Raw genomic sequence first — 100,626 nt, forward strand, 5'->3', positions numbered from 1 at the left:
AAAGTGTTGGCATCGACAAAGTACGCTTCACCTTTAACAATGTCAATTTTGTTACCTTTAAGTAAGCCTTGAACACCGCCTACTAACTTTTTAACTACGCCAGCTTTAAATTCTTGGACTTTAGAGAAATCAACTTTTACGTTTTCAGCTGTAATACCAATTGATTCTGATTCTTTAGCCGTTTCATAACGGTGACCAGCAGAGATCAATGCTTTAGATGGAATACATCCAACGTTTAAGCATACGCCCCCTACTTCACCTCTTTCTACGATTGTTACTTTTTGTCCTGTTTGTGCGGCACGAATGGCTGCCACATATCCTCCTGGACCTGAACCAATTACTATAGTATCTGTTTCAATTGGGAAATCTCCTACTACCATTTCTTACGCCTCCATTAGCAATAATTCTGGGTCATTTAGTAAACGCTTGATGTGATTTAGTGCATTTTGAGCAGTAGCGCCATCGATGATGCGGTGATCAAAGCTCAATGATAATGCTAGAACTGGTGCTGCGATAATTTCTCCATCTTTGACGATTGCTTTTTCAGCAATTCGACCGATACCTAAAATAGCTACTTCTGGTTGGTTAATAAGTGGTGTAAACCATTGACCACCAGCAGAGCCGATATTTGTTATCGTACAAGAAGCACCTTTCATTTCGCTTCCTGAAAGTTTTCCATCTCTTGCTTTTGTAGCTAATTCATTTATCTCATTTGACGTAGTGAATATTGATTTACGGTCAGCATCTTTAACCACTGGTACAAGTAACCCTCTATCAGTATCAGCAGCGATACCAATATTGTAATAATGCTTGTGAACGATTTCTCCCGCTTCTTCATCTAGTGAAGTGTTAAGGACTGGATATTCACGTAATGCACTTGTTAATGCTTTTACTACATAAGGTAAGAAGGTTAATTTAATTCCTTTTTCTGCGGCAACTTCTTTGAACTTCTTACGATGAGCAACTAATTTTGTTACATCGATTTCGTCCATTAATGTCACATGCGGAGCCGTTTGCTTCGTCTTAACCATTGCTTTAGCAATCGCTTTTCGAATACCACTCATTTTTTCACGTGTTTCAGGATAGCTTCCTTCAGGAATAGACTGAGTTTGGGATTTCTCCTCTTCCTTACTTTCAACCGAAGCGTCTTGTTGTTGAGGCTCAGTGTCAGCTTGTTGCTCATTTCCACCTTCTAAGAATAGATTAATATCCTCTTTTACCACACGTCCATTTTTTCCGCTACCGCTTACTTGTTGAATATCTACACCTTTTTCTCTTGCATACTTACGTACTGAAGGCATAGCAATAACACGCTGATTAGAGTCAGTGTTTGTTTCAGAGATAACTTTTCCTTCTTTTTTGTCTTCATCTTTAGGAGCTGTTTTCTCTTTTTCTACACTTTCTCCTTCTTCAGCAGTTCCTTGAACTTGAGATTCTGTTTCTTTCTTTTCCTCAGACTCTTCTTCTTCATGGTCACCTTTAAACTTTAAGTCTTCATAACCAGGTGCATCGAAGCTAATAAGTACTTGTCCAACAGTGGCTACGCTACCTTCTTCTACGTGAATCTCTTCTACTTTCCCTTTTACAGGAGAAGGTATTTCAACTACCGCTTTATCATTTTGAACTTCACAAAGAACATCATCTTCTTGAACTTCATCACCAGCTTTTACAAACCATTTGACGATTTCGCCTTCATGGATACCTTCACCGATATCAGGCAATCTAAATTGAAATGCCAATTAAATTCACCATCCTATTGTATCATAGTTATTAAAGAAATTAGGGGTCACGTTCCCTATTTTATTTAAAATTCAATTACTTTTTTTGCAGTTTGAATAATGTCTTTATAGTTCGGCAACCATACTGTTTCCGCTTGTGGAAAAGCAAACACAGTATCAGGTGCTGCTACACGTAATACAGGTGCCTCTAAGCTAAGAATCGCACGGTCGTTAATTTCAGCCACAACATTTGCTGCAACACCAGCTTGTTTTTGTGCTTCTTGCACAACAATTGCTCTGTTTGTTTTCTCAACTGAAGAAATAATTGTTTCAATATCAATTGGGCTAACTGTTCGAAGGTCAATCACTTCTGCTGAATGTCCTTCTTTTTCTAATTCGTCAGCCGCCTTTAATGCTTCATGCACCATTGCACCATAAGTAACAATTGATATGTCATTACCTTCACGTTTCACTTCAGCTTTACCTAGAGGAATTGTATATTCTTCTTCAGGCACTTCTTGGCGGAATGAACGATATAATTTCATATGCTCCAAGAAAATAACAGGATCATTATCTCGAATCGCAGAAATTAAAAGACCTTTTGCATCATATGGAGAAGAAGGAATAACGACCTTTAGACCAGGTTGTTGAGCCACCAATCCTTCTAAACTATCAGCATGCATTTCTGGTGTGTGTACACCGCCACCAAATGGTGAACGAATAGTAACAGGGGCATTATATCTTCCTCCAGAACGATAGCGCATACGAGCAAGCTGTCCGGAAATACTATCCATTACTTCATAAACAAATCCAAAGAATTGAATTTCAGGAACTGGGCGATAGCCTTGTAAACCAAGTCCGACTGCAAGACCGCCAATTCCAGATTCCGCTAGTGGTGTATCAAACACACGCTCTTCGCCGAATTCTTTTTGAAGACCTTCAGTAGCACGGAACACTCCACCGTTTACGCCTACGTCTTCTCCAAATACTAATACATTCGGGTCATTCTTAAGTTCTGTACGAAGTGCATCAGTGATTGCTTGGATCATTGTCATTTGCGCCATGGCTTACTTCGACTCCTTCTCTTTATAAATTTCATATTGTTCTTTAAGGTGATAAGGCATTTCTTCATACATAATATTGATTAAGTCAGTTACTTTTTGTTTTGGTGTGTTATCAGCTTCTTTAATAGCCACTTTTATATCTTCTTTTGCTTTTTCAATGACCTCGTTTTCCATATCTTCATTCCATAATTTCTTGCCTTCTAGGAATTTACGGAAGCGAACAAGTGGATCTTTCTTTTCCCATTCATTATCGAGATCACTTGTTCTGTAACGCGTCGGGTCATCGCCAGCCATTGTGTGAGGACCGTAACGATAAGTTAATGTCTCAATTAATGTTGGTCCTTCTCCATTAATAGCGCGCTCACGTGCTTCACTAACAGCAGCATAAACAGCTAGAGCATCCATACCATCAACTTGAATACCAGGAATTCCTGCAGCAACAGCTTTTTGTGCAATTGTTTTAGCAGCAGATTGCTTCTCTACAGGTGTTGAAATGGCAAAGCGATTGTTTTGAACAATGAAAATAGCAGGTGCTTTGAAGGCACCAGCAAAGTTAATTCCTTCATAGAAATCACCTTGTGAAGCTCCACCATCACCAGTATAAGTAATCGCTACTTTCTTTTCGCCACGTTTCTTAATACCTAATGCTACTCCTGCAGTTTGAATGTATTGTGCACCAATAATAATTTGTGGTGCAATCACGTGGACGTCCTCTGGGATGTTTCCACCTTCAAAATGACCTCTAGACCATAAGAATGCTTGAGCAAGCGGAAGGCCATGCCAAATGATTTGAGGGACATCTCTATATCCAGGTAAAATAAAATCTTCTTTCTCTAAAGCAAATTGTGAAGCCAGTTGAGATGCTTCTTGTCCAGCAGTTGGCGCATAAAAGCCCAGTCTACCTTGTCTATTTAAAGAAATGGAACGTTGGTCAAGAATACGTGTGTACACCATCCGTTTCATTAGTTCTTGTAATTGCTCATCTTTTAGATCTGGCATTGCTGATTCATTAACAACTTTACCTTCTTCATCTAAAATTTGCAGTGTTTCAAATTGATCTTCTACTTTTTCAAGTTGCTTCTTTACATCTAAACTAGCCTTTTTCGTTTTTGAAGCCATAAAAAGTCACCCTTTCTTATTTTAAAAACGCTTAATTGATTATCAAATGGAGAATATCACGTTTATATTTGTCTGATGACAACACATAGTATAGTTTTCCACAAATACCAACAAAAAAAACGTCTTTATTATTATAACTTCTTTTCTTCAAACTGTACTAGTTGTATCACAAAAATGAATGACACACTTTTCTTCGTTTGCATTTATTTTAATATAAGGTTTTTCATTCGTCAATTGTGAAAACCTTTATTTTTTTGGTTTTAAATCATTTTAAATAATAATGAATGAAAATTTAAAACTTTAACTGTCTTAATCTGTACTATATAAAAGAGTAGTATTATCCATCTGTTATAATAAAGGTAATATTCATAAAAAGAGATATAATTAGACTATTTTCATTATTTTATAACCCGCTTTTTCGAAACTTTCCAGTATACTAGTCTGAATAAACTCTGCCAAAATCTTTGAGCACATAGTTATCTCCGTCACAAAAAAAGATCTTAACTTATAATTTTTTATTAATCAAAAGTTCAATCACTTTTTTAAAGGAAAATCATTATATAAACAAACAACGAGCAAATCCAGATAATTGAATTTGCTCGTTTACATATACTCTTTTAATCGTATACTATTCTTTTTTCTCTTCCATTTCTATGCCAGCATCCTTATAAAACGCAAGCTTCTTATCATTATATTCTTTCGTTTTTTCATTAAATGTTTCATTATTTTCTACAATCTTCTCATATGATTGATTAATTTTCTCAATTTGGGATTCAAGCTGTTCTAATGTAACATCTTCTTTTTTAAATAGCTCATACAATTCAATGTCCATTTCAGTTGAATTCATATAATGATTGTATAATTCACTGTGTACATCATAACGCTGCATCATAACATCGTATAATTCCTCAGCTGACTTTTTTAAATTTTCATCTTCAATTTTACTCATTTGCTTCTCCGTTTTTTCGAACTCTTTTTGCGAAGCATTAATGCTACCTTCTTCTTTTTTCATTAATTCTTGTCGTTCATTAACAAGTTCAATCGCTTCATTTGAAAGTTCTTTAATTTGATCGAATTCTTTCATACTTAAAGCAATAATTTGATCATAAATTTCTTTTTCTTTTTTCTCAATTTCTACAAGAGGCTCCTGTTGATTTTTGAATTCTTGTTCAGCTTGAGCAACTTCCTCTAACGTATTGAGCATCTCTTCTTTTGGACTTTGACTGCAACCACCTAGGAATACGATACTTGCGACCATTGTTAGTCCAATGAGTTTTACTTTCTTATACATCCTATCCCTCCACTTAATTCGTCTAGACCATTATGTATCTCTCTTTGCATAAACTTGTCTAATTTATAAAAATTTTGTCGTTTATCACTTCTACTATATCGATACTTTAAACATTTTACAATTATTAACTAGTACTATATATATTCTTGTTATTTTCAACTATGCTTTAGGCGCTGGCCCATACAATTTGCTTTTCTTGGTCATAGCCTATACTAATCGTCCGCTAAGGATGAAAATGAAAAATGCTGGAGGTATAAACTATGTCTGGATACGGATACGGTAATGCTGGTTGTGGAAACGGTTGTGGTGGAAGTGGATTTGCTTTAATTATCGTTCTCTTTATTTTATTGATTATCGTAGGGGCAGCTCTTTGGAACTAGTATTTGGAGGGTGTAGATAATATCTACACCTTTACATAGAGAATATGTCAATGATTAGATTAACTTTTTCAATTTTGTTTGGTAAACTTATTTCATTACCTTGTCGATTGAAAAGAGAGGGAACATAAGACACCCTTATTTCACTAAAACTTTTCAATAGATCCTAAAAAATACAAAAACATGATATTTACCTTTTCAAGGAGTGTTGAGATTTTGTTAACGATGAATGATATTGTCCGAGATGGTCATCCTGTGTTAAGGAAAGTAGCCGAAGAGGTTATTTTACCAGCTTCTTCAGAGGACAAGAAACTATTAAACGATTTGATGATGTATGTACAAAATAGTCAAAACCCTGCCATTGCGGAGCAATATGGATTAAGGCCAGGAATAGGGTTAGCAGCTCCACAAATAAATGTATCAAAAAGAATGATTGCCGTTCATTGTTCGGATGAAAAAAACAACTTAATCAGTTACGCACTCTTCAACCCCAAAATTATTAGCCATTCAGTTGAGAAGGCATATTTAACAGCTGGAGAAGGCTGTCTTTCAGTGGATGAGGCGATTGAAGGGTTTGTTCCAAGGTATGCACGAGTTACAGTTAAAGGGTATAACATTGACAATGAAGAAGTTAAAATAAGATTAAAAGGGTTACCTGCTATTTGTTTTCAACATGAAATTGATCATTTAAACGGTGTGATGTTCTATGACCATATAAATCAACAAGACCCTTTCAAACCAATTGAAAATGCTATTGCGATAGAAAGAATGTAAAGTTCTTAAGTAATGGAGGAGAGTATAATTACTCCCTCCATTTTAATCTTTACCCAGGCTTTCGTTATATTAATTCCAGCCTTCTTAACCCCTTCCATATCCCATCTTCGTCTACATGTTCAGTCACCATATTTGCGACTTTTTTAACTTCTGGAAAAGCGTTTCCCATAGCAACACCGACACCACTAGCCTCAAGCATTTCAATATCATTTAAACCATCACCAAAAGCGTATACATCTTCCATGCTGATGTTTAGTCTCTTAATCATTTCTTTTATTCCTTCTGCTTTCGTTCCTCCAGATGGGACAACATCAGTAGATACACGATGCCATCTTACAAAGCCAAAATCGTCATAAACATCTAAATATAGGCTTTCATCCTCATGTTTACAGAAAACAAGTGCCTGATAAATCTCTTTCTTTTCATAGAAAATAGCATCTTCTTCAGGGTGTGGAAAATCAAGGCTATCCATACTTTCTTGAATATATGGATGATGAGAAACAGATGATTTCATTGTCTCTTCATTTAAATAGACCATCGGATGACCATTTTTATGTGTATGTTTCTCTAATTGTCTTAACTGGACCTTATTTAAGGGGTTTTTATAGATGACGTTCCCTTCAAACACAACATATTGACCGTTAAAACTAACAAAAGACTCAATATCTAATTGCTCTCTAATATGCTTAAACATAAATGGAGCTCTTCCTGTAGCAATCGCTACATAAATGCCATTTTCCTGTAACTGCTTGACCGCTTTTTTTGTTGAATCAGGTATAACATTATCTTTATTGAGCAAAGTTCCGTCTATATCAAAAAATACAATTTTCATTTTATAACTCCTTTTTTCTACCTACATGATAAATGATTTCTGTTCATTACGATTCCCACCACTAAAACCATATAACCTTCTTGTTTAAGATGTCAAACAACTACAGATCAATAACATTTTTTACTAAAACTCTAACCGAAGGCTTTACTTTACACGCATATCGTATACAATAGGATTAAGGGAATTGAATCGAAAAGTGTTTAAAGTATGACAAATAGTAGTGAAAACGGATTTTGAGCCCTTCAAACTTGCGAAGGGCTCCTTCATTATTGTAAATTTATAATCAATACACTTAATTACATACATGACATACAGAAATGAAATGGCAATTCGTGAAATAAAAAGTCACTGTTTTAGACATAAATAAGAATGGGCATGATGATGAAAGCCACTAGACTGATTTAATTTTATTATACAATTAACGCTTTAACTAAGTAAATACATTAGATTGTGTTAAGAAATCCAACAATGTTAAGTATATAAGACCAATATTTGGCTTAGTCTATAAATTATTTAAACATACGATTTAAAGTCGAGTAAGTAATGCTAAACATTGATTCTTAAAAAAGGTCTTTGTTACCCCTGGTAGGTAACCATACTAAAAATAAATAATGAGTCAATGTATGAGCAGCCTTTTTTCCTTAATATACTTACATGTAACGATCTCTTATCCTATATCTCATGTTACTTTTTAAAAAATATAGATAAAGACTACGGAATAAGGAGAGATACCCTATGTTATTTAAAGTTTACTATCAAGAGTCCGCGAAAGAAGTGCCTGTACGTGAGCACACAAAAACCGTGTATGTAGAAGGTAAAAATGAAAGGGACGTGCGAACTAAACTAAAAACGCGTCCAATCAATATTGAGTTTGTTACAGCAGTTGAAGGTGACTACTTAGCTTATGAGCAAGATCATCAAGATTTTAAAGTATTGGAGATTGAATAATTTATGAAATTTGTTAAAAATGACCAGACTGCTGTATTCGCTCTTGGTGGTCTTGGAGAGATCGGAAAAAATACGTATGCAGTACAATTCCAAGATGAGATTATCCTAATTGATGCGGGAATTAAATTTCCGGAAGATGAATTATTAGGGATTGACTATGTTATTCCTGATTACACTTATTTACAAAAGAATGAAGATAAGATTAAAGGTTTGTTTATTACGCACGGACACGAGGACCATATCGGCGGGATTCCGTATTTATTAAAAACGATAAATATCCCCATTTATGGTGGAAAACTAGCACTAGGCTTATTAAAAAATAAGCTTGAAGAACATGGTTTACTAAGACAGACGAAGTTATATGAGATTCAGGAAGATGATATCATTAAATTTAGAAAAACTTCTGTGACATTCTTTAGAACAACGCATAGTATCCCTGATTCTTATGGGATTGTTGTAAAAACTCCTCCAGGTCAAGTCGTTCATACTGGAGACTTTAAATTTGATTTTACGCCAGTTGGTGAACCTGCTAATTTAACTAAAATCGCTGAAATTGGTAAAGAAGGTGTCCTTTGCTTACTTTCAGATAGTACAAATAGTGAAATTCCTGAATTTACGATGTCTGAAAGAAAAGTCGGAGATAGCATTCATGATATTTTCCGTAAAGTAGAGGGTAGAATTATCTTTGCTACCTTTGCTTCGAACATTCATCGTCTTCAGCAAGTAACAGAAGCAGCTGTAAGGAACGGAAGAAAGGTCGCAGTGTTTGGAAGAAGTATGGAAGCTGCAATTAATATTGGTCAAGAACTTGGTTATATTACTGCACCAAAAGATACATTTATTGATGCACAGCAAATTAATCGTCTCCCTGCTAACCAAGTCACTATCCTTTGTACGGGAAGTCAAGGCGAACCGATGGCAGCACTTTCAAGAATCGCAAATGGTACACATCGCCAAATACAGATTCACCCGGGTGATACTGTTGTCTTTTCTTCTTCACCAATACCTGGTAATACGATTAGTGTAAGTAGAACGATTGATCGTCTCTCACGTGCTGGTGCTGAAGTGATTTATGGTAAATTAAATAATATTCACACATCAGGACATGGTGGACAAGAAGAGCAAAAGCTTATGTTAAGATTAATCAAACCAAAGTTCTTCATGCCGATACACGGTGAATATCGCATGCAAAAAATGCACGCTGGCCTAGCTATAGATTGTGGTGTGAATGAAGAAGATATCTTTATCATGGACAATGGTGATGTGCTAGCCCTCAGTGATCAGACTGCTCAAGTTGCAGGGAAAATCCCATCAGGTAATGTGTATATCGATGGTAATGGTATTGGCGATATAGGAAATATTGTTTTACGTGACCGCCGCATTCTATCAGAAGAAGGACTAGTTGTGGTTGTTGTTAGTATTAACATGAAAGAGTTTAAGATTTCTGCTGGCCCAGACTTAATTTCTAGAGGATTTGTATACATGAGAGAATCTGGAGACCTTATCAATGATGCACAATCCTTAATCGCTAAACATTTGAATAAAGTGATGGAAAGAAAAACAACACAATGGTCTGAGATTAAAAACGAAATTACAGATACACTTGCTCCGTTCTTATATGAAAAAACAAAACGCCGTCCAATGATACTACCTATCATTATGGAAGTATGATAAAAAGCATTCGAGTTTACCTCGAATGCTTTTTTTTAACTTAACATCTTTTTCTCTAAACGATTAATATCATTATCTGCCCCAATAACAATAAGTACATCTTTATATTGTATAATTTCCGTAGCTTGTGGCGAGACAATAATACTTGACCTGCGTTTGATTGCTACTATATTCACACCATACTTTGCTCTTATATCCAAATCAATAATCGAATGACCGCCAATTCTTTCATTTGCTTCAATTTCAACGATGCTATGCTCATCAGATAACTCTAAATAATCAAGTATACTATTGGAGGCTAACTTATGAGCAATCCTAATCCCCATATCTCTCTCAGGGTGCACAATGACGTCTGCCCCTATTTTACTTAATACTTTGCCATGATAATCATTTTGAGCTTTAACAGTTACTTTTTTAACGCCATTTTCTTTTAACATCAATGTTGTCAATATACTTGCTTGAATATCGTCTCCGATGGCTACAATTACGTGATCGAAGTTACGCAAACCCAGACTTTTAATGACAGCATCATCCGTTGTATCACCTACTACTGCGTGAGAGGCAATAACTGAAAACTCATTCACTCTTGCCTCATTCGAATCAATCGCCATTACTTCCATCCCTTGTTCCGTTAGCTCTTTACAAATACTACCACCAAATCTACCTAAACCAATGACAACAAAGTTTTTTCTCATAAGTAAACCTCCGAATTATCACCTATTAACGAACATTATTCTACCACATTTATGAATGGAAAAGCCATAAATGTAGTGATTCATTTTATCTTTTCAATTCCAATAGAAAAAAAGCTGAGATTAATGAATCTCAGCTTTTAAGCTACCCTTTATTCAGATTTCTCCATTTCATCCAACACACGATTAACGCGCTTTGTTAACATTTTCATTCCACTACCACCTGCTTGGAAGTGACGAAGGACACCCTCTTTATCAAATACATAATAAGCAGGGACATATTGATTTTCAAAGGCATCATTCAATTTATGTTCACTATCAACATAAATTGGTTGTGTGATATCGTGTTCTGCTGCCACTTTCTTGATTTCTTCTAAATCTAAATCATCTTCAGACCTTGGCATATGAACAGCAATCACATTTAACTTTTCACTATATTCATCTCTAAATTGATTCACTTGAGGCATGGCTTCTTTACATAGATGACAACTGATAGACCAAAAATGAATAAGTGTTGGCTTTTCACCAATAAGCTCCTCTTTTGTCACTTGTCCATTTAACCATTCTGTTGCTCCTGTTAATTCAGGCATTGGCGCACGTAATTTCATATAGTCAATCTCCCTTCATGATAGATAACTCTGAAGAAAAGAGACCTAACAAACGAATGTTAGGCCTCTTTTCTTATGTAACCCAACAATAGGGTTATAAGACTCTAATGAATTATAGAGTTTTTTGACCTGGTTTCCAGTTAGCTGGGCAAAGGCCACCCGTTTGAAGTGCTTGAAGCACACGTAGGGTTTCATCAACGTCACGGCCAATGTTGTTATGGTTTACTACTGAATACATTAGCTCTCCTTCAGGGTTAATGATATATAGCCCACGAAGTGCTACACCTTCTTCTTCAATTAAGACACCATAGTCACGTGATACAACATGGTTTGTATCCGCAGCTAATGGATAGTTAAGATCACCAAGTCCATTTTCTTTACGATCAGTATTAATCCATGCTAAATGAGTGTGAATAGTATCTGTTGATACACCAATTACTTCTGCATCAAGATCTTCGAATTCATCATAGCGATCTGACATTGCAGTAATTTCAGTTGGGCAAACAAAAGTGAAATCCATTGGATAAAAGAAAAGAACTGTCCATTTATCATTCTTCATATTTTCTTCAAGACTTACTTTACCAAATTCCTTATTAGCCAATACAGCGTCCATTTCAAATCTTGGTGCTTGTTTTCCTACCATACGTTCTGCCATGATTAATTCCCTCCAGTAATTATGTACTAAACAAGAATTGATATGTATATTCTCATTTGCAACTTGTTCATCGATAATAATTATACATTTCTTCTTGATAATAGTCAAGGTAAATTAAAATGAATTTAAATTAGGATTTATTCTAAATTATTCAATTTATTATCTATATTATTATATTATCAAAAAGAGCTAAGTGATGAAAATAATTGAGCGTGCGCTCGATTGATATGAAGTGATTACGCCCTATTCCCTTTATAGTTCAAGTAATCAACGATATAGTTAATCGCTAAATTAATTGCTCCCTCATCTGGCTTAAGACGTGCATGGTGTAAACCAAATGGAGAATTAACTCCTAGCCAGAACATAAAACCGGGAATTTCACGTAGCATATATCCAAAGTCTTCACCTGTCATCGCTTCTTTACAAATAAATAAGTTTGCCTCTTTATGGCCTTCTGTGAATTGCATGAGATCGGCTGTTAACACTTCATCATTGTATACTTGATAATAATTACTTCCATAATCGATGGTTGTTTGACATTCATAGCCCACTTCTACTCCTTGTACAAGCGCCTCAATTCTTTGTTTTACTCTGTTCATCGATGTTGGTGAGAGCGTTCTGATCGTTCCCTCTATTCTTGCATTTTCAGCAATAATATTTTGTACTGTACCACCAGTGATTTTTCCTACTGTTACAACAGCACTATCAAGAGGGTCAATGTTTCTTGAAACAATGGTCTGAAGTTGATTAACTAAAGAGCATGCTGCTACGACCATATCTATTGTTTGATGAGGGTAGGCTGCATGACCACCTTTGCCTTTTAAATCGATAAACAATTCTGACGTATTAGCAAACAACAGCCCTTCTTTCACAGCGATTGTACCAACAGGGTATTCGGGTGCAATATGCAAAGCGAAAATCATGTCAGGTTTCCATTGTTGAAATTCTGCTGATTCTAACAATGGCTTGGCTCCACCTGGTCCTTCTTCAGCAGGTTGAAAAATAAATACCATATCATCATTAATTGGATGATTGACGATATTAGTTAATACACCAAGTGCGATTGCCATATGAAAGTCGTGACCACAGGCATGCATATTTCCTTTATGCGTGGATTGGAAAGGATAGTCTGTTTCTTCATCAATTGGCAGGCCATCTATATCTGCCCTGTAACCAATCGTTTTGGAAGGATTGAAGCCCTTAATCCTTAAGATAATACCAGTTTTCCACGTTTTTACTTCCATTCGCGTTTGATCCAATGAGGCAATATATTCTAATAAATATTTCTGGGTTTTCACTTCTTGAAATCCTAGTTCCGGTATCTTATGCAAGTCTCGGCGTATTCTTACAAATTGATTATCAATCAACTACTATTCTCCTCCATATACAAAAGCGTGGAAATAAACTTCCACGCTTTTTCTATATTCATTTTACCTTATGATTAAAGTTGACGAAGTTCTTGCTTAATTTCTGTTTTTGATTTTGTTTTATCATCAATTTGTTTGATGACCTTTGCTGGTGTACCAGCTACAACTGTATTAGGTGCTACATCATCAATGACAATTGCACCCGCTGCAACAACAGCACCTTTACCAACTGTTACGCCTTCTAAAATAACTGCATTTGCCCCAATTACTACGTCATCTTCAACAATAACTGGTTTTGCAGAAGGGGGTTCAATGACACCTGCTAATACGGAACCTGCACCAATGTGGCAGTTTTTACCGACAGTTGCTCGTCCACCAAGGACGACATTCATATCAATCATTGTTCCTTCTCCGATAGCAGCACCGATATTAATAGAAGCCCCCATCATAATGACAACATTGTCGCCAATTTCAACTTGATCACGAATAATTGCACCTGGTTCAATACGTGCTTTAATGTTTTTCATATCTAATAATGGAATAGCAGAATTACGGCGATCATTTTCGATTACATAATCTTCAATTTTCGCTTCATTATTTTTAATTGCTTGTTCAATTTCAGCCCATTCACCGAAAACGACACCACTTTGACCATTCAGAAAAGATTGACTTGAGCTTCCAAAATCGATATTCTCTAAATCACCTTTAATATAGACTTTTACAGGTGTAGATTTAGTACTATTTTGAATAAAAGAAATGATTTCATTTGCATCCATCATTTTCATTGTAATTCCTCCTTTGATGTTCATATATGTATAAACTAACTAGAATTAATTTAACAAACTAACGCATTGAAAACAAGTGATATTATCATTTTTGTTCTTCAGCTATATGTTGTTTAATTAATTCGACAAATGCTTGTACTTGCTTCAGCTCAAAAGCTGATTCATATCCAAGTAACCATGTATCACGACTAATAGGTTGTTCGTTTTCATCCTGTAGGGGACTAATAAATATATTTTTCTCCATCCCCGTTAATGTAATGGCAGGTAATATTGCATAACCTATCCCATTTAATGTCATTTGTTTACAGGTCTCAATTTGATCGACTACAATCGTCCTTTTCGGCGGTGTCTTAAATTTCCTTAACCACCAGTCTTGTATCTCTTGATAATAATTTGAATCACTTTTGAATTGAATAAAGGGCCGATCGGTTTCTAATATTTGATTCGTATCCTTAATCTCTGTATCAACAAGATACAGGCTATCTTTAAATAAAGGTATCTTAACACCTTTCCAATCTGGTGTACCGCGAATAATCCCAATATGTACATCGTCATCATAAAGTGATCTTAGAATTTCACTACTCCAGCCTGTAATCAAGGATATTTTCGCTTGAGGATAGCGATTAACAAATTTCTTTAATACTTGAGGTAACCAATTTTGCCCGACAATGGAAGCAACAGCAATTTTCAATGTCCCGTATACTTCAGTATTTAAAGACTGAATCGATTCTTTTACCTTTTCCTCAGCTACCACGACCTCATTAACAAACTTGATGACCATTTCACCTGCTGGTGTTAAGGACAATCCCTTTTGAGACCGTACGAATAATCTACTTCCCCATTCTTTCTCGATATTTTGTAACCTTTGAGAAAGAGCTGGTTGTGATACAAACAATCGTTCAGCTGCTTTACGCATATTCATTTCTTGTGCAAGTACACTTAACATATGGAATTCCGATAGAGAAGCCACTTTTGACGTTCACCACCTCTAAAACTCACACCACTCCCCTTCACATACGGGCAAACGGGTGAATAATCTTGACATACGGAAGCTCCCAATATCTTTTGGGAGCTCTTTAGTCCTTCTTCTTTTTGCTATGCAATGCTTTTTGCAGTTGAACTAATAAGGATCTACGGGTAAGAATACCTTCAAAGTACCCTTCATCATCTTCAACACAAATAAATGGATGATCGACTAATAGTCCTGTGGCATTTCTAAGAGAAGTATTAATATTTAGGCGTGGTACATCATGATTCATAAATTCTTCTACACGCTTTTCTTCCAATTGATCGAATTCAATTCTTTGTAAACCAAGAATAGATTCCATAATCATTGGAGTGCTAATCAATCCATGGAGCTTATAGTGAGGATCTAAGACAGGAATAGCTGTGTAACCACTTTTCGTCAAAACTAAAAGGGTGTGCTCTAAATTATTGCCGATTTGAACATGTGCCACTCGCTCTGAAGGAATAAGCAAGTCTTTAATATCAATTTCTAAAAACTCTTCACTGTGGAGACTGATCATAATTTGAAAACTCCTCAAACTTTAATGATTTGTATTCAATTATGATTTTATCATAGTTTCCTCACATCTGCCTTATATTTACCCCATAAACCTATCCTTTACTTGTATGAATATTTCTACTACGATATTGACAGTAAGGACAATGAAAAATCAAGTTTTGGTTTGATTGCGCAGTAAGTGTTTTATCCATCTTCGCTCGTCTATCACAGTTTGGACAAATAACCTCTGGTACCATATCACATCACCTCTTTTATAGAATGACCGAAGAACGATGAAATTATTTAGCCGATGGAAATGAAGGAGACAAATCCTTATTTAACTTGATAACACGTTTTACTCTCTCGTGAATGTAATTTATCCGTTGCTTCATTCAAACTTACTGTACTTCCTAATAACCTTCTGAAAAATTAATGCTATTGTCTAATATTTATTTTATTTTGCACAAAGACGACAGGGATAACCAATTTGTCTAAGCTAACTATTCGCTTTATTAGCCCATAGGTTCACTTCTCATTCTATTTTGGAGGATTGACTATCATCTTGAATGTAAGCTTTTTTGTATCCCTACGTAAGCAAGAGCAGGTGCCTTCATTTTTATCTCTAATTAAAAAAAAGAGACCATTTAGTTGGTCTCTCCGCATATAAGGGTATGATTACTGAATGAGCTCGAACACTTCAATTGTTATCATATCAACATTATCAAATTGATAACGTTTAGGCTTCTCTTTGTCATTGTAAACTTCCAATTCGAATGTTTCGTTTTTCGGATGATAAGTAACTTGGCATTTTCTTTCACCATTCACCTCAAAAAATCTCTGTGTGGGTTCTGAGCCAGTTGCCTGCTCTTGTAAATTTTTTAATCTAGTCAATATGCCTTGTAATTGTGACAATTGTTTATCTCCTTTCCAAAACAACCCTTTAACTTAAGGTTTCTCTCTAGGCATGTTTTTATCCTACTTCTAAAAAAGCGATTACTAAACCGTTTTTTTCACATGCCAATATTAACAGGATAATTAATATGGTATGATTACACAAGTAAAAGAATAAAAAAAGTCCAGATTTTTTCAAAGTTCGACTTTTCAGGAGGAATGATTGTACGTGAAATCAATTACTATTTATACACAACCAGAATGCCCACCGTGTGAAATTACTAAAATGTTTTTAAAAGACTACGGTTTTTCTTTTGAAGAAAAAGATATTAAAAAAGATCCTAAAGCAATGAAAGCACTAACACAAACATATCATTCCTACTCAACTCCAACGGTCGTTATCGAAAACGAAGTGATTAGCGGATTTAATTTAGAAAAGCTAAAAGAATTATTAGAAATAGAAGAATAATCAATGAATAAAAAAGGCCTCCAGGTGAAAAAAGGAAGCCTTTTTAGACGAAATTATCGAAAAACGTAAAAGATTGTAATGGCTGCTAAGGCAACAAAAAAAACGACATAGACGACAAGGATAGGATTGAATAAATAAGGTCTTTTCTTCACCTCATCGGGGATATCTGCATCCAGTTCCTTATTCGTTGATGCTTTTTCCTTTAATATAGATGAAGTGGAGAACAATGACCAAACGATGAGAACTAAACAAACAACGATTAAAGCAATTAACCAGCCGCTCACCCTATTTCACTCCTTTACATAATACGTTCTAGTAAAGATAGGATGTGCGCTAAAGTATGAATTATGCTGGTTGATATTGCCTTTACCTATAATAGCCCGTCTCTCTCATATAAAAAATCATAGGAAAGATCTGCGAATAAATACTCTGTTGCTGTTAACGGAAAAGAAAAAGTTCTAATTGTTTCTCCTGTCTCAATATCTGTATAGAGATCTGACAATAAACCTTTTTTATTACTTTTCATTCTCATTATATGCTCTAAAAAATATGGTCTCCAGCTCCAATTTTTATGCAGGTATTCATCTTGTTGTATCCAATTCTTATTTTTCTTAAAAATATTTGGAGTTTGTTGAAAACCATCTTCATTACAAATATATAACCTAAAGGCAACATGATCTAACTTCGTTGCTAGTTTTGTCAGGAATGGCACATAAGATTCATACACATGATTTTTCTGTAAGTATTCTGTCATCGTTTCGTTAAACTTTTCAGTTATCGTGTGTAATGAGTGCAACTTTTTCTTTTCATAGGTGATAAATTGATGACATTTTTCTTTTAATTTTTCCTTCAAGATATCTCGATCAACAAATACACTTCCAGCTTTATGCAAATAGTCTCCTTGGTAATATCTGCCACCATTTCTCCAAGCAAACTGCAACTGAAAATCCATATCGATATTTTCAAATAATAATGTTGCACCAATCTTTCTGGCTAACATTGATAGAGAATAAAGAATTTCTTGATAATGATGATTATTTGATGAAGAACGTAAAGCTTTTAAATCAATTCTTAAAATATTTGGTGCTAACTTCCCAATCTGTTCTAGATTATTATTCGCTTCTCCTAAATTATCGATGGCGATTTTAATGCCATATGTACGATAATAACTAATGAAATGATCCAAATAGTCAAAATCATCATCGATCGGCGTTCTTTTCGTCATACTGATAACAATTCGATCTAACGCAATACCTTGATCCTCATATTTTTTTAAAATATTCAGTAGATGCTCACTATCTTGATTTAATAACAAGTCAACATTGCGATTAATATATATCATTACATCATCTTTCATTTGAATAGCATGCTCTAACGCTTTTTCCAGCAAAATATCATCGACTTTATTACGATATTCTTCTGGTATGGAATCGTCAGCTAAAAATGACTTCAAATCAATCTCATTATTTTCAGTTATAAACTTACCAATCACTTCATAACCGATAATTCTATGCTCATCCGCACTAAATATCGGAAAAAAATACGGCATAATTTGTTTGCTGTCTTGTAAGATTTCTAATGGTTCCATAAAGTGGCACTCCCATTTATCTGAACTTTTAATACGATATCCCATTATATCATATTCTCCCCTACATATTGCCAATAGGTCGAAAATTAAAATTTTATCTATATGTAAAAACTACTAAACTATATATCCTTACAATTTGTTTAGTTAATTATTACAAATTGTTATCAATGATTGGAAATATTGGTCTTTGCTGTTTTTTCGTTCATATATTTGATAGTATGAGAGAGTATATTAAAGAGATTGGTTGGTATAATGTAATGGCAGATAAAATGACTCGGAGAAGTTTTTTGAAAAAAAGTATGGGATCTTTCGTAGCTCTAGCCGCTATCGGTACTGGTGGCTTTTTTTATGCACGTGATATTGAGCCGAAATATTTACAAGTAAATCATCATAACATCATCAAACCTCAATTACCCCACTCTTTTCATAATTTAAAAGTTGTACAATTCAGTGATACACATTTAGGCTTTCATTATGACTTAAATGAACTCAAAAAATTAATGAATAAAATTAACTCATTCCAGCCTGATTTAATTCTTTTTACTGGAGATTTAATGGACAAACCTAATGAGTATCCTTACATCAATCAAATTAGTCCCGTATTATCAAAACTTAATGCATCGATTGGTAAATTTGCTATCTATGGCAATCATGATCACGGTGGATATGGTTCTGATATTTACAGAGAGATAATGGAAGAGTCGGGATTTGAGGTTTTACTTAACGAGAGTAAAAAAGTAACCATCAATAATGAAAGCATATATATTTCAGGCATTGATGATGCGATGCTCGGTAAACCAAATTTCCAAACTACTTTTGCGGACATACCTAATGACGGGTATCATATATTCCTATCACATGCCCCTGACTTAGCTGATGAAGCAAGTCAATATCATGTAGACTTTCAATTTAGCGGCCATAGTCACGGTGGACAAATTCAAATCCCCTTCATTGGTGCACTGGTAAAGCCACCCTTTGGAGAAGTTTATTATGAAGGTTTTTATGATGTAGGGGATGAAAAACCACTTAAATTATACGTTAATAGAGGAATCGGGACAACAAGACTACCTTTTCGTTTTCTCTGTCGGCCTGAACTAACAATCTTCACCTTAAAAAGTCAATAACATCGTCTTTTTATCATATTGGGTGAGTTATTCATTTAAAATGAAAGCTCACCTTAAAAATGATCTACCCACATTCCTATTCATTTAAAAAAATGTATGTTACAACTTCCGCTATCATATATATATGGTACCCTTCTCTAGAAAGGATGGATCGGAAATGTATCATATTGTTCAACCTGGAGAATCGATGCAGCTGATTGCTGCAAATTACCGTATACCCTATCACCAATTACTATTAGCAAACCCTGCTATTGTCAATCCATCAGTTATATATATCGGGCAACAAATAGTAATCCCTGGACTCCCTAATTCATCAGATATCCCCTATTCTATCGTTGTATCCAAAGAAAAAAGAACGCTTTCCTTATTCAAAAACAGGCAATTAGTGAAAACATATCCGATTGCAATTGGTAAGATGTTAACAACTACACCTGTAGGTCAATTCGTTATCGTCAACCGTGAACCAAACCCTGGAGGTCCTTTTGGGGCATTATGGCTATCACTTTCTAAGAAGGGGTATGGTATTCACGGCACAAACGATCCGAGTTCCATAGGTAAAGCTGTTTCGAAAGGATGTATTAGAATGCATAATAGTGATGTGCTTGAATTAGCTAGTTTAGTTCCCAATGGAACTTCAGTCGTTATTACTTAATAAATGATAGGGTATTTGAACTTACCCTTTTGTATTTTCTTAAAAAGGGGTATAATGTATACTAATAATTTAATTTTTTCTAAAATATGAAAGGAGTACTTCAATTGAACTCTGCAAGCAATGAGCACCACCCTCAGTTAAAACCAACGGTAGAAAACCTCTCACAAGCAATCTTCACCGTTAACCGTCACGCCAAAACGGCTCCAAATCCGAAGTTTTTATATAAAGTGAAACATGATTCACTACAGAAGCTTCTGAAGGAAGGTAAAGCAAAAAAGATTGGTCTACATTATTCACGAAACCCAAAAAATAGCCAACAACAATCAGATGTATTAATTAAGTGTGGTGCCTACACCTTTCACTTACCACCTTCAAAAATGGATTTTTCAGCGTTGCCCCATTTAGGAAACCTGGACTCGTCAGTAAGAAATCCACGCTCCTCTATTTCTTTAAGCCAAGCCAAAAAGCTACTCATGACTTATACCGGTTTAAAAGAAGGCCAACATCATCCAAATAATCGTAAATCAAATAAATATGAAAAACCTGTATTTAAAAAACTAGGGGAATCCTACTTCTAAAGTAGTACCTTACCTTTTTAAATAAAAATGAAGTGACTGAAGTCTAGTTTATTCTACCTAAATAAAGCTATAAACCAAAAAACCCGAACGAATTGCCACTCTCCCGTAGTAGTCAGATTTCTTAACCTGTCTACTTACGGGAGGACACAGCAAATGGTTCGGGTTTTATATTGGAAAAAATCCTATTCTCCTAGGGATAAGAATGGAATCTACTTAAATTCTAAGCTTATATAAACAAGTAAATGAGATAATGGCAAGAAATAATGCGGACCTGTCACTTTATTTACAATAACTCTAAGATGACGTTTACAAGGTTTTGGATATCGGGCTTACTTACTTGTGCATCTGCACCAACTTTCCTTCCCTGATGTAGAAGATCTTCCGTAATAAGCGATGAAAAAAATAACTACAGGTGTGGATTGTCGTTTACTATCTTGCTTAATATATTTTGTAAGGAAGTGACCATTCATTAATGGCATTTCAATATCAGTAATAACAAGATCGACTTTATTTTCCTCAGATGCTAAATGATTATAACATTCTTCTCCATTTTCAAAGAAAAGTAACTGCTGAAAGCCAGCCTTATTTAATGTTTCTTTTAATATACTGCGTAGCATTGGGGAATCTTCAGCAATAACAATTCTCGCATTCTTTTTATCACCAGCAATATCCGCTTTTAAATCATCTTTGGAGAAACCAATATTGGGATTGATATCAGTCAGGATTTTTTCAAAATCAAGCATCAGAATCATATTTTCTGATTGTTTTACTACACCAAGTGTATAACTATTTTCATTATTATAAATATCATCAGGTTTATCAATTTGATCCCATGACAGACGATGAATCTGCCTTACTTCATCCACGTGAAATATCACCTTTTGCTTATTAAACTCTACAATGAGAAAACTACTGTCATCTTTAACGATGTGTGTATACGAGTCTTGATTGGAAACCAATGCATTTCTCAAGCTAATAACGGGCAAAACTTCACCTCTGAGTTGTGTAATCCCTAAAATAAATGGATGGGCATGTGGAATAGGCGTAATCGCCAATGGGGCAACAATTTCTTTAACCTTATAAACATTCATTCCATAATGTTGATTATTTACTTTGAATTCGATTATTTCTAGTTCATTCATGCCGCTTTCTACAACTGATTGTCTCTCTGAAATCATATAAACGTCTTCCTCTCAATCTTTTTCTTACTCTTAGCTTATATCGGCTAAAACCAATAAGTATAGATAAGAAGAAGTAGATTTTTAGTTCTCTTCAGGCTTAATCCTATTTAAGAAGAATAATCCCACTAGCGTTAAGACGATTAAGGAGCCCATTCCAAACCTACTAGCTATACTACCGTGAGAAGCAAGCAGATACGTAATCGTTCCGAAAATAAACGGGCCAATAATCGATGAGACTTTGCCGGAAAACGCAAATAATCCAAAAAACTGGCCTCTCTTATCTTCTGGGGTAAGTTCGACAATATAAGTTCTCGATGTTACCCACATGGATCCTAGAGCGATTCCAAACATACTACCAGCTATCCAGAACATCCAGGCATTAACGGCAAAAGTACCAATTATTAAAGCAACTAATAGGAGGAGACTCACATATCTAATGGCCCGATAAGCACCAACTGATTTGGTAATATAACCAAAAATAAAAGAGCCGATAATACTTGATACAGTTGAAACTAAATACAATAGGATAAATTCTCCTGCAGAAAAGCCAACAATGGTGCTCGCATAAGGTGCCATCATTGCGATTGTTGTTGCTAAGGCATCATTTAAGAAAAAGTAAGCAATCATAAATGTAAAAATGACACGATGTGATTTTATTTCTTTAAACGTTTTATAAATCTCCTTATATCCTGACAAGAAAGAAGCTTTGTTTTCAACCTGTACTTTTTTCGGATTATCTTTTATAAAAAAGAATAATGGTAATGAAAATAATAAAAATAAAATAGCAGTTGGTATAAAAGCATGATGGAAATCACTGTTTCCAACATATAAATATACAGTTAATCCTAATAATGTCCCTAAATACCCTATCGCAACACCAAATCCAGATATAAGAGGAACATCTTCTTTTTTCCCTAAATCAGCTATCATCGTGTCATAAAAAACAAGACTCGAGTGAAAGAAAAACTTCGCTATAATAAATGAGACGATTACGAGAGCCAAATACAAAGGAACACCCATGATGGTACTAGTCAAATTTACCTCTGCAAATACGCCCATTAAAATGGTAAAGCTTACAGATAACAATGTAAAGATAACGATATATTTTTTCTTTCTCCCTGTTCGGTCAATGAGGACACCAAACAATGGGCTAAAAATCACCAATAAAAAACTGGCTATTGAATTCGCGTAAGCAATAAAAGTATTCGCTAATTGTTCTTGTACTTCATTATTCCCGATAATTTCCTGCATATAAAATGGCCAAAAAATGGTATTAATATTGGAGGAAAAAATCGTATTGGCAAAATCATATAATGCCCATGAAATGATGGGTAAGGTTAAATATGCCTTCCACGATTGATTTCCTTTTTTCTTTTTTAATCCTCTTTCTATTTCCACTCTCATTCTCCCCTCTACATTTGCAAATTGAAATTAGGTAATTTTTTCTTTCATCATACCATTTTTTAGAATTTATTTTATCTCTTTTTTTCTAAAACCTTATTTATTAGCAGTTAAGAAATTGTAAAAAAAGCTACATAATAAAAAGGTTTATCCTATAGGAAAACTTTTGTACAATAAAGAGATAAAACCATGTACTCGGAAAAGAATCAATGTAGAAAGACAACAAAATCAATGAATATCTTTTTTCGCAAATGGTTTGTATAACTACACTACATATAAATATGTTTGAACCGTTCTCATTATTTTTAATTTGAGGTGAATCCATTGGAACATTTAGTTAATCCAAAAGTTAAATCCATTGAAATTTCGGGTATTAGAAAATTCTTTAATATGGTCTCAGATACAAAAGATATGATTTCTTTGACTATCGGACAACCTGATTTTTCCACACCCACACATGTAAAAGAAGCAGCTAAATTAGCGATTGATGAAGATTATACATCGTATACACATAATGCGGGCGATTTGAAATTAAGAGCAGCAGCAACTGATTTTGTTAAAGAAAAATATCAGTTAGATTATGATGAATCAACTGAAGTGATAGTTACTTCAGGAGCTAGTGAAGCAATAGATATTACATTAAGAACGATATTAGATGAAAATTGCGAGGTTATTCTTCCTGGCCCGGTTTATCCCGGCTATGAGCCGATTATTCGCCTCTGTGGGGCAACACCCGTCTATGCAGATATAACAAAAAATCAATTCAAAATGACAGCAAGCGTCATACTTCCTCTTATCAATGAAAACACAAGAGCAATTATTTTACCTTACCCATCAAATCCAACTGGTGTCAGTTTATCTAAAGGTGAAATCGAAGAGATTGCGGATCTAATAAGAGGAAAAGATATTTTTATTGTTGCAGATGAAATTTATAGTGAGTTAAGCTTTGATTCGCAACATTTCTCCATTGGCTCAATATTAAAAGAGCAAACCATTGTCATTAATGGCTTATCAAAATCACATGCCATGACTGGATGGCGAATCGGGTTATTATTTGCTCCAGAGAAAATAGCTAAGCATATCTTAAAAGTTCATCAATATAATGTGACTTGCGCCTCATCTATCTCGCAAATGGCTGCGCTACAAGCATTAACAAAAGGGATAGATGATGCTCTCCCCATGAAGGAAGAATATAAGAAAAGACGGGATTATGTTTTTCAGCGCCTAAAAGCGATGAATCTTGAGGTGGTTAAACCGAACGGAGCGTTTTACTTTTTTGTAAAAATTCCATCGAAACAAATATCCTCATTCGATTTTTGTTTACAATTAGTGAAGCAATCAGGTGTCGCAGTCGTGCCTGGCAGTGCTTTCTCCTCTTACGGGGAAGGTTATTTTAGATTATCTTTTGCCTATTCAATGACTACATTGGAAGAGGGTTTAAATCGATTAGCTTCTTTTCTTGAAATACAATAAAAAAGCTTTGTCGGCTGTTAATGTCCCCTTTAAGTAGACATTCAAAAAAACCTTCATGTTACCATGAAGGAAAGAATACTACTTGGAGGGGATTTTTCTATGGCAAAGAAAGGACAAACTTTTAATAGTTATTCGGAAGAGTTTAAACATAATGCCGTCATGAAATATGTGAATGGGTCTAAAAGTTATAAAGCATTGGCAGAGGAACTGGGAATCCGTCACTGTAGCCAGCTTAAAGTGTGGGTTAAGAAATGGAAAGAAGGAGCCCCGTTTGATGAGCGTAAAGGAGTTTCTAATCCTTTAAAAGGCAGGCCTAGGACTAAATTTAAGTCGGTTGAAGAGGAAAGGGATTATTTGAAAGCACAAGTTGAATTTCTAAAAAAGCAGTATCCAAATCTGGTAAAGGAGGAGAAAACCCCAGACGAATGAAATATGAATTGGTGGATGAGTTAAGGGTTACCTATCCGGTCTCCTGGCTGTTGGAGATTGCCTATATCAAACCGGCAAGCTACTACAAATGGAGAAAAAACAATCATAAACGAGAAGAAAAAGTTAGGGATGAACAAGAGATTCGAGAGCACATTTTGGGCATACATTTCATGCATCCCGAATATGGACGACCCCGTATTACAGACGAATTAAATGAAAACGGGTATTTAATTAATCACAAAAAGGTCTACCGATTGATGGCGGCAATGAACATCCAATCAGTCATCCGAAAAAAGAGAAAACGACATGGTCATATTCCTTCTAACCTCTTTCCTAACCGTCTGAAAAGGAAGTTCAAGGCGGTAGGACCTAATCAAAAAATGGTAACGGATATCACATTTGTGTCTGTTGGCGAAGAATATTATTATTTATCGGTCATACAGGATCTCTTTAATAACGAAATAGTAAGTTGGGAGCTAGCCCAAAGAAATGATTTGGAACTTGTGTTAAAAACGGTAGAGAAATGGACAAAGAAAAAAGACGTGGCTGGAGCCGTTCTCCATTCGGATCAAGGCTTCCAGTACACGTCAAAAATATACAGCAACCGATTAAAGGATTATGGCATCGAAGGCAGCCACTCTCGCAAAGGAAACTGCCTGGACAATGCCTGTATAGAATCATTCTTTTCACACCTCAAAACCGAGAAGCTGTATATAAGTAAGTGTAAGGGAGAAGAAGAACTAGAGCAAGCTCTTGAGGATTACATTTACCATTACAATTACAAACGAAGACAAAAGAAACTAAAGAAACGCGCGCCGATTGAATATCGACACGCGCTCACTGCTTAGCTTTTTATGTTGTCTACTTGACAGGGGCAAGACCAGGCCCACTTCCTGCCGACAAAGCTTTTCTTTTTATAAAAAACTATCTTTCCCAATATTTATATAATGCCTGTGTTCCACTATCCCCTTCTCCTTCAGCAGCTAATTTTTCATACATTTCTCGCGCTAACCTTAGGCCAGGTGTTTCCATTCCCATTTTTTCCGCTTCATCTAAGGCAATTGTCATATCTTTAATAAAGTGTTTTATATAAAAACCTGGAGAGAAATCACCAGAAATCATTCGTGGGACAAGATTAGAAAGTGACCAGCTCCCAGCTGCCCCACTAGTGATACTTTTTAATACGTTCTCACTATTTAATCCTGCTTTTTCTGCATAAATAATCGCCTCACAAACACCGATCATATTCGAGGCTATTGCTATTTGATTGGCCATTTTTGTATGTTGTCCAGCTCCAGCAACTCCTTGATAGACAATGTTTTCGCCCATATATTTTAGAATTGGTAAAATTGCCTGATAGGCAGTAGCTTCACCACCCACCATAATAGACAATTTTCCACTTTTAGCACCTATATCTCCACCTGAAACAGGCGCATCAATTGCATAAATCTCTTTTTGTTTTGCCCTTTCAGCAATTTCTTTCGCAAGAGTAGGCGTTGACGTTGTCATATCGATTAAATAAGTATGTGGATTTGCATTTTCAATTAATCCTTCTTCACCTAGATAGATTGATTTCACATCATCAGGATAGCCAACCATAGTAATAACAATGTTTGCTTGCTTGGCTAATTCTTTAGGTGAATGAATCCAACTAGCCCCTTGAGATATTAATTGAGCTGCTTTTTCTTTTGTACGTGAATAGACCAGGACTGTATAGCCTGCTTTAATCAAATGGAGAGCCATACTCTTCCCCATCACTCCTGTACCAATAAAACCAATCTTCGTCTCTTCTTTATTCATTCTCTCTCTCCTTCAAAATAAATATATTGATTATTCTATCATTTATATTTACTATTTGAAAGATAACGGTTTATCAAAGTTGTGAAGAAAAATGAGTTAAATAACCCTTCGCCACACTATGCTCATTATTGATTATTTCGATAGAAACTGCTTGATTCTCAATCATATTTTCAATGTCAAAAACATGTAAATCTTTTTGTAGTGGTATGGGTTCCATATAGATGAAGAAATCTTTATTCCCTTCAGGTTCAATCACTTCTACCGCTTGCCCGTTTTCATTACCATAAAAGATTTCATCTGCCCCTAAAGCTAAGGCTAGTTCTTTATTATGAATATTGACTTTAATGACATAAGCTTCTTCTTCTAATAACACTTTATCATTTAACTGAAATCTAAATTGTAATTCATTTGTTTTCGTCAATAAAGCATCTGCGTGATGATTAATAATTGATTGCTGATCATTACTCGTACATCCACTAAGAAAAAAGAGAAGGCATACGATAAATATTCGACGACTCAACATTTTCTACTCCCCTTCCAGATACGATTAATCCAGTTATTGTCAAACTTAACAACAATTATTCATACATCTATTTTCATTTATTTAAAAAACCCTTGACAATATTTCTGTCTATCCTTTATCATCATAATTCGTAAAGGCTTATAAGTTTACTCGGAATTAGAGGGGATAAATATGATACAAATGTTAATAACTGGATTGATTTGCGGTGCGTTATTAGGCTTTGTTATGCAACGTGGGCGCTTCTGTTTAACAGGGGGCTTCCGTGATATGTTCATCGCAAAAGATAATCGAATGTTTTATGCCTTACTCATTGCTATTTGCGTGCAAAGTATTGGCGTGTTTACTCTTATTCAATTAGGAATCATCGATTTCACTGCTGGTAATTTCGCTTGGTTAGGAGTTATCTTTGGTTCTTTTGTATTTGGTATCGGCATCGTATTAGCAGGTGGTTGTGCGACTGGTACATGGTATCGAGCGGGAGAAGGTTTACTAGGTAGCTGGATTGCTCTGTTCGCTTATATGGTAATGGCTGCGGTTATGAAAACAGGCGTACTCGCACCTTTAAATACAGAAATAAGTTCAATTACTTTACCGGAAAACTCAATTGCTGCTACATTTGGTATAAGCAACTGGATTTTCATTATCGCTTTATTACTTATAACTGGCGGTGTTGTTTATCGAGAGCTTAGAAAGCCAAAAATTGCGATACCATCTTTAAAACCTAAACGTACTGGACTTAGCCATTTATTGTTTGAAAAAAGATGGCATCCATTTGTCACTGCAATTCTTGTTGGGCTAATCGCTCTCCTTGCATGGCCACTAAGCGCTGCTACAGGTAGAATGTTTGGTTTAGGCATTACAACACCATCTGCTAACATTCTACAATATTTAGTGATTGGTGATGCTGCATTTATTAACTGGGGAGTGTTTCTTGTATTAGGAATCTTCATAGGATCATTTATCGCAGCCAAAGGCAGCAAAGAATTTCGTTTTAGAATGCCTGATAAAAAAACAGGTATAAATAGTTTTATTGGTGGATTATTGATGGGGTTTGGAGCTAGCCTTGCCGGTGGCTGTTCAATAGGCAATGGACTAGTAATGACTTCAATGATGACATGGCAAGGATGGATCGGTCTCTTATTTATTATTTTAGGTACTTGGACCGCTGCCTACTTTGTCTATGTTAGACCACAGAAAAGACGTGCTTCTCAAAGTACGACATCACAACAAGCTGTATAGGGGGAAACAAACATGCAAAAAACATTAGAAGTAATGGGTCAAGTTTGTCCATTTCCATTAGTGGAAGCAAAGTCTGCAATTGAATCGATCCAATCAGGAGATGAACTAATTATTCAATTTGATTGTACACAAGCAACTGAAAGTCTTCCACGCTGGGCTGCAGAAGCTGGTCACCAAGTAACCAACTATGAACAACTTGGAGATGCAGCTTGGACAATCACAATTCAAAAGAAATAAATCAATAAAATCGTTGTAACTAATAAGTTTTCAGCAAAATTATTGAACCGAACAATACCTTTGTTCGGTTTTTTTATCTACCATATACTCTTATTGAACGAGATAAAAAATATCCTCACATAATTACCCTAATACACCATATTTAGAACAAAAGAAAAGCTAGCCAATCGGCTAGCTAATAAGGGGAAAATGAGAATGATTTAGCTGACTTAAGGTTTTCTTAAGTGCATATTTAAGAATTACCCGCATCAGTCAGAACCTAAACCATTTTTTATAACTTTTTATAGAAAAAATTCTCTAGTGCCGATTCAATTTCAACAGCATTCGGCAAATTAAGGAGAATATCTATTTTTTTCTCAATCTCTGCCTTATTTAACTTACGTATATGCGCTCTGGTCTTAATAATGGCTGCTGAGTGAACAGAGAACTCATCTAAGCCCATTCCCACTAATAATGGTATTGCGACCTCATTGCCCGCCATATCACCGCAAATACTGACGGATTTCCCTTCTTTATGGGCAGCATCAATGACATTTTTGATGAGTCGTAAAATAGCAGGGTGGTAAGGTTGATATAAATACGAAACCTGCTCATTAGATCGATCGGCAGCCAATGTATACTGAATGAGATCATTTGTACCAATACTGATAAAGTCAACTTCTTTTGCAAATGCCTCAATCATTAGTGCCGTAGCTGGAATTTCGACCATCATACCAAGTTCTATATGACCAATCTCTACCCCTTCTTCTATCAGTTTCTCACATTCTTCTTTGAACATAAGCTTGCCTTGTCTAAACTCTTCAATTACAGCAACCATAGGAAACATAATCTTTAATGTTCCAAACGCACTTGCCCTTATTAATGCGCGTAACTGTGTCCGTAGAATTGATTGTTCACCTAAACAGAAGCGTATTCCTCGTAGGCCTAAAAAAGGGTTCATTTCTTTTGATAATTTTAGATATGGCAGTTCTTTATCGCCACCGATATCAATAGTTCGAACAACTACCGGTTTGCCATCCATAGACTCTAGAACCGATTTATAAACGTGAAATTGTTCTTCCTCAGTCGGTAATTGCTTTTTTTCCATAAAAAGAAACTCGGTTCTAAATAAGCCGATTCCTTCTCCCCCATGCTCGATAACCCCTTTTGCTTCCTCCATACTACCGATATTTCCAACAATAGAGAAATATTGCTCATCGAGTGAAATCGTTCTTTCTTTTGCTAACCAAGATAGTTCGGACAAATCTCTTAAAGTCTGTTCCTGTTTCTTTTCATATTCTTCAATCAATTCAGGCGTCGGGTTAATATGAACGATACCAGTATACCCATCAACGACAAGTACATCACCATTCTCGATATCACCTAAGGCCGTTTTTGTACCCACAACAGAGGGAATATTAAGTGATTGGGCAATGAAGGCAGCGTGAGAGGTTTTACCTCCCACATTTGTCACTGCCCCTTTCACTTTGCTAGGATTCAAAAGTGCTGCGTCTGATGGTGTTAAATCCTCGGATACAATAATTACATTTTCCGTCACCATGGCTGGGTCAAAAACAGGTATCCCTAAAAGATGTGCCTGCAATCGATTGGCAACATCTTTAATGTCTGCTGCTCTTTCTTTTAAATACTCGTTCTCAGTTTGTAATAATAAATGAATATAGTGATCGGTTATTTCTTTCACAGCAAATTCTGCATTATACTGTTTCTTCATTATCCGATCTATCACTGGTTCAATTAATTCCGGATCCCTCAAAACAAGAAGATGTGCATCAAAAATTGTAGCATTTTCAATTCCTGCCTCGGTACTCGCATGCTCTTTAATTTGCTTTAGTTCATCAACGGTTTTTTCGAGTGCTTCATAAAAAAGGTTAACTTCTATCGTACTGTTTTCGACCTTTTTACACTCGATCTTCACATCAATTGGCTCAAAGCGAAAAGCTTTTGCAATAGCGATTCCTTCTGATGCAGGTATCCCTTGTAAGAAAGCCATTATTCCGCAAGACCTTCTTCTTTAAGCATTGTAGCAAGTTGTTCAATAGCTGCCTCTTCATCGTTACCATCAACGATAATAGTAATTTCCGCACCTTTGCCAGCTGCTAATGCCATTACACCCATAATCGATTTTAGATTTACTTTTCTCTCTTTATACTCTAATTGAATATCTGAAGTAAATCTGCTCGCTGTTTGCACCAATTGTGTGGCTGGTCTAGCATGAATTCCTGTTGGTGAAGTTACAATAAATTTTTTCTCTATCATTTTCATCGATCTCCTTTTTCATCACTCTTATATGTAATATAGATATCCATTAGAATAACATATTTTTTAGGATTCTTTTACTATATCACATGTATAAAAAACAAACCTTTTTTAACTTCTAGGTTCAGTTAAATATTGATAAATAACATCCCCACCTCTTTGTGCAATTCCTCTAATGTATTTAAAATCTTCCCTTTTTACAATGACGGAGCGAAAAGTTAAAAAATCTTCTTTTTTCACATAGTACTCTTCAATCTCTTTGTTCTTTAATTTGTTTATGATTTCATCTATTGATGATGCATCCATATTATTCACCTCTGCTTCCTTCTATTTTATAAAAAAAATGCGCTCTTTTAAAGAGAATCAAATAGATTTAGGTTATATCTATAAATCAACGTAAGAACTATGGATGACAGCAAAGGTAGAAAATGTAGACGCGTCACACAAAAGGGTTTGTATTTTTCGTATTATTAGTGTAAATTCCTTTACGAATAAACAGTTTTAGTGCAAAATGGTTATTAACAAAAAATTTGGAAAGAAAAGGGGCAATTTATGTGAAAAAAGCTGAAGTTGGAAACATTATTGAATTTAGAGATGGCTTAAGAGGCATTGTCGAAAAAGTAAATGAGAACTCCGTCATCGTTGACTTGAGCTATATGGAAAACTACAGAGATTTAGAATTAGAACACAGGACAGTAGTAAATCATAAAAACTATAAAATTGTCCAAGAAAATTAATATAAATCCGAGAAATAACTATAAAATAATCGACATTTCATTAAAAAGAAAAGTCCGAACAAAGTGAATTCCTTCATAAGAATTCAGATTTGTTTGGATTTTTTTGTTTCTGCTACTCCTACATCAATGAAAGTTGCGATGCTAACATCTAGTTCCTTCAGACAGAATATATAGTTATCACCCATACCATCTCTCTACTCCAGTTCTACCTATATACTCAACCTTTTCTTTCTCTTTGACATATATTCGTCATAAATATAATCCTCAAATGAGATAATCATATTTTTTTTACTGCTTTTTTGATAGAATAATGATTGGCTTGCATGAAAGGGGTTATATGAAATGCGTAAGAATTCACCTGACATTCGCTTAATTGTCGGGATCGTCCTTGCACATGTACTAATGTATTTCACATTTGAGGACAAATCAATCTTCTGGTATATCTTTAGTGCCACCATGTTATTTCTTATTAGTTTTGCCATTATAAGTATAGAACTAGATCATCAAGAAACCTTTACCCAAAACTTATTATGGGGTACTTTATCAGGGGTTTTTCTATATGGCATTTTTTGGTTAGGTTATACAGGATTAAGTTTTATTGGCCTCTCGATCACAGAACCTGTTGCAAAGCTCTATAGTTATTATGGAGCTAAGATTATATGGCAGTATTTGTTATTAATAGTTCTTTTCGCTCCAGGTGAAGAAATTTTCTGGCGTGGATTTGTACAAAAGAGGGTAATGAACTATACCAATGGTTTTCTTGCTGTTGGCATCTCTTCTATTCTTTTTGCTTCTGTACAGTTTTATTCAGGCTCATGGGCTCTGGTACTGGCAGCATTAATAGCAGGATTATATTGGGGAACCATTTACCTTTGGAAAAGAAGCATTGTTTTACTTATCACTTCACATATTATATTTTCCTTGCTCCTTTTTGTATTCTTTCCTCTAGTATAACCAGAAAGATTTTGTAAAATAGTCGTAAGCATATATTTACTATTTCTTAGCTATTAGCTCCATCCAAAATTATTAGAGGAAAATTGTAACAAGTACGCAGCATTTCTCGTCTAATGCTTTGATCACGTAACTTAGGGAGGAAATTTGTTTTGAAGAACTTTTTAAAATTGTTAACTGTTCCCTTAGCTATCTTTCTATTAGCAGCATGCGGAACATCAGAAACAGACAATGGCAATGGTGAAAATAATAATAGTAATCCACCAAATGAAGAAGTAGATGAAGATCAAAATCAAAATGAAAACAAAGAAGATAGCCAAAAAAGTGAAAATGAAATTCGCGTGATGGAGGAAAATTTATCATATGAAATAGACGGTGAAACAAAAGAAGAAACTGCTTTTCTTAAAGAAAGTGACAATCAAGCGTTTTCTTTACATGTTTTACCTGATTTCACCTTAACTGCAGAGGAACCAAATAAAGATATCCTTCATTTAAATGATCAATCTGAGGTGTTTATGCGAATTGAGGTACTTCCTGAAGAAGTAGACATGAAACAACTTGAGGAGAATACAATGATCCAACTTCAATCTGTTAACGAAGAAGTAGAGCATCCTTCTCTTCCTCAAGATGACTTTTTCAAAGATGCTGTTATGATGGAAGCTTCATCTGAAACCGATACAGTAACGGCATTTATTATCCACAATGATTCAGCCCAAGTAAAGCTGACTTTATTTAATAAGAATGAAGATACTAACTATAAAGATGCTTTTATAGAAATGGCAAAAACGATTCATACAAATTAATAAAAAAAGAGACTGTCCTAGCTGTCAGTCTCTTTTTTCATCCATAATAAGATGATAAATGTTAAACTAATATAACCAAATAAAGGATATAAATAGGAAAGCAGTTCTCCATATTCAATGAATGAACCGAAATAGCAGATGGTAAAAATCCCAATCACTGTTACAACCGTAGGAATATTAAAATATTGCCGAATTTGCCTTTCCACTCCAAAAACGTTTCCAATTACTGAAGTAAATATTTCACCATAAATAACAAATACGAATATCCAATATATTGAAGACGCAAGTGACTTCATAATAGCTGCCATAGGGATTTCATAACTTTCTAAATTAGGAATATTCACCAATGACAAATGACTAGAAACTAAAATCATTGTTAGTGCAATCCCACCAAAATATCCTCCCCATTTAATCGTATGTATATCTTTAATATCCGAAGCAACTGGAACTAACACAGCTTGCGCTAACATTAAATTAAATGCGGCATACGTAAATGGAGATACAACTGATTTCCAACCATCCTCAGCAAAAGGAATATATAAAATATTTTCTAAAAAGAAAGGCTGTTGAATAGAGAAAAACAATAAGATGAAACTAAAACTGATCATCATAGGAACGACAACAACGTTTACGGCAAATAATCCTTTTATACCTACAAGCATTGTTATAATTGATAAAGCAATTGTAAATACCACACCAATTGATTTAGATAACCCTAGTTGTTCTTCAAACACAGCACCTGCACCTGAAAGCATAACAGCACAGACACCTAATAACATGATGAGCATTAATCCATTGATAATTAAACCAAAATGCTTTCCAAACAAATGTGTATTTAACTCTTGAAAAGATCTTGCATTTATTTTTGCAGCAATGATCATTAGTTTTGATCCTAAAAACACAAATATATATCCACTCATTAAAATCCCAATTAAACCAATAAAACCAAATCTCGAAAAGAATTCGACGATTTCCCTCCCAGTTGCAAACCCTGCGCCAACAACAGTCCCTACATAAACTGCTGCGATTTGAAAGGAAGCTCCCCAATTAATTTTCGTCAAGTCGATCTCCTCCTTCTCCACAATATATGTAAAGAAGGACAAACAAAGACGAGCTTTTTCTTACGGAATACCTTTTTTCTAATTTTAATAAAAAAGATAATCAAAATACTTGAAAGTCAAATAAGGTCAAAGTATACTGTATTCATAAGGTCAAAGTTAGTCAAAGTCAAAAGGAGGAAACTTTAATGAAATGTCAAGCATGCAAACAAAATGAAGCGAATGTCAATATGAGATATGCGATTAATGGTAAGGAGACAACCATTCGTCTTTGTCAAAGCTGTTACGAGAATGAAAAACAATCTCTTCCTGCCTTTGGTCCGACGATGAATGGTTTCTCAGGTTTTATACCATTCGATGATCTTTTTAAACAATTGACAAATGAGCAAAATGCTCATCATCAAAGTCAACAACCGAATGAACCATCTCAAAGAAAACAAAGTGGTAGTGGTGGATTCATTGATCAATTCGCTAAAAACTTAACGCAAATGGCTAGAGCGGGTCTCATTGATCCCGTGATTGGTCGAGATAAAGAAATAGCACGAGTAATTGAAATACTAAATAGACGAAGTAAAAACAATCCAGTATTGATCGGTGAACCCGGTGTGGGGAAAACAGCTATCGCTGAGGGGTTTGCACTAAAAATAGCTAATAGTGATGTACCAAAGAAATTACTCAATAAAGAAGTTTACTTGTTAGATGTGGCCTCCCTTGTTTCGAATACAGGTATTAGAGGTCAATTTGAAGAAAGAATGAAACAACTAATAAATGAAGTACAAACACGAAAAAACATAATCCTTTTTATTGATGAAATCCATTTATTAGTTGGTGCGGGTTCAGCTGAAGGATCAATGGATGCTAGCAATATTTTAAAGCCTGCACTAGCACGTGGTGAGATGCAATTAATTGGGGCAACTACACTTTCTGAATATAGAAAAATAGAAAAAGATGCAGCATTAGAAAGACGATTCCAACCAGTTCACGTCAAAGAACCAAGTTTAGAGGAAGCAAGACATATCCTCGAAGGATTAAAAGACAATTATGAAAGCTTCCATGATGTTATTTATACAGAGGAAGCCATCACAGCTTGTGTAGAACTATCGTCAAGATATATTCAAGACCGCTTCTTACCAGATAAAGCAATTGACCTTATGGATGAAGCTGGCTCAAAATTAAACCTAACATTAGGTGTTTCATCTGATGAGGATATTGAATTGCGTTTAAAAGAAATAGCAAAGCAAAAAGAACAGTTGCTTAAAGAAGAAAGGTATGAAGAAGCAGCTCAATTAAGAGATAAAGAAACAGAATTGGAGAAGGCTCTTGGTTCAAACACAAGAGAAAGAGCGAAAGTAGAAGTCGAACATATCCAAAAAATCATTGAAGATAAAACCGGTATACCAATCGGAAAATTAATGACAGATGAACAATCTAAGATGAAACATTTACAAGAAAATCTAAACCGTAAAGTTATTGGCCAAGAAGTAGCAGTCGAAAAAGTAGCAAAAGCTATTAGAAGAAGTCGTGCAGGTCTTAAATCTAAACATCGACCTATCGGATCGTTTTTATTTGTCGGACCAACAGGTGTTGGTAAAACAGAATTAACGAAAACATTATCTGAAGAATTATTCGGTACAAAAGAATCTATGATAAGACTTGATATGAGTGAATATATGGAAAAACATAGTGTAGCGAAAATTATTGGTTCTCCTCCAGGATATGTTGGTCATGAAGAAGCAGGACAATTAACAGAGAAAGTACGTAGAAATCCGTATAGCATTATCCTATTAGATGAGATTGAAAAAGCACATCCCGATGTGCAGCACCTTTTTCTACAAATACTTGAAGATGGTCGCTTAACAGATAGTCAAGGTAGGACTGTACACTTTAACGAAACCGTTATTATTATGACAAGTAACGCCGGTGTTCAAACAAAAGAAGTCCAAGTCGGCTTTGCAACGGATAACAACGCTTGGAATGAAGCAAGTATACTCGACTCATTAGGACAATTCTTTAAACCTGAATTTCTAAACAGAGTTGACAATATTGTTGAATTTAAATCATTAACCAAAGAGCATCTTCTTATTATCACTGATTTACTATTAGAAGAATTGAATTTAATCTTAGCACAATCTAATATACACCTAAGTGTGACAGATGAGGTAAAAGCAAAATTGGCACAATTAGGTTATCACCCTGCATTCGGTGCCCGCCCTCTCAGAAGGGTCATTCAGGAACAATTAGAAGATAAGATTGCAGACAAAATTATTGATGAGGAAGAACAAAGCGAATTAACCGCAGTTTTAAAAGAAGATATGATTGTCATTCGATAAAAGGATAATTTCATCAAAAAAGGAGAGGTTTGTTGCCTCTCCTTTTTTCCACATCATTCTTTAAAGTTTTTTATCATCGACTTGATTCAGCCACTTCTCAATTGATCCAACAACGGATTCTACACAACCATCTTCAAAAGGAGAAATCAGATTTGCTTCAGATACTAATCCTGTAAATGATTGGCTACCGCCAAGTTTACATAAATGAAGATAATCATTCCAAGCTTCTTCATGGTTCTCTTGTGATTTTTGCCAAAATTGAAAGGCACAAATTTGCGCTAACGTGTAATCTATATAATAAAATGGCGAGCTATAAATATGGCCCTGTCTTTGCCAATAACCGCCTCTTTCTAGATACTCGTTGTCTTCATAATCTTTATAAGGCATATACTTTTTCTCAATCTTTCTCCATGCTGCTTTTCTTTCCGCTGGAGTAGCTTGATAGTTTTCATAAACCCAATGCTGAAATTCATCAACAGCTACGCCATAAGGCAAGAAAATTAGGGCACTGCTTAAATGGGCAAAGCGATATTTGTCTCCATCTTCTTTAAAAAACGTATCCATCCATGGCCAAGTGAAAAACTCCATACTCATTGAATGTATCTCTGCCGCTTCATGTGTTGGCCATATATATTCAGGAATCTCAAAACCTTTGCTTGCGTAAACTTGAAAAGCGTGACCTGCTTCATGTGTTAAAACATCAATATCCCCTGATGTCCCATTAAAATTAGAGAAGATAAATGGTGCTTGGTAATCCTCAATAAATGTACAATAGCCTCCACTTTCTTTCCCCTTCTTCGCGAGTAAGTCCATTAATTCATTATCAATCATGAAATCAAAAAATTCGCCTGTCTCTGGTGAAAGTTCTTGATACATCGTTTGCCCTTTATTAATAATCCAATCGGAAGAGCCTTTAGGCATTGGATTGCCAGAAAGAAAATTAAACGGTTCATCAAAATACTTTAATGAATCCACGTCAATTCTTACGCGCTGTCTTTCTTTTAATTTAGCGACCATCGGGACAATAAACTCTTCCACTTGTTTTCTAAACTTTGCAACCATATTGGCATCATATCCAATTCTAAGCATTCGATAATACCCTAGTTCAACAAAGTTTTCATACCCTAATTGATGAGCAATCTCTGTTCTTATTTTAACTAAGTCATCATAGATTTGGTCTAGTTTATGTTCGTTATCCGCCAAAAATTGGAACTTAGCCGCACTCGCTTCTTTCCTTAGTTGGCGGTCTTTCGATTCTATGTATGGATCTAGCTGCGCTAATGTTAATTCTTTGCCATCAAAATTTATTTTTGCGGAAGCGATCAACTTATTATAATCACTTGTCAGTTTATTTTCCTTTTGTAGTAATGGTACAATTACCGGCTTGAAAGTTTTCAATTCACTATCAGCTAAAGCAAATAACTGTTTGCCCCATTTGTTTTCGAGCTCTTCGCGAAACTTAGATTGCACTAGTGCTTCGTAAAATTGTGTACTAAGTCCTTCTATCTCTGGGCCTATCTCATCTGTATAATCTTGTTCTTGTTGATAAAATTGATCATTCGTATCAATCGAATGCCTGATCATAACCAAATTTAACATCGTATACAATTTATTTCGTATACGATTAATCTTTTTCATCGCTTCTATTTGTTCCTCAGCTGTTTTTGCTTGTTTAAATGCCAGTAGTGCAGCATCAAATTGAACTTTTGCTTTGTCCATTTGCGGCCTTTTGTATTCATATTCAGGAAATTTCATTCCCTACACCTCCAAGTAATAATCGCTAATTTGTATGTTTTTCATGAAGAAAAAAATTTTAAGCAAGTTAACTCTTTCTATAATAGATTATAAAATCCTGCATATTTATTATTAAATTATGCTCAGGACTTAAGTAGCGACCAACAATGATTAAATTTAATTAGAAATTTTCAATTTTCTTTTAACATAGAATTACTTCACTAAAGTTCACAACTCTATAATAAAAGAAAAAAACGATTCTGTATGAACCGTTTTTATCGATTACTAATAGATAACCCGAGTTTTTTTATTAATTTTATAGCTGTCTCTTTTTCTTCTGCATCTAATTCACTCATTAATTCATGAATATACTCTTCGTGGCCTGGAAATACGTCTTCAATAAACGCCTTACCATCTTCCGATATTTCAGCATAAGTCACTCTTCGATCATTCGGGCATGCAACTCTTCGCAAATACCCTTTACTTTCTAATTTGTCAACTACATACGTAATACTTCCACTAGCAAGCAAAATTTTACCACCTATTTGCTGTAAAGGTTGATTACCTTTATGATATAGTAATTCTAGTACAGCAAATTCAGTTGGATTTAATCCATAGGTTTGAATTTTACGATTAACAATTTCATTAATCGCTCTATTCGCTCTTGAAAGCACAATATATAGTTTGAGTGATTGGCTAGATTCTGTCATGTCTCCAATCCTCCTAAAATAATTTAAAATAGAGATTATTGAATTCAAACTAATTATAAGTAACGAACAGCATACTGTCAATTTCTATATTTTTACTAAAAATACTCATGGATCCGATTTTATGGAGAAGAAAAAGAAAATGAAAAGAAAGAATAATTATTTCCTATATGTAATTATAGTTATTATGCCGTCTATTCTAGGAATGCTTACTATTTATCATTATGTAACAGACCGTGATGAAACAGAAAGATTAAATGACGCAAAGTGGATTGCAACCATTCATCAAAAAAACTGGGATCAATTCATCTCTGAAACAGTTACCACATTAGATATTTTAGCATTATCAATTGACGCTCAAAATGATATGGAAACTGTTCGTGAAGTAGTAAGAAGCACACAATTAACTGACATGAGATATGGCAGTATGTTTCTCCTTGACGCAACAGGTACCTTCGAAACAGGAACATCAGAATTATTAAAGGATCATGACTTTAATAATGATCCGTATATCCAAGAAATTATGCGCACGAATGATTTAATTATATCCGAAGAAGTGGAAACATTAACACCTGAACAACAGGTCATCGGGATTGCAAACCCTATTCTCGATGTTAATTTCCAACTAGAAAGAATTGTAGGTGCACATTTAAGAGTAGATTACATGCAAAATATTATGAGGATGCTTACTCCTGATGCTTCCATCTCCATTACGAACTCTAGTGGTAAGCAAATAATGAATATGAATGGTGGTATAGGTAAGAATGATCAAGTTTATACTTTACCAATTGATCGTCTACCTTGGAATATTGAAGTGAGTGTTTCAGATGTCGCTAGCGGTAATTTACTTAAGCGTACAGCAATCTTCTTCTTTCCCCTTTTTATATTACTTCATATTTTCTTTTTCTTTATAAAATATTTCATGTTAAAAAAACATGCCAAAAATGCTGAGAAAGAAAATGAAATACAGAAACTAGAGCTAGTCGGAAATTTAGCTGCAAGTACAGCCCATGAAATCAGGAATCCACTTACTGGTGTGAAAGGTTTAATCCAATTATTATCAGAGAAACATAAACAAGAAGAAGATCAGTATTATTTCTCTATTATAAATAATGAAATCAGTCGTATCAATGAAATCGTTAGTGAGTTTCTTATTCTTGGGAAACCGACAATTGAAAAGAAAGAACATATTTATGTACAAGACATTATACGTGAACTAGAACCACTTATTAAATCTGAAGCCAACTTAGCCAATATCCACTATGAAGATTCTTTACCAGAAGAACCCGTAGGAATATATTGCAACAAAGATCAAATGAAGCAAGTGTTTTTAAATATCGCCAAAAATGCTCTTGAGTCAATGAGTAGTAATGGATATTTGTCTATATCTCTCACAACAAGCGCTCATCATTGTTATCTCACCATTAAGGATACTGGAGTAGGTATACCAAAGAAAGAGATGGACAGAATCTTTGAACCTTTTTACACTTCTAAAGATTATGGTACAGGTCTTGGACTTGTTGTATGCAAAAGGATTGTCGAAGCAAATAAGGGAGAAATCACAATCGAAAGTAGTGCTTCTAACGGTACAGTTGTGACGATCATTTTACCGCTAGATTCTCATTCATTTGATTCATAAACATATCAATCATAAGGGAAGCCTTATAAAAGATTTGCTTCCCTTATAAGATGGATATGTTTCCTTCTGCTGGAAAGGCTAATAAAAAAGGAATTAACCTATATTTTTTCCATTTCCTACTTTTTGTTTTTTATATGATAGCTAAATGTCATAGGATTCGACTAAGTTCTAACATACGTAGTCTTTCAAGCAATAAGAAATAAAAAAGGATGAAAAATAGTTGTATTTCACATACAACTAATGTTTGAGGATAGAAGTACAAATGGTAACTGAAAAGGATGTCTTTTAGAATATTTCAATTTTTTTAAAGAAAGACTTGATTTTTGTTCATTTAACTCCAATAATTATTTCGTATATTGAATTATTATTACATAAAAGGAGTCCTTCCAATGAGCCAAGCTATTTCTCTTAAAGCCCTTCCTAAACAAGGAAATACTAGCTATCGTATTTTATTTATTATTGGGCTTTGTCATTTGCTAAATGACGCCATTCAGGCGATAATCCCCGCAATGTTCCCTATTTTAGAAAGATCAATGGGACTAAGTTTCACCCAATTAGGAATGATTGCATTTGCATTAAATATTGTTTCGTCTGTTCTTCAACCTGTTATTGGCAACATGACAGACAAAAAACCAATGCCTTTTGCCTTACCCATTGGGTTAACCATTACTTTATTCGGTATCATTGGATTGGCTTTTGCGCCTAAGTATGAATGGATTATCATTTCCGTCATATTTATAGGATTAGGATCTGCTATTTTTCATCCTGAGGGCTCAAGAGTTGCTTACATGGCCGCTGGTCCAAGAAGAGGATTAGCCCAATCCATTTATCAAGTTGGTGGAAATAGCGGTCAATCGCTAGCCCCATTAATTACCGCCTTGGTACTCGTTCCTTTTGGACAAAAAGGAGCTTTATGGTTTACTATTGCCGCTTTTTTAGCTGTTTGTTTTCTCGCCTATATTGCCATTTGGTATGCTAAAAATCTAAGATTGCAAGCAGCTAATAAAAAGGCAAAGAAAAAGGTAGCTGCACATAAACCACTTACTAAATCAGTAAAAATAGCATTAGCTATTGTGCTCATTCTTATTTTTGCCCGATCTTGGTATGTTTCTGGGATGACAAACTTTTATGCCTTTTACGCAATTGAGAATTATGAATTCTCTATCAGCGGCGCACAAACAATGCTATTTGTATTTTTATTAGCTGGTGCTATTGGTACCTTCTTCGGAGGACCTTTAGCAGATAAATTTGGACGTAAGACAGTTATATTTTTATCATTGGCCCTATCTTGTCCATTTTCCATACTCATTCCATTTGTGCCAGCTAGTATTGCGTTTGTATTTTTGGCACTTACAGGCTTTATACTGATGCTTAGCTTTTCTGTAACAGTTGTCTATGCACAAGAATTAGTACCTGGTAAAATCGGTATGATGTCTGGCTTAACAGTTGGATTTGCATTTGGAATGGGTGCAATTGGATCGATTGCATTAGGTTATTTAAGTGACTGGGTTGGTATAAACCAGACGATGATGTTCACTGGGTTACTTCCTTTAATCGGGTTCCTCACCCTATCATTACCATCAGATCAAAAAATTGCTGAATGGAATGAATGATTAATGAATGTTAGTTACTATTCATAATTGACATTAAAGAAGAGGTCACATTTTTTATATGACCTCTTTCCTTAATTATGCATATACTAGGCTAAATGATTACTGCATCTTATTGATAAAAATCAGGGATGATTCTAAAGAGGTGATTTATAAAATGACAGAAGTGCTATATGGAACAATCCTTTCAGCTATGTCTACAGGACTTGGTGCATTGATTATTTTGTTTATTGGCCAATCGATGACACATAAATGGCGTGATATATTACTCGCATTTACTGCAGGTATTATGATGGCTGCTTCAACAATGAGTCTTATTCCAGAGGCATTAAATGCAGGAGGGTTTTTACCATTAGTCGTAGGAATTTTTCTAGGGGTTTTAACTTTAACATTGCTAGAAAAAAACATTCCACATATTGACATCGCTCATAACAAAAAAGGGATTGAATTTGATGAAAAAGCGATGTTAATTGTTGCTGCTATTACACTTCATAACATTCCAGAAGGACTTTCTGTTGGTGTTAGTTATGCGTCCGAAAACGGAGGAGACACTGGTAATTTAATTGCATTTGCCATTGGTTTGCAAAATGCACCTGAAGGATTCTTAGTTGCTTTATTTTTGGTCAACCAAAAAATTAGTAGACTTAAAGCATTTATTGTTGCCACTTTAACAGGTACAATTGAAATTTTCACAGGCTTATTAGGATTTTATTTAACCTCTTATGTTGCTTCACTTGTCCCTTATGGGCTCTCATTTGCCGCAGGAGCCATGCTATTTATTATTTATAAGGAATTAATCCCAGAGAGCCATGGAGATGGTCATGAAAGAACATCTACCTATTCTTTTATCATTGGTTTACTTTTCATGATCTTATTAATTGACCTTTTTTAATTTCATACAGCTTTTGTTTTTATATTTACATGGTATTGTTTAATATTTAACTTAAATTCTCGGGTCCTACGGGGCTCGGAGTTTATTTTTGCCTTCTGATATTCATATATAAGCATGTCTAGTTCCTGACTATGCTGGATAGTTAATTTGTCATTAATACCTACTTTCCACGCACATTTCATCATAATTTCTCTTTTCATTTGAATCTTGTCCAATAATTCCCTTTGATTTAACTTCAACTTTTCTCCTCCTAAATTTGTCCTGCTTTCGATTATTTTTTGTCTACTTGAGAAATTATTACAAGAATTTTTATAAAAGTAAATAGATTCGCAAAATAAGACAATCTTTTTTTATATCAACATGATTCGACGCTTTCTGAGAATAGTTTGCATTACTTTTCGACAAGTACTTAAAATCATTAACAGTAGTAAACTTTTTAAAAATCGTATATATTTAAAGTATAAATAAGATTGAAATAAGGGAGTTTTAACGATGAAATTACATATTGCTTGTATACAGATGGATATACAATTTGGCCATCCTGAAGAAAACTATAAGCATGTAGAAATAAAAGTAAAGGAAGCTTGTGAAGTTCAACCATATCCAGATATTATTGTCCTACCAGAAATGTGGACAACTGGATATGATCTAGAAAATTTGTCGTCCACTGCTGATGTTAAAGGTGAAAAAACAATTGAATTCTTAAAAAACTTAGCAAAAAAATATCAAGTCCATATCGTAGGCGGATCAGTTGCTACTAAGCGTGATAAGGAATACTTTAATACGATGATTTCAGTTGATAAAAACGGAGAATTGCTACAAGAATATCATAAAATGCACTTATTTAAATTAATGGATGAACATAAATTTTTATCTGCGGGAGAAGAAAAAGGCAGCTTTAATATTAATGGTGAGAAAGTAGCCGGTATGATTTGTTACGATATTCGTTTCCCGGAATGGTTTCGAGCACATACATTAAACGGGACCAAAGCTATTTTTGTTGTAGCAGAATGGCCAAAACCAAGAGTCGATCATTGGCAAACATTATTAAGGGCAAGAGCGATTGAAAACCAATGTTATGTGATTGCTTGTAACCGTGTAGGGCAGGATCCTAATAATAGATTCGCTGGACATTCGATGATCATTGATCCTTGGGGGGAAGTTCTCGAAAGTGGTACGGAAAAAGAAGAGATTGTCACAGCGACGATTGATCTTTCGGAGGTTGATCGTGTCAGGAAAACCATCCCTGTTTTCGATGATCGCAAACCTGAATTTTATTAATATTTTCAAGAAATACATGACTAGCTAAAATCAAATACGAGCAAATACTGTTATATATCTGTCAGCATTTGCTCGTATTTTTTAGAGCCAAATTAGGTTCGCAGCTTCTTTTATACTTGGCCAACCAGCACTCACAACAGTGGATTTTGCCGTCTAAAGTAGGCCAACTACTACTATTCTATTTTCGCCCACATTTCTGGTGGATTTACTTCATAGATCCCATTCTCACGATACATATATTGATTCGTAATAAATTCCCTTCTAATCGTGGCAAAGTCATCATGAAAATTTTTAATATATTCATTTATCTCTTTCTCTTCATATTTCACACCTTTTTTCAACCCTTTTACCATATGTTCAAAAATGATAAGCTTTTTCTTTCTTTGAGCAGGAATAGATTTTAATTTTCCATCAGTTTGAATAAAAGCGTCTAGTACTTTCTTTCTATATGCGTTGTCTTGCTCCATTTCTTCTAACTCCTCCTTTTGGCTAATGATTTTCTCTAATGTAACAGCTTGATGAAGAATAATCTTTTCGTTTAAATAATAATAGACCGTATTTTTTTCTCTTCTTGTATAAACTAAATTAATATCCCTTAATTTATGAAGGTGATGTGTAATCGTTGGTGGTGTTAATCCTAACTTTCCTGCTATTGCTTGTCCGTGTAATGGCCCTTTTGATAACAAATAAACAATTCTTATTCTCGTTGGATCGCCCATGGTTTTATGAAATGCAACAATGCGGTTTAATTGCATAATCCTTCACTCCTTTTCTTAACAACAGTTATGAATAAATCCATTTTAACATATATCTAATTAGATATATATCTAATTTTGAAACATAAATTACATTCTTCCTACTTATATTTTAAAAAAATTAATTATTCATAGGAAGAATAATATGAAAAGTTGTTCCTACTCCCTCACTACTTTCCACTTGTACTGCCCCATTATGTTCATCAACAATCTTATATGAAACCATTAATCCAAGACCATTTCCCCTTTCTTTTGTAGTATAAAATGGCTGTCCTAGCTTTTCTAACTTATCCTGTGGTATTCCTCCACCTTCATCCTGAATTGAAATTCTTACAGTTTGATCCTCAAGACGTTTAATGGTAATTGTGATATATCCACCATCCGGCATTACTTCAATTGCATTCTTTATAATATTTATAAAAACTTTTTTTAGTTGGTTTCCTTCGCACATCATTTTTGGTAAACCATATTCATAATAAGTACGGAATTGGATATTATTCAGTAGGGCCTGAGCATTTAATAACTTAACCGTTTCGCGCATAATGTTAATTATGTCATTCTCCATATATCTCACGGCCTGTGGTTTTGCTAAAAAAAGAAATTCATTAATAATAGAATCGATTCTTGCGAGTTCCGTTGAAATAATATTAAAATACATATCATGATCAGATTCTTTTTTTAATGAGTTCTCAAGCAATTGTATAAATCCTTTTACTGCAGTCATTGGATTGCGCACCTCATGAGCAATACCTGCAGCAAGTTGTCCTAATACATTCAGTGTATCAGACTTTCTTAATCTTTCTTCCATTTCGACTTTATCCGTTATATCCTTAAATGTAGAAATTGTAAACTCTGAAAACAAATTATAGTTAACTAAATACTCAAATAATTTATTTTCATTTCCCTTACCTTGTAGTTGTATCCTTCCTTCATAAGAACCGTTCATTGTTATTTGTGTGATGATCTCTCTCATTTCATCTAAATTCCCAGAAAATCTAGCCATCATATGTTTTAACGACTTTCCGATTAATTCTTCACGACTTGCCCCTAAAATTTTCTCTCCAGAAGGGTTAACGTCTTGTACCACTCCCTCGTTATCCCATAAAATGATACCTTCAAGTGTACCCTCGAATACTCTTCTAAACTTCAATTCACTCTTTCTTAACTCTTGTTCCATTTGGTTTCGCTCACTCACATTACGAAAAATACCCATATGAAAACCAGTGTAAGATTGTAATTTCATTGTAAATTCTAAAATCTTAGATTGTCCGTTAGGCATAAAGAATAGAATTTCATCTCTTATTGCCCCTCTTTTATATAATACATTTAGGATTTCCTTGTACTTTTTATCTTTATCGACAACAAAATCTTCAATCTTACATTTTGTAATTTCATTATATGAAGTTTCAAATATTCGACACGCTGATTCATTCGCATGTACAATATGACCACCATCCTCCCATAGGATGATTCCATCTATGGCTTCCATAAAGAGCTCTGAATAGATTCCTTCATCATTTGAGAGCTTTTCTAACAACTTTTGTCTTTCAAAAGAACTATTCGATGTTGGCAAACTACCTTACCCCCTAAAACAAATTATTCTACCACGAGGTTATTCTACAAAAATCGCCATAATCCTTTTTATTCATAATAAAAAAACAAGTACCCGCTTAAACTAGCAGAATACTTGTTTTCCCCATTATAGTTTAAATTTTTCTATAAGTTTACTTAATGTATGAGCCATTTCAACTAACTTTTGTACATATAGCTGAATGTTTTCCATTGAATCATTTGTATGTGTAACAGAATTACTCGTCTCTTCTACTGCAGCTGCTGATTGTTGAGAAACCGCAGCAATATTTTCTATAGATTCGCTCATCCCAACTGAATTATCTAGCATTTCTACCATACTTGATGAAATATGTTCGATATCTCCATGGATATCAGTGATGGCAGTTGATATACTTTGGAAGGTATTCGCTGTTTGATGAATTTTATTACTACCAATCTCTACTTGCTCATAGCCGGCTTGTAACGATTCTACGACTCCAACAGACTCTGACTGAATTTTATTGACGATTGAAGTGATATCACTTATTGAATAGGAGACTTTTTCAGCAAGTTTTCTTACTTCCTCCGCAACAACAGCAAAGCCCTTGCCATGCTCTCCTGCTCTCGCAGCTTCAATTGCCGCATTTAATGCCAATAAATTCGTTTGGTTAGCGATCTCATGTATCACAGATATTAACTTATTTACTTGTTTCGTTTCTTGATCTAACCCTTTCACTCGATGCATCGAATCATTAATTATTTCATCTATCCTATTCATTTGCTCTTTAGAATTTTCCATCAATTCATTTCCTGCTAATGTCATATTCTTCACATTTGAGGCTGCTTCACGCATAGAAACACTTTTCGTTTCTGCATTCTCCACTTTAGATAAGTAATCTTCCATAATTTTTGATAAATCCGCACTTGCACTTGCTTGCTCTTCTGCTCCTCCCGATAATTCCTCCATTGTCGCCGATATTTCTTGACTAGCAGCTGCGACTTCAGATGAAACGGCACCAAGGTGAACACTTCTCTCATTTAAACTTTGTGAAACTGTAAGCATTTCTTGAATCATTTGGCGCAACTGGTGTTTCATTTGGTTAAAAGCGTCTGCGATTTCTGTAATTTCATCCTGATTATTCGAATGAATATCACTAGCTTTTAAGTTTCCTTTTGTTATTTCCTTTGAAGCTGTCACAACCTTTGTAAGACGATAAGCTAATTGTTTATTCACGATTCTATGACTAAAAAATCCGAAAATTGCTGATAGTACTAGTGACAGTACTAAGATAACAATTGAAACGATCATCATCCAACTCGCTTGGTTAATGGCAGATTCCTGCTCTTCCTTAATAATAGATGTTAGTTCATCTAATGTATTCATTGTTTGCTCGATGTAATTATCCACCTGCAACTTCCCTAAGCGGTATTCGCGTACATGTTGTAACTTCACATTTGGTGCGATTTCATCATAAAATAATTGATTTACTTCTTTATCATATTCATTGATTTTAACAAACATTTCCTGTGCTGTTTCCGATTGGATCATTGCTTGTATTTCTTGTTGTTTATTCTTTATGTCTGTTTCTAAATCTTCATATGTATTTAAATGTTTTGGATTAGAATCAATAATATAATTCCCAATTGTCCCGCCTTTTAAGTAGAAATCTGTGCCTATATCAGCGATTTCTAGCGCTCTTTCACTTGCCTTCTCTGCTTCATTAAGTTTAAAGGTACTGTAGACAAGCATAATAAAAGACAAAATCGTTGATATAGTGAATACGCCTAAAGTAAGCCACAAAGCTACCCCATACTTTTGACCGATTTTTAACTTTCTCCATTTATCTGACTTGGACACCCGTATTAACATCGCATTTAAAAAGGGGATGCTACTTTGTTTTAAACGCCATTTTTTCAGTAATTTCAATATAATTCCTCCTTTTAAAAAAATGTATCCCTTTTAACAATAATGATTCTATTATACTAGATTCTGCTAACATTATAATCGATAAAAAGGGGATATTGAAGTAGTATTTTAACTAAAAATAGTTATATATACCTATGCATTTCAATGCCATATTACCTTTACATGTCCATGTTTTGGATTTTTATCCACTCGTTCACATGTTTGAATTGATTTATTTTCTTACATAATGGGTATATAATAAGTGATGTTTTAGGGGGTCTTTAATAAAGGAGGATTTATGAGACAGCGTGATTACTTTTTTGATAACGCAAAGTTTATTCTTATTTTCTTTGTGGTATTCGGACATTTGATTCGCTCTTTTATTGAAGATAGTGAAACAATTTATACGCTTTACAAAGTGATTTATACATTTCATATGCCTGCATTTATATTAGTTTCAGGCTTTTTTGCAAAAGGGTATTATCAAAAGGGATATATTCAAAAAATAGCTAAAAAATTGATTTTGCCATACCTTATTTTCCAACTAATCTATTCGGTCTTTTATTATTTCTTACATCAAGGTGCAGCCTTTAACGTGGATCCGCTTAATCCACATTGGTCGCTATGGTTCTTAATTTCTTTATTTTTCTGGCATCTATTGTTATTGATATTTGCCAAATTCAAACCTAGTGTAGCCATTATCCTCTCTTTTGCGATTGGGCTAGCTGTAGGATATGCTGATTGGGTTACAAACTATTTGAGCTTATCTAGAACTTTTGTGTTTTTCCCATTCTTCTTACTAGGTTATTTAATGAAGAAAGAGCATTTCCAAGTTTTATTTAGACCATCGGTTCGCATCGGTGCGATTGGTATTTTTGTAGCTGTCTTTGTGTTATTCTACTTTAATCCAAACATCAACTATGAATGGTTACTTGGGTCAAAGCCATATTCCGTCGTTGATGATGCATCTATTTCGTCCATGTTAACTAGATTAGGTTTCTATTTACTCAGTTTGATGATGATGGCATGTTTCTTTGCCTTTGTGCCTAATAGACATTATTCATTTACAAAGCTAGGTAAAAACACATTATACGTTTATCTTCTTCACGGGTTTTTCGTACGAGTATTTAGAGAAAGTGAAGTGCAGGATTTCTTCAATGATGCAAGAAGTTTTCTCTTGTTAGCAGGACTCGCCTTAGTGCTTACTTTGCTATTATCAAGCAAATGGGTCACCGCAGTGACTCAGCCGCTGATTGAGTTAAGCACTGCACGGTTTAAACAACTAAAGAGACAAATTAGAACGATCTTTCGATATTATCGTAGAAAATACCGAATTGGTTAAATAGGTAAGGTCAGGCAGTAGTTACAGTCCTATGTAACTACTGCCTTTATCATTTAAACATCTATGGACGCTCTTTTCCCATTATTATAATAACAATAAAAATCATTAAACATTTTCAAAGGCTTTTTTATTGACCGTTCATTTATATAGGTATATAATTTTATATTGTCAAAAGAAAAAAACAATATATGTCCCAGTAGCTCAGCAGGATAGAGCAACAGCCTCCTAAGCTGTAGGTCGTAGGTTCGATTCCTATCTGGGACGCTAATTGTAAAAGGTCGATAACTCTTGGTATTAAAGGGTTATCGACCTTTTATTTTTAATTTCCATTTCTTACATTCCAGTAAAAATTTTCGTTTGGGGTCGGAATGGATTTTTAATGTTTTTTTCAAATAATGCCCCTTCCTACCTACTTAATTATATTTAAAACTAGCTCAGCTCGATCAATCGATTATTTGTTTAATCTACAGAGGTCATTAATAACATTTTTACTTCTTTAAATTTTAAATCCAACCTACTTCACATTTGATTAACATAAGATACAAAGTCAGCTGGCAATTAGTTTTGAAAGGAAGTTTGATATTGATATTTATGGATTTATGGCTATAACAGTTCCTGATCCAGGTTTAGGTGATGTTATTCTTCTTACCTCAGGAGGTGAACCTCAGATCAAATGAGCGCAACTTTTGTTTATTTATTTCATAGTACCTTTTCTTATATTCTCATTACGCACATAGTTATTTTAACTTCTGGAGATAATTAAGATTACATAACTAAAGAATACGGAGGGATGATCGTTGCCTAACGCTTTTCAAGCAGTTATAAATTACATAAAATCAACATCGATAGAAGATGATCCTAAACAAAATCCACATATAGGAGAAGCCATGGGGTGTTGGTTGTACTACACTTCAATTGCAGAAGAAATTCCTGCATTAGAAACTTGTTTAAATACAACTACTGATAAAGAGTTATTAGAATTATTAGCTGAATCGAAAAGATTAGCTGAACACCAAAAAAGAACTTTAGAAAATTTTATGATAAATGAAGGTATCCCTCTTTCAAATACAGCTCAATCGAAGCCTAACTCGGATCCGAATAACATACCATTAGGTGTGAAATCTACAAATGATGAAATTGCAAATTTAATTAGTATTAAAATCGCTTCAAATATCATGATGTGTTCAACTAACATGACTCAATCAATTAGAAATGATATTGGACTTATGTGGGCTAGATTTTATGCAGAAAAAATGATATTTAGTATGAACCTTAAAAACACCATGCACAAAAGAGGCTGGCTAAAAATTCCTCCTTACTTTCATCCTCCCGGAGCACCTAGACCCTAATCTAGGTGCTTATTTTGATGTAAGAATTTTTTAGATGTATGTACTCCTTTGGTTGCGATAATATCTATAGTTCTTTCTTTATGCCTTTGTTCATTCCATTTAAGCAAATTCAGTATTTGAAAGAATGCTTCATCAAAATTTACTACCTTAAAAATGTTCTTTGTCAGAAACTATAATGACATCCACTTCATAAATCTCCTTGATGTTATTATCTATTATTCCTCTATATTGACAGACTGTTTATTTACAATTAATGAAAACACTGCTTTTAATTTGGTCAACTAATTATATTTGCGATTAAAAACCCTGTTAAACAATACTATTTTAATCGGCACCATTAACTTCACCAATTCACTAATTATGTATTAAATTTCCTTTCAATTACCTTATTTTATCATTTCACAAAAAACACAAAATAGATTATCATTACATTATCACGTGTTAGTACCAGGTATAAAAGGAGTTAAACGTTTATGATGTTTCCAACAATTGTAAGTAAACAAGATAATTTAATTCATATTGTTAAAAATCAAAAAAAAACGGAATGTGGTTTTACTTATCACCACTTTACAATAGTTAATCGTTCAGATTTAAGGCGGATAAAGTTTATTAGTAAAGATTCCATCACTTGTACCATGTGCTTACAACATTACCTAAACCAAAAAAGTTAATTCTTTCATTTATGAATGGTGCCAAATGAACTAGTGCAACCTATAACATGGAGGTGCCTTTAATGAGTGATATTGAAAAATCTCGAAAAATTGGCCAAAAACAATATGAAATGGATCCAATGGATCAAGGTTTAAACCTTTTCTCCATGATGGTCAATCAGGCTACTGGTATTGATAAAGGAAATGATGGGGTTATTGAAGAAGAAGAAAACAATCGTAAAGAATAAAAAAATGGCTATAGATAATATACTTTTGATGAGTATATGTCTATAGCCATTTTTTTATATTATTTATAACAATACTACCCATGTAATGATGCTCTCCTTGTGCGTGAGGTGACCTTCTGTTTCTTCAAGAAAAAGATAAGCTTTTCTTGATGATGCATAGACTTCGAGAATAGTCGGTGAAATAACCACTCAGGAATATCACCTTCTAAAAAATAGTTTATACCAACAAACCAAAAGCGGTGCCACTGTATAATCGCTGCGATTAACATCTTATCACTCCTCCTTTGATAGGTTAATCATAACTTACCAATTTAAAGACAATATGAAGTCAATGTTAAAACTTATTAATTTTTGACTTTAGGATTTTAATAAAAATTATGATAAAATAAAATGTATTGCCAAGAAAACATGTTAGTTAAAGATAAGAAGCTGTTGGGTATTTTATGTCTCGACCGCTTTTTCTTACTGCATATAAAAGGAGAAGAAAATGAAAGTCATTGCGTCAACATTAAACGCTAAATATATTCATACTAACCTTGCCATACGGTACTTAAAAGCATTTGCTGAACCTGATTTCAACGTTGAACTTGCTGAATATACAATTAAAGACCCAGTTATGAATATTGTTACTGATTTAATTAATAAGCAACCGAATGTCATAGGTTTCAGTTGTTATATATGGAATATTGAAGAAACAATTAAAGTCATTCGTATGATCAAAAAAATAAATGCTGATGTAATAATTATACTTGGTGGACCAGAAGTGACCTATGATGTCCCTGAATGGTTAGAGAATGTTTCAGAGATTGATTTTATCGCTGTAGGTGAAGGAGAAGAAACTTTTAAACAACTACTTCAACAAATAGATGGTGAAAAGGATTGGCGCAAAGTGAACGGCATTGCTTATCTTAAAGATGGCAAATTGCAAGTTAATCCACAAAACAACAAACTTAACCTTCGTGAACTACCCTCTCCTTTTCGCTTTGAAGAAGATAAGAGGGAGCTTGGCAAAAGGGTTACATATATTGAAACGAGTAGGGGCTGCCCTTTTAGTTGTCAATTCTGTCTTTCTTCCATTGAAGTTGGTGTTCGATATTTTGATCGTGAAAAGGTGAAAGAAGATATTCGTTATTTAATGCGAAACGGAGCGAAAACGATTAAATTTGTGGATCGGACATTTAATATTAGTCGCAGTTACGCGTTAGAAATGTTTCAATTTCTTATTGATGAACATATGCCTGGTGTGGTTTTTCAATTCGAAATAACAGCTGATATTATGAGGCCAGAAGTCATTCAATTTCTAAACGATCACGCACCTGCCGGTTTATTCCGGTTTGAAATTGGCGTACAATCAACTAATGATTATACGAATGAATTAGTGAAGCGAAAACAAAACTTTCAGAAGTTGACTCGAACAGTGACAATGGTAAAAGAAGGTGGCAAGATTGATCAGCATCTTGATTTAATTGCTGGTTTGCCTGAGGAGGATTATGCATCATTCAAGAAGACGTTCAATGATGTTTTTGCTCTGCGTCCAGAAGAATTACAACTAGGATTTTTAAAAATGTTGAGGGGTACAGGGTTAAGGCAAAGTGCCGCCAATCATCAATATATTTATATGGATCAATCACCTTATGAAATCCTTGGAAATAATGTATTATCATTCCAAGATATTATCCGAATCAAACAAGTAGAAGATGTATTAGAAAAATATTGGAATGACCATCGGATGGATCATACGATTGAATACTTAGTTACAAACATTTTCCCTACCCCTTTTGATTTTTTCCAAGAGTTCGGAAGTTATTGGGAAGGGAAAGGCTGGTCAAGAATTGGCCACCAATTAGAAGATTTATTCCATCGATTATTTGCTTTCTTAGAGGATACACAGGTGAAAAATTTAGAGGTCATAGAAGGCTTAATGAAATATGATTACCTATCTAATCAAAAATATAAACCTAGAAAGCCTTGGTGGCCATCCTCAATTGATAAAAAAGAACGATCTTTGCTTTATCAACATTTTCTAAAAGATCCAAGTTCTGTAAGCAAAGACTTTGCTTTATTACATTTAAACGAAAAAGAACTATATAAGCACTCCATTGTAGAGAAGCTTCCCTTTAATCTTGAGAAATATATGCAGACCGGTTTCATTGAAATGGATGAATCAGTGATGGTTGTATATTATGCCAAAGAACAGGCAGCTGTGTTTGCATCATAGTGTGTAAAAACAAGCCAGAAAAGCAGTTTAAACTTTTCTGGCTTGTACTTTCATTTCTTATTAACCTTGCCTTTTTTACTTGTAACTTCATAAATCTTTGAAGCGTTCATATCGCCAAACTCCATCCCGAACTCTACATTCACTTGAGGAGGCTGTTTCTGTTTCCGCTCATTTTTTAACTGATACATTTAGCTTCTCCCTTTTCTTCCTTGTTTTGAATTGCGGTTGGCACCTTTATTTACATTTTCACCACTAGTAAATTCAGTTGAAAATTCAACATCTTCTTGATTGGCTTTTGGTGTCTTACTATATTTTTCAACAGCACGATGGCTAGCTTTTCTCTTCATCTTCTGACTCCTCCTTCATATTTCGTAAGAACAAACATATTTTCCGCCTAATGTAGGGTCATTATGCTTACCTTTTATTTCTTCATGTTTCATCTCATAAACGATCAAACAGAAGAGAAAAATAAAAAGAGGAGTGATGATAAGTGAAAAGACAAAACAAGCAAGAGCGAAGCAAAATAGAAAGCTTACCACATCAAATTTCTTCACCTGACTTTCGAAAAAGTCATAAGGAGCTACAACCACCTTTTGTAAACGAATTTGGGGTAACAATTGGGGATAGTAATTATGTATCAGAGCAGTCTCCACTTGAGAATTGGAGTGATGAAGTAGACCCAGCTGTGATGGCTGGAGACAAATGGGTTCATCCAACAAACGATATTGGCTTTAATACGCCTGAGAATCGCGCACTGATAGAAGAAAAAGAAGTACCAGATGCCCCCTTCTCTCATCCAACAAAAGATGCAGGTTATAAAGCAGATTAGAAAACCAAGCTTTTTGTTAAGCTTGGTTTTCGTATCTATCTATTTATCCAATAATAATCCTTTCCTTTGGATAATGATAATGTGGCTTTTCTTCTTTACCACCTATGATATATAAAAATGAGGTTAAGCCTATTCTACCGACAAACATTAGTATCATAATGACGATTTTTCCAGTATTACTTAAATCAGCTGTTATCCCCATGGAAAGACCAGTCGTTCCAAATGCGGAGCAAACTTCAAATATTATGGAAATAAGTGATAAATGTGTATTTGTAATGCTAATCAACAGCACTGCTACAAAGCATAAAAGCGTGGCTAAAATTGTAATAACCAATGATTTCAATATATCATCTTGGTGAATTTCTCTGCGGAAGATTTTCACATGTTTATTTCCTTTGGCAAAATTCCAGATAAATAAAATATTTAACGCAAAGGTGGTTGTCCGTATGCCTCCCCCAACCGAACTTGGTGAAGCACCTATAAACATCATAATACTCATGATCAATAGGGTTGGCAAAGTAAATTCACTAACATCCATTGTTGCTAACCCACCACTTCTTGTCGTCGCTGACTGAAATAGTGCATAAAAGAAACTTTCATGCCATGATAGCCCTTTAAAAAAATGTTGAAACTCCATAACTAAAATAATAATGGTTCCAAAAACGAGTAAAAAAGCGTATGTAACGGTTGTTACTTTAGTAAATAAAGAAAAACGATACGGGAGAGAGTTTTCCCATTTACGTTTTAATAGAAAAGCTTTGACTTCAATTAAAACAGGAAAACCAATTGCCCCTAAAGAGATTAAAATGATTGTAATAAACTGCACGAAATAATCATGGGCATATGGAATCATTGATGAACCTGTTATATCTAAACCCCCATTTGTTGTTGCACTTACAGAGGCAAATATTCCGTGGAGAAAAGCTTCGTCCCACGTAGGATAGTACTTTAAAAAATGAAAGCCAAGTATAAACATCCCTATTACTTCGATAAGAATCATTAATTTAATTATTTCTTTCACGAGTTGAACAAGCCCAGAAAGCGCATACTGATTGTGATCAACCATAATTAGTTTTCTACTCTTCAATCCAATCTTCTTACCTAACAACATCCAAAAGAAAGTACCTAATGCCATAATACCAATTCCACCAAATTGCATAATAATCATTATCACAAAATACCCAAAAACACTATAAGTTTGTGATAAATCAACAACGGTTAATCCCGTTACACTAACAGCTGTCACAGCAGTAAATACAGTATCTATAAAGCTAACTTCTACACCTTTTTGATTCACACCTGGTAAATAGAGGAGTCCTACAGAAATTGAAATCGACAAGAAATAATATGCAGTGATTATTTGTGCTGGCGAACGCCTATTTATCCAGCCTTTAAAATCTTTTAACAAACGTTTTTCACCTCAACTAAACTCAATTACACTCTATAATAATATAAGCTACCCCTGTTTTGAAAGCTAATTATGCTTTCTTTGCCAAAACAAGGATACAAACAGCTAATTTACCACTCATGAAATGAACACAATACATCATAATACAAATACAGTGATATCAATTACTGTAAATTATCTTTAGGAGATGTGTAATCATGCCAAAGAATAGTAATAAACTTTTAGTACCGGGAATTGAACAATATTTAGATCAAGTTAAATATGAAATCGCTCAAGAGTTTGGCGTACAGTTAGGTTCGGACACTGTTTCCAGATCTAACGGTTCAGTCGGAGGAGAAATCACCAAAAGATTAGTCCAACAAGCTCAAGCAGAACTTTCCGGAAAACAAAAATAACATGGCAAAAGTCCGAGGTTCAACTCGGACTTTTTATTATACCCATAAATCTTGCAATTATGGTGATTCTTTATTATATTTTTTCCTTTCATTATTTTTATCCCTTTTTTCGTTATTGTGCTTGTCTTGATCATGCCTATCACGCCATCCATTATCGTCATGAACATCGGAATTATCGGTATCATTTTGTTCTTTCTCAGCATCATTTTTATTTTTATTTTTATGTTTATGTTCCCCTTTAAAGTTATAATTTTCAATCTCCTTATTAGTGACAGACGAAGAGTCATTGTGTTCATCATCAGCATGCTTCTTATAACGAAACTTCTTCTCTTCAACCTCTTTTTTTGGTATTGATTCATTTGCCTCTATATTTGGATCGATAGCTTCATTATCATCAGAAGTAGGCACTGTCCCCTTCTCTTCCTTCACTTCTATGGATGTTTCATTTTCCTTTTCTTTTTCTTTTTTTATTTCACTTTCTTTGTTATCTTCCTTACTTTCTTCTTTATCACTTTCAGTCTTTTTTTCTTCCTCTGATTCATTTACATTCGATTTTGCGGTATTGTCATATTCAGTCTTCTCGTTCAACTCCATGTATGCCCCTAGAGTAAGTCCTTTTTCTTGAGCTAACTCTCGTTCTGTTTTAGAGCCTTTAATTAAATGCAAACTTACATCTTCTTCATTTAATTCCCTTGTAACAAAGTCAGTATGTTTCCTTAATCTTTCTTCTTCTAAATATTGATCTGACATGATGACTGTGGCGAACGTTAATTCTCTTCCTTTTTGCATATATCCCTGACTCTTACAAATTGATAGGATATCTGAAAATATCGTATCAAATTGTTTATTTTGCCAACCCGCTATCTCTTGAATGATTTTTTTTCCATCTGCATTGTAACCCTTCAATTGTATCACTTCGAATTGTTCATTTACGGCTAATTCAATACTTGGATTAATATCAATAGTCATATAAGCATAGATTGTCTGTTCAGAATGATTAGGCCATAAGGATAAGCCTAAAAAGGAAAGAATAAATACAGCAGCAAGCATAATCATTTTTACATATTTCGGTTTTTTAACAGATCCTACCTTAGGATTTTTCATCACAGGCTCAAACTCAATCTCTTGACCTATTTCATATATTGCTTCGTATTTATAGCTAAAATAAAATTCACCTTCATTTGTTAAAAGTGTTAAGAAACGTTCATCAATAGCGACAATCACTCCTCTTTTCACGTTTCTAACACCCCTTTCAAATAATCCTTTAAATAGACAAAGTCATTACATAAAACTAATGTCATTGCAATAATGTATTTACGATTTCTTTCAATTGTTTTTCTACTTACTTTTATTCTTGATTCCATATGCTTGATTGGTAATTTCTTGGTGGAATATAACATGTCTTTCAACATCACATCATTGGCAATTAATTGGGCAATTTCAATTGCTGTCCTTCTTGCATCGGCATGTTTTGGCGAGCATTTTACAATTTCTTTGAAACTAATACCAAAATGAGATAAATCATTCGTGAACTTAATTATTTCTTCTTTCCTTGCCTGTTGATCTTGTATTTCTAAGTAGCCCCTTATCGATATTTCTGATTCTATTAATGCACTGGCTTGCTCATTCGAACCATCCTCATAGTGATGGCTAGCATCTAAACTAAGGTTTTGATGTTTCGATTGCTGTCTAATATAATCAATGACTCTTCGTTTAATAACAACCTCAGCAAAAGAAACGAAACTCGTTCCTTTTGCTCGATTATAATTATTAATAGCATCATTAAAGGCGATTAAACCCACGCTAAATTCATCATCGGAATCATATATAAACCTCCTGCAAACTAAAGATACCGACTTAGCTACAAAAGGTCTAAATTTATCTATAAACACATCTCTTAATTGTCGATCACCATTTTGAATGGCATAAACTTCTTCTTCAATGGTTTTATGTTGTGTCTTTAGGCCTCTAAACAGTGATTTAATCATGCACTCACCTCTTTATTCACCCAAATTATAACACAGGAAAATTAGATGAATTGTGCATGAAGACTTGCCACAAACTTTATTACCCTATCTTTACAAATATACGGGTAAAATTAGAAAATTATAGGGGTAAAGAATATTTTTATACCACATTCACTACAATATAATGACAAAAGTTGTGCAACTTTCATACTTGTGCAATATAACTAAAAAAATGTTATCAAAAATTAAAATATATTAAAACGTCATCGAGATCTAGATTACATTTACTAAAATAAGGCGAAAGCGAGAATATTTTATGAACCTATTTCAATTATTTTACATCCTTTTTTATTAAAGAAATAAAAAAAGCCAATTTTCTCTTCATCTATTAGAAATCTAGAAGAGAAAATGGCTTATATCATACAAATTGAAATGATTACTGCTTCTTCATTGTCCAACCAGTCCAACCATATAAAATAGTCATTAATGGACTTATTAAGCAAAATAAGGCAAATGGCAAGTAGGTTAATGTATTAACATCTAGCACTGTCGTGAGAAAGATTCCACAAACACTCCACGGTACAAGAGGATTAACCACTGTACCAGCATCTTCTAAAACCCTGGATAAATATCGAGGATGCAAGTTCGCTTTATTAAAAGATTCTTTATAAGCATTACCTGTTAATAAGATAGATAAATACTGCTCACCTACAATAAAATTGATACCAACTGCAGTTGAAGCAGTTGCTGAAATTAATGGGCCACGTTTAGATAAGTAGTCAGTAATCCCACGAATAAGTGCTGCTAATATCCCTAATTTAATAAATAACCCTCCCATTGCTAAAGCCAACAGGACAAGTGAAATAGAGAAAAACATACTTTCTATTCCACCTCTAGTTAATAATGAGTCGATATCCTCAATCCCACTATTTGATGTATAACCACTAAATAAAATAGTAATAAGCTTACCCAAATTCATTTCATTTTGCACAAAGAAGGAAACAATAATTGCAGTAACAATCGAAGATGCTAATGTAATTAAAGCAGGTATTTTCTTTATCGCTAATACAACTAATACAAGAAAAGGAATGATTGCATACCATTTCACCAACCCTAGCGTTAATAAACCATCCTGCATTTCATTAATTTTTACTAAGCTGGCCTCTCCCATTCCCTTCGGTGAGATTAGGAAAAAAATAATAAAGGATAAGATAAATACAGGGATCGTTGTCATACTCATTGTTTTAATATGATCAAATAAATCAACCCCAACTGTCATGGATGCTAAATTCGTTGTATCAGACAGTGGAGACATTTTATCTCCAAAAAATGCGCCTGAGATAATTGCACCTGCAGTAATAGCCGGATTTAAATCTAATGCACCACTCAATCCCATAAATGCAACACCAATCGTCGCTGCTGTTGTTAATGAACTGCCAATACTCATACCAATAATAGCGGTAACAACAAAAGAAATGGCATAAAAATAATTCGGTCCTACAATATCTAAAGAATAATAAATGAACGTTGGAATGGTCCCGCTTGCCATCCAACTACTTATTAACATACCAATAAAAAAGAATAAAAATGTAGCGCCAAGCCCTGACTTTGTCCCATCCATCATGCCTTGTTCTATTTCTTTATACTTAACGCCTTTACATAATCCATAACTAATTAAAAAGATCATCGATAATACAATGGGAATATGTGGTGGTGCCTCAAGGGCAATCATACAATAACTTATACCACTAAGGAGAATAATTGTGATAAGTATAGCTTCCCATGTTTTTACTTTGATGCTTGGTTCTTGTTGCATAATAAACTAACCTCCAATATTTCTAAAAGCGTAAAAAAAGAGCTCATAAATCCCTTATTTAGGGACGAATGATCTCCGCGGTACCACCCTAATTGACAAGACACCACACTTGTCCACTTCATCTATTTTAACCTTTATAGGTAGGTGTAATTCGAAAAATTTATGACCTGAACTTTCACCAACCATTCAGTCTCTTTAACTGTTCATAAATCATCTACTGGCACTACCGGTTAAATTATATTAAAACTAAGAATACTATTTTGCTTAAACGCTTTTATGCACTAAAGTATTTTTATAACGTATTTATACTATAATCTGTATTTCATTTACTGTCAATCATTATTTTCATATAAATAATTTGACCTTAACCTATACTTTACGGACAACTACCGTTGCTAAAACTCGTCTGTGTATCAACCTCCTTCTTTAAAAAACAAGATGAGGTTCGTGCCAAATATATCAGCGTTGGACGATTGATTGCTTAAATAATGATATATAAAAAAACACGCACAAAAATTGTGCGTGCCTGTAATTATATTTATTGTTGCTGCTGATCCATCGGATTATATAATGGTACATCTGGATTTTTATCTTGGAACCATCTAAGAGCAAAATCATTTTCAAACAGAAACACTTGATGTTCATATCGATCCTTCACAAGTAAACTACGCGAGCTAGAAAGGTTATCGTAATTGTTCTCACCTTCAACCCATCTTGCAATTTTAGAGCCTAACCTCTCCATTAAGACTTCCGTGTTATATTCGTTTTTCATCCGATGTTCAAATACTTCAAATTGTAATTGTCCAACTGCTCCAAGTAAATACTCATCTGTTTTCACCGTTTTAAAAAGCTGAATAGCCCCCTCTTGCACTAGCTGTTGAATCCCTTTATGAAAATGCTTTTGCTTCATTACATTCTTTGCTGTCACTCGAACAAATAATTCGGGGGTGAACTGAGGTAGTCTTTCAAATTGGAAACCATTTTTATCACTTGTCAATGTGTCACCAATCTGATATGTTCCTGGATCATAAATCCCAATGATATCGCCACTTACAGCTTCGTTAACGGTACTACGATCATCTGCCATAAATTGTGTCGATTGTGCTAATTTCACTTGTTTACCAAGACGCGGAATATTTACACTCATCCCTCGTTCAAATTTACCTGAACAAATTCTAAGAAAAGCGATTCTATCCCTATGTGCAGGATTCATATTCGCTTGAATTTTAAAGATAAACCCTGAGAAGTCTTCTGTTAAAGGATTGATTTCTCCAACAGTCGATTCTCTTGGTTGAGGAGAAGGAGCAAACTGTAAATAAGATTCCAAAAACGTTTGCACACCAAAATTAGTCAAAGCACTGCCAAAGAAAACAGGTGTTAAATCCCCTGAAGCAATGCGGTCACGCGAAAATTCATTACCCGCTTCATTTAATAACATAATTTCTTCTAACGTTTGTTCATAAAGCCCTGATTGTTTTAGAGCATGTTCTTCGTTAATTTCTCCTTCATCATTCAATTCAAGGAAACGATCCTCTTCATCTACCCTAAATTGTTCAATACGATTATTAAAACGATCATAAATGCCTAAAAACTCTTTCCCCATTCCTATTGGCCAATTCATCGGATATGATTCAATCCCCATTACTTCTTCTAATTCAGCTAAAAGCTCTAACGGCATCTTACCTTGTCGATCCAATTTATTGATAAATGTAAAAATAGGGATACCTCTCATACGGCAAACTTTAAAGAGTTTTAAAGTCTGATCCTCGATCCCCTTTGCTGAATCAATGATCATAACTGCACTATCCACTGCTGTTAATGTACGATAAGTATCTTCACTGAAATCTTGGTGTCCTGGTGTATCTAAGATATTGATTTTAGCATGATTATACTCAAACTGCATAACACTAGACGTAACCGAAATACCACGTTGTTTTTCTATTTCCATCCAGTCACTTGTTGCATATTTCCCTGTCTTTTTCCCTTTAACAGTCCCTGCATCACGAATGGCCCCTCCGAATAAAAGAAGCTTTTCTGTTAAGGTTGTTTTCCCAGCATCCGGGTGGGAAATAATTGCAAATGTTCGACGCGATAATACTTCGTCTTTAAATGTACTCATAATAAAATTCCTCACTAACATGTATAAATTCTTATCTGTCGCTACTGCGTACCCTCAATTTTATCCTTGTATTAGAAACTTTGCAATGCGTAATCAATATATGGCATTTTCTTTAAAAAGATAACCAATGAGTTTGCACGTTTTATACACAATATATAATCCTCTTGTCATCCAAGCTTAAATGCAAGTTTCATTACAAACAAAAAAGCTGACATAAGATATGCCAACTTTTAGTTGAAATTACTTCTCTAAATTGTTTTTCTTCTTCTCATTAGAGTCATCATCATCATTAGCTAAACCTTTAGCAGAGTTTTTAAACTCTTTCAACGTCTCTCCCACAGCTCGTCCAATTTCAGGTAACTTCTTCGGCCCGAAAATAATGAGGGCCAGTACAAGTATAAGAATGAGACCTGGTATACCAATATTTGATAACATAGTATCACTCCTTTATGTAAGACATAACGTAAGGTGATTATTTATATTTCAATTCCCATTATAATTGAACACCAAATAAAGGCAAGTAAATTCCTTATTAGCAATCCTTTTTAACACGATAAAAAGAGCCTCATGTGACTGATGTCACCCATGGCTCCTTATCATTAGTTCATCTTCGTTCAATAAGATAGAAGGGTTTGCTTTACATAGAAAAACGGTGATTACCGATTTCTGTAACAACTTCTCTCGTATTCAACCAAGATTGCGGTACGATTGTTGGATTGTGGAAAAAGACCGTTTCATCTGGCAATGCATGATTTTTCATTGCTTGCTTTACTGCTTTTTTTGCTTCTTTATCTGCAGGCTTATTAATCGAACCATTATCAACTGGTTGAAATTGCTTATTTTCATAAATAACACCACGAATGGTATCAGGAAATCGTTCGTCCTGCACTCGATTAATCACAACTTCTGCAACAGCTACCTTTCCTTCAAACGGTTCGCCTTTCGCTTCTGCATGGATAAGTCTTGCTAAAAGATCCTTCTCCTCAGATGTTAACGAAATGTCAGGCTTCTTTTCTTTCTTTTCTTTTTCCTCTACTTTAGGAACGATAAGCTTATCACCTTTTTGAACCGTTCGATCTTCTAGGTGATTCATCATTGTTAATTCTTCCTCAGACACTTCTAATTGATCAGCAATGGAAGAAATTGTTTCGTTCCCTTTAACCTCATATATATCATAAACATCTAATGTCTCAGCATAAACGCGTAAATCAGCAGATTGGATGAAATGGACTAAAAACAATGTACTCGCTGCAAAGATAACTGCAATCAGTTTCAATATTTTTTCCTCCATTCAAATATACATTTAAATCAAAATAACAAAATTAAGACTAACATGGATAGAAAGACTACTTCAAACGCAATGTTTTCCATGGGTAATCAGGATATTTCTCCCATCTTAATTTAGACTAGCATTATAATAAACTTCTGCTATAATAATGGTGGAAATAAAAACGCAAATAAACCAAAATGTGGGGGGACCAGTAATTGCTGGTTGAGATTTCATCCGTTTTAGATGATGACCCTTTGAACCTGATCTGCCTCATAGCAGCGTAGGGAACATATTTAAAACAATTCATATGTTTTTGATATGCGCCCATGGTGAATCCTTTGGGCGTTTTTTATTTCCTTCAAAAAATAAAAAGGAGGAAATGGAATGAAAGGATGGTTCATATTGCTTCTTTTCAGCGTGTTTCTATTAGCTGGGTGCGGGAATTCCAGTGAAGATGCACAAACAGAAATGGGAGAAAATGAATTAAAAAAAGTAAACTTTGTACTTGATTGGACCCCAAATACAAATCATACGGGCATTTATGTTGCAGCAGCAGAGGGTTACTTCGCAGAAGAAGGATTAGAAGTTGAAATCATGATGCCAGGCGAAACAGGGGCGGATCAGCTCATCGCTTCAGGAAAAGCAGATTTTGGCGTAAGTGTACAAGAAGCAATCACGCAAGCTAGAGTCCAAGATGTGCCAATCGTCTCGATTGCAGCCATCATCCAACATAATACCTCGGGGTTTGCTTCACCAGTTAGCAAAAACATTCACACGCCGAAAGATTTTGAAGATCATACGTATGGTGGGTTCGGTGCACCTGTTGAAAAATCAGTGATTGATTCTTTAATGAAAAATGATCATGCAGATATTAATAAAGTCTCCATTCTTAATATAGGTGACACAGACTTCTTTACAGCTGTTAAACGAGATGTTGATTTTTCTTGGATTTATTATGGGTGGACAGGAGTAGAAGCGGAATTACGTGGTGAGGAATTAAACATGATATATCTGACTGATTACTCCAAAAAACTAGATTACTATACACCCGTTATTGCTACGAATGAAAAGATGATTCATAAAAATGCTGATATTGTTCAAGCCTTTATGAAAGCCGTTTCCAAAGGGTACACATTTGCAATTGAACAACCAGAAAAGGCTGCAAACATTTTACTTGCAGCTGCGCCTGATTTAGATGAAGAATTGGTAAAAGCATCTCAATTCTGGCTAGCAGAGCGATATCAAGATGATGCAGCACAATGGGGAGAACAAGACTTATCAGTATGGGAGAATTATGCTGATTGGATGCTTGAATATAATCTATTAGATAAACCATTAGATGCAGAGGAAGCATTTACAAATCAATTTTTACCAAATGGAGGGAATAAATAATGGCAAAAGCTTTAGTAAGTATACAAATCATTCCAAAATCAGCTAACGGACTAGACGTTATCGCTCTTGTAGACGAAGCGATTTCGATTATTGATAAAGCTGGTATTCCATATGAGGTAAACTCTTTAGAAACGACTATGGAAGGTCATTTATCAGAACTGTTTCCTATCATAACAAAAATGAATGAACGTATGGTTGAGCTTGGAAGTCCGAATGTTATTTCTCAAATTAAAGTTCTTTACCAGCCAGAAGGCATCACTTTAAATACATTAACTGAGAAGTACCGCTAATGTTGCAGAAGTTTATAAAAAGCTGGAGCGCTTTATTGGTGCTCTTGCTTTTAATTATTTTGTGGGAAACCGCTGTAATGCTATTTGCTATACCACCATGGTTACTTCCTGCTCCAACAAGTATTCTATCTGAAGCAATAGCCGGGTGGGATTCCCTTACCCCCCACCTATTATCAACCATACAATTGACCACCACAGGACTTGTAATTGGTACTACGATTGGAATTTTTACTGCTATCACGCTTCATCTAGTTCCGTTTTTAAAAGAAGCAATCTACCCTTTACTCATATTATCTCAAAACATTCCAATTATTGTGTTAGCACCATTACTCGTCGTTTGGTTTGGGTTCGGTTTATTACCTAAATTAATCGTGATCACCCTTGTTTGTTTTTTTCCTATTGTCATAGCCACATTAAACGGTTTCGAGCATACACCTAAAAACCTGAAACATTATATGCTTATGGCTGGTGCAAGTAAATGGCAGTTATTTTGGAAGCTAGAACTCCCCTTTTCATTATCATCCTTATTTTCCGGGATTAAGATTTCTGCTACATATAGTGTAATGGGCGCGGTTATTTCTGAATGGCTAGGTGCGAAAAATGGCCTAGGTGTGTATATGACGCTCGCTTCTTCTTCTTTCAGAACAGATCGCGTCTTTGTGGCCATTATCATTATTATGATCATGAGCTTAATACTTTTGGGCTTTATTCATCTCATCGAAAGTAAACTGGTACGTTGGCATATAAAGGAGAAGCAAATATGAGTCTTTTACAACTTAAATCTATTGAAAAAAGATATTCAAGAAATCATGTAATAAAAGATATTTCTATGACAGTAAATGAAGGTGAATTCGTTTCAATTATCGGACCTTCAGGTAGTGGTAAAAGTACATTATTTAATTTAATCGGTGGAATGATGCCACCCGATAATGGTGTCATCCTTTTAAATGGACAACCTATTATAAATAAAAAAGGTTCTGTTAGTTATATGCCTCAATCGCCCTCCCTACTCCCATGGAGAACAGTCTTACATAACGTAATGTTAGGACAAGAATTAAGTGGGGAGATCGGCAATAAAGTGCAAGCGACTAAAATGCTGGAACGGGCAGGATTGATTCATGAACTTGAAGCACTCCCTCATGAACTCTCAGGTGGGATGAAACAAAGAGTGGCATTCATTCGTGCATTACTTAGTCCTCAACCAATCATTTTATTAGATGAACCATTTGCTGCATTAGATGAATTCACAAGATTAAGCTTACAAAAATGGCTGCTCGATATATGGGAACAGAATAGAAAGACGATTGTATTTATCACTCACCATATTGAAGAAGCGATCTTTTTATCCGATACGATTTATGTGTTATCAAACAAACCAACGACGGTTAAAGAAAAATTAACCGTCCCTTTCTCTCGCCCAAGACATGAAGATATCATCTTAAGTTCCGAACTTCTATCCTTAAAGAAAAGAATCAAACAATTATTGGAGTAAAACGCCACGTGATTTAAAAGCGTATATCTTATCTTCTCTAGAGAAATAAGATATACGCTTTTACAAAAATAATGGCAAAAAATAAGCCATCTATCATAATAGATGGTAATGATCCCCATATGTGTTTTTCCAAATTTTCTTTAATGATTTAATAGCTCTCGTTGTGGTAATTCTCACCTTGTCTTCTCTCCAACCTAAAATTTCTGCAGTTTCTTTTATGGTACATTCTTTTATTTTTCTTAACACTAGTACATTTCGATAATTCGTTTTCAAGTGATTTATTGCCTGATATAACGCATGAACCCCCTCATCCTGAATAAATTGTTCTTCTGGAATAGAACGATTTTTTATCCAAGCTTTATTTAAATATAACTCCTGTTGTAACTTCTGTTGTTTTCTAATAAAATCAATCGTCGTATTTTTAGCAATACTGAATAACCAACTATGGATTTTGTCTTGGTGCTCAACCTGATTCTTTGATATAAAAGCTTTAATAAATGTTTCTTGCGTTAGATCTTCCGCTGTTTCTTGTTGCTCAATCATTGAATAAATAAACCTAAAGATTTGATGATGATAAATACGATAGATTTCAATAAATGATTGGCCGTCTGATCCCAACCCCTTTTCATCCTTTCTTTATCTTTCCTAATATTACAATTCCAAAGAAACTCGAAATTTCCTTCTTTTCCTTTTCTAAAAAAAGCGACAAGTTTTTTCTAGAAAATAAGACAAGATTACTTTCAGTTTTAAACGAAACTATTTACCTAATACAAAAAACTTTCCATAACCTCCGTACTAATTTTCCTATACTCTCTCTATTTAGTTCCTTTTTAGTGAAACATACCCTGCAACATTTATTTCCACTATTGAATACACAAAAAATTATTTCTTTTTACCCATAGAACGAACATCAAACTCCTCTCCTCTTACTATCGACCCTATACTTATGAACGCAATCAAAAGACTTATAAAAAATTGTAAGATTTTCCAACACAATTACTAATTACTTAATTTTCTAAAAATTTAATCAATTACCTGTCCTTTTTTTAGAAAACAAGCAAAGAATCGGCAAAAATTCTCATAGCATTGGATTCAAATGTACTAATTATTGATTTGTTCGCTATTACGATTAACTCATTTTAAAAAACGAACAAAAAAATTCGACATTTTCCGACAACTTCGAAGCCCTTCGTTAGCTAGAGTGTTAATCATAAGGAGAGCTACTTTTATTTTAAAAAGTAAACACTCCTTCAATATATAAGGAGGTGAATAACAAGGATCATTCAAATATAATGAAAACATTTTTAGGAGGGGAATTACTTGAAGCGTAAAAGAAAAAATGGTTGGTTTCGTCTACTAAGTATTGCCATGATTGCTTTCTTAATCGTGCCAATGATGTTTCCTAGCATCAGCTCTGCTAGTAATAAAGGTGTAAGTACCTCTGTAGCAAAGTCAGCTAGTGAAGTAGCAGAAAACAAAATAAGCAAAACATTGACGAAAGAATTTAAAAAAGAAGAACAAGTCACATTTTTAGTGAAATTCAAAGAGAAAGCTGATCCTCAACAATCTGCACAAAAAGCAGAAAAAGCTGCAGCTGCTCAAAAACAGTCTGCTGCTCAAGCAAAATATATGAAACGTTCAGCTATTGTTTCAGATATGAGAACAGTGGCAATTGAATCACAAGATAATGTGCTTTCTTACCTTGAAAAACAAGAAAAGAAAGGGAACGCGAAAGAAGTTCAATCTTTCTTTATCGTAAATGCGGTTGCTGTTACAGCAACTAAAGATGTAATGGAACAACTCGCTACTTTCCCTGAAGTGGAAAAAATTCTACCAAATGAAACAAGAAAGCTACATACACCAACGGTAGAAGAGCAAGCAAAAGCGGAAGAAGCTGGTAAGATCAATAATATTGAATGGAATATTGATCATATCGGAGCACCTGCTGTGTGGGAAATGGGCATAGACGGTTCAGGTACAGTTGTTGCTTCCATTGACACAGGTGTTCAATGGAATCACCCAGCATTAAAAGAGAAATATCGTGGGTTTGATCCTGCTAATCCAGAATCACCAAATCATGAGTACAATTTCTTCGACGCTGTAAGTGGCAATGAAGAATCTTATGATGACCACGGTCACGGTACGCATGTAACGGGTACTATGGTTGGTTCTGAGCCAGACGGTGGCAACCAAATCGGTGTTGCGCCTGGCGCAGAATGGATTGCTGCTAAAGCATTAGATGCTGGCGGTAGCGGTTCTGATGCTCAATTAATTGCAGCTGGTGAGTGGATTTTAGCCCCTACAGATGCTGAAGGGAATCCAAACCCAGCAATGGCGCCAGATGTGGTTAACAATTCTTGGGGCGGCGGTCCTGGAATCGATGATTGGTATAGAGAAGTAGTTCAAGCATGGCGTGCTGCTGAAATCTTCCCTGAATTCTCTGCAGGAAATACAACTTTATTTAATCCAGGTGGTCCTGGTTCAGTTGCGAACCCTGGTAACTTACCAGAAGCGTACACAACTGGAGCAACGGACATCAATGATAACCTAGGAAGCTTTTCATTATTAGGACCTTCCCCTTATGGAGGCATTATTAAACCAGATATTTCAGCTCCTGGTGTAAATATCCGCTCATCGGTACCTGGCAGTGGATATGAAGGTGGCTGGAACGGGACTTCCATGGCAGGTCCACATGTTGCAGCTGTTGCAGCTCTTCTTAGACAAGTGAATGCAAGTTTAACTGTTGAAGATATGGAAGAGATTATTTCTTCTACTGCGATACCTTTAACAAATGAAACATATACAGAGGTACCTAACAATGGCTTCGGTAATGGATTAGTAAACGCTTACGATGCTGTTAACTCTATCTTAGATGGATTGGGGACAATTAAGGGTACTGTCGCTAAAGATGGCGAAGATGAAGAAGCACCAACATTAGAACATGAAGCAATTGAAGAAACTTATGCTGGTATGGATTTACCACTAGAAGTTTCAGCTGCTGACAATGTAAGTGTAACAAATGTAACCGTTGAATATACAGCTGCTGATGGAAGCACAAAAACAGTTACAGCTACACGTGATAGCGGGGATTACAAATCTGGCACGTATAGTACAGTTATTCCAGGAGATGACATTGCTGAACCTTCTGTCTCCTATAAATTCATTGTGACTGACTTCGGTGGAAACACTGTTGAAAGTGATATGTATGAGGTATCTGTATTGCCTGGTATTACAGTTGGCTATTCAACAGACTTTGAATCCACACCAGCTGGCTGGACTTCTTCTGGCGCCGCTAATAACTGGGAGTGGGGTGTACCGACTACAGGTCCTGAAAGTGCTTTCTCTGGAGAAAAAGTATTTGCAACTGGCTTAGACAGTCAATATGCAAGTAATGCAAACATGACACTTGTTATGCCTCCTATCGATTTACCAGAAGGAAATAGCTTTTTACAATTTAAACAATGGTATAACATCGAAAATAATTATGATTATGGCCATGTTTTCGTCTCAACAGACCAAGAAAATTGGACTCAACTTGCTAGATATACTAATCTTTCAAATGATTGGGTTGATGGCGAGGTTGATTTAAGTGAATATGCAGGTCAAAGGGTTTATATCGGCTTTAACTTAACAACTGATGGTTCTGTAACCAGACCTGGTTGGTACATTGATGATGTTGCATTAACAGACACACCACTTGAAACTGCGAAAACTGGAAAAGTTACATTAGAAAAGAAAGATACGAAAACTGAAGCAAAAAAAGACGCGAAACCAGTAAACGCTGATAAGATCCAACCTAATACGGAAAATGCTACAGTTGAAAAAGGATCTGACAAAAAAGCAACTCCTATGTCTTTACCACTTGGTGCAAAGGTGAGTGTACTTGAATCAGGTAGATCTGTAAATACGAACCCTGCTGATGGTTCTTACCAATTAGTTCACGCGGCTGGCGAATTTACTCTTTTAGCAGAAACATATGGATTTGCTTCAGAAACGCAAACCGTAAATGTTGAAGCAGATGGAGAAGCAGTTGCAAACTTCGTCTTAGATGAACTACCTCAAGGGACAATTAATGGTTCAGTAACAAATGAAAGAACAGGTGAACCAATTACTGGAGCAACTATCCTTCTTGTTGAGGATGCAAAAGTAACACCAGTTACATCAGATGAAAATGGTAACTACTCAATTACGGCTTATGAAGGTGAATACACTCTACGTGTAATGGCTAACTCTTATTCAAGTAAAGATGTGACGGTTACACTTGATGAAGAAAACGTGGAAGTAAATATCGAACTAAAACCATTCATCGGTTTTGAAGGTGAAATTGGCTATGATGATGGTACAGCTGAAAACGCACGTGCATTCTATGATGCTGGCAATGGCTGGGGTGTTCGTATGAGTCTTGAAGAGGGTCAAGAATCTGCAATGGTTACTGGCGGTTTATTCCGATTCTGGGATACATCTTTTCCAACACCTGGTGGAACAGATTTCCAAGTTGCGATTTATGATGCAACAGAAAATGGTACCCCTGGTGAAAAACTAGCTGGACCTATTGATGCAACAGCATTAAGAAATGGTGAATGGACACATGTCGATCTTGCCACTGAAGGTGTAACAGTAGATGGTGATTTCTTCATGGTTTATATTCAAACAGACCCTAACCCTAATGCTCCTGGATTAGGAACAGATGAGAATGGAGATAACGCTGGACGAAGCTTCCAATTAGTTGGTGGCGCTTGGTCAGCTTCACCTGCTGCTGAAGGAAACTATATGATTCGTGCGGTAGTAAACTATGAATTAACATCACCAACTATTACTTCCCCAGCTGATGGAAGTTATACTAATGAAGAAACAGTAACTGTGGAAGGTTCAACACAACCAAATGTGGATGTTAAAGTGTACAATGGTGATGAAGAAGCAGGAACAACAACTGCTAGTGCAGAGGGTGAATTCAGCTTAGATGTTGAATTAAATGAAGGTGAAAATGTCTTAACTGCTACAGGTGTAAGCGAGGTTGGTGAAACGGATCCTTCAGAGCCAGTGACAATTACATTAGATCAAGAAGCTCCATCACTTGCTATTACTAGTCCTGAAGATGGTTCGAAAACAAATAAAGAAGCGGTGACTGTAGAAGGAACGGTTTCTGATGACCACTTAGATACTGTTACAGTAAATGGCCAAAATGCAAATGTATCTGATGGTACATTCTCAAAACGTATTTTATTAGATGAAGGTACAAACGAAATTACAGTTGTTGCTACTGACGAAGCGGGTAACTCTTCGACTGAAACTGTAACAATTGAAGCCAAATACTCAAGCCTTGATATTGAAAATCTTCAACCAGGTGAAGATAAAGAATTAGCCGCTGGTCAAACAGTGAAAATTGAATTTGACAGCGAGCCAGGCTTAAAAGCAACATTTGCATTAAAAATGCCTTTAACAAACTTACGTGCACAAACCACAAACGTAAATGACCTACCAATTATGGAAACATCTCCAGGTCACTATGTTGGTTATTATACTGCAACTTCTAATGTTGTAGCTCCTGGTGCAGAAATTGAAGTCACTGTTAAAGATAGCTTTGGCAATAAAGCAACGGAAATCGCTGAAGGAAAACTTTATATTAATGCACCAATAGATTAATTATTTTGCCCAAATGAAATAAAAAGAGGGAGATGCCTTTATTGGCATCCCCTCTTTTTATTTAGCAATTATCTAAAACAAGCAGCTCCAACGATGATTAAAAGGATGAATAATACAACGATCAGTGCAAAACCGCCACCGAAACCGCCACATCCGCCACCGTATCCGTAACCGCCATAACCGCAGCCTCCACCGTAACCATACATAAAAAGATCTCCTCCTATTTTTTATATTTACCCTTTATCCCAAAACCATTAGGTGATTAGCAGCAGCCACCGTATCCCCAAGAAGCTCCAATAATCACTAACAAAATAAATAAAACAACTAGGAGTGCAAAGCCTCCACCGTATCCAAATCCTTCTGACATTTGAATAACCTCCTTTATCTTGATTCTATATATCCTATTCAACTAACCTAATATGTGCGATAGTCAAATGCACATTTTTAGGGCAAATAACTATAGGCTTATCCAAGAGGAGTGTATTTTCTGTCTCTTGAACCCCTTCATCCAACTCTTACCGGTTTATATATAAATTGCTCGGCTTTCTTTTCTGGTTTACGTTCTGAAGAATGCCGTGCAAACCTATTTTGCGAAGCACTCATTTATCAATTTTCTACTGAGTGAACTGCTAATCCCTTTTCCGTAGCTCTCTCTCAACGATTTCCTTCTGAGTGACTTGCTAATCCCTTTGCCTTAGCACTCACCCTTCGATTTCCTTTTGAGTGACTTGCTAACCCCTTTTCCGTAGCTCTCTTTCATCGTTTTCCTTCTGAGTGACTTGCTAACACCATTTCCGTAGCTCTCTTTCATCGTTTTCCTTCTGAGTGACTTGCTAATCCCTTTGCCTTAGCACTCACCCTTCGATTTCCTTTTGAGTGACTTGCTAACCCCTTTTCCGTAGCTCTCTTTCATCGTTTTCCTTCTGAGTGACTTGCTAATCCCTTTTCCGTAGCACTCACCCTTCGATTTCCTTCTGAGTGACTTGCTAATCCCTTTTCCTTAGCACTCACTCATAGATTTCCTTCTGAGTGACTTGCTAATCCCTTTTCCGTAGCACTCACCCTTCGATTTCCTTCTGAGTGACTTGCTAATCCTTTTTGCGAAGCACTCACTCATCGATTTCCTTCTGAGTGACTTGCTAACCCCTTTTCCGTAGCTCTCATTCATCGTTTTCCTTCTGAATACGCGCAAGTCCATTCTGCTCGGCGTTCCTAATATTCTCATCCCCTGAATGCAGCGCATGTTTAATGTAATCTAACAATATATATATGGTTATTAGTTATGTATGCACCTATGAAGCTATCTTCCTTTTCTCCTGAGAACGGTGATTCTCCATACTGAGACGCTCCTTTTTTTGTCCACCTCTTTTATCTCAGTAACTGAGACCACATTTTATGTGAACCAACATTAAAAGCCACAGCAACTAGAGCTGTGGCTTTCAGAGTGTAGACAAACTTCTTTTTCAAAAATTCATTTGAAGAAAAAGGGGTTTTGTTTCTTTTTTAGTTATATATTTGGTGGTTTCTGTTACGTAACAACACCATATATTGATAGGTTAGTAATTATATAAAACGTTATTTAAGAATTTTCCTTTGGCACAAGTTGATAAATTTCACCTGTTTCAAAACTATTCACTAATCGCCCTAACCAATCATAATAATTTAGCGCCTCGTGTAATTTTGTTACATCTTCACGAGCTGCTGCTAAAACCTCTTCTGGAGCATTTTCCTCTTCTAATAATAAATTGATTTCCTTTAATGATTTCTCGATTGCGGAAATATTCATGGAAATACTCGGTCTCCACTTCGTTGTAAAAAGATCAACAAAAGTTTGATGCCAATCTTCTTCTGCTTGATACTGATCTTTTCTTGATCCTTTTTTCCATACTTTTTCCAACATTTTTAATTCTAATAAGTTCCTCACTGATGTACTCATACTAGTTTTACTCATACCTAGTTCTTCTTTCATTTCATCTAACGTCATTGGTTCTGCTTGAAAATATAATAAACCATATAACCTACCTACAGATGGTGTTATCCCGTAAAGATTCATATTTTGAGAAATGGTTTCAATTACTCTTTCTCTTGCTTTGTCTAACCTTTCTTCATACATTTTTTCATCATCACACCCATTTATTTTCATAGTAGTAATTATTATTCGTCATTCAATGCTGACCTGCCATGTCTTGAAACTTATAATTTTAGCTTATCATTTTTTCCTCCTATGTAAAGAAAGCACAACAATTGGAATATCGAGCATTCGAGAGCATTTATAAGAATTCACTGTATACAGTTCGTACAGTTTTTACTGTACAAACTATATTATAGAATATGCTAATATATGAACTTTGCTCTTATTTCTCTAAACTCCTACAATTAAGGAGGTCGTAATTCACAGGAAAATAGAACGAGGATTCATAATTAAGAATGATGAAAATTGTCTCATTTTGTAGTTTTTGTTACAAAATGATTAATAATATAACGGTTTGATTGCGTATATTTCACAAAGTAGGTAAATACAAAAAGTACCTAATAACAAAAACCATTACATTCGAATATGATCCAAATCCTGTAAAAACAAACATATATAAGTTTAAAACGAGGTGAAACAATGGATGAGAGAGCAAAAAAAATTAGCGTAAGTCAAGTATCAAAAATATTTGGCAAAAACACTAAAAAGGCCACTCAACTCTTAAATGAGGGCCAAAGTAAAAATGAAATTCTTAAACAGACGGGTGCAACCATTGGTGTTAACCAAGCCAATTTTGATGTTTATGATAGTGAAATTTTCGTCATAATGGGACTTTCTGGTAGTGGTAAATCTACATTAGTAAGAACCCTCAACCGACTCATCGAACCAACAACTGGAGACATTTTTATTGATGGAAAGAACATTACAAAAATGTCCAAGGACGAACTAAGAGAAACTCGAAGAAAGAAAATAAGCATGGTTTTTCAAAAGTTTGCCCTACTCCCCCATCGTACCATTCTAGAAAATACAGAATATGGCTTAGAAATTCAAGGAATGGCCAAGGATACCCGTAAACAAAAAGCCCTTGATGCATTAAAACTTGTTGGACTTGAAGGTTATGAGAATCAATATCCTGATCAACTAAGTGGTGGTATGCAACAGCGTGTTGGGTTAGCAAGAGCTTTAGCAAATGATACGGATATTTTATTAATGGATGAAGCTTTTAGCGCTCTTGACCCGTTAATTCGAAAAGATATGCAAGATGAACTCCTTGATTTACAAAGCTCGATGGCAAAAACGATTGTCTTCATTACACATGACTTAGATGAAGCGCTAAGAATCGGGGATAGAATTGCGTTGATGAAAGATGGTGCCATTGTACAAATTGGTACACCTGAAGAGATTCTGATGAACCCATCTAATCAATATGTTGAAAGATTCGTTGAAGATGTGGATTTATCGAAAGTACTTACAGCTCAACATGTAATGAAGAGAGCGGAAACTGTGCAGGTAGATAAAGGACCAAGAGTAGCTCTACAATTAATGAAGAAACTAGGTATTTCAAGTATTTATGCTGTTGATAAAAAGAAAAATATTCGCGGTATTGTCCATGCAACAGCAGCAAAAGAAGCAGTTGATTCAGGAAAAACAATCGAAGAGATATTAGATACAAGTTATCAAACAGTAACGGAAGATACCGTACTTACAGATCTCTTTGATATTGTTTCTACTGCCTCCATTCCTGTAGCAGTGGTAAACGAAAATGGCCGCTTGAACGGTATTCTCGTTCGTGGTGCCGTAATTGCTGCACTCGCAGGCAATAACGATGCCATTAATGATTTTGAACATGATACGAGTACAACTCAAGATCAATCTATTAAGGAGGTGTACTAATCATGGAAGAAAGCTTTATTCCTAAAATTCCCGTCGCAAGCTGGATAGATGCCTTTGTAGATTGGCTGACTGTTACTTTTGCGATTGTATTTGACGGTATTACGATTGCACTTGAAGCGATTGTAAATGGTATGAATACAGTGTTAATGGTTATCCCAGCATTGATTTTAATCATTATTTTAGCATTACTTGCGTGGAAATTGGCTAGCAAGGGCATTGCTCTTTTCACATTGATTGGACTGTTATTAATACAAAATCTCGGCTATTGGGAAGGTATGTTACAAACTCTATCCCTTGTCTTAACATCGGTTATTATTACCGTCATTATTGGACTACCAATAGGTGTTTGGGCTTCACAAAAAAGAACTGTACAACAAATTGTTACACCCATTCTTGACTTTATGCAGACTATGCCGGCATTCGTTTATTTAATTCCAGCTATATTCTTCTTTAGTATTGGGGTTGTACCAGGTGTAGTTGCCTCTGTCATTTTTGCTGTACCACCGACTATCCGTTTAACCATTCTTGGGATTCAACAAGTCCCTACCGATATTATTGAAGCAACTGAAGCTTTTGGATCAACTGTAAAACAACGATTACTAAAAGTACAACTACCGTTAGCAACACCGACGATTATGGCAGGTATTAACCAAAGTATTATGCTTTCTTTATCAATGGTTGTTATTGCATCAATGGTTGGTGCGCCAGGTTTAGGTGCGGATGTTTATCGTGCAGTAACACAGATTCAAATTGGTACAGGTTTTGAAGCAGGTCTTGCGATTGTCGTTATGGCTATTATCCTTGACAGGCTTACTCAAAATATAGGAAAGAAAAAAAACTAGGAGGACTCTAACATGAAGAAAAAATGGTTATCTTACTTAATGGTTCCAGCTGTCGCATTAGGACTAGCAGCATGTGGATCAAATGAAACAGACGAAAATGCAACTGTAGGAGATCAGGTTGATCACGAAATTATTGGTATCGACCCTGGTGCAGGCATTATGAAAGCGGCAAATTCAACACTTGAAGAATATGAATTAAGTGATTGGACTTTAGTTGAAGGCTCTAGTGCGGCAATGACAGCTTCATTGAAAAAGGCTTATAATGCCGAAGAACCTATTATTATTACAGGCTGGAGTCCACATTGGATGTTCTCACAATTTGATCTAAAATATTTAGAAGACCCTAAAGGTACTTTTGGAGAAGAGGAAAATATCCATACAATCGTTAGAAATGGTCTAGCTGAAGACAAGCCAAGCGCTTATCAAGTATTAGATGCTTTCAATTGGGATGAAGAACACATGAATGATGTGATGGTGAAGATTTCGGAAGGACAAGATCCTGCAGAAGCAGCAGCTGAATGGGTTGAGAATAACCAAGACCTCGTATCAGAATGGACTGATGGTGTTGAATCCGTTGATGGTGAAAAACTTAGCTTAGGCTATGTTGCTTGGGATACTGAAATCGCAAGTACAAATGTTATCAGTAAAGTTTTAACTGATTTAGGTTACGATGTAACTCTTAGTCAAGTTGAGGCGGGTCCAATGTGGACTGGTGTTGCTGAAGGTAGTCTTGATGCCCATGTTGCTGGATGGTTACCTTTAACTCATGCTGATTATTATGATAAATTTGAAGGTAAATTTGAAGATCTCGGTTCTAACTTAGAAGGAACGAAATTAGGAATAGTTGTACCTGAATATATGGATATTGATTCTATTGAAGATTTAAAAACAGCTGAATAAATGAATACAAAACAGCAGTGAGTTAATGCTCACTGCTGTTTTTTTCACCCACTATTACGCTTCCTTTTTATGATTTTCCGTTTTAATATCCATGCCTAATTGCTCAATGCTTTGTTTAATATTAGATTTGCCTGAGAAATTTTCAATTAATTCCTTAATATCCAAGCCTGACGATGCCTTCACAGATTCTTGCATTGTTGTCATTAGGTCAGTGGCATAGCCTGTCACTTTATTCGCTCCACCTTTTGCTCCACTACCAGTATCTACAACTGTAATTTTATCAATATTAGATAGTGGACTTGCCACTTCTTTCGCGTATGCTGGTAACATTTGAATAACCATATCCATAATCGCTGCATGCCCATACTGCTCAAATGCCTCAGCGATTTTTCTTTTTGCTTCGGCTTCTGCTAAACCTTTCAAGCGAATAATTTCAGCTTCTGACTCACCTTGTGCCTTTTGTGCTTCTGCTTTGGCTAACCCATCTGCACGTACTCTTTCTGCTTCTGCACGCGCCTCTGATTCTATTCGATATTGATGCGCATCTGCTTGGGCAATTTGTTTCCGTTTTTCAGCTTCTGCTGACTGTTCCACTGAATAACGATCTGCGTCTGCTTTTTTCTTGACTTCGGAATCGTACTGTCTTTCTCTTCGTAGTATTTCCTTTTCTTCTAATTCAATCGATTTCTGTCTCTCAATAATTTTAATTTGCATTTCTTGCTCTGTTACTTCTTGTTTTGCTCTCGCTGTTTCTAAATCATAGGCTTGGTCAGCTCGTGCCTTAGCGATATCTTGATCACGACGATAATCCGCCATTTTCATTTGATTCTCTTTTTCAGCCTCAGCGATTTCCGTCGCTCTTTCTAATTCTGCTTTTTGTGCATCTTTATCGGCTTCTGCTCGCTTTATTCGCGTTTCTTTTTCTGCTTCTGCCGTAGCAATGTCTGCATCTCTTCTTACCTGGGCAATCCTCGGTTTACCTAATGAATCCAGATAGCCATTTTTATCTCTTACATCTTTGATAGTAAATGAAACGATAATTAAACCCATTTTCGCTAAGTCTTGCGAAGCGACGCGCTGAACTTCTTGTGAAAATTTATCACGGTTTTTGTAAATTTCTTCAACTGTCATTGAACCAAGTATTGAGCGTAAATGACCTTCTAATACTTCTTTCGCTTCATTTTCACGATCTTCTTTCGTTTTTCCTAAGAATTGTTCTGCCGCAGTCGCAATTTCACCAATCGAGCCACCAATCTTAATAATAGCCGTTCCATCTGCCATAACAGGTACACCCTGTTCTGTATATACTTCTGGAGTTGAGACTTCTAATTTGCTTGATAATAAGCTAAGAGGCTCTGCTTGCTGGAAAACAGGTAATACAAACGCTCCTCCACCACGTATAATTTTAATACGATTACCTGCTTCATCTACATGTACATTCTTATTGCCCAAGTAACTACCTGTCACAATTAAAGCTTCATCTGGTCCAGCAGTACGATATTTCGTAACAAAAATTCCTAATAGCGCAACAATTAAAACCGCTACAATTCCTATAACAATCCATATTAAAAGCATAGGTTTCTCCTCCTTTATATCTGTTCATGTGTCGTAACAATGACTCGACTTTCTTTTACCTCAATGACTAATACTTTTTCGCCATTAGCGATTGCCTGCCCATTAAGGCTTTCAGCTGTTTTAGAAATTCTACCTGAATAGCTCTCAATCAATACTTCACCATAGCCCTTTTCTGGGATTGGAATGATAATAACTCCTACCCGTCCCCTTAACGAGTCTTCTGAATAGACAAGCGATTCTTCAGCAGATGACATTGGAACAAGTATAAACACATTTAATAGTACGGAAAAAATAAAGGCAATAATTACAGAGATTAATGCAATGAGAATACTATTCAACGAAGTTAATACTTCAAATAAATAACCACTTGCTGATAAAAAGACGATAAAGGCAAGTATTAATATTGGATTAAGAAAAGGACTAGCTTCCTCTATTCCACCTAATACATCCCCAAAAAAGAATAAAAGAATAATTAGTACACCTGAGATAATCAACGCATACAAATACAGTGTTTCAACGGATAGGTTAAAAACTTCCATCATCATCATCCTTGTTTTCTATACTTTTCCTTTCTTTCACACAAATTCACACTCCCCCTCGTATAAAAATAGGTTGTAACATACATACGAATGAGCGGGCGATAGGTTTCAAATATTTCATTATTTGTCATGATTTTCTTCCATCTGAATATGTTGAATATAGAATAGGAGGGAACTGTTTGACACGTCAAGAAAGGAATAGAAAGCAACATTTTAATTTAGATAAAATACTGATTCTTCTCATAGCACTTATGATTACTGCTATTACATCACTTTACTTTTATAGTAGAAGTATCATTGTTATTGAAGCACCTAAGACTGATTATGGCGAGAAAATTGTTGTTCAACTACCTTCAGGTCAAAAAGTGTTTACCTATGAAAAATTAGTTGTAAAGAAGGATGGTAAGCTAATATATCAAGGGGAACATCAAACAATCGCATTGACTGGTGGTAAAATTAAATATGAGGACTGGGATTGACAACAGGTGTCATCGTCATTTACGATAAGCAAAAATCATGAGAAAGGGGCATCAGAATGAGACAAGTGAGAAGAGCTTATCATACGATTAATGCTAAATTGGCATTAATGTTTAAGAAACAAAACAAGTTCTTTCATCCCAGCTTTCAAAAAATTGCTCATAGAGGTGCTGCCGGAACATGTCCAGAGAATACCATGATTGCTTTTGAGCGTGCGCTTCAATTAGGTGCTGACATGATTGAATTAGATATCCAGTTAACTAAAGACCGACAAATCGTTGTCATACATGATGCAACAATTGATCGAACAACAAATGGGACAGGTAAAGTATCTGATTATACATATGAAGAGTTATGCCAATTTGATGCCGGGAGTTGGTTCTCTCAAACCTTCCAAGGTGAAAAAATTCCATTACTCAAAGATGTATTGAATAAATATTACAATCAAATAGGTATTTTAATTGAATTAAAAAAGCCTGAAAAAAACCCAGGCATTGAAAGCTTACTACATTCTTTACTGATGCAATATTCTACTGATTCAATCATAATTCAGTCTTTCAACCTCGACTCACTAAGGAAGATAAAAACGCTGATGCCCTCGGTGAAATTGGCCTTATTAGTCAATTACCCCCTTCAAACTAAAGACATAAAAAGAATAGCGCAGGAATTTGATTATGTGAGTTTGAAGTGGACAATGGTAAACAAAAAAGTGATGTCCGCAATGAAACAAGCTCAATTAAGAACAATTATCTGGACAATTAATACTAAAAAACAATTAGCTAGTGTGAGGTGTTGGGATATTGACGCAATTGTCACTGATCATTTATCGTTATTAGCTCAAAGTGAGGAATAAATATTAACGGTCTTCACCTTTTTCCCATTCTATTAAATATTGGATGGTTTCAATGTCATTTTTCGTTTGAAGGTGAAAAATATCTTGGTAATTCTCATGCCCCTTCCCTATAACAAATATCCAATCACCACTTCCTCCTATTTCCCACATTTTCTTTATAGCCATTGTGCGATCCATTATGACTTCCCCATTTGTAAATGGTTTTGTTAAGTTATTTAACTCTTCTTCTACAACCGTTTTACTCTCCCCATTTATATCATCTGATGTCAGGATAAACTGCCGACAATAAGTAGATGCCACTTTCACCATTTTAACTCGCTTGCTTTTATCCCTTTTCCCTCGAAATCCAAAAACCATATATATTTTTTTTGCTCTATTTTCCTTAGCTGTTTGAAGTAGGTAGGTGAGAGCATCTTCTGTATGAGCATAATCAATAATAAATACGGCCCCTTTCTTATTATGAAATCTCTCCCATCTACCAGGTACCCCTCTAAAATTCATTAATCCTTGCGATATTACCTCTTTTGATATGCCCGATTCAAGACAAGTAGCAATAGCGATAGCTGTATTATAAAGGTTATGTTTCCCCGGTAATGGTGAATCTGCTACAATAGTATCTCTTTTAACATTTGATAATTTCAACTGATATTTTGCATCTTTAAACATGAGCTGCAACTTATAATCCCCAGCTGTACCAATTGTTTTTATTTTATTATGCTCCTGCTCAAGTGCTATTTTCGCTCCCCATGTATCCTCAATGTTTACTAATCCAACACCTTCATCTTTTAGTAGAGAAAAGATTTTCTTTTTCTCGCTGTAATACTCTTCAATCGTATGATGATAATCCATATGGTCATGAGTTAAATTTGTAAAAATAGCTATATCAAGCTGTAATCCTTCTGTACGATGTTGATGGAGTGCATGGGATGAAATTTCTAGTATGATAAAATCATCCCTACTTTCGGCTAATAAAGATTGTAGTTCTAATGCGTCTGGAGTTGTATTTTTAGCTTTTTTTGTTTGGTTATTAATATTATTTTCTATCGTGCCTATCATTCCACAAGAATACCCTGCTTCTTTCAGGAGATGGTGGATGAGATAAGCTGTAGTTGTTTTACCATTTGTGCCCGTTATCCCAATTAAGCGATGTTTTTTGCTGGGGTGCGCATAAAATATGCTTGCTAAAATGCCTAATGTTTTTCTAGAATCCCGAACTGTAATATACGGAACAGTGAGCGATAATCGCTTTTCCCCTATCACAGCAATCGCTCCATTTTTAATTGCTTCTTCTATATATTTATGCCCATCCTTTTCAAAACCGGAAATGGCAATAAATAAATATCCTCGTTTTACTTTCCTTGAATCTGTTGTTAAACCTTTCACTAGTTCATGATCACTTTCTTTTAAGTCCGTTTGTAATAAGTTAAATACATCAATTAATTTCATTATAAAAAACTCCTTAAGGCACCAATAAAGTTACTATTTTTTGTATGCCCACGAACAAAAAAAATATGCCTTAATGAGACATATTAAGTATTACTATTAAAGTAATTGGAAAATAGAAGAATCGTAATTCTGATGTGGTACTCTACGTGCAAATTGTGAAAGGTATTTGTAACTTAAGCGACTATGTTGTGAAATAAGATACGCATCCTGTGTCGATCCTGGCTTTCTTAGCGTATTCAACGCTTCTATCATCCCTCTCTCACTTTCCAATCCTACTCCGTGTCCAAAGTATCGGTCATTACCTAAATAGACTGCATTTTCTCCCGTCCATATTGGATGTTCGAAATCGGGATTATAAAAGTAAACAACATCTCCTGGGATGAAATCTCTTCCTATCCGTGTATCTATACCTAAGTCTTGATCATAATTCCAATCCCAAACTAAAAGACCTTGAAATAACGTGTTAAATCGACTAATCGAAATCGAATCCAATACTGATTTATAAAATAACAATACAATAGCTGTAGAACATTCAAATGCATATAAGTGGCTATTATGAAACACGTCCATTATCGCATCCGAGGGTAATATATATGGTTTTAATACATAACCGTACTTCGTTTTTGTCCAAATCTGAGGATTAAATCTTGATACATCAAATGGAGCGAACTCTGCTTTACTTTCATGTAATTGGTAAGCGGCTTGGATTAGTTTTTCTCTTAAGAGTAGCTCAAATTCAAAAACAAAAGCAGAATCATAAAAAAATTGCTGTGGTGAAGAATCAAGCGCTCTATAAATATCTTGTTGTATAGGACTAAATGAATGAATAGGGGGCTTCTCCTGTGACTGAATAATAATGGTCATAAACACTTACCTCCCTTTATTTATTTTTCTTCTGACAACATATAATACCAAATTATGTTCTGCCCCGTTCAGAGGTTCATAATAGCCAATAATAAGTTCATCTATTAGAAAATTATATAAAAATAACATTTTTCTGAAAAAGTATTGCTTTACAGCAAAAAAGCACTTACAATACATCATATATTCCAAAGTTTCAGAAATATTTCACATCAGCAGGAGGCACTTAAATATGGCGACATTCCTTGTAGCAATTGTATTACTTATTCTTGGATATATGTTTTATTCGAAATTCGTAGAGAAAGTTTTTAGTATCGATGATAGCAGAAAAACCCCAGCATATACGGAGGCAGACGGCATGGACTTTGTCCCAATGAGCTGGTGGAAAGGAAATCTTATTCAACTATTAAATATTGCCGGCACCGGTCCGATATTTGGCGCATTAATGGGGGCATTATACGGGCCCGTCGCGTTTATATGGATTGTTATTGGCTGTATTTTCGCTGGAGCTGTACATGATTATTTTTCAGGAATGCTTTCACTCAAACATAAGGGAGAACAATTTCCTAATCTCGTTGGTAGATATCTAGGGAATGGAATGAAAGTTTTTATTAATATATTATCCATTATATTAATGATTTTGGTAGCAGCTGCTTTTACAGCAAGCCCAGCCCAATTGATTTCTTCTATTACTCCACTTAGTTTTACTGTATCGTTAATGATTGTATTTGCTTATTTCATTATTGCAGCGGTTCTCCCGATTAACCAAATTATTGGTAGAATTTATCCGATATTCGGTGCGATATTAATCTTTATGGCTGTGTCCATTGGTATCGCTTTACTATTTAATGGCCAACCTATTCCAAATTTAACTTTTAGCAATTTACACCCTGAAGAATTGCCGATTTGGCCACTATTAATGGTTACCATTTCATGTGGAGCAATATCTGGTTTCCATGCCACACAAAGTCCAATTGTATCAAAAACATTAAAGAAAGAGTCTGATGGAAGAAAAGTGTTTTACGGAGCAATGATTGGCGAAGGAATCATCGCCCTTATTTGGGCAGCAGCAGGAATGACCTTCTTCGGGGGAACAGGGGGCTTACAGGAAGCTTTAGCGACCGGTGGTCCAGCAGGAGTGGTGAATGAAATTTCCATTTCACTATTAGGTACATTAGGGGGCATTTTAGCGATACTTGGTGTTATTATTCTACCTATTACAACAGGAGATACTGCGTTACGTTCATCGAGAATGATGCTTTCTGAAACTATTTCAAAGTACTTGAACTTTAAAGGGAATGGACAGATACTACTTGTCACATTATTAGTGGGTGTCCCGACATTTCTTTTAGCAACGATTGATTATTCCTTTTTATGGAGATATGTTGGTTGGACCAACCAATTATCTGCCACGATTATGCTTTGGACAGCAACAAGTTTCCTACTAAAATCTAATAAGCAGCACCTCATAACAGGAATTCCAGCAATGTTCATGACAGGGGTCTCTGCTACTTATATATTTTACGCACCTGAAGGATTGCAATTATCTTATCCAATATCTTTAACAATTGGGACAGTCTTATCGATCATCGTGTTAATCATTTACATTAAGAAAATAATTGACAAACGAAGTCAAAAGACAACTAACATAGAAATTGTCTAATCTGAAGCAGACTGGGAAAGTATGAATCCCAGTCTCTTTTTTTATTATGATTTGCAATCAATTAGAATGAAGATAACTGTTGTCTACTATATCTTTACAATGAGGAAACAACTCATTCGCTAACAGGTAAAATGTTATTTGTCAACAATATACTTTGACAAACAACGTAAAAAAGTGCTAATTTTATAGAGAGCGTGATTTTAAATTTGCAATAATAGTAGGTGATGAATTTGAGTAAAAATATGAATAAAGATATGATAAAATTTATTAGAAAAAGTTATAATATGACACAACGAGACTTCGCTCGAATTGTGAGCTGCAGCTTCTCGCTCATCGCACTTGTTGAAGTTGGTAAAAGACGAGTCACATCGGATTTAGAAAATAAAGTCAAGGTAGCATTTGACTTAGATGATCAACAATTACAATCAATTTCTACATTAATAACTGAATTTAGTAAGGGCGTTCCACCTTTTATGTAAACCACTATATCCAACCTTTCTCCTTTGCTTTAGTTATTGCTTCAATCCTATTCTTTGCCTCTAACTTATTAATGATTTCTGACATATAATTGCGCACCGTTCCAGCAGACAAAAAAAGGTGCGCCGAAACCTCCTTTGAAGTTAAACCCGATGCAACAAGCTTCAACACTTCCTTTTCCCTGGAAGTGAGTGGGTTATCTTGCCTCAATTGATTAAATACCAGCTCCGGAGAAAACATTCTTTGACCATTCATCACACGCCTAATGGCTTCAGCTAACTCTTCACTCGGTCCATCTTTTAACAAGTATCCGTGAACTCCTGCTCCTATTGCCCGCTCAAAATAGCCTGTTCTAGCAAACGTTGTTAAAATAATAACTTTACATAATGACTTTGCTTCAAATATTTCCTCTGCTAAATCTAATCCACTCTTTATAGGCATTTCAATATCTAATAAACATACATCTGGTGCCAATTGATGAATTAATTCTGTTGCTTCTTTTCCATTATTCGCTTGCGCTATGACTTCTATATCTTCCTCATAGTTTAATAATGTACTTAACGCTCCTCTTAACATCTGCTGATCTTCAGCTATTAAAACTCTTATCATATCATTTAAGCACCTCCGAACTTTCTTTCTACAATTGGAATGAATACATTGACAGATAACCCTCTTTCATAATGAAAAAACTTCAAACTACCTTCAACTAACTCTAGACGTTCCGACATGCCTTTTAAACCATTCCCTAATTTCGTGTCTCGATTAAACCCTACTCCATTGTCTGAAATAGTTACCTCTATCCCTAAATTATTTTGCGATAATCCAATTACACAATGAGTCGCCCGAGAATGCTTAACGATATTTGTAATTCCTTCTTTTATACACATACTGATCATATTTTGCATCATTGATGTTATATTGTCACATCTATTCAGCCCTGTTACCTCCAGCGTAATATTGGCTGAATTTAATATCCCTTTGCAATCACTAATCGTTTCAGCAATTGTTAAAACTCGCATGTCTGCCACTAACTCTCTTACTTGTTTTAAGGCAATCCGTGAAGTCCGCTCGATTTCATTTACCTCTTTGGTGACAACTTGGGGATTTGCTTGATGCTTGGTCATTTTTGCTACGAGTTGAGATTTTAATGTTATATAAGATAGTGTATGTCCGAGTGTATCATGTAAATCCCGAGCTATCCTCATTCTCTCTTCTCTTTTAATTAATACTTCAATCTGTTCGTTTGCTTCATTTAATTTTTCTTCTAACTCCATTTTCGTCGACATGGAGTGAATACCAAAAGGAGATATAACCATAACAACAACCATTACGACGAGATAAAAGTATTCGCTCAACATTTCATATTGTAAAATAACAGGTAAACTGGAAGAGATGACAAATAAAATCATACTAATGATAAACATCTTAAAGTTACGCAGCCACCCGATAAAATTTGCACAATAGAATCCGAGCAATACTAATGAAGGTTGATAAAAATAGGCAAAAATAATAATAATGATCAATTGTAGTATTAACCAACCCATATAAGAGGATATTGGTGGATCAAAGAAAAGTTTCCTATAAGATAGAAAAAAAAGGCATAAAAGCATCCATCCAACCACTGCCTTTACCCCTGTTTCATTTATTAAAACAACAATCGGAAACATTAAATAGATCAAAAAAACATATGGGAGAAAACCATATTTTACAGGAAATAACTTATAACCCAAAAAGCTTACACCACCACTTCTTGCTTTCTTCTAATATAAATACTTAATACTACAAATAGAAGGAAATATCCTGCTAATACTGCAATATTCAGCAAAGAAGGGGTGCCACCTTCTGTAATCTCCCATACGCCCGCTCCATAATGATAAGAGGGAATTGCTTTAGCAATGGACTTAAAAATAGATGGCAACACTTCAATTGGCATAAATAACCCCCCCATGAAAGCTAAAACCATATAAAAGAAATTACTGATTCCAGCAGCTGTCTCCACCTTGTTCATTGCACCAATAATTGTTCCAATAGCGAGAAAAGGTAAAGCGCCAATTAATATCCATAACGCACTTGTCAGCCATTGCCAAACGCTCAAATTAACTCCATTTATTACCGCACCAACAACAAAAATAATGGCTACAGAACAAATGTGAATCATCGTTTGCCCAACCATTTTTGCTGAGAAATAAACACTTGAACTCAGCGGGGTTGTTCTCATTAAATTGGACCAACCATGAGCCTTTTCTTCTACTAATCGAATGCCCAACGTCAAAATACTCGTCCCCATCACACTAAAACAAGTAACGGACATTAAGAACCGACTGTTCCAACTGTCACCCATTCCAGTATTGAATATATTTGTAAAAACAAAATAAAAAACGATAGGCATAAATAATGACCAAAAAACAAAATAAGGATTTCTAAATATCCGTAATATCTCTACTTTTGTCTGCATCAACCATCCTCTCATTCACTGATTCCCCTTTCTACTGTTAATAATTCAAACGCATCTTCAAGTCTTGCCCGGTGTAAATGAATGTCTCGCATAACAACCTTTTTTTCAAATAACTCCCCCAAAAGCGCATCAGTGGAAGAGGTTGTTAACACAATCCGTTGATCAGTTATTTTCGCGCTTATGACATGAGAAAATGTTTGTAGCAAGCTGATATCAACCTGATCTGATTTAAACGAGATAGCCCCATCAGATAAGTGACTTTTTAATTGTAAAGGTGTTCCATCAGCAATCACCTTCCCTTGATTAAATAACATAATTCTTTTGGCAACATCATCAGCTTCTTGTAAATAATGAGTGGTAAAAATAACCGTTTTACCTTCATCATTTAAATATTGTATCGCTTGCCAAAATTTTCTCCTAACCGTACTATCCATACCAACAGTTGGCTCATCTAAAAAAATGATTTGTGGATTACTTATAATAGCTAATGCAAAATTCAACCTTCTTTTTTGACCACCCGAGAGTTTATATGCCTTTTTCTTAAGCATCTCTATAGGGATACCTGTAATTTCCAACACTTCTTCTAAACGTAAAGGGTTTTCATAATAACTACTAAACATGATTAATACTTCTTTCACAGACAATGCATCAATGACACTAACCTCTTGGAGCATCACACCAATTCTTTCTTTCACCGCTCGCTCATGGGGTTGTTTATTTAAGATCAGTATATTTCCTGAGGTTGGTTTAACTAACCCTAATAACATCAGCAAGGTTGTTGATTTTCCAGCCCCATTCTTCCCTAGTACAGTTAATAACTCCCCTTTTTCAACTTCAAAAGACACATCGTTAACTGCCCATAGATCCTTATACCTTTTAGTCAAATGTTTCGTAGCAATAATGGTTTCCATAAACACCAACTCCTCATTAAAATTATATGAGATGGTTTACTTGTCCGTTTAGTGTGTGATGTCACCCCCTTCACATGACAAATGTCACTACTTGAAATTCTTTTCATAAAAAAAACCACAGTTCAATCATCTGTGGCCTCAATTAAGGTATCCGAGCTAACTTTTCATAAACATCTTGCATTGTAAAACAGCCCTTTTCTTTCACTTTTTCAACATAACATACCCAAAGTTTGGCTGTTAACATGGCATCGCCTAAAGCATGATGACGATGTTTGACTTCAATCTGATTTTTTTCACATAATGTCTCTAGCCTAACAGAGTGATCCACTGTATCAATGATACGATATAAAAAGGAGGTATCGAATACGCGATGTTTAAATGATGTTCGATAAAGCTGCCAAAACGCATGCTGAAAGAAGCGCTTTTCATGGTTTGAATGATGAGCAATGAAAGGTAAGCTCTCCGTATATTTCAAAAAATCCATTAACACATCTGCTAAAGGTGGCGCATTTTTTAACTCCTCTTCCTTCAATCCCGTTAAATGCTTTATTGATGAAGCTAAATCTTTTTCATATTGTATTAAAGAGTAAAAGTAATTGTCATGATCAATTCTTCCATTTAGAATTTTGACAGCTCCAATAGATAGTATCTGATCACCATTATCTGGACTAAACCCCGTTGTTTCTATATCGACAACTACAGCACTCATTTGATTTAATGACGTTTGTATCATTCGATCTTGATTTAAATCTTTTTGAAGCTGTCTCATGAAAGCCATTGATTTAGAGTCTTGCGTCTGGAGCCCACCGAACCTCGTTTGATTTAACTTTCGGACAAATTGAAAAAAAGGTTCAAAAGCCATTATTTCACTTCCTGCTCAATTACATCTTCTACATATTGATGGAGTCTTCTGCCATTTTTCAAAATCACCTTTATCTTACTTTTTTCTTCCCTATTCATGTTTCTCACATTTAAATAATGGCCATCTTCATAGGTTGACATATGGGTAAGTAGTGAATGCCGTAATTTTAGTAGCTGTTGGAAATCATGATGATACGGTAATAATACGTGTTTATATGGCTCTTTACACATTAATCTTTCTAACCGTGACAAAGTCGAGCTTTCAACTATTCCCTCCTTTATAGAAAGTAATCGAATGCCATTAACGAAAGGTAAGAATGCTGCGTACTTTATATTGATTTCCCCTTTATGTGATCCATGATTTTCCGTTAATATTTGCCCCAACGGTCCAATAGAGGTTTTTATATGCTGTATATTATCCAATAATCTCTTTAAGCTATGAGGATTTTTTTGGACTGCCTCATGTACACTTTTCTTTAAATGATTAATATATTCGCTTTCTCCCACTAACACTCTTGCATCAAAGAATATTTGCAGATGCCTCATTGTTGCCCAAGATTTTTCATCTAGCCATGACTGTAGTTGCTCAAACCACTCAGGTTGTGACTTACACCAAAGAGGATTACTACTCATAATATTCCCGTCACAGTAAGGGTAACCAACAATGTTGAGTCCGTGGGCTAATTCTTTGCCTAACTGATGAAAATATCTTTGTAAAGTGGTTCCTTTTTCTTCATATATGATGCCATGATCTTGATCACTTATATAACCTTGCTCTTCTCTTCCACCGCTACCTGTTATAAACCAAGCAAACCCGCTCGGTGGTTTTTCCCCTAATTTTCTCACTGCATAATGAAACGTAGCTCTCATTACTTCATCATGAAAATTGTTTAATTGCACTTGATTAAACTTTTTCACAGTTAATTCATAATCCCGCCAATCTCTAATCGCTTCATATGTCTCAAAATCATCCGTCGGCAAAAACAACACTTCCTTACAGAGGGTAAAAGCCTCCCACTATAGGAGGCTTGACCTTATGATGTTAATTTCGTTTGTTTCTCACTTGACATAAACTCTTCTGGATAACCATAGTTACCATGTTCACTCATGTCTAAGCCCATCACTTCTTCTTCTTCACTAACACGGAGACCATTCATTACTTTCTTCATTACAAAGAGAATGACAAATGAAGAAACAAAGGCAAAAAGTCCAGATGTTACAACTCCTAACGCTTGAACGCCTAATTGGCCAAATCCGCCACCATAGAATAATCCTGCTTGACCAGTTACCTGTTCCGCTAATTCTGGTGTTGCAAAGAATCCTGTAGATAAAGTACCCCATACTCCAGCTGCACCATGAACAGATAATGCGAAGATTGGATCATCAATTTTCATTTTATCAAAGAACTTTACACTAAAGAATACTAAAAGTCCGGCAACTAAACCTATAACAACAGCAGCCCAGGGTTCAACGAAAGCACAAGATGCCGTAATGGCAACTAAACCTGCAAGTGCACCATTTAATGTTGTAACAATATCAGATTTACCAAGAACGATCCAAGAGATAGCTAACGCTGCAACCGCACCCATCGCCGCAGCTAAATTCGTGTTTAGTGCAACAAATCCGAAAAACGCACCATCAACTGATGTCGTACTACCTGCATTAAATCCAAACCAGCCTACCCAAAGAATAAGTACAGCTAATGAAGTATAGACTTGGTTATGTCCCGCAATATTGTTACTAGAACCATCTTTATTGAACTTCCCGATACGAGGCTTTAATAAAATAGTTGCTGCTAAGGCCGCCATTGCACCTGTTAAATGGACAACTGTTGAGCCTGCGAAATCTTGCTTCTCATGCCCCGCTAACCAGCCTCCGCCCCATATCCAATGTGCAACAACCGGGTAAATAACAGCAGAGAATAAAATAGTAAAAACAACGTAGACTGGGAACTTTGCTCTCTCAGCAAAACCACCTAAGGCGATACAAACAGCAATAGCAGCAAAGGCACTTTGGAATACAAAGAAAACCGTATCAGATAAACCTGATTCTCCACTTTCAGCGCCTGAATAGAAGAAGTCCGTCATGCCAACAAAGAAATTCGCATTTCCTCCAAATATAAATCCATAGCCTACAGCCCAGAAAACAAGGAAGGTTAATCCCACTGTAAAAATAGTTTTCCCGGTAATATGACCTGCATTTTTCATTCGTGTAGAACCTGCTTCAAGTAATATAAATCCACCAATCATAAAAATAACTAAAATTGCAGCAATCATTGTCCACACACTGTTCAGATAAAATATTTCATCCATATCTTTTCTCCTCCATTTCTTACGTCATATAACTTAACTAATAGATGTTAGATTATATGACATCTATTAAGTTATTCTTATTTTATCGCAAAATTCTCATAAGTCAATGCTCAATTTTATATTTTTTAGAAAATTTACTCATCTTTTTACCTGTTAGTTTTTACCCATATGAATGATAGCCCTTACATTAGGAAACCTTATAAAAGAGCAATGTTACACTTGCTCAAAATGACGAAGGAGTGATTTGTTCAATGAGCAGAAATAAATTAGTCGTTCCCGAATCAGGTCAAGTATTAAATCAAATGAAAGAAGAAATCGCTCAAGAATTTGGTGTACAACTTGGCGCAGAAACCACTGCACGCGCGAACGGATCAGTCGGAGGGGAAATGACTAAACGACTGGTTGCTTTAGGTGAACAACAGCTCCGTAATCAAAAATAGCCATTAAGTAAAAAGAAATGCCCTAGGGAGGCAAAGAAAAGGTCTCCAACGGTTTTTAAAGCGAGGAAGTGAATCGATTTATCGTTCACTCCCTCGCTATTTTTAATGTGTTTGTATGTACACAAATTTATAAATGGAAAAAATTAAAATGAATCATTATATCCTTCTCGTTCGGCTTCTTTACCGCTTTCCACTTCTCATGCACACTTTTTATAATCCCTTGTTTATATGCAAATGAAAGTGAGAGCTATATAAATGTGAAAAAGGTCTTTATCGTCATAGACATGACGATAAAGACCTTTCTATTATCAATTACCAAAAGGGGAGCCTTAATTAGCACTCCAACTGCATTAGAACATTTCTTTTTCAATTATTGGCAAACGCATTTTCTTTTAACCTTAGAAAAAATATGGTGAACCAATAGGAAGTAAAACATATCCCTATGTCAATCAAAAATATATAGAACTGATTCATACTACCATAAAAACTTACGAAGCCTACCTTCTCTTCAATCGTTGCAAAACCAAATGCAATAATAGCACTTACAATAATCGTATATAAGTAAAAATTTCTTTGTCTATTTGTACAATATTGATAAACAAATAAAAAAACAACCGGAAGTAAAGAGGTCGTCATATTCGTTGCACTTGGTAATGAAGGAATAAGAAAATAATTATGAATAAACAAACCTTTTCGCAATAACATTGTATCGATAAAGCTCCATAACATATTCACTGTATATCCGTAGAAAAACACCTCAAATATCCGCTTTCGATCAATAAAAAAGTAGACGAACACTAAAGGAGCGATAAAGAGAAAGAGTACCATCCAAAATTGCCAATGCGTATAGTCAGAATATGCCTTCCAATATTCAGATAGCAATTGTTGAAGTTGTTTACTATCTATATGTAATGCTGTTAGATATTCCTCCTTACTCATAACTTTACCTCCTTCACAATTAGCCTCATTCTCAATATGTTTCAAGAGATCGTTTTTTATTCATTATTCATGGCTTTCTCGACATACATAATTTACAAATAAAAGCTAAAAATACCTAATAATAACGGAAGGAGTGGCAAATAAGATGATGAAAATAATCAATAGAAAGTTAAAAACCTTACTCGGTTTCTTTATTGGCAGTCTGGCGGTATCTATTATTTTCAATATTATTCAAATCAGCTTAATTTCTGAGGTCAAAGGAAAGTTAAGTACGGTTATGGATGAGCAATCAAATTAAAATACAATAGGTGAGTCCTCATAAAGCTAGAAGACTCACCAAAAAGCTTATTCATGATTATTCTTAAACTTCTTTTTATAATCGAGTGCTCTCTACTGTTGATATTACCTCACTATTTTCCAAAGTTGCCTATTCCTTTAATAAATACAACAGTATTTCTAAGTAAGATGCACTTCTGTATTTATTATTTGTAAGTATTTTTACTAATCCTAATAAAAAAAGAGGCTGCCCTCGTGGACACCCTCTAATTATTTTAATGAAAACCTTGATCGTCTTGATTTCGTATTTGTTGTAAATAATTCTCCGTATAAATACGTTGTGAATCTGGGACATTTTTTTCATTCTCTTCCGGATCAAATTTTGTTAAGCCTTTCTTCTTCGCTATCCAGTCAATCACGAGGCCAAATCCTAGAAGCGAAAGAATCAAGATAAGAAACCACCACATTCTTTTATCACCTCTTTATTAGGATATCCTAAAAAAGAACATTTGCCATCATTATTTTTTGATTATTCTATTAATACCATAATTAGTAAAAAATATCAAATAGACACAAATGTCTTCGTGTATAAAAAAATCCTGTTATCGAAAAATATAGATGTAATAAAAATTAGAATAAGGAGATCATACAATGAAAACATTACAACGCATCGCTTTAGCGCTTGTTATTATTGGCGCTATTAACTGGGGACTTATTGGATTATTCCAATTTGATTTAGTTGCAACGATTTTCGGAGGCCAAGATGCCATCCTCTCTCGAATTGTCTATACATTAGTCGGAATTAGCGGCCTCATTTGCCTATCTCTTCTCTTTGCACCAATGACAGAAGAAGAAGATAGAGACGTCGATAATCGTGCTATCGATGGAAGACAAGTGAGTTACTCTACAGAATTCGCTGAAGAAAATGATTTATCTGATATAAAAGAAGAAGATAGAGAAAATCGAGATCAATAAATCAAAAAGCCCGGACAATAACATATGTTCGGGCTGTATCTATGGCGTTAACTCCTATCCTACTGGTACTACAAAAAGTAGTATCTTGAAACAAACTGTGAATACAGACTCTTTCCCCCTACTCTAAATACCAAGATGCCTTGTTTACAGAGGCTTCTTTTTTTATGTCTATTTAGATTAGACAATAGACCTATCGACCTTCAAAATTTGTCTCTTTATGTTTTTTTAGCTTAGTTCGTACCTCCAACTTCCAAAACATCAGCATAATTTGTCTCAAGACATTCTTTATCACCTATGAACATCATCAAGTTAGTAAATGGTTTCTTTCCTCTAACATAACCCCTACTACTTAACCTTCATTTCACCACACTTAATTCCCTGAACCGGGAATTCTGCAAAGAAGTACTGGTGAGCTAGGCAAGATAGGTTTCTTTAACTTCAAATTTTACCCTTTTGGATTAATCTACTGCCTGCTGTGTAAATATCATAATTTATTTACCCACTTTTTCTTAATATGACGAAATTGTCACACTAATACATATTTTGTAATGTCTTTCGATTGTGTGGAATTCCTCCACAATCTAAGCTTTTATTGACACCTATTTTGAAAGGAGAATATTTTTTATGGAACAGATCACCTTTATAATTGCTATTGTAGCTTTCGTTATTTCGCTTATAGTTTTCATTTCAGGTATTTTTAAAAGTAATTTAAAAGGATACCTCCAATCTAAAACCGCCAAAACCGCTTTCTTATTTTTTATCATTTATATTGTGAGCTTTGTTACTTATATTCTTATATCTAATTAAGCAGAGCTTAAAAAAACGCCTCGTTTAAAAAACAGGGCGTTAACTATTTTTTTACTCATGAATAATTTATATATTGCAAACACAAACTATCTATCGTGGCCAATCCTTACATAAGGAGAAAATCATGAAACTTAATAAGATAGGGAGTGCAATTATGGGAATTTTAAGCGGAAATCCAAAAGATGAACCTTTACATTATGGTGAAGTTTATGGACTATTCACTAACCTTTTTACAAATAATGGAACGATATCTGGTTATGAAACACTTATGAACCATGCTGGCGATGACGACTTAAAAAAGCTAATAGAAGAAGCTATTAAAGGGTTACGTGCTGAGAACCAACAATTAGAAGAGCTTTTAAAAAGTAATGGAATCGGGTTACCACCTGCACCACCTGCCCGCCCTAATGCAGATTTAAATGATATTCCTGTTGGTGCTAGATCTACTGACCCTGAAATCAGTGCTGCAATCTCTGCTGATACTGCAGCTGGATTAGTTGCATGTAGTCAGGCAATTGGTCAATCAATCAGAGAAGATGTCGCAATGATGTATGGACAGTTCCATATGAATAAAGCTCAGTTTGGTGCCAAAATGTTAAAATTAAATAAGGAAAAAGGTTGGTTAATCCCGCCTCCTTTGCACATGAGTAAAGGAACAGAATCATAATTTATAGGCGCCTCGAAATGAGGTGCTTTTTTTACTAATTACACCCCACTCACTTTTCGATTTTCTTCGCAGTAAGACTTGCTTTACACTCACAATTTAACGTGGCTGATTTACCTCATTTCATTTCTTCCTCTAAGGGTCTATAGCGTCTTTTCTCATTGCTCATTCTTTGTTTCTATTGTAACTTGTTTGCGTTTTATTTAATACTGAAGAATATATTTTAATTCCTCTATTTTAATGACAAATTGGTATGACTCATCAAAATTTAGACATAAAAAAAAGCCTTGACGCATCAAGACTTTCAGTATGATTCCGACTGGGTTCGAACCAGCGACCTCTACCTTGTCAAGGTATTCGGAACTGTTCGACGTCAAATCTGCGCTATGTCAAACGTAATCTACCAACGGCAAATCACCGGTATGTCACACGTTCATTTTTTCCTTATTATACCGATATAAGCGCTACTAGGTAAGAATTATTTATATAAACTTTACGAAACTCGTCAGAATGAGCAGGCCACGGTCTAGCGAATGTGGTATTAAACATCTTATTAAAAAGCAGAAATGTAGTTAAACTCATTTCTGCTTTTAGATATTTATATTTTGTGATTTGGTCAATTGTTATTTTTTGTTTGCTATTTTACGTAATAAGTAAAGTGCATAAATTATGGCAGGAATTGCTCCGACCTTTAAAATAAGCTCTATAATTGCTCCTATTAAATACAACGGAGAAGTATCGACTTCCATTCTATAAGTCCTCCTTAAATTAATCTACATATTTATATTTTTGATGAACATAAACACTTTTTTTAGTTTTATTCCAGCTATGAAGTTTAATAGTACTATGTAAATCTACATAACCGTTGTTAAGATATCCAGTTATTTTATAAGTACCTGTTGCGTTCATATCATACCCAACTTTTTCCGCCTTACTATCAGTCACATTACATGATGCATCAACGGCAGAAACTACTGTGCCATTTGTACCGCCAATAGAGCAATAACGCATTTTTAAGCCGTAAGTTCCTACTGAATAATGATTACCAAGATTTAATGTCGCGACTGTAACCCCAACAGATTTCAATTTTACGGTAGCAGTATATCGACGATCACCGTATTTTTTTGTTTCATTCCTATAAGGGCCGAACGAAACAGATCGTGGTTGAATTAATGAAGGCTCATCCTCATCTTCGCTAATGTCCACTGATGAAAGTTCAACAGAAGATCCATCACTTAAAACGAACTCTTCTTTATAATACTCTTCTCCTATATTAACTTCATGATTTAAAATATCGCTAACTTCATCAAGCTTGTCTTGTTGGTATTCGCTGACTGTATCCTCATCTACATTCGAAAATACATCCTCAACTAATTCTATCTTACTATTATCAGAAATCTCGTCAACTTTTGGGTTTTCTTCAATATCATTTAGAACTTTAATCAATTCTTTTTTCGTAGTACTACCATCTACTTTGTTTGTATATTCCGTAGTGAGAATATCCTCAGTAGTTAGTTCCTCTGCACTAATATTACTAAAAGCTGAAATATTTAATGCAACAATTACAGCGGGTATAATCATAAATTTCTTTCTGCTCAACATTCCTCTTACCTACCCTCAATTAAAATATTTGATAATATTTCACAAAATACCAATATCATAGAAATTTTATCATAATATACCATATTTGTATATGAATATAATAATTATCTATTAATAGTAATCTTTTAATTATTAATTAATAAAAGATAGAATGTTTAGAATATCTCTTGTGTTATTACTTTAAAGTATGGTTTTAAGCATTATAGACATTAGCAAAATTAGTCCAACTTAATTTTTTCCAATAACATAAAAGCGCCCAGGGCGAGAAAATCTAGGCGCTTTATTTACTCCTATTTTTCGCGCGCTTTCTTCGTCACGTCGTTATTTTTCCAGTAGCTCCAAAGCGCAGTGCCGCCGAGGGACGCAAGGGAAAAATAAACTCGCTCACGCCCGCCTCGTCGACCGGAATCACGCTTAAGCCCGCGCCATTTCTAATCCCACGTTAATTAGCTCCAAAAGTAAAAGCACGAATCTGCTGACTGTGCCTGCCGTAACCATTGAAGTCGAAATCTTCTATTTTCAAATTTATAGTTTCTGAAATACGAGCCATACCGTCAATTAATAGGTTTATTAAAACGTAATCACGAAACTCTGAATAAGAACGCTTGTCCAAAACCCTAAGTAATCTTTTTAGTTCATCCGTAGTCAGTATTTCTATACGTTCCTGCGGCTCTCTCACACCACTTACTCCTTGAGCCGGATTTGTCTCAATTAATTCCTCTTCGTATAAGCACTTGAATAAAACCCGCAATGTCTTTAACCGTGTATTAATAGTTGAAGGCTTTAAACCCACCGTCTTTTCTTTCTCCGATTTAAATCTATGTCCGTCAAACCTAACCCAATCCTCGCGCATATATGTAACGTACTCTCTGATAACCGTACGATTGATTTCAAATATAACCGGCTCAATATCGTGAATTTCTAAGAACTCCATAAAAAAGCTAAAATTATCGCGATATTGCTGCATTGTTGTCTCAGCACGACCTTCCGCACGCTTAATTGATAAAAACGTTTGAAATAGATCGTCTAATGACTCGACTGATTTCCTTATTACTGCCTTACGAATAGATTTACGCAAAAAAAGCACGCCTCCTTATGGAAACGTGCGAATACCGGGGAAAGTAGACCGCTACCCTGCAAGCAAATCTACGCATATGTCAACGCAAAAGAAAAGCGCTAGAATCACCTTTATATCAACGTTTTCTAGCGCGAGTATGATTCCGACTGGGTTCGAACCAGCGACCTCTACCCTGTCAAG

102 protein-coding genes, 1 tRNA gene, 3 pseudogenes and 1 riboswitch (1 of these 107 running past the window's edge) are annotated in these 100,626 nt (G+C 35.1%); of the genes and pseudogenes, 44 read left to right on the forward strand and 62 right to left on the reverse strand.

Annotated features, from left to right (window positions below):
* The 5 genes from lpdA to MKX29_RS23455 form a co-directional block, all read right to left on the reverse strand.
* A protein-coding gene (lpdA, locus tag MKX29_RS23435) for a dihydrolipoyl dehydrogenase (protein ID WP_095369678.1) crosses the window boundary here: on the reverse strand, window positions 1–380 show its 5' portion. The gene continues 1,030 nt to the left of window position 1, outside the view; 380 of the gene's 1,410 nt are visible here — the first part of the coding sequence; the start codon lies at window positions 378–380; its stop codon lies beyond the left edge, outside the window.
* A gap of 3 nt (window positions 381–383) precedes the next feature.
* Complete coding sequence (locus tag MKX29_RS23440) at window positions 384–1,739, reverse strand: dihydrolipoamide acetyltransferase family protein (protein ID WP_095369679.1); 1,356 nt, start codon at window positions 1,737–1,739, stop codon at window positions 384–386.
* Window positions 1,740–1,804: 65 nt separating this feature from the next.
* Complete coding sequence (locus MKX29_RS23445; RefSeq protein ID WP_341108057.1) at window positions 1,805–2,782, reverse strand: alpha-ketoacid dehydrogenase subunit beta; 978 nt, start codon at window positions 2,780–2,782, stop codon at window positions 1,805–1,807.
* Between the two features lie 3 nt (window positions 2,783–2,785).
* Entirely contained in the window at window positions 2,786–3,901 is a 1,116-nt protein-coding gene (gene pdhA / locus MKX29_RS23450; RefSeq protein WP_224937855.1) for a pyruvate dehydrogenase (acetyl-transferring) E1 component subunit alpha, read from the reverse strand.
* A gap of 628 nt (window positions 3,902–4,529) precedes the next feature.
* Window positions 4,530–5,192 (reverse strand): YkyA family protein, encoded by a 663-nt coding sequence (locus MKX29_RS23455; protein ID WP_341108060.1) that lies wholly within the window; start codon window positions 5,190–5,192, stop codon window positions 4,530–4,532.
* A 260-nt stretch (window positions 5,193–5,452) separates the two neighbouring features.
* Between MKX29_RS23455 and MKX29_RS23460 the strand changes: the two genes are divergently transcribed.
* Window positions 5,453–5,572 carry a YjcZ family sporulation protein gene (locus MKX29_RS23460; RefSeq protein ID WP_289433443.1) on the forward strand — a complete coding sequence of 40 codons (120 nt, stop codon included), beginning with the start codon at window positions 5,453–5,455 and terminating at the stop codon, window positions 5,570–5,572.
* 213 nt (window positions 5,573–5,785) lie between these two features.
* Window positions 5,786–6,343, forward strand: coding sequence for a peptide deformylase (gene def / locus MKX29_RS23465; protein WP_251161419.1), 558 nt, complete (start codon window positions 5,786–5,788; stop codon window positions 6,341–6,343).
* Window positions 6,344–6,407: 64 nt separating this feature from the next.
* On the opposite strand, the gene MKX29_RS23470 is transcribed toward def, so the two are convergent.
* Window positions 6,408–7,175 (reverse strand): Cof-type HAD-IIB family hydrolase, encoded by a 768-nt coding sequence (locus MKX29_RS23470; protein ID WP_251161418.1) that lies wholly within the window; start codon window positions 7,173–7,175, stop codon window positions 6,408–6,410.
* A 735-nt stretch (window positions 7,176–7,910) separates the two neighbouring features.
* On the opposite strand from MKX29_RS23470, the gene MKX29_RS23475 reads away from it, so the two are divergent.
* Together MKX29_RS23475 and rnjA are read left to right on the forward strand one after the other, a co-directional pair.
* Window positions 7,911–8,123, forward strand: a complete 213-nt coding sequence (locus MKX29_RS23475; protein WP_095369686.1) for a DNA-dependent RNA polymerase subunit epsilon — start codon at window positions 7,911–7,913, stop codon at window positions 8,121–8,123.
* Between the two features lie 3 nt (window positions 8,124–8,126).
* Window positions 8,127–9,794, forward strand: coding sequence for a ribonuclease J1 (gene rnjA / locus MKX29_RS23480; RefSeq protein ID WP_224937850.1), 1,668 nt, complete (start codon window positions 8,127–8,129; stop codon window positions 9,792–9,794).
* Window positions 9,795–9,829: 35 nt separating this feature from the next.
* Here rnjA and MKX29_RS23485 read toward each other — a convergent pair whose 3' ends face one another.
* The 8 genes from MKX29_RS23485 to MKX29_RS23520 form a co-directional block, all read right to left on the reverse strand.
* Complete coding sequence (locus MKX29_RS23485; protein ID WP_224937849.1) at window positions 9,830–10,489, reverse strand: potassium channel family protein; 660 nt, start codon at window positions 10,487–10,489, stop codon at window positions 9,830–9,832.
* Between the two features lie 149 nt (window positions 10,490–10,638).
* On the reverse strand, window positions 10,639–11,094 hold the full coding sequence (locus MKX29_RS23490; protein ID WP_224937848.1) for a TlpA disulfide reductase family protein: 456 nt from the start codon (window positions 11,092–11,094) through the stop codon (window positions 10,639–10,641).
* Between the two features lie 112 nt (window positions 11,095–11,206).
* Complete coding sequence (locus tag MKX29_RS23495) at window positions 11,207–11,749, reverse strand: peroxiredoxin (protein ID WP_095369690.1); 543 nt, start codon at window positions 11,747–11,749, stop codon at window positions 11,207–11,209.
* A gap of 236 nt (window positions 11,750–11,985) precedes the next feature.
* Complete coding sequence (locus MKX29_RS23500; RefSeq protein ID WP_341108068.1) at window positions 11,986–13,116, reverse strand: N-acetyldiaminopimelate deacetylase; 1,131 nt, start codon at window positions 13,114–13,116, stop codon at window positions 11,986–11,988.
* Between the two features lie 74 nt (window positions 13,117–13,190).
* Window positions 13,191–13,901: a 2,3,4,5-tetrahydropyridine-2,6-dicarboxylate N-acetyltransferase gene (gene dapD, locus MKX29_RS23505; protein ID WP_224937846.1), complete on the reverse strand. Its 711-nt coding sequence runs from the start codon at window positions 13,899–13,901 to the stop codon at window positions 13,191–13,193.
* Between the two features lie 85 nt (window positions 13,902–13,986).
* A complete protein-coding gene (locus MKX29_RS23510; protein WP_281202404.1) occupies window positions 13,987–14,871 on the reverse strand; it encodes a LysR family transcriptional regulator in 885 nt (294 codons plus the stop codon).
* Window positions 14,872–14,977: 106 nt separating this feature from the next.
* A complete protein-coding gene (gene cbpB, locus MKX29_RS23515) occupies window positions 14,978–15,427 on the reverse strand; it encodes a cyclic-di-AMP-binding protein CbpB (RefSeq protein WP_095369694.1) in 450 nt (149 codons plus the stop codon).
* 653 nt (window positions 15,428–16,080) lie between these two features.
* Window positions 16,081–16,317 carry a YkuJ family protein gene (locus MKX29_RS23520; protein WP_095369696.1) on the reverse strand — a complete coding sequence of 79 codons (237 nt, stop codon included), beginning with the start codon at window positions 16,315–16,317 and terminating at the stop codon, window positions 16,081–16,083.
* A gap of 208 nt (window positions 16,318–16,525) precedes the next feature.
* Here MKX29_RS23520 and MKX29_RS23525 point away from each other — a divergent pair, with 208 nt between their 5' ends.
* Entirely contained in the window at window positions 16,526–16,765 is a 240-nt protein-coding gene (locus MKX29_RS23525; RefSeq protein ID WP_224937909.1) for a glutaredoxin family protein, read from the forward strand.
* Between the two features lie 53 nt (window positions 16,766–16,818).
* Here MKX29_RS23525 and MKX29_RS23530 read toward each other — a convergent pair whose 3' ends face one another.
* Window positions 16,819–17,049, reverse strand: coding sequence for a hypothetical protein (locus tag MKX29_RS23530; RefSeq protein ID WP_224937845.1), 231 nt, complete (start codon window positions 17,047–17,049; stop codon window positions 16,819–16,821).
* Window positions 17,050–17,135: 86 nt separating this feature from the next.
* The gene (locus tag MKX29_RS23535; protein ID WP_224937844.1) at window positions 17,136–18,353 is read right to left on the reverse strand and encodes an EAL domain-containing protein; all 1,218 of its coding nucleotides are present in this window, start codon (window positions 18,351–18,353) and stop codon (window positions 17,136–17,138) included.
* A 287-nt stretch (window positions 18,354–18,640) separates the two neighbouring features.
* Here MKX29_RS23535 and MKX29_RS23540 point away from each other — a divergent pair, with 287 nt between their 5' ends.
* The 3 genes from MKX29_RS23540 to MKX29_RS23550 all read left to right on the forward strand — a co-directional run bounded on the left by MKX29_RS23540 (window position 18,641) and on the right by MKX29_RS23550 (window position 20,707).
* Entirely contained in the window at window positions 18,641–19,477 is an 837-nt protein-coding gene (locus MKX29_RS23540) for a metallophosphoesterase (protein WP_306469963.1), read from the forward strand.
* A 157-nt stretch (window positions 19,478–19,634) separates the two neighbouring features.
* A complete protein-coding gene (locus tag MKX29_RS23545) occupies window positions 19,635–20,129 on the forward strand; it encodes a L,D-transpeptidase family protein (RefSeq protein ID WP_251161413.1) in 495 nt (164 codons plus the stop codon).
* An 86-nt stretch (window positions 20,130–20,215) separates the two neighbouring features.
* On the forward strand, window positions 20,216–20,707 hold the full coding sequence (locus tag MKX29_RS23550; protein ID WP_341108079.1) for a YkyB family protein: 492 nt from the start codon (window positions 20,216–20,218) through the stop codon (window positions 20,705–20,707).
* Window positions 20,708–21,036: 329 nt separating this feature from the next.
* Here MKX29_RS23550 and MKX29_RS23555 read toward each other — a convergent pair whose 3' ends face one another.
* Window positions 21,037–21,885 carry a chemotaxis protein CheV gene (locus tag MKX29_RS23555; RefSeq protein WP_445662700.1) on the reverse strand — a complete coding sequence of 283 codons (849 nt, stop codon included), beginning with the start codon at window positions 21,883–21,885 and terminating at the stop codon, window positions 21,037–21,039.
* A gap of 84 nt (window positions 21,886–21,969) precedes the next feature.
* Entirely contained in the window at window positions 21,970–23,286 is a 1,317-nt protein-coding gene (locus MKX29_RS23560; protein ID WP_341108081.1) for an MFS transporter, read from the reverse strand.
* Window positions 23,287–23,613: 327 nt separating this feature from the next.
* Between MKX29_RS23560 and MKX29_RS23565 the strand changes: the two genes are divergently transcribed.
* The 3 genes from MKX29_RS23565 (at window position 23,614) to MKX29_RS23570 (ending at window position 26,039) form a co-directional block, all read left to right on the forward strand.
* Window positions 23,614–24,762, forward strand: coding sequence for an aminotransferase A (locus MKX29_RS23565; RefSeq protein ID WP_289433428.1), 1,149 nt, complete (start codon window positions 23,614–23,616; stop codon window positions 24,760–24,762).
* Between the two features lie 99 nt (window positions 24,763–24,861).
* Window positions 24,862–25,191, forward strand: a complete 330-nt coding sequence (locus MKX29_RS24555; RefSeq protein WP_251161713.1) for a transposase — start codon at window positions 24,862–24,864, stop codon at window positions 25,189–25,191.
* Window positions 25,188–26,039 (forward strand): IS3 family transposase, encoded by an 852-nt coding sequence (locus MKX29_RS23570; protein ID WP_373370910.1) that lies wholly within the window; start codon window positions 25,188–25,190, stop codon window positions 26,037–26,039. The genes MKX29_RS24555 and MKX29_RS23570 overlap by 4 nt, the downstream gene beginning before the upstream one ends.
* A gap of 76 nt (window positions 26,040–26,115) precedes the next feature.
* Here the strand turns inward: MKX29_RS23570 and MKX29_RS23575 are convergent, their stop codons facing one another.
* Together MKX29_RS23575 and MKX29_RS23580 are read right to left on the reverse strand one after the other, a co-directional pair.
* Window positions 26,116–26,991, reverse strand: a complete 876-nt coding sequence (locus MKX29_RS23575; protein WP_307314695.1) for an NAD(P)-dependent oxidoreductase — start codon at window positions 26,989–26,991, stop codon at window positions 26,116–26,118.
* A gap of 73 nt (window positions 26,992–27,064) precedes the next feature.
* Complete coding sequence (locus MKX29_RS23580; RefSeq protein ID WP_095369706.1) at window positions 27,065–27,514, reverse strand: hypothetical protein; 450 nt, start codon at window positions 27,512–27,514, stop codon at window positions 27,065–27,067.
* 171 nt (window positions 27,515–27,685) lie between these two features.
* Between MKX29_RS23580 and MKX29_RS23585 the strand changes: the two genes are divergently transcribed.
* Together MKX29_RS23585 and MKX29_RS23590 are read left to right on the forward strand one after the other, a co-directional pair.
* Entirely contained in the window at window positions 27,686–28,753 is a 1,068-nt protein-coding gene (locus tag MKX29_RS23585) for a YeeE/YedE family protein (RefSeq protein ID WP_341108088.1), read from the forward strand.
* A gap of 12 nt (window positions 28,754–28,765) precedes the next feature.
* Window positions 28,766–28,990 (forward strand): sulfurtransferase TusA family protein, encoded by a 225-nt coding sequence (locus MKX29_RS23590; RefSeq protein WP_095369708.1) that lies wholly within the window; start codon window positions 28,766–28,768, stop codon window positions 28,988–28,990.
* A 271-nt stretch (window positions 28,991–29,261) separates the two neighbouring features.
* On the opposite strand, the gene ptsP is transcribed toward MKX29_RS23590, so the two are convergent.
* From ptsP to MKX29_RS23605, 3 genes are all read right to left on the reverse strand, one after another.
* A complete protein-coding gene (gene ptsP, locus MKX29_RS23595; RefSeq protein WP_370873303.1) occupies window positions 29,262–30,980 on the reverse strand; it encodes a phosphoenolpyruvate--protein phosphotransferase in 1,719 nt (572 codons plus the stop codon).
* Complete coding sequence (locus MKX29_RS23600; protein WP_095369710.1) at window positions 30,980–31,246, reverse strand: phosphocarrier protein HPr; 267 nt, start codon at window positions 31,244–31,246, stop codon at window positions 30,980–30,982. Before MKX29_RS23600 ends, ptsP begins: the two co-directional genes overlap by 1 nt.
* Window positions 31,247–31,357: 111 nt before the next feature.
* Complete coding sequence (locus MKX29_RS23605; protein WP_307314814.1) at window positions 31,358–31,552, reverse strand: hypothetical protein; 195 nt, start codon at window positions 31,550–31,552, stop codon at window positions 31,358–31,360.
* 248 nt (window positions 31,553–31,800) lie between these two features.
* Between MKX29_RS23605 and MKX29_RS23610 the strand changes: the two genes are divergently transcribed.
* The 3 genes from MKX29_RS23610 (at window position 31,801) to MKX29_RS23620 (ending at window position 33,737) form a co-directional block, all read left to right on the forward strand.
* The gene (locus tag MKX29_RS23610) at window positions 31,801–31,983 is read left to right on the forward strand and encodes a YkvS family protein (protein WP_095369711.1); all 183 of its coding nucleotides are present in this window, start codon (window positions 31,801–31,803) and stop codon (window positions 31,981–31,983) included.
* Between the two features lie 342 nt (window positions 31,984–32,325).
* On the forward strand, window positions 32,326–32,937 hold the full coding sequence (locus MKX29_RS23615; RefSeq protein ID WP_341108090.1) for a CPBP family intramembrane glutamic endopeptidase: 612 nt from the start codon (window positions 32,326–32,328) through the stop codon (window positions 32,935–32,937).
* 149 nt (window positions 32,938–33,086) lie between these two features.
* A complete protein-coding gene (locus tag MKX29_RS23620) occupies window positions 33,087–33,737 on the forward strand; it encodes a hypothetical protein (RefSeq protein WP_322909194.1) in 651 nt (216 codons plus the stop codon).
* A gap of 17 nt (window positions 33,738–33,754) precedes the next feature.
* Here MKX29_RS23620 and MKX29_RS23625 read toward each other — a convergent pair whose 3' ends face one another.
* The gene (locus MKX29_RS23625) at window positions 33,755–34,798 is read right to left on the reverse strand and encodes a YkvI family membrane protein (RefSeq protein WP_233435265.1); all 1,044 of its coding nucleotides are present in this window, start codon (window positions 34,796–34,798) and stop codon (window positions 33,755–33,757) included.
* 185 nt (window positions 34,799–34,983) lie between these two features.
* On the opposite strand from MKX29_RS23625, the gene MKX29_RS23630 reads away from it, so the two are divergent.
* A complete protein-coding gene (locus MKX29_RS23630; RefSeq protein WP_095369714.1) occupies window positions 34,984–37,125 on the forward strand; it encodes an ATP-dependent Clp protease ATP-binding subunit in 2,142 nt (713 codons plus the stop codon).
* Between the two features lie 60 nt (window positions 37,126–37,185).
* On the opposite strand, the gene MKX29_RS23635 is transcribed toward MKX29_RS23630, so the two are convergent.
* Window positions 37,186–38,880, reverse strand: coding sequence for a M3 family oligoendopeptidase (locus MKX29_RS23635; protein ID WP_340974331.1), 1,695 nt, complete (start codon window positions 38,878–38,880; stop codon window positions 37,186–37,188).
* Between the two features lie 254 nt (window positions 38,881–39,134).
* Entirely contained in the window at window positions 39,135–39,569 is a 435-nt protein-coding gene (locus MKX29_RS23640; protein WP_095369716.1) for a MarR family winged helix-turn-helix transcriptional regulator, read from the reverse strand.
* A gap of 139 nt (window positions 39,570–39,708) precedes the next feature.
* On the opposite strand from MKX29_RS23640, the gene MKX29_RS23645 reads away from it, so the two are divergent.
* The 3 genes from MKX29_RS23645 to MKX29_RS23655 all read left to right on the forward strand — a co-directional run bounded on the left by MKX29_RS23645 (window position 39,709) and on the right by MKX29_RS23655 (window position 43,707).
* Complete coding sequence (locus MKX29_RS23645; protein ID WP_095369717.1) at window positions 39,709–41,205, forward strand: ATP-binding protein; 1,497 nt, start codon at window positions 39,709–39,711, stop codon at window positions 41,203–41,205.
* Between the two features lie 389 nt (window positions 41,206–41,594).
* Window positions 41,595–42,818, forward strand: a complete 1,224-nt coding sequence (locus MKX29_RS23650) for an MFS transporter (protein WP_095369718.1) — start codon at window positions 41,595–41,597, stop codon at window positions 42,816–42,818.
* 154 nt (window positions 42,819–42,972) lie between these two features.
* Entirely contained in the window at window positions 42,973–43,707 is a 735-nt protein-coding gene (locus MKX29_RS23655) for a ZIP family metal transporter (protein ID WP_095369719.1), read from the forward strand.
* A gap of 2 nt (window positions 43,708–43,709) precedes the next feature.
* Here MKX29_RS23655 and MKX29_RS24560 read toward each other — a convergent pair whose 3' ends face one another.
* Window positions 43,710–43,946: an aspartyl-phosphate phosphatase Spo0E family protein gene (locus MKX29_RS24560; RefSeq protein WP_095369720.1), complete on the reverse strand. Its 237-nt coding sequence runs from the start codon at window positions 43,944–43,946 to the stop codon at window positions 43,710–43,712.
* A 253-nt stretch (window positions 43,947–44,199) separates the two neighbouring features.
* Here MKX29_RS24560 and MKX29_RS23660 point away from each other — a divergent pair, with 253 nt between their 5' ends.
* Complete coding sequence (locus tag MKX29_RS23660; protein WP_095369721.1) at window positions 44,200–44,988, forward strand: carbon-nitrogen family hydrolase; 789 nt, start codon at window positions 44,200–44,202, stop codon at window positions 44,986–44,988.
* 173 nt (window positions 44,989–45,161) lie between these two features.
* Here MKX29_RS23660 and MKX29_RS23665 read toward each other — a convergent pair whose 3' ends face one another.
* The 3 genes from MKX29_RS23665 to MKX29_RS23675 form a co-directional block, all read right to left on the reverse strand.
* The gene (locus MKX29_RS23665; protein WP_224937820.1) at window positions 45,162–45,743 is read right to left on the reverse strand and encodes a DUF2087 domain-containing protein; all 582 of its coding nucleotides are present in this window, start codon (window positions 45,741–45,743) and stop codon (window positions 45,162–45,164) included.
* A gap of 121 nt (window positions 45,744–45,864) precedes the next feature.
* Complete coding sequence (locus MKX29_RS23670; RefSeq protein WP_341108093.1) at window positions 45,865–47,316, reverse strand: PAS domain-containing sensor histidine kinase; 1,452 nt, start codon at window positions 47,314–47,316, stop codon at window positions 45,865–45,867.
* A 126-nt stretch (window positions 47,317–47,442) separates the two neighbouring features.
* A complete protein-coding gene (locus MKX29_RS23675) occupies window positions 47,443–49,221 on the reverse strand; it encodes a methyl-accepting chemotaxis protein (RefSeq protein ID WP_341108095.1) in 1,779 nt (592 codons plus the stop codon).
* 277 nt (window positions 49,222–49,498) lie between these two features.
* Between MKX29_RS23675 and MKX29_RS23680 the strand changes: the two genes are divergently transcribed.
* From MKX29_RS23680 to MKX29_RS23690, 3 genes are all read left to right on the forward strand, one after another.
* Window positions 49,499–50,542 (forward strand): acyltransferase family protein, encoded by a 1,044-nt coding sequence (locus tag MKX29_RS23680; protein WP_095369725.1) that lies wholly within the window; start codon window positions 49,499–49,501, stop codon window positions 50,540–50,542.
* A 190-nt stretch (window positions 50,543–50,732) separates the two neighbouring features.
* A tRNA-Arg gene (locus MKX29_RS23685) sits at window positions 50,733–50,806 on the forward strand.
* Window positions 50,807–51,339: 533 nt separating this feature from the next.
* The gene (locus MKX29_RS23690) at window positions 51,340–51,891 is read left to right on the forward strand and encodes a DUF3231 family protein (protein ID WP_341108097.1); all 552 of its coding nucleotides are present in this window, start codon (window positions 51,340–51,342) and stop codon (window positions 51,889–51,891) included.
* Window positions 51,892–52,038: 147 nt separating this feature from the next.
* On the opposite strand, the pseudogene MKX29_RS24565 reads toward MKX29_RS23690, so the two are convergent.
* A pseudogene (locus tag MKX29_RS24565) lies at window positions 52,039–52,119 on the reverse strand (hypothetical protein); the annotation flags it as partial.
* Window positions 52,120–52,624: 505 nt separating this feature from the next.
* Between MKX29_RS24565 and MKX29_RS23695 the strand changes: the two are divergent.
* Window positions 52,625–52,789 carry a hypothetical protein gene (locus tag MKX29_RS23695; RefSeq protein ID WP_224937812.1) on the forward strand — a complete coding sequence of 55 codons (165 nt, stop codon included), beginning with the start codon at window positions 52,625–52,627 and terminating at the stop codon, window positions 52,787–52,789.
* Between the two features lie 74 nt (window positions 52,790–52,863).
* Here MKX29_RS23695 and MKX29_RS23700 read toward each other — a convergent pair whose 3' ends face one another.
* Complete coding sequence (locus tag MKX29_RS23700) at window positions 52,864–53,058, reverse strand: hypothetical protein (RefSeq protein WP_224937811.1); 195 nt, start codon at window positions 53,056–53,058, stop codon at window positions 52,864–52,866.
* Between the two features lie 218 nt (window positions 53,059–53,276).
* Here MKX29_RS23700 and MKX29_RS23705 point away from each other — a divergent pair, with 218 nt between their 5' ends.
* Entirely contained in the window at window positions 53,277–55,007 is a 1,731-nt protein-coding gene (locus MKX29_RS23705; protein WP_341108100.1) for a B12-binding domain-containing radical SAM protein, read from the forward strand.
* 50 nt (window positions 55,008–55,057) lie between these two features.
* Here the strand turns inward: MKX29_RS23705 and MKX29_RS23710 are convergent, their stop codons facing one another.
* Both MKX29_RS23710 and MKX29_RS23715 read right to left on the reverse strand, forming a co-directional pair.
* Complete coding sequence (locus MKX29_RS23710) at window positions 55,058–55,195, reverse strand: hypothetical protein (RefSeq protein ID WP_224937809.1); 138 nt, start codon at window positions 55,193–55,195, stop codon at window positions 55,058–55,060.
* The gene (locus MKX29_RS23715) at window positions 55,196–55,354 is read right to left on the reverse strand and encodes a hypothetical protein (RefSeq protein WP_224937808.1); all 159 of its coding nucleotides are present in this window, start codon (window positions 55,352–55,354) and stop codon (window positions 55,196–55,198) included. It abuts the gene before it with no gap.
* 143 nt (window positions 55,355–55,497) lie between these two features.
* On the opposite strand from MKX29_RS23715, the gene MKX29_RS23720 reads away from it, so the two are divergent.
* Window positions 55,498–55,836: a DUF3905 domain-containing protein gene (locus tag MKX29_RS23720; protein WP_224937807.1), complete on the forward strand. Its 339-nt coding sequence runs from the start codon at window positions 55,498–55,500 to the stop codon at window positions 55,834–55,836.
* A gap of 43 nt (window positions 55,837–55,879) precedes the next feature.
* On the opposite strand, the gene MKX29_RS23725 is transcribed toward MKX29_RS23720, so the two are convergent.
* Window positions 55,880–57,244, reverse strand: a complete 1,365-nt coding sequence (locus MKX29_RS23725; RefSeq protein WP_224937806.1) for a TrkH family potassium uptake protein — start codon at window positions 57,242–57,244, stop codon at window positions 55,880–55,882.
* A gap of 197 nt (window positions 57,245–57,441) precedes the next feature.
* Between MKX29_RS23725 and MKX29_RS23730 the strand changes: the two genes are divergently transcribed.
* A complete protein-coding gene (locus tag MKX29_RS23730; RefSeq protein ID WP_095369732.1) occupies window positions 57,442–57,639 on the forward strand; it encodes an alpha/beta-type small acid-soluble spore protein in 198 nt (65 codons plus the stop codon).
* A gap of 57 nt (window positions 57,640–57,696) precedes the next feature.
* Here MKX29_RS23730 and MKX29_RS23735 read toward each other — a convergent pair whose 3' ends face one another.
* The 6 genes from MKX29_RS23735 to MKX29_RS23760 all read right to left on the reverse strand — a co-directional run bounded on the left by MKX29_RS23735 (window position 57,697) and on the right by MKX29_RS23760 (window position 64,817).
* On the reverse strand, window positions 57,697–58,875 hold the full coding sequence (locus tag MKX29_RS23735) for an anti-sigma factor domain-containing protein (RefSeq protein ID WP_341108106.1): 1,179 nt from the start codon (window positions 58,873–58,875) through the stop codon (window positions 57,697–57,699).
* Entirely contained in the window at window positions 58,872–59,627 is a 756-nt protein-coding gene (sigI, locus tag MKX29_RS23740; RefSeq protein ID WP_224937804.1) for an RNA polymerase sigma-I factor, read from the reverse strand. Before sigI ends, MKX29_RS23735 begins: the two co-directional genes overlap by 4 nt.
* 415 nt (window positions 59,628–60,042) lie before the next feature.
* Window positions 60,043–61,422 carry a Na+/H+ antiporter NhaC gene (nhaC, locus tag MKX29_RS23745; RefSeq protein ID WP_341108109.1) on the reverse strand — a complete coding sequence of 460 codons (1,380 nt, stop codon included), beginning with the start codon at window positions 61,420–61,422 and terminating at the stop codon, window positions 60,043–60,045.
* A 538-nt stretch (window positions 61,423–61,960) separates the two neighbouring features.
* Window positions 61,961–63,541 carry a peptide chain release factor 3 gene (locus MKX29_RS23750; RefSeq protein ID WP_341108111.1) on the reverse strand — a complete coding sequence of 527 codons (1,581 nt, stop codon included), beginning with the start codon at window positions 63,539–63,541 and terminating at the stop codon, window positions 61,961–61,963.
* 240 nt (window positions 63,542–63,781) lie between these two features.
* Entirely contained in the window at window positions 63,782–63,976 is a 195-nt protein-coding gene (locus MKX29_RS23755) for a twin-arginine translocase TatA/TatE family subunit (protein ID WP_341108113.1), read from the reverse strand.
* 202 nt (window positions 63,977–64,178) lie between these two features.
* Window positions 64,179–64,817, reverse strand: coding sequence for a cell wall hydrolase (locus MKX29_RS23760; protein WP_224937801.1), 639 nt, complete (start codon window positions 64,815–64,817; stop codon window positions 64,179–64,181).
* A 185-nt stretch (window positions 64,818–65,002) separates the two neighbouring features.
* A riboswitch (TPP riboswitch) is annotated at window positions 65,003–65,115 on the forward strand.
* A gap of 80 nt (window positions 65,116–65,195) precedes the next feature.
* Here MKX29_RS23760 and MKX29_RS23765 point away from each other — a divergent pair.
* Genes MKX29_RS23765 through MKX29_RS23780 form a run of 4 tightly spaced genes read left to right on the forward strand, consistent with a single transcriptional unit; the run spans window position 65,196 to window position 67,985 of the window.
* The gene (locus tag MKX29_RS23765; protein WP_289433391.1) at window positions 65,196–66,203 is read left to right on the forward strand and encodes an ABC transporter substrate-binding protein; all 1,008 of its coding nucleotides are present in this window, start codon (window positions 65,196–65,198) and stop codon (window positions 66,201–66,203) included.
* Entirely contained in the window at window positions 66,203–66,493 is a 291-nt protein-coding gene (locus tag MKX29_RS23770; protein WP_224937799.1) for a thiamine-binding protein, read from the forward strand. Before MKX29_RS23765 ends, MKX29_RS23770 begins: the two co-directional genes overlap by 1 nt.
* Window positions 66,493–67,257, forward strand: coding sequence for an ABC transporter permease (locus MKX29_RS23775; protein WP_341108117.1), 765 nt, complete (start codon window positions 66,493–66,495; stop codon window positions 67,255–67,257). Before MKX29_RS23770 ends, MKX29_RS23775 begins: the two co-directional genes overlap by 1 nt.
* A complete protein-coding gene (locus MKX29_RS23780) occupies window positions 67,254–67,985 on the forward strand; it encodes an ABC transporter ATP-binding protein (protein ID WP_224937797.1) in 732 nt (243 codons plus the stop codon). Before MKX29_RS23775 ends, MKX29_RS23780 begins: the two co-directional genes overlap by 4 nt.
* Before the next feature lie 93 nt (window positions 67,986–68,078).
* Here the strand turns inward: MKX29_RS23780 and MKX29_RS23785 are convergent, their stop codons facing one another.
* Complete coding sequence (locus MKX29_RS23785) at window positions 68,079–68,603, reverse strand: RNA polymerase sigma factor (protein ID WP_224937796.1); 525 nt, start codon at window positions 68,601–68,603, stop codon at window positions 68,079–68,081.
* A gap of 702 nt (window positions 68,604–69,305) precedes the next feature.
* Here MKX29_RS23785 and MKX29_RS23790 point away from each other — a divergent pair.
* A complete protein-coding gene (locus MKX29_RS23790) occupies window positions 69,306–73,628 on the forward strand; it encodes a S8 family serine peptidase (protein ID WP_341108122.1) in 4,323 nt (1,440 codons plus the stop codon).
* Between the two features lie 68 nt (window positions 73,629–73,696).
* On the opposite strand, the pseudogene MKX29_RS23795 reads toward MKX29_RS23790, so the two are convergent.
* The 3 genes and pseudogenes from MKX29_RS23795 to MKX29_RS23805 all read right to left on the reverse strand — a co-directional run.
* Window positions 73,697–73,777 (reverse strand): annotated as a pseudogene (locus MKX29_RS23795) (YjcZ family sporulation protein); the annotation flags it as partial.
* Between the two features lie 113 nt (window positions 73,778–73,890).
* Window positions 73,891–73,995, reverse strand: a complete 105-nt coding sequence (locus tag MKX29_RS23800) for a YjcZ family sporulation protein (protein ID WP_095369741.1) — start codon at window positions 73,993–73,995, stop codon at window positions 73,891–73,893.
* A 1,212-nt stretch (window positions 73,996–75,207) separates the two neighbouring features.
* On the reverse strand, window positions 75,208–75,741 hold the full coding sequence (locus tag MKX29_RS23805; RefSeq protein ID WP_341108124.1) for a GbsR/MarR family transcriptional regulator: 534 nt from the start codon (window positions 75,739–75,741) through the stop codon (window positions 75,208–75,210).
* Between the two features lie 498 nt (window positions 75,742–76,239).
* Here MKX29_RS23805 and MKX29_RS23810 point away from each other — a divergent pair, with 498 nt between their 5' ends.
* The 3 genes from MKX29_RS23810 to MKX29_RS23820 are packed head-to-tail and all read left to right on the forward strand — an operon-like array spanning window position 76,240 to window position 79,235.
* Entirely contained in the window at window positions 76,240–77,493 is a 1,254-nt protein-coding gene (locus MKX29_RS23810; protein WP_224937791.1) for a quaternary amine ABC transporter ATP-binding protein, read from the forward strand.
* Window positions 77,494–77,495: 2 nt separating this feature from the next.
* The gene (locus MKX29_RS23815; RefSeq protein ID WP_224937790.1) at window positions 77,496–78,335 is read left to right on the forward strand and encodes an ABC transporter permease; all 840 of its coding nucleotides are present in this window, start codon (window positions 77,496–77,498) and stop codon (window positions 78,333–78,335) included.
* A 12-nt stretch (window positions 78,336–78,347) separates the two neighbouring features.
* A complete protein-coding gene (locus MKX29_RS23820; protein ID WP_224937789.1) occupies window positions 78,348–79,235 on the forward strand; it encodes a glycine betaine ABC transporter substrate-binding protein in 888 nt (295 codons plus the stop codon).
* Between the two features lie 54 nt (window positions 79,236–79,289).
* Here MKX29_RS23820 and MKX29_RS23825 read toward each other — a convergent pair whose 3' ends face one another.
* The gene (locus MKX29_RS23825) at window positions 79,290–80,810 is read right to left on the reverse strand and encodes a flotillin family protein (protein WP_224937788.1); all 1,521 of its coding nucleotides are present in this window, start codon (window positions 80,808–80,810) and stop codon (window positions 79,290–79,292) included.
* A gap of 14 nt (window positions 80,811–80,824) precedes the next feature.
* Window positions 80,825–81,349 (reverse strand): hypothetical protein, encoded by a 525-nt coding sequence (locus MKX29_RS23830; protein WP_322909186.1) that lies wholly within the window; start codon window positions 81,347–81,349, stop codon window positions 80,825–80,827.
* Between the two features lie 179 nt (window positions 81,350–81,528).
* On the opposite strand from MKX29_RS23830, the gene MKX29_RS23835 reads away from it, so the two are divergent.
* Together MKX29_RS23835 and MKX29_RS23840 are read left to right on the forward strand one after the other, a co-directional pair.
* The gene (locus tag MKX29_RS23835; RefSeq protein ID WP_224937786.1) at window positions 81,529–81,828 is read left to right on the forward strand and encodes a hypothetical protein; all 300 of its coding nucleotides are present in this window, start codon (window positions 81,529–81,531) and stop codon (window positions 81,826–81,828) included.
* A 56-nt stretch (window positions 81,829–81,884) separates the two neighbouring features.
* Window positions 81,885–82,679: a glycerophosphodiester phosphodiesterase gene (locus MKX29_RS23840; RefSeq protein ID WP_341108131.1), complete on the forward strand. Its 795-nt coding sequence runs from the start codon at window positions 81,885–81,887 to the stop codon at window positions 82,677–82,679.
* Window positions 82,680–82,682: 3 nt separating this feature from the next.
* On the opposite strand, the gene MKX29_RS23845 is transcribed toward MKX29_RS23840, so the two are convergent.
* A complete protein-coding gene (locus MKX29_RS23845; RefSeq protein ID WP_341108133.1) occupies window positions 82,683–84,125 on the reverse strand; it encodes a UDP-N-acetylmuramoyl-L-alanyl-D-glutamate--2,6-diaminopimelate ligase in 1,443 nt (480 codons plus the stop codon).
* A 96-nt stretch (window positions 84,126–84,221) separates the two neighbouring features.
* Window positions 84,222–84,989: a protein-glutamine gamma-glutamyltransferase gene (locus MKX29_RS23850; protein WP_224937783.1), complete on the reverse strand. Its 768-nt coding sequence runs from the start codon at window positions 84,987–84,989 to the stop codon at window positions 84,222–84,224.
* Between the two features lie 229 nt (window positions 84,990–85,218).
* Between MKX29_RS23850 and MKX29_RS23855 the strand changes: the two genes are divergently transcribed.
* On the forward strand, window positions 85,219–86,649 hold the full coding sequence (locus tag MKX29_RS23855) for a carbon starvation CstA family protein (RefSeq protein ID WP_251161376.1): 1,431 nt from the start codon (window positions 85,219–85,221) through the stop codon (window positions 86,647–86,649).
* 230 nt (window positions 86,650–86,879) lie between these two features.
* Window positions 86,880–87,128 (forward strand): helix-turn-helix domain-containing protein, encoded by a 249-nt coding sequence (locus tag MKX29_RS23860; protein WP_306469957.1) that lies wholly within the window; start codon window positions 86,880–86,882, stop codon window positions 87,126–87,128.
* Window positions 87,129–87,132: 4 nt separating this feature from the next.
* On the opposite strand, the gene MKX29_RS23865 is transcribed toward MKX29_RS23860, so the two are convergent.
* The 7 genes from MKX29_RS23865 to MKX29_RS23895 form a co-directional block, all read right to left on the reverse strand.
* Entirely contained in the window at window positions 87,133–87,735 is a 603-nt protein-coding gene (locus tag MKX29_RS23865; protein WP_281202703.1) for a response regulator transcription factor, read from the reverse strand.
* A gap of 5 nt (window positions 87,736–87,740) precedes the next feature.
* Window positions 87,741–88,856 (reverse strand): sensor histidine kinase, encoded by a 1,116-nt coding sequence (locus tag MKX29_RS23870; protein ID WP_341108137.1) that lies wholly within the window; start codon window positions 88,854–88,856, stop codon window positions 87,741–87,743.
* Between the two features lie 5 nt (window positions 88,857–88,861).
* Window positions 88,862–89,596 carry an ABC transporter permease gene (locus tag MKX29_RS23875; protein WP_224937779.1) on the reverse strand — a complete coding sequence of 245 codons (735 nt, stop codon included), beginning with the start codon at window positions 89,594–89,596 and terminating at the stop codon, window positions 88,862–88,864.
* Window positions 89,593–90,492 (reverse strand): ABC transporter ATP-binding protein, encoded by a 900-nt coding sequence (locus MKX29_RS23880; RefSeq protein WP_341108140.1) that lies wholly within the window; start codon window positions 90,490–90,492, stop codon window positions 89,593–89,595. Before MKX29_RS23880 ends, MKX29_RS23875 begins: the two co-directional genes overlap by 4 nt.
* Window positions 90,493–90,634: 142 nt before the next feature.
* Window positions 90,635–91,354, reverse strand: a complete 720-nt coding sequence (locus MKX29_RS23885) for an exonuclease domain-containing protein (protein ID WP_224937777.1) — start codon at window positions 91,352–91,354, stop codon at window positions 90,635–90,637.
* Window positions 91,354–92,334 (reverse strand): DUF294 nucleotidyltransferase-like domain-containing protein, encoded by a 981-nt coding sequence (locus tag MKX29_RS23890; RefSeq protein WP_224937776.1) that lies wholly within the window; start codon window positions 92,332–92,334, stop codon window positions 91,354–91,356. Before MKX29_RS23890 ends, MKX29_RS23885 begins: the two co-directional genes overlap by 1 nt.
* A 53-nt stretch (window positions 92,335–92,387) precedes the next feature.
* Window positions 92,388–93,665: an ammonium transporter gene (locus MKX29_RS23895; protein WP_341108146.1), complete on the reverse strand. Its 1,278-nt coding sequence runs from the start codon at window positions 93,663–93,665 to the stop codon at window positions 92,388–92,390.
* Between the two features lie 251 nt (window positions 93,666–93,916).
* On the opposite strand from MKX29_RS23895, the gene MKX29_RS23900 reads away from it, so the two are divergent.
* Entirely contained in the window at window positions 93,917–94,105 is a 189-nt protein-coding gene (locus MKX29_RS23900) for an alpha/beta-type small acid-soluble spore protein (RefSeq protein WP_095369762.1), read from the forward strand.
* A gap of 366 nt (window positions 94,106–94,471) precedes the next feature.
* Here the strand turns inward: MKX29_RS23900 and MKX29_RS23905 are convergent, their stop codons facing one another.
* Window positions 94,472–95,044 (reverse strand): hypothetical protein, encoded by a 573-nt coding sequence (locus MKX29_RS23905; protein WP_341108148.1) that lies wholly within the window; start codon window positions 95,042–95,044, stop codon window positions 94,472–94,474.
* 145 nt (window positions 95,045–95,189) lie between these two features.
* On the opposite strand from MKX29_RS23905, the gene MKX29_RS23910 reads away from it, so the two are divergent.
* Window positions 95,190–95,342, forward strand: a complete 153-nt coding sequence (locus tag MKX29_RS23910; RefSeq protein WP_224937773.1) for a hypothetical protein — start codon at window positions 95,190–95,192, stop codon at window positions 95,340–95,342.
* Between the two features lie 253 nt (window positions 95,343–95,595).
* Here MKX29_RS23910 and MKX29_RS23915 read toward each other — a convergent pair whose 3' ends face one another.
* Window positions 95,596–95,787 carry a hypothetical protein gene (locus MKX29_RS23915; protein ID WP_281202695.1) on the reverse strand — a complete coding sequence of 64 codons (192 nt, stop codon included), beginning with the start codon at window positions 95,785–95,787 and terminating at the stop codon, window positions 95,596–95,598.
* Window positions 95,788–95,971: 184 nt separating this feature from the next.
* On the opposite strand from MKX29_RS23915, the gene MKX29_RS23920 reads away from it, so the two are divergent.
* Both MKX29_RS23920 and MKX29_RS23925 read left to right on the forward strand, forming a co-directional pair.
* Window positions 95,972–96,295 carry a DUF378 domain-containing protein gene (locus MKX29_RS23920; RefSeq protein WP_341108152.1) on the forward strand — a complete coding sequence of 108 codons (324 nt, stop codon included), beginning with the start codon at window positions 95,972–95,974 and terminating at the stop codon, window positions 96,293–96,295.
* A gap of 961 nt (window positions 96,296–97,256) precedes the next feature.
* Window positions 97,257–97,769 carry a DUF3231 family protein gene (locus MKX29_RS23925; RefSeq protein ID WP_095373485.1) on the forward strand — a complete coding sequence of 171 codons (513 nt, stop codon included), beginning with the start codon at window positions 97,257–97,259 and terminating at the stop codon, window positions 97,767–97,769.
* 620 nt (window positions 97,770–98,389) lie between these two features.
* Here the strand turns inward: MKX29_RS23925 and MKX29_RS23930 are convergent.
* From MKX29_RS23930 to MKX29_RS23940, 4 genes and pseudogenes are all read right to left on the reverse strand, one after another.
* Window positions 98,390–98,515, reverse strand: a complete 126-nt coding sequence (locus MKX29_RS23930) for a hypothetical protein (RefSeq protein WP_285840851.1) — start codon at window positions 98,513–98,515, stop codon at window positions 98,390–98,392.
* A gap of 19 nt (window positions 98,516–98,534) precedes the next feature.
* Window positions 98,535–99,368, reverse strand: a complete 834-nt coding sequence (locus MKX29_RS23935) for a hypothetical protein (RefSeq protein WP_341108156.1) — start codon at window positions 99,366–99,368, stop codon at window positions 98,535–98,537.
* A gap of 290 nt (window positions 99,369–99,658) precedes the next feature.
* Window positions 99,659–99,706 (reverse strand): annotated as a pseudogene (locus tag MKX29_RS24570) (phage holin); the annotation flags it as partial.
* 104 nt (window positions 99,707–99,810) lie between these two features.
* A complete protein-coding gene (locus tag MKX29_RS23940) occupies window positions 99,811–100,446 on the reverse strand; it encodes a tyrosine-type recombinase/integrase (protein WP_341108158.1) in 636 nt (211 codons plus the stop codon).
* Between the last annotated feature and the right edge of the window lie 180 nt (window positions 100,447–100,626).

It is taken from the genome of Cytobacillus sp. FSL R7-0696 (assembly GCF_038006865.1).
GTDB lineage: Bacteria > Bacillota > Bacilli > Bacillales > Cytobacillaceae > Cytobacillus > Cytobacillus kochii.

Bases quoted from the DNA above. Each gene is read 5' to 3' on its own strand.
- MKX29_RS23775 (WP_341108117.1), top strand. From the start codon at position 66,493: ATGTTGCAGAAGTTTATAAAAAGCTGGAGCGCTTTATTGGTGCTCTTG.
- MKX29_RS23880 (WP_341108140.1), bottom strand. From the start codon at position 90,492: ATGGAAACCATTATTGCTACGAAACATTTGACTAAAAGGTATAAGGAT.
- MKX29_RS23715 (WP_224937808.1), bottom strand. From the start codon at position 55,354: ATGAAGAGAAAAGCTAGCCATCGTGCTGTTGAAAAATATAGTAAGACA.
- MKX29_RS23535 (WP_224937844.1), bottom strand. From the start codon at position 18,353: ATGGAACCATTAGAAATCTTACAAGACAGCAAACAAATTATGCCGTAT.
- MKX29_RS23590 (WP_095369708.1), top strand. From the start codon at position 28,766: ATGCAAAAAACATTAGAAGTAATGGGTCAAGTTTGTCCATTTCCATTA.
- MKX29_RS23705 (WP_341108100.1), top strand. From the start codon at position 53,277: ATGAAAGTCATTGCGTCAACATTAAACGCTAAATATATTCATACTAAC.
- MKX29_RS23655 (WP_095369719.1), top strand. From the start codon at position 42,973: ATGACAGAAGTGCTATATGGAACAATCCTTTCAGCTATGTCTACAGGA.
- MKX29_RS23665 (WP_224937820.1), bottom strand. From the start codon at position 45,743: ATGCAATTAAACCGCATTGTTGCATTTCATAAAACCATGGGCGATCCA.
- MKX29_RS23455 (WP_341108060.1), bottom strand. From the start codon at position 5,192: ATGTATAAGAAAGTAAAACTCATTGGACTAACAATGGTCGCAAGTATC.
- MKX29_RS23805 (WP_341108124.1), bottom strand. From the start codon at position 75,741: ATGTATGAAGAAAGGTTAGACAAAGCAAGAGAAAGAGTAATTGAAACC.
- MKX29_RS23460 (WP_289433443.1), top strand. From the start codon at position 5,453: ATGTCTGGATACGGATACGGTAATGCTGGTTGTGGAAACGGTTGTGGT.
- MKX29_RS24555 (WP_251161713.1), top strand. From the start codon at position 24,862: ATGGCAAAGAAAGGACAAACTTTTAATAGTTATTCGGAAGAGTTTAAA.
- MKX29_RS23485 (WP_224937849.1), bottom strand. From the start codon at position 10,489: ATGAGAAAAAACTTTGTTGTCATTGGTTTAGGTAGATTTGGTGGTAGT.
- MKX29_RS23630 (WP_095369714.1), top strand. From the start codon at position 34,984: ATGAAATGTCAAGCATGCAAACAAAATGAAGCGAATGTCAATATGAGA.
- MKX29_RS23885 (WP_224937777.1), bottom strand. From the start codon at position 91,354: ATGGCTTTTGAACCTTTTTTTCAATTTGTCCGAAAGTTAAATCAAACG.
- MKX29_RS23470 (WP_251161418.1), bottom strand. From the start codon at position 7,175: ATGAAAATTGTATTTTTTGATATAGACGGAACTTTGCTCAATAAAGAT.
- MKX29_RS23650 (WP_095369718.1), top strand. From the start codon at position 41,595: ATGAGCCAAGCTATTTCTCTTAAAGCCCTTCCTAAACAAGGAAATACT.
- MKX29_RS23900 (WP_095369762.1), top strand. From the start codon at position 93,917: ATGAGCAGAAATAAATTAGTCGTTCCCGAATCAGGTCAAGTATTAAAT.
- MKX29_RS23820 (WP_224937789.1), top strand. From the start codon at position 78,348: ATGAAGAAAAAATGGTTATCTTACTTAATGGTTCCAGCTGTCGCATTA.
- MKX29_RS23840 (WP_341108131.1), top strand. From the start codon at position 81,885: ATGAGACAAGTGAGAAGAGCTTATCATACGATTAATGCTAAATTGGCA.
- MKX29_RS23855 (WP_251161376.1), top strand. From the start codon at position 85,219: ATGGCGACATTCCTTGTAGCAATTGTATTACTTATTCTTGGATATATG.
- cbpB (WP_095369694.1), bottom strand. From the start codon at position 15,427: ATGATCAGTCTCCACAGTGAAGAGTTTTTAGAAATTGATATTAAAGAC.
- MKX29_RS23920 (WP_341108152.1), top strand. From the start codon at position 95,972: ATGAAAACATTACAACGCATCGCTTTAGCGCTTGTTATTATTGGCGCT.
- MKX29_RS23815 (WP_224937790.1), top strand. From the start codon at position 77,496: ATGGAAGAAAGCTTTATTCCTAAAATTCCCGTCGCAAGCTGGATAGAT.
- MKX29_RS23765 (WP_289433391.1), top strand. From the start codon at position 65,196: ATGAAAGGATGGTTCATATTGCTTCTTTTCAGCGTGTTTCTATTAGCT.
- MKX29_RS23800 (WP_095369741.1), bottom strand. From the start codon at position 73,995: ATGTCAGAAGGATTTGGATACGGTGGAGGCTTTGCACTCCTAGTTGTT.
- MKX29_RS23635 (WP_340974331.1), bottom strand. From the start codon at position 38,880: ATGAAATTTCCTGAATATGAATACAAAAGGCCGCAAATGGACAAAGCA.
- MKX29_RS23445 (WP_341108057.1), bottom strand. From the start codon at position 2,782: ATGGCGCAAATGACAATGATCCAAGCAATCACTGATGCACTTCGTACA.
- MKX29_RS23895 (WP_341108146.1), bottom strand. From the start codon at position 93,665: ATGGATGAAATATTTTATCTGAACAGTGTGTGGACAATGATTGCTGCA.
- MKX29_RS23905 (WP_341108148.1), bottom strand. From the start codon at position 95,044: ATGAGTAAGGAGGAATATCTAACAGCATTACATATAGATAGTAAACAA.
- MKX29_RS23700 (WP_224937811.1), bottom strand. From the start codon at position 53,058: ATGTTAATCGCAGCGATTATACAGTGGCACCGCTTTTGGTTTGTTGGT.
- MKX29_RS23495 (WP_095369690.1), bottom strand. From the start codon at position 11,749: ATGGCAGAACGTATGGTAGGAAAACAAGCACCAAGATTTGAAATGGAC.
- MKX29_RS23910 (WP_224937773.1), top strand. From the start codon at position 95,190: ATGATGAAAATAATCAATAGAAAGTTAAAAACCTTACTCGGTTTCTTT.
- MKX29_RS23660 (WP_095369721.1), top strand. From the start codon at position 44,200: ATGAAATTACATATTGCTTGTATACAGATGGATATACAATTTGGCCAT.
- MKX29_RS23875 (WP_224937779.1), bottom strand. From the start codon at position 89,596: ATGAGAGGATGGTTGATGCAGACAAAAGTAGAGATATTACGGATATTT.
- dapD (WP_224937846.1), bottom strand. From the start codon at position 13,901: ATGAAAATGATGGATGCAAATGAAATCATTTCTTTTATTCAAAATAGT.
- MKX29_RS23585 (WP_341108088.1), top strand. From the start codon at position 27,686: ATGATACAAATGTTAATAACTGGATTGATTTGCGGTGCGTTATTAGGC.
- MKX29_RS23935 (WP_341108156.1), bottom strand. From the start codon at position 99,368: ATGTTGAGCAGAAAGAAATTTATGATTATACCCGCTGTAATTGTTGCA.
- MKX29_RS23755 (WP_341108113.1), bottom strand. From the start codon at position 63,976: ATGTTATCAAATATTGGTATACCAGGTCTCATTCTTATACTTGTACTG.
- MKX29_RS23750 (WP_341108111.1), bottom strand. From the start codon at position 63,541: ATGAGTACATTTAAAGACGAAGTATTATCGCGTCGAACATTTGCAATT.
- MKX29_RS23555 (WP_445662700.1), bottom strand. From the start codon at position 21,885: ATGATTTCAGAGAGACAATCAGTTGTAGAAAGCGGCATGAATGAACTA.
- MKX29_RS23850 (WP_224937783.1), bottom strand. From the start codon at position 84,989: ATGACCATTATTATTCAGTCACAGGAGAAGCCCCCTATTCATTCATTT.
- MKX29_RS23730 (WP_095369732.1), top strand. From the start codon at position 57,442: ATGCCAAAGAATAGTAATAAACTTTTAGTACCGGGAATTGAACAATAT.
- MKX29_RS23550 (WP_341108079.1), top strand. From the start codon at position 20,216: ATGAAAGGAGTACTTCAATTGAACTCTGCAAGCAATGAGCACCACCCT.
- MKX29_RS23570 (WP_373370910.1), top strand. From the start codon at position 25,188: ATGAAATATGAATTGGTGGATGAGTTAAGGGTTACCTATCCGGTCTCC.
- MKX29_RS23490 (WP_224937848.1), bottom strand. From the start codon at position 11,094: ATGAAATTACGTGCGCCAATGCCTGAATTAACAGGAGCAACAGAATGG.
- MKX29_RS23925 (WP_095373485.1), top strand. From the start codon at position 97,257: ATGGGAATTTTAAGCGGAAATCCAAAAGATGAACCTTTACATTATGGT.
- MKX29_RS23615 (WP_341108090.1), top strand. From the start codon at position 32,326: ATGCGTAAGAATTCACCTGACATTCGCTTAATTGTCGGGATCGTCCTT.
- MKX29_RS23640 (WP_095369716.1), bottom strand. From the start codon at position 39,569: ATGACAGAATCTAGCCAATCACTCAAACTATATATTGTGCTTTCAAGA.
- sigI (WP_224937804.1), bottom strand. From the start codon at position 59,627: ATGATTAAATCACTGTTTAGAGGCCTAAAGACACAACATAAAACCATT.
- MKX29_RS23825 (WP_224937788.1), bottom strand. From the start codon at position 80,810: ATGCTTTTAATATGGATTGTTATAGGAATTGTAGCGGTTTTAATTGTT.
- MKX29_RS23545 (WP_251161413.1), top strand. From the start codon at position 19,635: ATGTATCATATTGTTCAACCTGGAGAATCGATGCAGCTGATTGCTGCA.
- MKX29_RS23810 (WP_224937791.1), top strand. From the start codon at position 76,240: ATGGATGAGAGAGCAAAAAAAATTAGCGTAAGTCAAGTATCAAAAATA.
- pdhA (WP_224937855.1), bottom strand. From the start codon at position 3,901: ATGGCTTCAAAAACGAAAAAGGCTAGTTTAGATGTAAAGAAGCAACTT.
- MKX29_RS23575 (WP_307314695.1), bottom strand. From the start codon at position 26,991: ATGAATAAAGAAGAGACGAAGATTGGTTTTATTGGTACAGGAGTGATG.
- MKX29_RS23915 (WP_281202695.1), bottom strand. From the start codon at position 95,787: ATGTGGTGGTTTCTTATCTTGATTCTTTCGCTTCTAGGATTTGGCCTC.
- MKX29_RS23930 (WP_285840851.1), bottom strand. From the start codon at position 98,515: ATGGAAGTCGATACTTCTCCGTTGTATTTAATAGGAGCAATTATAGAG.
- MKX29_RS23580 (WP_095369706.1), bottom strand. From the start codon at position 27,514: ATGTTGAGTCGTCGAATATTTATCGTATGCCTTCTCTTTTTTCTTAGT.
- MKX29_RS23710 (WP_224937809.1), bottom strand. From the start codon at position 55,195: ATGTATCAGTTAAAAAATGAGCGGAAACAGAAACAGCCTCCTCAAGTG.
- nhaC (WP_341108109.1), bottom strand. From the start codon at position 61,422: ATGCAACAAGAACCAAGCATCAAAGTAAAAACATGGGAAGCTATACTT.
- MKX29_RS23695 (WP_224937812.1), top strand. From the start codon at position 52,625: ATGAGTGATATTGAAAAATCTCGAAAAATTGGCCAAAAACAATATGAA.
- MKX29_RS23770 (WP_224937799.1), top strand. From the start codon at position 66,203: ATGGCAAAAGCTTTAGTAAGTATACAAATCATTCCAAAATCAGCTAAC.
- MKX29_RS23865 (WP_281202703.1), bottom strand. From the start codon at position 87,735: ATGATAAGAGTTTTAATAGCTGAAGATCAGCAGATGTTAAGAGGAGCG.
- rnjA (WP_224937850.1), top strand. From the start codon at position 8,127: ATGAAATTTGTTAAAAATGACCAGACTGCTGTATTCGCTCTTGGTGGT.
- ptsP (WP_370873303.1), bottom strand. From the start codon at position 30,980: ATGGCTTTCTTACAAGGGATACCTGCATCAGAAGGAATCGCTATTGCA.
- MKX29_RS23475 (WP_095369686.1), top strand. From the start codon at position 7,911: ATGTTATTTAAAGTTTACTATCAAGAGTCCGCGAAAGAAGTGCCTGTA.
- MKX29_RS23645 (WP_095369717.1), top strand. From the start codon at position 39,709: ATGAAAAGAAAGAATAATTATTTCCTATATGTAATTATAGTTATTATG.
- MKX29_RS23600 (WP_095369710.1), bottom strand. From the start codon at position 31,246: ATGATAGAGAAAAAATTTATTGTAACTTCACCAACAGGAATTCATGCT.
- MKX29_RS23830 (WP_322909186.1), bottom strand. From the start codon at position 81,349: ATGGAAGTTTTTAACCTATCCGTTGAAACACTGTATTTGTATGCGTTG.
- MKX29_RS23680 (WP_095369725.1), top strand. From the start codon at position 49,499: ATGAGACAGCGTGATTACTTTTTTGATAACGCAAAGTTTATTCTTATT.
- MKX29_RS23845 (WP_341108133.1), bottom strand. From the start codon at position 84,125: ATGAAATTAATTGATGTATTTAACTTATTACAAACGGACTTAAAAGAA.
- MKX29_RS23605 (WP_307314814.1), bottom strand. From the start codon at position 31,552: ATGGATGCATCATCAATAGATGAAATCATAAACAAATTAAAGAACAAA.
- MKX29_RS23780 (WP_224937797.1), top strand. From the start codon at position 67,254: ATGAGTCTTTTACAACTTAAATCTATTGAAAAAAGATATTCAAGAAAT.